The 89,225-nt window shown below is 65.2% G+C and carries 79 protein-coding genes and 1 pseudogene; 41 read left to right on the forward strand and 39 right to left on the reverse strand.

Annotated elements, in window-relative coordinates; translation table 11 throughout:
* Positions 1 to 208: pseudogene (locus L880_RS0119205) on the reverse strand (IS1380-like element ISCARN34 family transposase); the annotation flags it as partial.
* A gap of 113 nt (positions 209 to 321) precedes the next feature.
* Between L880_RS0119205 and L880_RS35780 the strand changes: the two are divergent.
* Complete coding sequence (locus tag L880_RS35780) at positions 322 to 1,686, forward strand: relaxase family protein (protein WP_169737786.1); 1,365 nt, start codon at positions 322 to 324, stop codon at positions 1,684 to 1,686.
* Between the two features lie 763 nt (positions 1,687 to 2,449).
* On the opposite strand, the gene L880_RS35785 is transcribed toward L880_RS35780, so the two are convergent.
* Positions 2,450 to 2,974 (reverse strand): hypothetical protein, encoded by a 525-nt coding sequence (locus L880_RS35785; protein ID WP_157462989.1) that lies wholly within the window; start codon positions 2,972 to 2,974, stop codon positions 2,450 to 2,452.
* A 417-nt stretch (positions 2,975 to 3,391) separates the two neighbouring features.
* On the opposite strand from L880_RS35785, the gene L880_RS0119210 reads away from it, so the two are divergent.
* The 7 genes from L880_RS0119210 (at position 3,392) to L880_RS0119240 (ending at position 11,108) form a co-directional block, all read left to right on the forward strand.
* On the forward strand, positions 3,392 to 3,853 hold the full coding sequence (locus L880_RS0119210) for a type IV pilin protein (protein WP_043329976.1): 462 nt from the start codon (positions 3,392 to 3,394) through the stop codon (positions 3,851 to 3,853).
* A 35-nt stretch (positions 3,854 to 3,888) separates the two neighbouring features.
* Positions 3,889 to 4,488: a GspH/FimT family pseudopilin gene (locus tag L880_RS34485; RefSeq protein ID WP_169737787.1), complete on the forward strand. Its 600-nt coding sequence runs from the start codon at positions 3,889 to 3,891 to the stop codon at positions 4,486 to 4,488.
* Positions 4,472 to 4,966, forward strand: coding sequence for a type IV pilus modification PilV family protein (locus L880_RS32910; RefSeq protein ID WP_051443432.1), 495 nt, complete (start codon positions 4,472 to 4,474; stop codon positions 4,964 to 4,966). Before L880_RS34485 ends, L880_RS32910 begins: the two co-directional genes overlap by 17 nt.
* A gap of 8 nt (positions 4,967 to 4,974) precedes the next feature.
* A complete protein-coding gene (locus L880_RS0119225) occupies positions 4,975 to 6,132 on the forward strand; it encodes a PilW family protein (protein WP_027477052.1) in 1,158 nt (385 codons plus the stop codon).
* The gene (locus L880_RS0119230) at positions 6,126 to 6,791 is read left to right on the forward strand and encodes a pilus assembly PilX family protein (RefSeq protein ID WP_027477053.1); all 666 of its coding nucleotides are present in this window, start codon (positions 6,126 to 6,128) and stop codon (positions 6,789 to 6,791) included. Before L880_RS0119225 ends, L880_RS0119230 begins: the two co-directional genes overlap by 7 nt.
* 51 nt (positions 6,792 to 6,842) lie before the next feature.
* Entirely contained in the window at positions 6,843 to 10,565 is a 3,723-nt protein-coding gene (locus L880_RS0119235; protein WP_027477054.1) for a pilus assembly protein, read from the forward strand.
* 69 nt (positions 10,566 to 10,634) lie between these two features.
* The gene (locus L880_RS0119240) at positions 10,635 to 11,108 is read left to right on the forward strand and encodes a RidA family protein (RefSeq protein WP_027477055.1); all 474 of its coding nucleotides are present in this window, start codon (positions 10,635 to 10,637) and stop codon (positions 11,106 to 11,108) included.
* A 33-nt stretch (positions 11,109 to 11,141) separates the two neighbouring features.
* Here L880_RS0119240 and L880_RS0119245 read toward each other — a convergent pair whose 3' ends face one another.
* The 3 genes from L880_RS0119245 to L880_RS0119250 form a co-directional block, all read right to left on the reverse strand.
* Positions 11,142 to 11,474 (reverse strand): type II toxin-antitoxin system HicB family antitoxin, encoded by a 333-nt coding sequence (locus L880_RS0119245; protein ID WP_027477056.1) that lies wholly within the window; start codon positions 11,472 to 11,474, stop codon positions 11,142 to 11,144.
* The gene (locus L880_RS35125) at positions 11,471 to 11,725 is read right to left on the reverse strand and encodes a type II toxin-antitoxin system HicA family toxin (protein WP_084461455.1); all 255 of its coding nucleotides are present in this window, start codon (positions 11,723 to 11,725) and stop codon (positions 11,471 to 11,473) included. Before L880_RS35125 ends, L880_RS0119245 begins: the two co-directional genes overlap by 4 nt.
* Positions 11,726 to 11,817: 92 nt before the next feature.
* On the reverse strand, positions 11,818 to 12,744 hold the full coding sequence (locus L880_RS0119250) for a pseudouridine synthase (RefSeq protein ID WP_027477057.1): 927 nt from the start codon (positions 12,742 to 12,744) through the stop codon (positions 11,818 to 11,820).
* Between the two features lie 187 nt (positions 12,745 to 12,931).
* Between L880_RS0119250 and L880_RS0119255 the strand changes: the two genes are divergently transcribed.
* Together L880_RS0119255 and pdxH are read left to right on the forward strand one after the other, a co-directional pair.
* Positions 12,932 to 14,155 (forward strand): MFS transporter, encoded by a 1,224-nt coding sequence (locus L880_RS0119255; protein ID WP_027477058.1) that lies wholly within the window; start codon positions 12,932 to 12,934, stop codon positions 14,153 to 14,155.
* Between the two features lie 72 nt (positions 14,156 to 14,227).
* Entirely contained in the window at positions 14,228 to 14,884 is a 657-nt protein-coding gene (gene pdxH / locus L880_RS0119260; protein WP_027477059.1) for a pyridoxamine 5'-phosphate oxidase, read from the forward strand.
* 16 nt (positions 14,885 to 14,900) lie between these two features.
* Here the strand turns inward: pdxH and L880_RS0119265 are convergent, their stop codons facing one another.
* From L880_RS0119265 to msrA, 4 genes are all read right to left on the reverse strand, one after another.
* Positions 14,901 to 15,851, reverse strand: coding sequence for an AEC family transporter (locus L880_RS0119265; protein WP_027477060.1), 951 nt, complete (start codon positions 15,849 to 15,851; stop codon positions 14,901 to 14,903).
* A gap of 113 nt (positions 15,852 to 15,964) precedes the next feature.
* Positions 15,965 to 18,118, reverse strand: coding sequence for a TonB-dependent receptor (locus L880_RS0119270; RefSeq protein WP_051443433.1), 2,154 nt, complete (start codon positions 18,116 to 18,118; stop codon positions 15,965 to 15,967).
* Positions 18,119 to 18,213: 95 nt separating this feature from the next.
* The gene (locus L880_RS32915; protein ID WP_157462991.1) at positions 18,214 to 18,651 is read right to left on the reverse strand and encodes a hypothetical protein; all 438 of its coding nucleotides are present in this window, start codon (positions 18,649 to 18,651) and stop codon (positions 18,214 to 18,216) included.
* Positions 18,652 to 18,751: 100 nt separating this feature from the next.
* Positions 18,752 to 19,288, reverse strand: coding sequence for a peptide-methionine (S)-S-oxide reductase MsrA (gene msrA / locus L880_RS0119280; RefSeq protein ID WP_027477062.1), 537 nt, complete (start codon positions 19,286 to 19,288; stop codon positions 18,752 to 18,754).
* 162 nt (positions 19,289 to 19,450) lie between these two features.
* Here msrA and L880_RS0119285 point away from each other — a divergent pair, with 162 nt between their 5' ends.
* The 8 genes from L880_RS0119285 (at position 19,451) to L880_RS0119320 (ending at position 27,799) form a co-directional block, all read left to right on the forward strand.
* A complete protein-coding gene (locus tag L880_RS0119285; protein ID WP_027477063.1) occupies positions 19,451 to 20,146 on the forward strand; it encodes a TetR/AcrR family transcriptional regulator in 696 nt (231 codons plus the stop codon).
* Positions 20,147 to 20,163: 17 nt separating this feature from the next.
* Entirely contained in the window at positions 20,164 to 21,393 is a 1,230-nt protein-coding gene (locus tag L880_RS0119290; RefSeq protein WP_027477064.1) for an efflux RND transporter periplasmic adaptor subunit, read from the forward strand.
* 6 nt (positions 21,394 to 21,399) lie between these two features.
* A complete protein-coding gene (locus tag L880_RS0119295) occupies positions 21,400 to 24,606 on the forward strand; it encodes an efflux RND transporter permease subunit (protein WP_027477065.1) in 3,207 nt (1,068 codons plus the stop codon).
* A 22-nt stretch (positions 24,607 to 24,628) separates the two neighbouring features.
* Positions 24,629 to 25,294 (forward strand): protein-L-isoaspartate O-methyltransferase family protein, encoded by a 666-nt coding sequence (locus L880_RS0119300; protein ID WP_027477066.1) that lies wholly within the window; start codon positions 24,629 to 24,631, stop codon positions 25,292 to 25,294.
* A gap of 19 nt (positions 25,295 to 25,313) precedes the next feature.
* Positions 25,314 to 25,655 (forward strand): rhodanese-like domain-containing protein, encoded by a 342-nt coding sequence (locus L880_RS0119305; protein WP_019576811.1) that lies wholly within the window; start codon positions 25,314 to 25,316, stop codon positions 25,653 to 25,655.
* 25 nt (positions 25,656 to 25,680) lie between these two features.
* Positions 25,681 to 27,057 carry a TolC family outer membrane protein gene (locus tag L880_RS0119310; protein WP_051443434.1) on the forward strand — a complete coding sequence of 459 codons (1,377 nt, stop codon included), beginning with the start codon at positions 25,681 to 25,683 and terminating at the stop codon, positions 27,055 to 27,057.
* Between the two features lie 65 nt (positions 27,058 to 27,122).
* On the forward strand, positions 27,123 to 27,413 hold the full coding sequence (locus tag L880_RS0119315; protein WP_027477068.1) for a nucleotidyltransferase family protein: 291 nt from the start codon (positions 27,123 to 27,125) through the stop codon (positions 27,411 to 27,413).
* Complete coding sequence (locus L880_RS0119320) at positions 27,410 to 27,799, forward strand: HepT-like ribonuclease domain-containing protein (protein WP_027477069.1); 390 nt, start codon at positions 27,410 to 27,412, stop codon at positions 27,797 to 27,799. The genes L880_RS0119315 and L880_RS0119320 overlap by 4 nt, the downstream gene beginning before the upstream one ends.
* Here the strand turns inward: L880_RS0119320 and L880_RS32920 are convergent.
* Both L880_RS32920 and L880_RS0119330 read right to left on the reverse strand, forming a co-directional pair.
* Positions 27,772 to 29,118, reverse strand: a complete 1,347-nt coding sequence (locus L880_RS32920) for a 3-deoxy-D-manno-octulosonic acid transferase (protein WP_051443435.1) — start codon at positions 29,116 to 29,118, stop codon at positions 27,772 to 27,774. The genes L880_RS0119320 and L880_RS32920 overlap by 28 nt on opposite strands.
* 54 nt (positions 29,119 to 29,172) lie before the next feature.
* Entirely contained in the window at positions 29,173 to 30,588 is a 1,416-nt protein-coding gene (locus L880_RS0119330; RefSeq protein WP_027477070.1) for a phosphomannomutase/phosphoglucomutase, read from the reverse strand.
* A 177-nt stretch (positions 30,589 to 30,765) separates the two neighbouring features.
* Between L880_RS0119330 and L880_RS0119335 the strand changes: the two genes are divergently transcribed.
* The 4 genes from L880_RS0119335 (at position 30,766) to L880_RS0119350 (ending at position 37,899) form a co-directional block, all read left to right on the forward strand.
* Entirely contained in the window at positions 30,766 to 32,397 is a 1,632-nt protein-coding gene (locus L880_RS0119335; RefSeq protein ID WP_027477071.1) for a DNA-3-methyladenine glycosylase 2 family protein, read from the forward strand.
* A gap of 52 nt (positions 32,398 to 32,449) precedes the next feature.
* Positions 32,450 to 33,007 (forward strand): methylated-DNA--[protein]-cysteine S-methyltransferase, encoded by a 558-nt coding sequence (locus tag L880_RS0119340; protein WP_027477072.1) that lies wholly within the window; start codon positions 32,450 to 32,452, stop codon positions 33,005 to 33,007.
* The gene (locus L880_RS0119345) at positions 33,004 to 33,873 is read left to right on the forward strand and encodes a DMT family transporter (protein WP_027477073.1); all 870 of its coding nucleotides are present in this window, start codon (positions 33,004 to 33,006) and stop codon (positions 33,871 to 33,873) included. The genes L880_RS0119340 and L880_RS0119345 overlap by 4 nt, the downstream gene beginning before the upstream one ends.
* 228 nt (positions 33,874 to 34,101) lie before the next feature.
* Positions 34,102 to 37,899 (forward strand): sensor domain-containing protein, encoded by a 3,798-nt coding sequence (locus tag L880_RS0119350; RefSeq protein WP_084461466.1) that lies wholly within the window; start codon positions 34,102 to 34,104, stop codon positions 37,897 to 37,899.
* Here L880_RS0119350 and modA read toward each other — a convergent pair.
* The 4 genes from modA to L880_RS0119370 all read right to left on the reverse strand — a co-directional run bounded on the left by modA (position 37,878) and on the right by L880_RS0119370 (position 41,369).
* Positions 37,878 to 38,654, reverse strand: coding sequence for a molybdate ABC transporter substrate-binding protein (gene modA, locus L880_RS0119355; protein WP_245615255.1), 777 nt, complete (start codon positions 38,652 to 38,654; stop codon positions 37,878 to 37,880). The genes L880_RS0119350 and modA overlap by 22 nt on opposite strands.
* Positions 38,655 to 38,703: 49 nt before the next feature.
* A complete protein-coding gene (locus L880_RS0119360) occupies positions 38,704 to 39,111 on the reverse strand; it encodes a type II toxin-antitoxin system VapC family toxin (protein ID WP_027477076.1) in 408 nt (135 codons plus the stop codon).
* Positions 39,111 to 39,347: a type II toxin-antitoxin system VapB family antitoxin gene (vapB, locus tag L880_RS0119365; protein ID WP_019576823.1), complete on the reverse strand. Its 237-nt coding sequence runs from the start codon at positions 39,345 to 39,347 to the stop codon at positions 39,111 to 39,113. Before vapB ends, L880_RS0119360 begins: the two co-directional genes overlap by 1 nt.
* 126 nt (positions 39,348 to 39,473) lie before the next feature.
* Entirely contained in the window at positions 39,474 to 41,369 is a 1,896-nt protein-coding gene (locus L880_RS0119370; RefSeq protein WP_027477077.1) for a propionate--CoA ligase, read from the reverse strand.
* Between the two features lie 250 nt (positions 41,370 to 41,619).
* Here L880_RS0119370 and L880_RS0119375 point away from each other — a divergent pair, with 250 nt between their 5' ends.
* Positions 41,620 to 42,750, forward strand: coding sequence for an HD domain-containing phosphohydrolase (locus L880_RS0119375; RefSeq protein WP_027477078.1), 1,131 nt, complete (start codon positions 41,620 to 41,622; stop codon positions 42,748 to 42,750).
* A gap of 27 nt (positions 42,751 to 42,777) precedes the next feature.
* On the opposite strand, the gene L880_RS0119380 is transcribed toward L880_RS0119375, so the two are convergent.
* Positions 42,778 to 43,380: an isochorismatase family protein gene (locus L880_RS0119380; protein WP_027477079.1), complete on the reverse strand. Its 603-nt coding sequence runs from the start codon at positions 43,378 to 43,380 to the stop codon at positions 42,778 to 42,780.
* A 172-nt stretch (positions 43,381 to 43,552) separates the two neighbouring features.
* Here L880_RS0119380 and L880_RS32925 point away from each other — a divergent pair, with 172 nt between their 5' ends.
* Positions 43,553 to 44,131 carry a C40 family peptidase gene (locus L880_RS32925; protein WP_043329982.1) on the forward strand — a complete coding sequence of 193 codons (579 nt, stop codon included), beginning with the start codon at positions 43,553 to 43,555 and terminating at the stop codon, positions 44,129 to 44,131.
* 54 nt (positions 44,132 to 44,185) lie between these two features.
* On the opposite strand, the gene L880_RS0119390 is transcribed toward L880_RS32925, so the two are convergent.
* The 7 genes from L880_RS0119390 to pdxR form a co-directional block, all read right to left on the reverse strand.
* On the reverse strand, positions 44,186 to 45,499 hold the full coding sequence (locus L880_RS0119390) for a hypothetical protein (RefSeq protein WP_027477080.1): 1,314 nt from the start codon (positions 45,497 to 45,499) through the stop codon (positions 44,186 to 44,188).
* Positions 45,496 to 46,275, reverse strand: coding sequence for an outer membrane lipoprotein-sorting protein (locus L880_RS0119395; RefSeq protein WP_027477081.1), 780 nt, complete (start codon positions 46,273 to 46,275; stop codon positions 45,496 to 45,498). Before L880_RS0119395 ends, L880_RS0119390 begins: the two co-directional genes overlap by 4 nt.
* Positions 46,272 to 47,576 (reverse strand): ABC transporter permease, encoded by a 1,305-nt coding sequence (locus L880_RS0119400; RefSeq protein ID WP_027477082.1) that lies wholly within the window; start codon positions 47,574 to 47,576, stop codon positions 46,272 to 46,274. Before L880_RS0119400 ends, L880_RS0119395 begins: the two co-directional genes overlap by 4 nt.
* On the reverse strand, positions 47,573 to 48,289 hold the full coding sequence (locus L880_RS0119405) for an ABC transporter ATP-binding protein (RefSeq protein ID WP_019576831.1): 717 nt from the start codon (positions 48,287 to 48,289) through the stop codon (positions 47,573 to 47,575). The genes L880_RS0119400 and L880_RS0119405 overlap by 4 nt, the downstream gene beginning before the upstream one ends.
* A 10-nt stretch (positions 48,290 to 48,299) precedes the next feature.
* Complete coding sequence (locus L880_RS0119410; protein WP_027477083.1) at positions 48,300 to 48,743, reverse strand: DUF2141 domain-containing protein; 444 nt, start codon at positions 48,741 to 48,743, stop codon at positions 48,300 to 48,302.
* Positions 48,744 to 48,883: 140 nt separating this feature from the next.
* Positions 48,884 to 49,891, reverse strand: coding sequence for a tripartite tricarboxylate transporter substrate binding protein (locus L880_RS0119415; RefSeq protein WP_027477084.1), 1,008 nt, complete (start codon positions 49,889 to 49,891; stop codon positions 48,884 to 48,886).
* Between the two features lie 137 nt (positions 49,892 to 50,028).
* Entirely contained in the window at positions 50,029 to 51,453 is a 1,425-nt protein-coding gene (gene pdxR, locus L880_RS0119420; protein WP_027477085.1) for a MocR-like pyridoxine biosynthesis transcription factor PdxR, read from the reverse strand.
* Between the two features lie 81 nt (positions 51,454 to 51,534).
* On the opposite strand from pdxR, the gene L880_RS0119425 reads away from it, so the two are divergent.
* The gene (locus L880_RS0119425) at positions 51,535 to 52,014 is read left to right on the forward strand and encodes an OsmC family protein (protein ID WP_027477086.1); all 480 of its coding nucleotides are present in this window, start codon (positions 51,535 to 51,537) and stop codon (positions 52,012 to 52,014) included.
* Entirely contained in the window at positions 52,011 to 52,457 is a 447-nt protein-coding gene (locus tag L880_RS0119430) for a GNAT family N-acetyltransferase (protein WP_027477087.1), read from the forward strand. The genes L880_RS0119425 and L880_RS0119430 overlap by 4 nt, the downstream gene beginning before the upstream one ends.
* 36 nt (positions 52,458 to 52,493) lie before the next feature.
* Here L880_RS0119430 and L880_RS0119435 read toward each other — a convergent pair whose 3' ends face one another.
* A complete protein-coding gene (locus tag L880_RS0119435; protein ID WP_019576837.1) occupies positions 52,494 to 53,075 on the reverse strand; it encodes an NADPH-dependent FMN reductase in 582 nt (193 codons plus the stop codon).
* A gap of 150 nt (positions 53,076 to 53,225) precedes the next feature.
* On the opposite strand from L880_RS0119435, the gene L880_RS0119440 reads away from it, so the two are divergent.
* On the forward strand, positions 53,226 to 53,705 hold the full coding sequence (locus L880_RS0119440; RefSeq protein ID WP_211245341.1) for an EVE domain-containing protein: 480 nt from the start codon (positions 53,226 to 53,228) through the stop codon (positions 53,703 to 53,705).
* Here the strand turns inward: L880_RS0119440 and L880_RS0119445 are convergent.
* Positions 53,694 to 54,605, reverse strand: a complete 912-nt coding sequence (locus L880_RS0119445) for a LysR family transcriptional regulator (RefSeq protein WP_027477089.1) — start codon at positions 54,603 to 54,605, stop codon at positions 53,694 to 53,696. The two genes, L880_RS0119440 and L880_RS0119445, sit on opposite strands and share 12 nt — an antisense overlap.
* Before the next feature lie 140 nt (positions 54,606 to 54,745).
* Here L880_RS0119445 and L880_RS0119450 point away from each other — a divergent pair, with 140 nt between their 5' ends.
* The gene (locus tag L880_RS0119450; RefSeq protein ID WP_425389202.1) at positions 54,746 to 55,588 is read left to right on the forward strand and encodes a sterol desaturase family protein; all 843 of its coding nucleotides are present in this window, start codon (positions 54,746 to 54,748) and stop codon (positions 55,586 to 55,588) included.
* 65 nt (positions 55,589 to 55,653) lie between these two features.
* On the opposite strand, the gene L880_RS0119455 is transcribed toward L880_RS0119450, so the two are convergent.
* From L880_RS0119455 to aceE, 6 genes are all read right to left on the reverse strand, one after another.
* Entirely contained in the window at positions 55,654 to 55,947 is a 294-nt protein-coding gene (locus L880_RS0119455; protein WP_027477091.1) for a helix-turn-helix domain-containing protein, read from the reverse strand.
* On the reverse strand, positions 55,944 to 56,267 hold the full coding sequence (locus L880_RS0119460; RefSeq protein WP_043329984.1) for a type II toxin-antitoxin system RelE/ParE family toxin: 324 nt from the start codon (positions 56,265 to 56,267) through the stop codon (positions 55,944 to 55,946). Before L880_RS0119460 ends, L880_RS0119455 begins: the two co-directional genes overlap by 4 nt.
* A gap of 224 nt (positions 56,268 to 56,491) precedes the next feature.
* Positions 56,492 to 58,309 (reverse strand): dihydrolipoyl dehydrogenase, encoded by a 1,818-nt coding sequence (lpdA, locus tag L880_RS0119465; RefSeq protein WP_027477093.1) that lies wholly within the window; start codon positions 58,307 to 58,309, stop codon positions 56,492 to 56,494.
* Positions 58,306 to 58,896, reverse strand: coding sequence for an Ntn hydrolase family protein (locus L880_RS0119470; protein WP_027477094.1), 591 nt, complete (start codon positions 58,894 to 58,896; stop codon positions 58,306 to 58,308). Before L880_RS0119470 ends, lpdA begins: the two co-directional genes overlap by 4 nt.
* A gap of 85 nt (positions 58,897 to 58,981) precedes the next feature.
* Positions 58,982 to 60,646 carry a dihydrolipoyllysine-residue acetyltransferase gene (gene aceF, locus L880_RS0119475; protein WP_027477095.1) on the reverse strand — a complete coding sequence of 555 codons (1,665 nt, stop codon included), beginning with the start codon at positions 60,644 to 60,646 and terminating at the stop codon, positions 58,982 to 58,984.
* Between the two features lie 19 nt (positions 60,647 to 60,665).
* Positions 60,666 to 63,380: a pyruvate dehydrogenase (acetyl-transferring), homodimeric type gene (gene aceE, locus L880_RS0119480; protein ID WP_027477096.1), complete on the reverse strand. Its 2,715-nt coding sequence runs from the start codon at positions 63,378 to 63,380 to the stop codon at positions 60,666 to 60,668.
* 167 nt (positions 63,381 to 63,547) lie between these two features.
* On the opposite strand from aceE, the gene L880_RS0119485 reads away from it, so the two are divergent.
* From L880_RS0119485 to L880_RS34490, 7 genes are all read left to right on the forward strand, one after another.
* The gene (locus tag L880_RS0119485; RefSeq protein WP_027477097.1) at positions 63,548 to 66,091 is read left to right on the forward strand and encodes a PAS domain S-box protein; all 2,544 of its coding nucleotides are present in this window, start codon (positions 63,548 to 63,550) and stop codon (positions 66,089 to 66,091) included.
* A gap of 3 nt (positions 66,092 to 66,094) precedes the next feature.
* Positions 66,095 to 66,721 (forward strand): response regulator transcription factor, encoded by a 627-nt coding sequence (locus L880_RS0119490; RefSeq protein ID WP_019576848.1) that lies wholly within the window; start codon positions 66,095 to 66,097, stop codon positions 66,719 to 66,721.
* Positions 66,722 to 66,807: 86 nt separating this feature from the next.
* The gene (gene folD / locus L880_RS0119495; RefSeq protein ID WP_027477098.1) at positions 66,808 to 67,665 is read left to right on the forward strand and encodes a bifunctional methylenetetrahydrofolate dehydrogenase/methenyltetrahydrofolate cyclohydrolase FolD; all 858 of its coding nucleotides are present in this window, start codon (positions 66,808 to 66,810) and stop codon (positions 67,663 to 67,665) included.
* Positions 67,666 to 67,696: 31 nt separating this feature from the next.
* Positions 67,697 to 69,718 carry a M3 family metallopeptidase gene (locus tag L880_RS0119500; protein ID WP_027477099.1) on the forward strand — a complete coding sequence of 674 codons (2,022 nt, stop codon included), beginning with the start codon at positions 67,697 to 67,699 and terminating at the stop codon, positions 69,716 to 69,718.
* A gap of 26 nt (positions 69,719 to 69,744) precedes the next feature.
* Positions 69,745 to 70,446: a glutaredoxin family protein gene (locus L880_RS32930; RefSeq protein ID WP_084461457.1), complete on the forward strand. Its 702-nt coding sequence runs from the start codon at positions 69,745 to 69,747 to the stop codon at positions 70,444 to 70,446.
* Between the two features lie 197 nt (positions 70,447 to 70,643).
* Entirely contained in the window at positions 70,644 to 71,495 is an 852-nt protein-coding gene (locus L880_RS0119510; RefSeq protein WP_027477100.1) for a phosphate/phosphite/phosphonate ABC transporter substrate-binding protein, read from the forward strand.
* Complete coding sequence (locus L880_RS34490) at positions 71,492 to 73,459, forward strand: HAMP domain-containing sensor histidine kinase (RefSeq protein ID WP_051443437.1); 1,968 nt, start codon at positions 71,492 to 71,494, stop codon at positions 73,457 to 73,459. The genes L880_RS0119510 and L880_RS34490 overlap by 4 nt, the downstream gene beginning before the upstream one ends.
* Positions 73,460 to 73,514: 55 nt before the next feature.
* Here L880_RS34490 and rpiA read toward each other — a convergent pair whose 3' ends face one another.
* Complete coding sequence (rpiA, locus tag L880_RS0119520; protein ID WP_027477101.1) at positions 73,515 to 74,201, reverse strand: ribose-5-phosphate isomerase RpiA; 687 nt, start codon at positions 74,199 to 74,201, stop codon at positions 73,515 to 73,517.
* Between the two features lie 73 nt (positions 74,202 to 74,274).
* Here rpiA and L880_RS0119525 point away from each other — a divergent pair, with 73 nt between their 5' ends.
* Entirely contained in the window at positions 74,275 to 75,333 is a 1,059-nt protein-coding gene (locus tag L880_RS0119525; protein WP_027477102.1) for a quinone-dependent dihydroorotate dehydrogenase, read from the forward strand.
* Positions 75,334 to 75,366: 33 nt separating this feature from the next.
* On the opposite strand, the gene L880_RS0119530 is transcribed toward L880_RS0119525, so the two are convergent.
* The 4 genes from L880_RS0119530 to L880_RS0119545 form a co-directional block, all read right to left on the reverse strand.
* Positions 75,367 to 75,750 carry a hypothetical protein gene (locus L880_RS0119530; RefSeq protein ID WP_043330006.1) on the reverse strand — a complete coding sequence of 128 codons (384 nt, stop codon included), beginning with the start codon at positions 75,748 to 75,750 and terminating at the stop codon, positions 75,367 to 75,369.
* 171 nt (positions 75,751 to 75,921) lie between these two features.
* The gene (locus tag L880_RS0119535; RefSeq protein ID WP_027477104.1) at positions 75,922 to 77,070 is read right to left on the reverse strand and encodes an acetyltransferase domain-containing protein; all 1,149 of its coding nucleotides are present in this window, start codon (positions 77,068 to 77,070) and stop codon (positions 75,922 to 75,924) included.
* Positions 77,071 to 77,198: 128 nt separating this feature from the next.
* Positions 77,199 to 79,274: a TonB-dependent receptor gene (locus L880_RS0119540; RefSeq protein WP_027477105.1), complete on the reverse strand. Its 2,076-nt coding sequence runs from the start codon at positions 79,272 to 79,274 to the stop codon at positions 77,199 to 77,201.
* Positions 79,275 to 79,410: 136 nt separating this feature from the next.
* The gene (locus tag L880_RS0119545) at positions 79,411 to 79,782 is read right to left on the reverse strand and encodes a hypothetical protein (RefSeq protein ID WP_157462992.1); all 372 of its coding nucleotides are present in this window, start codon (positions 79,780 to 79,782) and stop codon (positions 79,411 to 79,413) included.
* A 277-nt stretch (positions 79,783 to 80,059) separates the two neighbouring features.
* Between L880_RS0119545 and L880_RS0119550 the strand changes: the two genes are divergently transcribed.
* The 4 genes from L880_RS0119550 (at position 80,060) to L880_RS0119565 (ending at position 84,715) form a co-directional block, all read left to right on the forward strand.
* On the forward strand, positions 80,060 to 80,977 hold the full coding sequence (locus tag L880_RS0119550) for an acyltransferase (protein WP_027477107.1): 918 nt from the start codon (positions 80,060 to 80,062) through the stop codon (positions 80,975 to 80,977).
* Positions 80,978 to 81,078: 101 nt separating this feature from the next.
* Positions 81,079 to 81,534: a hypothetical protein gene (locus L880_RS0119555; RefSeq protein WP_027477108.1), complete on the forward strand. Its 456-nt coding sequence runs from the start codon at positions 81,079 to 81,081 to the stop codon at positions 81,532 to 81,534.
* Positions 81,535 to 81,747: 213 nt separating this feature from the next.
* Positions 81,748 to 84,288, forward strand: a complete 2,541-nt coding sequence (locus L880_RS0119560) for a M30 family zinc metallopeptidase (RefSeq protein ID WP_169737788.1) — start codon at positions 81,748 to 81,750, stop codon at positions 84,286 to 84,288.
* A 1-nt stretch (position 84,289) separates the two neighbouring features.
* On the forward strand, positions 84,290 to 84,715 hold the full coding sequence (locus L880_RS0119565; protein ID WP_027477110.1) for a hypothetical protein: 426 nt from the start codon (positions 84,290 to 84,292) through the stop codon (positions 84,713 to 84,715).
* A 157-nt stretch (positions 84,716 to 84,872) separates the two neighbouring features.
* Here the strand turns inward: L880_RS0119565 and L880_RS0119570 are convergent, their stop codons facing one another.
* Positions 84,873 to 86,072 (reverse strand): tetrahydrodipicolinate N-succinyltransferase N-terminal domain-containing protein, encoded by a 1,200-nt coding sequence (locus tag L880_RS0119570; RefSeq protein ID WP_027477111.1) that lies wholly within the window; start codon positions 86,070 to 86,072, stop codon positions 84,873 to 84,875.
* Positions 86,073 to 86,239: 167 nt separating this feature from the next.
* On the opposite strand from L880_RS0119570, the gene L880_RS0119575 reads away from it, so the two are divergent.
* Entirely contained in the window at positions 86,240 to 87,052 is an 813-nt protein-coding gene (locus L880_RS0119575; RefSeq protein ID WP_027477112.1) for a DODA-type extradiol aromatic ring-opening family dioxygenase, read from the forward strand.
* Positions 87,053 to 87,069: 17 nt separating this feature from the next.
* Here L880_RS0119575 and L880_RS32940 read toward each other — a convergent pair whose 3' ends face one another.
* Together L880_RS32940 and L880_RS0119585 are read right to left on the reverse strand one after the other, a co-directional pair.
* Positions 87,070 to 88,593: a putative bifunctional diguanylate cyclase/phosphodiesterase gene (locus L880_RS32940; RefSeq protein ID WP_169737789.1), complete on the reverse strand. Its 1,524-nt coding sequence runs from the start codon at positions 88,591 to 88,593 to the stop codon at positions 87,070 to 87,072.
* A 237-nt stretch (positions 88,594 to 88,830) separates the two neighbouring features.
* Positions 88,831 to 89,225, reverse strand: a 395-nt coding sequence (locus L880_RS0119585; protein WP_027477113.1) for a GDP-mannose 4,6-dehydratase, incomplete at its 5' end; no start/stop codon positions are given.

The raw sequence follows: 89,225 nt of genomic DNA on the forward strand, positions 1-89,225 counted from the left end.
CAATCGCATCGAAGTCGCTCTTGCCCTGCACCAGCAGGCCCAGGTAGCTGCGCAGGATGTCGCTGTTGGCAACGCCATTTCTCACGGGCAAGGCGGCATCGAGTCGCTTGAACACTGGCGCGAGTCGATTCAGGTGATGTCCGACCAGCGCCAGACCGGCTACCGGGGTGAGGTCGTAGTCGAGCTGCTTGACGATGAAGGGGCGCATTGGAAGAACTCAGGTACTGCGTTTGCAACAGGCCCATCAACGCCCCACACCTGTCTCGCGTTTACCAAACTACCTCAAATCGAACGCACCCGCAGGGTGAGGCACTTTCACTCTTGGGCTCACGGATTCAGGGTAATGTCAAAAGTTCCATTGATTATTTATTAGGTGATAAAGATCACACAGGGAAAATTCGTAATCCAAAACCAGTTTTATTAGAAGGATCACCAGAATTAATTCAATTAATTTCTGACTCAATCACAAGGCAAAAAAAGTACACAGCAGGTTCAATTAATTTTAGAGAAGGTGAAATACCTACTGAAGAACAACGAGAAGCCGTAATGAGAGGGTTTGAAAAAACATTCTTAGCAGGCTTTGAAAAAGATGAAAATTTTGCAATTCTTTGGGTTGAGCATTGGGATAAAGGAAGATTAGAACTTAATTTTGTTGTTCCTGATAAAGAACTAAATAAAGGTAGAGCATTGAGCTTAACTAGACCTGGCGAAGCTAATCAACAATTATTTAGAGATTTTGATAGCTACTTTAATCATAGATTTAATTATGACCAAGTACAGCAAAATCCATTTAAAGCCCAATTGAATAAATTAGATACTATTGAAGGTCATTTATTCAATGTTAAAAGTCAAAAGAATAAAATTTCCGATATTTTATCCAAGAAAATTTTAAGTGGTGAGATCAAAAATCGTGAAGATTTGATTGAGTTTTTTGGTAGTAAAGATAAGTTTTCTAGAATTGGAAAAGATTATTTATCTTTAAAAACTAACGATGGAAAAACAAAATCTATAAGGTTGAAAGGTCCAATTTTTGAAGAAAATGCAGACTACAAACAATTAATTGAAAAATATAAAGATAGTGGAAAAAAATTATCAGAAGAGAAGTTTTTAGAAATAAAAACAAGAATGTCAGATGAAGTTAAATCTAGAAAATCTCAAAATATTAAACTACTTGCAACAAAAACAAGAAGATCTAAATTTGTCAAAAAACCATTCAAAATTGAAGAAGAAAAGCCTAAAAATATTTCATCAATAAGAAATGAAGTCAATAGCTTTTCTCAATCAAAATCCAATGAATTAACATCATCAGCAAGTCAAGTTAGTTCAAAAATTCAGAGTGAAGAGAAAACAAAACTAATAGAAACAAAACCGAAAGTTGATAAGTTTTATAAGAATATTGAAAAGAATATTCTAAAAACTAGACAATCAGTTAATTTCAATTCTGATGTAAAACAATCTATAGCACCACCCCCAAAAATATCAGGAGCAACAAACAAAACAGTACCTTTTGTTTTAGAAATTCAATCATTAGAATTAGAAATTGGAAACTTACAATCTCAAATGGCAATAGCAAATATTAGAGATAGAGCTAAAATTATTGCCAAAATATTTGAAATTCAAAGAAAAATAGATGATTTAAAACTAAAACAAAGAATGTCAGCAAAATCAAACTTCAATCCAATTTAGATATTTTTTATAAATTCCAATTATCAAAAAGTACAGACGAAAAAAAAGCACCTGCAGGTGCTTTTGAGAGAATTAGGCAAATGTTCCTACTGTGAATACAAATAAAAAGAACATTTGAGGAATAATCAAGAAGAAAGTTACTAGATTTAAACGAGATCTCTTAAGGCGATGTTTTTCAGCATCTTCAAAGGTAGCAAACTCAATTGCTCCACCTTGTGTTCTGTTCTCAAACTCATATTTATCAAGTGCTCTTGATTTCCTACTAAATATTACGAATGTAGTTATTGTGGTAGTCAGAAGAATAACAAATCCCAATATTGAAATTAATTTCATCATAAAAAACCTCCAAAGTTGTTTGCTACCAGCGTACACAAAATTTGCAGAACATGAAATGGAACGATGTTCTATGGACACAGGTGATGTTCTATGCTTCTAGAGCGCTGATGTTCTATAGGACACAGGAGCGTTAGCAAAAGACCACCACTTTCAAAGTGGCTCCCCTAGCAGGGGGTGGGGGTAGAAATCATTGACAAAATCACTTTAATTTCAATGATGGAAAAGTACAGACGAAAAAAAAGCACCCGTAGGTGCTTGACAATATTTTTTATATAAATATTATTTATAAAATATATTAGGAAATTTATGAATAATTTTTACATTAAGCGAATTATTGGTCTATATCAATCTCGGAAATTTATATTTTATTGTATTTTCATGAGTTTATTTGTGTTTTTTCTATCTTATACTTCAAAATAAATTCTTATTAATAAAAAATCAAGTCGATAAGCAATAAAATTGAGCCCCAAAATGCAAGCATAGCTCCTTGACTTAAAAATTTAGAATTTATAATCATCAAGTTGACTAATTCACTCATTTCCAATTCTTTTTTTTCTGCTTTCTTCCTTAATTTAGCTTCCTCTTTAGGATCGAGATAGCCGCCAAGCGCTGCCCAAAATGTACCAGTAAGAAGGAGTAAGGTTCCTGCGATTGCCCACTTATGATTAATTTCAATCTTCCCCAAATATGAATTAATCCCAATTTTCTCGATTACAAAAAAAGCAATTACAGCTATGACAATGGCAAAAATAGGAAAGAAATTATTTCTAATTTTTGAAAGCTCATTTTTAAATTTTATTGCATGACTTATTTTTTGTTTTATTCTTAATCCTGCAATTTTATTGTAATTATTGATTGGATATGCATCATCAATAAAATCTACATTCAAATCCGACTCATTTGATGATGGCAATTTTTTTTCTGTCTCTGTCTCTTTCTCTGTCTCAGCCATATTTTAATTCCCTACTGTGTTATAGTGAGTGTGTCAGTTGATGAGGTCAACTGAGTGTGTCAGTTGCATGTGTCACAATTGCTGTGACTAACTGAATTTGTCTTTTAAATCAAAGACTTATAGTTTTAAATGTGTAGTTCAAATACTTACCATTGAACTACACCCGCGGCAGGCGGGATTATAGAGGCAGAACGGGGTCGGCTGAGGCTCATCGGCTTCGCAGCAGCGGCCAGGCGCAAGGCGACCCGCGTGGGCTGCCGGGCTCGCGCTGCATTGGCTCGTAAAGCAACGGCAATGCACAACAAACGCTTCGTAAAACCAGGTATCGACCCGAATACATGACGCTGCGGGGGCTCAAGAGCGCTTGTAATCGCGGCCAGCAGGACGCCTTTGCTTGCTGTCTCAACTGGCCTGCCCATGCCCCATCGCACCTCTTCTTCGTTGTCATCGCGCCGCCTCGCTGGCTTCACATTGATCGAACTGATGATCGCTGTGGCCGTGGTGGCCATCCTGTCTGCCATTGCCCTGCCCGCTTACGTGTACTACATCCAGCGCTCGCGCATTCCGGAGGCCACGGCCGCTCTGGCGGCCAAGCAGGTGGCAATGGAGCAGTTGTTTCAGGACAGCCGAAGCTATCTCGCGCCCAACACCAGCGCCTGCAGCACCAGTGGCATGGCCAGCAGCAGCTATTTCACCTATGCCTTCAGCACCTGCACCACCTCGACCTATGTGCTGAGCGCCACCGGCAACACGGGCACCAACATGGCGGGGTTCGTCTTCACCATTGACCAGGGCGGCAACCGGGCCACGACCTCGGTGCCTGCGGGCTGGACCACCTCCGCCACCTGCTGGGTCACGGCCAAGGGGGGGCGTTGCTGATGGGGCCAGGCCACCGGCCACGATGGATGCAGGGCGTGACGCTGATCGAATTGATGGTGGCGCTGGCCATTCTGGGGATCAGCCTGTTGATGGTGATCCCGGCCTTTTCGACCTGGTTGCGCAACGCCCAGGTGCGCGGCCAGGCCGAGAGCCTGCAAAGCGGGCTGCAGATGGCCCGCGCCGAGGCCGTGCGCCGCAACGCGGTCGTGCGGTTGCAGATCACCAGCGACCTCAGTGACAGCTGCACCCTGGTCACGGCAGGCACCCAATGGGTGAGCAATCTGGGCAGCGGCATCAGCCCCGCCTCGCATTGCGCCAGCGCCATCAGCGACAGCGCCAGCCCCTACCTGCTGCAACGCAGCGCCGGCAGCAGCTCCTTGAGCAACGCGCTGATCACAGCCAGCCAGAGCACCCTGGCCTTTGACAGCCTGGGCCGCCTCACGGCCACCACCAACCCGAGCACCACGGTCAGCGCGAGCGTGACGTTTCAGATCACAGCCCCCAGCGGCACCTGCATGGCTGCTTCGGGCGACACGCGCTGCCTGAACCTGGTGGTCAGCCCCGGCGGGCAGATCCGCCTGTGCGACCCCAGCCTGAGCAGCACCCAGGCCGCCGACCGTGCACGCGCCTGCTGAAAAGTGGCCGCCCCGGCCCGCCCTGCCCCGCTCTGCACCGGCCCAGGCGCAGGGTTCGGCGCTGATCGAATCGCTGGTGGCCGTGCTGCTGTTCTCGATCGGCCTGCTGGGCCTGGTCGGCATGCAGGCTGGCGCGGTGCAGCAGGCCAGCCAGGCCGAATACCGCAGCATGGCCAGCCTGCTGGCCAATTCAGCAGCCAGCCAGATGTGGGCCAGCGACCGCAGCGCCGCCACGCTGCAAACACGGTTCGCCAGCCCCAGCGGCAGCGCCTATTTGCTGTGGCTGGCGCAGGTGCAGGCCAGCGGGCTGCCCGGGGTCTCTTCGGCCAACAGCACCTTGCCCACCATCAGCTTCAGCACCTTGGCAGGCGGCGGCAGCAGCGGCACCGCGCGCAGCCAGGCCACCATCACCGTGTATTGGCGCGCCCCGGCCGACACCCAATCCCACCAGTTGGTGACGCTGGTGCAATTGAAATGAGGGCTTTTTTGCAAAACAGCCGGCACGCCACGGTGCGTCAGCAAGGCTTCGGTCTCATCGAGGTGATGGTCGGCATCCTCATCGGCCTGGCAGCGGTGATCGTGATGATGCGCCTGATGCTGGACTCCGACACCGCCCGCCGCACCACGGCGGGTGGCAACGACGCCCTGGTCAACGCCACGGTGGCGCTGTACGGCCTGGAGCGGGACGTGCGCAGCTCGGCCTTCGGCATCAATGCCTTCGCCATCCTGGGCTGCAACCTGAGCTTCACCACCAGCCAGGACAGCGCCTCCGTCAGCCTGCCCCTGAGCCCGACCACCATCAACCCGGCAAGCAGCCTGGTGCCGGCCGGCGACAGCAACACCGACACCCTGTTGGTGATCACCAGCACCAACAACGGCTCCTCCGAAGGCGACGCCCTGATCGCCACCTCGGTGGCAGGCACCTACCAGGTCACCTCGCCGGGCAGCTTTGCCGTTGGCGACTACGTGGTAGCGCAGAACAGCACCCGACCCAGCCCCTGCACCCTGCCGCTCAACCAGGTCAGCGTGATCGACAGCAGCACGGCCAAGCTGACGGTGGCCAACAACACGGTGGGGCTGGGGGCGGGCAGCCTGGTCTTCAACCTGGGCAAGACGCTGTCGCTGCATGCCTATGCCGTGCGCAATGGCAACCTCACCCAATGCGACTACCTGCGCTACAACTGCGGCAGCAGCAGCTACACCAGCACACTGGACAGCACGGTGTGGGTGCCCGTGGCCAGCAACATCGTGGCGTTGCGTGCCCAGTACGGGCGCGACACCAGCACCGTGCTGATGGACGGCACGCTCGACACCTACGACCAGACCACCCCGGGCAGCAGCGCCGACACCAGCGGGCTGAACCTGTACTGCGCCTGGTCGCGCGTGCTCACCCTGCGCATGGCCGTGGTGGCGCGCAGCCCCCAATACGACAAGACCCTGCCCACCAACAGCGCCCCGGTGTGGGACGGCAGCGCGGTCAGCACCAGTGCCCCCACCAACCCCAGCGCGGCGCCCATCGTGCTCAGCGGGCTCACCGACTGGACGGCTTACCGCTACCGACTGGCCAGCACCGTGGTGCCGCTGCGCGACATGATCTGGTCGGGCTCGCAAATCAACTACCAGGGCGGGACCACCGGATGCTGAGGCGCCCGCTCCCTCACGGCCGCCCCCCGCGCGGCGTGGCCCTGATCATGGCGCTGATCGTGCTGGTGGCACTCACCTTGGGCGCGCTGGCGCTCACGCGCTCGGTCTACACCTCCAACCAGATCGCGGGCAACCTGGCCTTTCAGCAAGCGGCCACCCACTCGGCCGACGAAGGCGTGGAGGCCGCCATCGCCTGGCTGGAGAACAACAACGGCCAAAGCACCAGCAACACGGCCAGCACCTGTGCCACCTCGGTGGGCAGCACCGTGCTGGCCTGTGACCAGACCGCCTACGGCTACCTGGCCACGCGGCAAGACCCCGGCAGCAGCCAGAGCTGGGCCGACTTCTGGAGCGCCACGCTCGACAGCCAATCGCTCAAGCTCAGCACCGACAGCGCCGGCAACACCGTGGCCTATGTGATCCAGCGCCTGTGCAGCGCCGCGGGCGACGCCAGCGCGACCAGCGTGGACTGCACCCAGTCGCCCAACGCCAACTCGGGCACCTGCGCGGGCGGCAGCAGTTGCGACTCGCAAAAAATCAACCTCAAGAGCAGTGGCGGCAGCGGCCAGAACGGCAGCCAGGTGTACTACCGCATCACGGTGCGGGTCAGCGGGCCACGCGGCACCCAAAGCCTGGTTCAGGTCGTTGTGGCGCTTTAGGCGCCGGCCCTTGCTCCCATACGCCATCGCCTTCCAACCAGGAACAGCCCCATGCGCAGCCCCCGCCATGCCCTGACCCTCTTGCTGGTCGCGGCCCTGCCACCCCTGAGCCAGGCCACCGTGACGGATCTGGCCAGCAGCCCCCTGGAGACCGCCAGCCCCGGCCAGGTCAAACCCAACATCCTGTATGTGCTCGATGACTCGGGCAGCATGAGCTACACCTACCTGCCCGACTGGGCCAGCACCAGCACCACAGCGCTGTTCCGCAACAGCCGCTACAACGGGCTGTACTACAACGCGGCCGTCACCTACAGCCCGCCGGTGTACTACGACGGCAGCAGCTACCCCAGCATGAGCTCGGCCAACACCACGGCCTGGACCAAGGTGCCGGACGACGGCTTTGGTGTGCAAAGCAGCTCGACCAGCAACCTGGTCGGCAATGCCTACTTCTACACCTTCGTGGCGGGCGAGTACTGCAGCGATGTGCACCAGGCCAGTTGCGCCACCCTCAGCGCCGCCACCACGGCCTACCCCTACCCGGCCTATGTGCGCTGGTGCTCGGACACCGCGCTCAGCGACTGCCAGGTCACCTATGTCGACACCGCACCGACGGGCGGCAAGACCTACACCCAGTTGCGCTACCCCACGCTCAGCTACAAATCAGGGACCAGCACCGTCACCGTGCCGGGCTCCAACATCCTCACCAGCATCGTCTCGGGCACCACCGCGTACAGCTACCCCGGCACCTCGGCCAAGGCCGCCACCCGCACCGACTGCGCCAGCAGCACCTGCACCTATGCCGAGGAGATGGCCAACTACGCCAACTGGTGGGCCTACTACCACACGCGCATGCAGATGATGAAGACCGCCGCCACCCAGGCCTTCAGCACCCTGGGCACCAGCTACCGCCTGGGCTACATGAGCATCAACAACAACACCGGCTCTGATTTTCTGAACATCGCCGACCTGACCGCCGGCAGCAGCGGGCAGAAAGCAGCGTGGTTCAGCAAGTTCACCAAGGCCACGCCCAACAGCAGCACCCCGCTGCGCACGGCGTTGAGCAAAGCGGGGCGCTACTACGCCGGCAAGCTCACAAGCATCAACAACGTGAGCGCCACCGACCCGATGCAGTACGCCTGCCAGCGCAACTACACCATCCTCTCCACCGATGGCTACTGGAACGAGACCGCCACCCCCACCCGCATCGATGGCAGCACCGCCATCGGCGACCAGGACGGCAGCGCGGCCCGCCCCTACCTCGACCCCAACGCCACCGCCAACACGCTGGCCGACGTGGCCTATTACTACTACAGCACCGATCTGCGCGCCTCGGCCTACAGCAACACCCTGAGCGCCAGCGGTGTGGACGTGGCCAGCAACAGCGTGGCCGATGGCCAGCAGCGCATGTACACCTCCACCCTCGGGCTGGGGGCTTCGGGTTACATGTTGTTCCAGGAGGGCTACACCTCGCTGACCTCGGGCGACTACTACGACGTGAGCGTGGGCACCACCGCCAGCACCACCAACGCCGCCAACGGCATCTGCAGCTGGCAGACCTCGGGCAGCTGCGGCTGGCCCAAACCCACCAACAACACCCAGACCACCATCGACGACCTTTGGCATGCCGCCGTCAATGGCCGAGGCGTGTATTACAGCGCCAGCAACGCCACCAACCTGAAGACCGGGCTCAGCACCTTTCTGTCCTCGGTGCAGGCTGCCACCTCGAATTCGGCCACCGCCACCACCAGCACGCCCAACGTCACCTCCAGCGACAACTACGTCTTCAAATCCACCTTCCGCTCGGTCGACTGGTATGGCGAACTGGCCCGCTACACCATCGATGTGAGTACGGGAGCCCTGTCGAGCTATGTGGATTGGTCGGAGTCGGGCACCGTCAACAGCGCTGCCAGCACGGCGGCCACTGCCCTGTATGACAACCTGATCGCCGCCTCGCGCAACATCTACACCTACAACGCCAGCACGGGCGCGCTGCAGCCCTTCACCTGGGCCTCGCTCACCAGCACCCAGAAGGCCTACTTCCAGATCACCGGCGGTGCGATCTCGGGCCTGTCGCAGCTGTGCAGCAGCGGCACGCTGTGCATTGCCAGTGCCTCGCAGGTGGACAGCACCACCGCGGGCACCAGCACCGGTGCCGGTGGCATCAACCTGGTCAATTTTCTGCGCGGGGACCGCAGCAACGAATCCAGCGACGCCAGCAAGTACTACCGGGCCCGCACCCACGCGCTGGGCGATCTGGTCGACTCGGCACCGGTGTACGTCACCACGCCCCTCTTCAGTTACAAAGACTCGGGCTACGCGGCCTTCAAATCGGCCCAGAGCGCACGCCAGGGCATGGTCTACATCGGCGGCAACGACGGCATGCTGCATGCGTTCAACGCCAGCACCGGGGTCGAATCCTGGGCTTACATCCCGTCGATGCTGCTGCCAAATCTGTACAAGCTGGCCGACAAGAACTACAGCAGCAACCACGTGAACTACGTCAACGCCACCCCCAAGACCGGCGACGCGTACTTCGACAGCGCCTGGCACACCATCCTGATCGGTGGCCTGGGCGGTGGCGGGCGCGGCTTCTATGCACTCGACATCACCACCCCGGCCTCGCCCAGCGTGCTGTGGGAGTTCAGCAATGACACCAGCAAGACCACCGGCTACACCACCGATGCCGACCTGGGCTATTCGTACGGCATCCCGGTGATCACCAAGCTGTCGGACGGCACCTGGGTGGTCATCGTGAGCTCCGGCTACAACAATGTCTCGCCCGGCACCGGGCACGGCATCGTCTGGATCCTCAACGCCAAGACGGGCGCCATCATCAAGAAGATCGACACCGGCGCCGGCAGCAGCACGGCCGCCGTCAGCGGCTGCAGCACCGCGCCTTGCCCGGCCGGCCTGGCCCAGCTCAGCGCCTATGTCGACAGCGCCAGCACCAACAACCTGGCCCTGCGCCTGTATGGCGGCGACCTGCTGGGCAATGTATGGCGCATCGACATCAGCGCCCTGACCGCCGCCAACGCCGCCAGCACCACGGTCACCCCCCAGCTGCTGGCCACCCTGGCCGATGCCAGCGGCACCCGGCAACCGGTCACCACGCGGCCCGAACTGGGCTACAGCAATGGCAACTACCTGGTGTTCGTGGGCACCGGCGAACTGCTGGGCCTGAGCGACCTCAGCAGCACCCAGACCCAGTCGATCTACGCCCTCAAGGACCCGCTCACCACCTCGACCGCCACCACCGGCCTGTACGGCAGCCCGCGCAGCAACCCCTGCTCCAGCAGCACCAAGACCAGTTGCTTCGTGAAGCAGACCCTGAGCGACTCGGGCGGCGTGCGCACCGCCACCAGCACGGTCAGTTACGCGGTCGACCTGGGCACCATGGATGGCTGGTTCGCCGACCTGCCCGAAAGCGGCGAGCGCATGACCACCGACATGGACCTGCAACTCGGCACCCTGGCCTTCACCACCAACATCCCCACCACCAGCACCGGTTGCAGCGTGGGCGGCTCCAGCTACCTGAACTACTTCAGCTACACCACCGGGCTGGCCGTGGGCACCAGCACCAGCACCGGGGTGTTGCTGACCTCCGGCACCACCACCGGGCTGTCCAGCGGCGTGAGCCTGGTGCGCTTGGCCAATGGCAAGGTGGTGGCCATCACCAACCTGTCGGACGGCACCAGCCAGACCACCAGCATCCCGGTGTCCAGCACCAGCACAAGCACCCGACGCGTGTCGTGGCGTGAGCTCAGCGTGCAGTGAATCCCTGCCCGGTGGCCCGGGTAAGATCCGCCCCAACTCCACCCATCACCACCCTCCCCAATCACTGCCATGACCACCCGCCAAGCCCGTTTCGAAGCTGCCTGTGCCCCCTGGGGCGACGCCTTTGCCGGCCCCATCGTGATCGGTGGCAACTACCAGAGCGTGCTGTGCCATGGCGACACGGTCTACATCAGTGGCCAGGTGCCCCGCGTGGGGACCACGGTGCAGGTCACCGGGCGCGTGGGTGCGGGCACCTCGCTGGAGCAGGCACGCACCGGCGCGCGCATCAGCGTGCTGCGCGCCCTGGCCCTGCTGTTGCAGCAACTGGGCAGCCTGGACCGCATCCAGCAGGTGCTGCGTGTCACCGTGTATGTGCAATGCGCCGACGACTTCACCCAGCACAGCGAGGTGGCCGATGCAGCCTCCGACCTGCTGGTCGAGGTGCTGGGCCCAGCCGGCCGCCACACCCGCACCTCGGTGGGCGTGCTGCAACTGCCCAAGAATGCCTCGGTCGAGATCGATCTGGTGGCGGCCTGGGGCTGAACGGATCCTGCCGCCCCTGCTGACAAACGTCCGTCAGGCGTGCGCTGCTGACGCCAGGACCTCTGCGGCCCACTGGTTCAAACTCTTGCCTGCTGCCTTCGCCGCTATCAGTGCAGAGCCGTGAACCTCTGGCGGCACCCTCAACATGAGCTTTCCGCTCGCAGGCTTTTGGGGGGGCTTGCCGATTTTTTCGCAGGTTTGAAGGTAATCGTCCACCGCTTCGTGGAAAGCCTCTCGAAGTTGCGCCACGCTGTCCGCATGAAAGCTCACAACATCCTGTATACCCAAGAGGCGACCTACCAGGATGTCATCACGGTCGTCAAAATCGATGCGACTGGTATAGCCCTTGTAGGTCATGGTGTTCAAGGTGTCACTCCAATGGATATCAAAAAATCACGGGCATCGTCCACTTGGTAAGCCTTGGCCTCCTTGGCTGGATGTGGACGATGAAAGCTCGCCACCGCTCGGTCATGCACGAAGCGCACGCGGGAACCGCACCCCTCTACCACCGTGCAACCCACAGCGATCAGAAGCGCTTCAATCTTTGTCCACTCCAAAGTCTTGCTGGTGGGTACCGCAAAAATGGCGGCCAATGTCTTTGCATGCTTGCCATTCATGCTTGCAATATTAGCTAGCACCAGAAGGATAACAAATAGGCATCTTTTTAACAATGTGACGAAGGGAACGCGGTCTCAATGCCGGGTCACCCTCAGGCCACAGCCTCCCCCGGCCAGCGCAGCCTCAAGGCGCTGCGGAACTGCCGGGGCTGGCCCGTCACCGGGTCGTCGAAGGCCAGGGCCCGTGCCAGCAGGCGCAGCGGCTGCGAGTAGTCGCCCTCGGGCGGGTCGTTCACCACGGGGTAGAAGTGGTCGTCCTGGATGGGCAGGCCCAGCGCATTCATGTGCACCCGCAGTTGGTGGCGCTTGCCCGTGACGGGGCTGAGCTGGTAGAGCGCCAGTTCACCCCGCACCTCCAGCACCTCCACCGTGCTGTCGGCATTGGGCTCGCCGGGCACCTCGCAGCAGCGGAAGAACTGCGCCGGGTCTTCCACGATGCGGCTCTGGCGGCGGATCGGAAAGGCCAGCTCGGGCCGCCAGGGCGCGATCGCTTCGTACTGCTTGCCCACCTCGCGCTCGCGGAACAAGGCCTGGTAGGCGCCCCGGCTGGCCGGGTCGACCGAGAACAGCACCAAGCCGGCCGTCTCGCGGTCGATGCGGTGGATGGGCGAGAGGGTGGCGATGCCCAGCTGGTGCTTCAAGCGCACCAGCAAGGTCTCGTGCAGGTAGCGCCCACCGGGGGTGACCGGCATGAAATGGGGTTTGTCAGCCACCAGCAGGTGCTCGTCCTGGTACACCACGCCCACCTCGAAGGGGATCTGAGGCTCGGTGGCCAGCTCCCGGTAGTAGAAAAGGCGCAGGCTGTGTTCGAAGGGCCGCTCAGGCGTCACCACCTGGCCACGCTCGCACACCACGTCGCCACGGGCCATGCGCTGCACCCAATCCTCGCGGCTGACCTTGGGCAGGCGGTGCACCAGAAAGTCGAGCAGGGTGGGCCAAGGGCCGGCCGGCACCGCCACGCAACTGGGGCTGACGCCTTGGCGGATGGGCAAAACAGAGGGGCGGTCGGGCTTGTACATGGGTCAACGGGTTCTGGTGGCCTCCAGGTCGGGTTCAGGAGCCCCGGGGCAGGCGGGCGAACTATAAGCGAGTGCGCCCCCACGGGCAGGATCCGAGGTCCGCAAGCGGCCAGCAGCGTTGGGCAGAAGCTGCGAGACTGGCCGCCTGCCCCGCCCCCGATCACCCCCATTCGCACCGCCTCGCCCCATGACCGACTCCAAGCTGCCCGCCGCCTTCAACCGCCTGGCCTGGGCCAACCTGGCCGCCCAGGCTGCCGAACAACTGAGCCTGGCGGCCACGCCCATCGTGGCGGTCACGCTGCTGGGGGCCGGGCCGGGCGAGACCGGCCTGCTGGCCACCTTCCAGACCCTGCCCTTTCTGCTGTTCTCGATCCCGCTGGGCCTGCTGGCCGACCGTGGCTCGCGCCTGCGCCTGATGGTGGGGGCCGAGCTGTTGCGCGCCGTCTCGCTGCTGGCCCTGCTGGGCGCTTTGCTGACGGGTCATGCGAGCCTGCTCTGGCTGCTGGCCATGGGCTTCATCGGGGCCCTGGGCACGGTCGGCTTCAGCGTGGCGGCCCCGGCACTGGTGCCTTCGCTGGTGCCCGGCAGCGCGCTGGCAAGGGCCAACGGGCGGCTGGAGCTGGCGCGCAGCCTGGCCTATGCGGGCGGCCCGGCCCTGGCCGGCAGCCTGGTGGCCTGGGCGGGCGGATCGACCGCCTTCGTGGTGGCGGCCGTGGGCTCGGGCCTGGCCGTGGCCTGGATGCGCGGCCTGCACGAACCCCGGCGCACCCCGGCCCCGCCGCGCCACCCCTGGGCCGAGCTGCGCGAGGGCGCCCGGCAGGTGTGGCACCAGCCCTTGTTGCGCCCCATCTTCCAGACCGCCGTGATCTGGAACATCGGCTGGTTTGTGCTGCAGGGCACCTATGTCTCGTATGCCGTGCGCCACCTGGGCCTGAGCGCGGCCAGCGTGGGCCTGACGCTGGCGGGCTTTGGGGCCGGCATGGTGTGTGGCGCTCTGCTGGCCAGCCGCGTGCTGGCCCGCCTGCCGCTGGGCCGGGCGGTGCAGTTCGGGCCGGCCATGTCGCTGCTGGCCTGCAGCACCCTGGCGGCCACGGTGGTATGGCCCTCGGCCGCGCTGGCCGGGCTGGGCTTCTTTGTGTTCGGCTGCGGCGCCATCATCTGGACCATCAGCTCCACCACGCTGCGCCAGACCGTCACGCCCGGGGCCCTGCTGGGCCGGGTGTCGGCCATCTTTCTCACCGGCAATGCGGGCGCCCGCCCGCTGGGCGCCGCCTTGGGGGGCCTGGTGGGGGCGCAATGGGGCGAAGCGGCCTGCCTGGGCCTGGCGGTGCTGGCCTTTGCCTGGCAGCTGCTGCTGATCTCGGGGCCGGCCATCAGCCGCCTGCAAGGCTTGCCGCCGCAGGAGGTGTGAACCAGGTGGCGCCCATGCCCCGGCCCTGTGCTGGGTCAAGCACAAGGGCCGGCCAGCAGGCAAAATCGGACCATGAGCAACAAAACCAGCCCCTCGGCCATAGCCGACCTGCGCAAGAGCTACGAGCGCGCAGAACTCAGTGAAGACGCCTCGGAGGCGCAGCCCCTGCGCCAGTTCGAGAAATGGCTCAACGAGGCCATCACGGGCGAGGTGCCTGAGCCCAACGCCATGACCCTGGCCACCGTGGGCCACGACCTGCGCCCCAGCACCCGCATCGTGCTGATCAAGGGCTATGACGAGCGGGGTATCGTCTGGTACACCAATTACGAAAGCCGCAAGGGCCACGAGCTGGCGGGCAACCCGTTTGCCGCCCTGCAGTTCCACTGGGTGGAGCTGGAGCGCGTGGTGCGCATCGAGGGCCGGGTCGAGAAGGTCAGCGACGAGGAAAGCGACGCCTACTTCAACAGCCGGCCGCTCGATTCGCGCATCGGCGCCTGGGCCAGCCCGCAAAGCCAGGTCATCGGCGGCCGCAGCGTGCTGGTGGCCAATGCGGCGCGCTACGGTGCGCAGTTCATGCTCAAGCCGCCACGCCCGCCGCACTGGGGTGGCTTCCGGCTGGTGCCTGAGCGTTGGGAGTTCTGGCAGGGCCGCAAGAGCCGCCTGCACGACCGCCTGCGTTACCGGTTGGAAGACAACGGCAGCTGGGTGCGCGAGCGCCTGGCCCCGTGAGCGGGTGGGCTGAGGCTCAGACCAGCGCGCCCACCAGCAGCATGGCCAGCGGCAGCGTGATCAGGCCCATGACGGTGGTCACGGCCACGCTGGCGGTGATCAGTTCCTCGGCCACGCCATAGCGCTGCGAGAACAGGTAGACGTTGGCGCCGATCGGCAAGCCGGCCGTCACCACCATCACCGCCAGAGGCACCCCCTCCAGGCCCAGCAACCAGCCCAGGGCCAGCACCACGGCCGGGTGCAGCAGGTTCTTCACCCCGACCATCGCCAGCGCCCCTTTGAGGTGGGTGCCCACCGAGCCATAGGCCAGGGTCACGCCCACCAGCACCAGCGCAATCGGCCCCATGGCATTGCCCAGCAGCTGCAAGGGCTGGTCGAGCAAGGGCGGAATGCTGAGGCCGGTGCTGCCGAACAGCAGGCCGGCCATGATGGGCAGGGGGATCGGGTGGATGATGCCTTTGCGCAAGGCCCCGCCCACGGTGGCCCAGACGCTGCGGGCCGGCGCCACACCGCGCCGCGCGTCCTCCCGCTGGGCCGCCAGCTCCAGCACGATGTTGCCGGCGGTCAGCAGCACCAGCGAATGCAGCGAGATCAGGGTGAACAGGGTCACCATGCCGGGCTGCCCGTAGGCCAAGCCGATCAGCGGGATGCCGATCATGCCGGTGTTGCTGAAGGTACCGGCCAGCGCCAGCACCGCCCCGGTGGGGTTGTAGCCCTTGACCACGATCACCAGCGCATAGACCAGGGCTGCAGCGCCGAAGTACATCGCAATCGGCTTGAAGTCGAGCTGGCCCAGGTGCACCGCACTCATGGTGCGAAACAGCAAGGCCGGCAGCAGCAGCATGAACACCAGGTTGGACAGGTCACGCACCGCCCCCCCCCCGATCCAGCGACGCCGCCCGGCCACATAGCCCGTGAGAATGAACAGGACGACGGGCAGCAGGGCAACAACAACGGGATGGTTCACGGCAAGGCGGTCTGAGGGGCCAAAACACAGCGGCCCGCACGCAGCGGGCCGCTCTCAAGCTGCTGATTGTCGCCGCTTTGGCTCAGGTTGTCTGACAACCCAAGCCCCCAGGCTTAGAAAGCGATCTGCAAGCCGACCTTCAGGCTGCGCCCCGGAAGCGGGGCCTTGGGGAAGGCCGTGGTGGTCAGGATCGAGGTGGCGCTGTAGGCCAGCTGGTTGGTCAGGTTGTCGAGCCGGGCGTACCACAGCATCTGGGTCGTCTGCCCACCCACACGGGCCGTGGTCTTGTAGCTGCCCATGGCGTTCCACAAGGTGTAGGCCGAGGTGGCGCGGCTGTCGCTGGGCACCCGGGCCTGGGCGGCCGAGTGGTCAAAGCCGCCGCGCAGCGACCAGGGGCCGCGCGTCCAGGCCAGCGAGGCCCCCAGGCGTGCCGGGGCGATGCGCGGCAGGGGGTCCAGCGTGTCGGCATTGATGGCGCGCACCAGATCACCGCGCAACAACAGATCCAGGGCGCCGGCGCTGCCACCGGCCTGCAGGCCGCCGGGGCCCATCAGGCGCACCGTGGCGTTGCCCTCCAGCCCGGTGAAACGGGCCCGGATGCCGCTGTAGCGGTACTCGGGGTAGGTGGTCAGGCTGCTGTCGCTGGGGTTGCGCTGGCCGTCAGCGGTCAAGCGGTCGCCAGTGGCCAACAGGCCGATGAAATTGCGAAAGCGCGTCTGGTAGGCATTGACCGAGGCCTGGTGGGCGCCCTGCTTCCACTGCAGCCCCAGTTCGGCGCTGGTGGAGCGCTCCTTGCCCAGTGAGGAATCCCCGGTTTCCCAGGCCACGGTGGCCATGTGGGGGCCGTTGGCAAACAACTCGTAGTCCTTGGGCGCGCGCTCGGTGTAGGCCAGGTTGCCCGTCATCTGCCAGACAGGGCTCAGCTTGACCAGCGCGCCCAGGGCGGCGCTGTGCGGGTTGAAGCGGCGCTCGCCAGATTCGAAGCGGGTGGTCTCGGCACTGCCCAGCGAGCGCACGGTCACGCTCTCGGTGCGGGCGCCCGCGCTCAGCTTGCCCCAGGACGTGGGCAGCTCTTCGTGGATAAACAAGGCCTGGCTGCTGCTGCGGCTCATCGGCGCGAAGGCTTCGTCGCCCAGGGCCGCAAAACGCCCGGTTTCGGCCTGCAGGCCGATCACGCCGTCCAGGCCGGCAAAGCGCTCATGCCGCGCCTCCAGCCGGAAGTCGTTGCCCTGGTTGGTGAAGCGCGTGCCCGCCACACCCGATTCGTACTCGGTGTGGGCGTAATCGGAATGGCTGAACTGCCCCTTCAGGGATTGGATGAAGGCCACGGGGTAGCGCCACTCGCCTTCCAGCGCGTAGCGGTTGCTGCGCATGCCGATGGTCACGTTGTCCTCGGCCACCGTGCCATAGGTGGTCTGGTAGGTGGCGGCCGAGGCGCCCAGGTAGCCCTTGTCCCAGAACAGGCTGCCGCCCACGGCCCCGCCCTGCGCGTCGCTGGCCGAGTTGCAGATGCGGCTGGCCTGCGGGCTGGCCCCGGTCTTCTCGCAAGGCAGGCTGACCGGCACATTGACATCACCCGTGCGCCGCTTGAAGCCGTCCACATGCAGGGCATAACGCTCGTTGCCACCTTCCACCATGGCGGCAGCGCTGCGCTCTTTGTTGCCGCTGGCCAGGCCCAGGTCGACCTTGCCGGTCACGCCGTCCAGGGGCTCACGCGGGATGCGGTTGTCGATCACATTGACCACGCCGCCCACGGCGCTGCCGCCGTACTGCAAGGCGCCCGGGCCACGCAGCACCTCGATGCGGTCCACGGTGATGGGCTCCAGAGGCACGGCATGGTCAAAGCTCAGCGCCGAGGCGTCGACGGTGGCGCCGCCATTGTTCAGCACCCGGATGCGGTCGCCGTCCAGCCCCCGAATGATGGGGCGGCTGGCGTTGGGGCCGAAGTAGGTGCTGCTCACGCCGGGCGTGCCGTCCAGGGTCTCGCCCAGGGTGCCGCGGGCGCGCTCGGTCAGCTCGTCGCGCTGCAGCACCGTCACGGGCGCGGTCAAATCGGTGGCCCCCAGCGGGTTGCCGGTCACGGTCACCTCACGCAGGCTGGGGCCTGCGGTGGTGGCCGGGGTGGCAGTCTCGGCGCTGGTCTGGGCCTGGGCCTGGGCCTGCGCCATGGGCACCGAGGCAATCAGGGACAGGCAGGCCAGCTGCAACAGGCTGGGGCGGATCGAAGGCAGGCGCGCCAGACGCGCAGCGGGAGGCAAGGAAGTCATGGCAAATCTCGTTGAAACAGGGTCGGACACACGCCGCGCCCCGCAAGGGTGACGCAGCGCCGGGCGCCCAGACAGGCGGCCCGATCAGGCAGTCATCAACGAGAAAGCGGTGGCGCCCTGGCCTGGCAAGGGGCGGCCGTGGCCGCTACCAGGGTGGCGTCGAGCCACCAGGGCAGGAAATGGCTCAGCGCCGGCCCCAGGTCGGCCACGGTGAGCGCCTGGGGTGGGCCGTCGTGGCCCAGTTGGTCGTACACCAGGCAGTCCGCATCGCTGCTGTGATGTGAAAACAGTCGATCCAGCCAACGCTCGGCACTGACCTGGGCCGAGTCCGCAGAAGCGGCTTCAAGCGCCGGTGAGGCCGAGGCCGGCACAGCCCCTGCGCGCCAGGCGGGGTGGTGAATCCGGTGCATCTGCCCCAACACCGGGGCCAGCACCAAGACCAGCAGCAAGGCGGCCCACCCCAGGCGCAGGCCTGTGACGGGCAACACCCTGCCCCACCAGGCGGCAAAGCCGGGCGCGGTCAAGGTCTTCATGGCGGATCGGGCGGACATCGTGAAAGGCGGCAGCGGCCTACAACAAGCTCAAACCAAGATTGTGTAATCGCTGTGACTCAGGATTGTGACAAAAACCGGCTCAATCTTTCAGAAACCGCGCAAAGGTTTTCTGGAACTTGGCCACTTTGGGCCCCACCACGAAAGCGCAGTAGCCCTGGCCAGGGTGCTGCTCGAAGTAGTCCTGGTGGTAATCCTCGGCCGGCCAGTAATTGTCCAGCAGGGCCACCTCGGTCACCACGGGCTGGGGCCAGGTGGCGCTGGCGTTCACAGCGGCCACAAAGGCCTGGGCCTGGGCCAGCTGGGCGGCATCCTCGACATAGATGCCGCTGCGGTACTGGGTGCCCACATCGTTGCCCTGGCGGTTGAGCGTCGTGGGGTCGTGGATCGAGAAGAAGATCTGCAGGATCTCGTCCAGCGAGATCACCGCCGGATCGAAGCGCAGGCGCACCACCTCGGCGTGCCCCGTGCTGCCGCTGCACACCTGCTCGTAGCTGGGCTGGACCACCTGGCCATTGCAGTAGCCCGACTCCACATCCAGCACGCCGCGTACGCGCACATAGACGGCCTCGGTGCACCAGAAGCAGCCGCCGCCCAGGGTGATGGTCTCGATCGTCATGTTTTCCACCTTTTTGCACAACAACACAGCCTGGCAATGTAGCCTGAGCCCGATGGGCACGCTGGCCCGGGGTCATCGGCTGCGCGGGTGCTGTGTGGCCTGCTGGCTTGACGCGCGGCAAATGCGAACGTTATATTACTAACCAATCAGTCATTAACCCCCATGCCCCTGCCCAAATTCAAGCTCTGCTCTGCCGGCGACAGCCACAGCAAGCGCGAGCGCCGCAAGGAAGCCCGACCCGGTGAGTTGCTTGAAGCAGCGCTCGACCTGTTCGTGGAAAAAGGCTTTGCTGCCACCCGGGCGGAAGAGGTGGCGGCCCGCGCCGGGGTGTCCAAGGGCACGCTGTTTCTGTACTTTGGCAGCAAGGAAGAGCTTTTCAAGGCCGTGGTGCGCGAGAACATCTCGGGCCGCTTCACCGAATGGGAGGCCGAGCTGGACACCTTCACCGGCACCAGCGCCGAACTGATGGCCTATGCCATGCGCAGCTGGTGGGAGCGGGTGGGCATGACCAAGGCCTCGGGCATCACCAAGCTGATGATGAGCGAGGCGCGCAATTTCCCCGAAATCGCCGAGTTCTACCAGCAAGAAGTGATCCTGCCGGGCCGTCAGTTGATCCGGCGCATCCTGGAGCGTGGCGTGGCCCGTGGCGAGTTCCGACCGCTGGACATGGACCACGCGGTGTACTGCGTGATGGCCCCCATGATCTTTCTGATGATGTGGCGCCACTCGGTCGGTGCCTGCGCCCCCACCGACTTCGAACTGTCCCCCGAGCGCTTCATCGACCAGCAGATCGACCTCTTGGTCGATGGCCTGCAGACACGCGCCCCGGGCGCAGCCCCCTCTTCCCCCGCCCCATAAGAAACAACGAGACAAAGATGACGCAAACGCAAGCGCCCTCCGGGAAACGCCGGTGGATCAAGTGGGCCGTGCTGGCCCTGGTCGTGCTGGCCCTGGGCTTCAGCGTGCTGCGGGCCCTGTCGGCGCGCAAGGCCCAACAAGCGGCCGTGGCCGAGGCCAGCCAGCGCGCGCAACCCGTGATCGAACTGGCCCCCACCGACCTGGTGGCCGCCCAGGTGCAGAACCTGAGCCAGGGCCTGCCGGTGTCGGGCAGCTTGCGGGCGGTGAATTCGGCCTTCATCCGTACCCGCGTGCCGGGCGAATTGCAGCAACTGACCGTGCGCGAGGGCGACAGCGTCCAGGCCGGCCAGGTGCTGGCCCGCATCGAGGTGACCGAGTTCCAGTTCCGCCTGCGCCAGACGCAGGACCAGGCCGACTCGGCCAAGGCCCAGATCGACATCGCCCAGCGCCAGTACGACAACAACAAAGCCCTGGTGGCCCAGGGTTTCATCTCGCAGACCGCGCTGGACACCTCGCTGGCCACGCTGAACTCGGCCATCTCCACCTACAAGGCCGCGCAGGCCGCGGTTGAAGTCACCCGCAAGACCTTTGAAGACACCGTGCTCAAGGCCCCCATCAGCGGACAGGTGGCACAGCGCCTGGCCCAGCCCGGCGAGCGCCTGCCGGTGGACAGCAAGGTGCTGGAGATCGTCGATCTGAGCCGCCTGGAGCTGGAGGCCACCTTCAGCCCGGCCGATTCGCTGAGCTTGAAAGTGGGCCAACGGGCCCGCCTGAGCATCGAGCAGAACGGCCAAGGCAGCGCCACCGTGGGCGCCACCGTCTCGCGCATCAACCCCAGCGCCCAAGCGGGCAGCCGCAGTGTGCTGGCCTACCTGACGCTGGACACCCCCGGCAGCGCCGGCCCGGTGCTGCGCCAGGGCCTGTTTGCCCAGGGCATGCTCGACACCGTGCGCGTGAGCGCGCTGGCCGTGCCGCTGTCGGCCGTGCGCACCGACAAACCCAAGCCCTATGTGCAGACCGTGCAGCAGGGCCAGGTCAAGCACCTGCCCGTGACGCCCGGCACCCGAGGCGAGGTGGGCCCCGAGCTGTGGGTGGCCGTGCCCGACCTGCCCGAAGGCACCCAGGTGCTGCGCGGCGAACTGGGGCCGCTGCGCGAAGGCACGGCGGTGCGCCTGACGTCCTCACCAGCCTCTGCTTCTGCACCCGCCGCCACGGCCACCACCGCAGCTCCGGCTGCACGGAACTGACGCGCCATGTGGTTCACCCGCGTCAGCCTGAAAAACCCCGTCTTCGCCACCATGGTGATGCTCGCCATCGTGGTGCTGGGCCTGTTCTCGTACCAGCGCCTGCAGGTCGATCAGTTCCCCAACATCGACTTTCCGGTGGTGGTGGTCACCACCGAATACCCGGGCGCCTCGCCTGAGATCGTCGAGAGCGAGGTCACCAAGAAGGTCGAAGAAGGCGTCAACTCAATCGCCGGCATCAACAACCTCACCTCGCGCACCTACCTGGGCCAGTCGGTGGTGATCATCGAGTTCCAGTTGCAGATCGATGGCCGCAAGGCGGCCGAAGACGTGCGCGAAAAGGTGGCCTCGATCCGGCCCAACTTCCGCACCGAGGTCAAGGAGCCGCGCGTGCTGCGCTTCGACCCGGCCAGCAAGGCGGTCTGGTCGCTGGCGGTGCTGCCCCAGGCCAGCGCCGACGGTGGTCAGGGCATGAGCCCGGTCGAGCTCACCAACTGGGCCGACCAAGTGCTCAAGAAACGGCTGGAGAACGTGCGCGGTGTGGGCTCGGTGTCCCTGGTGGGCGGCACCAAGCGAGAGATCAACATCTACCTGAACCCGGCGGCGATGGAGTCCTTCGGCGTCACGGCCGATCAGGTGGCCGCCGCCGTGCGCAACGAGGCGCAGGACCTGCCCGTGGGCTCGGTGCGCTCGCTGGCCCAGGAGCGGGTGGTGCAGATCGACGCCCGCATGCAGCGCCCCGAGGATTTCGGGCGCCTGATCGTGGCGCGGCGCGGTGGCAGCCCGGTGCGGCTCGAACAGGTGGCCCGCGTGGCCGACGGCGCCCAGGAGCTGGACAGCCTGGCGCTGTACAACGGCCAGCGCACCCTGCTGCTGTCGGTGCAGAAGGCGCAAGACGAGAACACCATCCAGGTGGTCGACGGCCTGTACAAGACGATCGATGAGATGAAGGGCCAGCTGCCTCCAGGGCTCAGCCTGCAGCCCATCCTGGACGGCTCGCGCCCGATCCGTGTGGCGGTGGACAACGTGCGCCGCACCCTGATCGAAGGCGCGGTGCTGACCGTGCTGATCGTGTTCCTGTTCCTGAACTCCTGGCGCTCCACACTGATCACCGGCCTGACGCTGCCGATTGCGCTGATCGGCACCTTTTTGTTCATGAACCTGTTCGGCTTCACCATCAACATGATCACGCTGATGGCGCTGTCGCTGTGCGTGGGCCTGCTGATCGACGACGCCATCGTGGTGCGCGAGAACATCGTGCGCCATGTGCAGATGGGCAAGACAGCCTTCCAGGCCTCGCTCGACGGCACCCAGGAGATCGGCCTGGCGGTGCTGGCCACCACCTTGTCCATCGTGGCAGTGTTCCTGCCCATCGGGTTCATGGAAGGCATCATCGGCAAGTTCTTCCACGAGTTCGGCATCACCATCGTGGCCGCCGTGATGATCTCGATGTTTGTCAGCTTCACGCTCGACCCGATGCTGTCCTCCATCTGGCACGACCCCAGCATCCACGCCCATGGCGAGCGCCACGCCCCGGTCACCCTGTACGACAAGACCATCGGCCGCGTCACCGGGGCTTTTGACGACGCCACCGAGTGGCTGGCCGAGGGCTACCAGACCCTGCTGCGCTGGTCACTGGGGCACCGGCTGGCCACCCTGCTGCTGGCGCTGGCCATCTTCGTGCTGAGCGTGGTCATGGTGCCGCTGCTGGGCACCGAGTTCGTGCCCAAGGCCGACTTCTCCGAGACCACCATCAATTTCTACACCCCGGTGGGTTCGTCGCTGGAGGCCACCGAGGCCAAGGCACGCCAGGTCGAGGCCATCGTGCGCGAGGCGCCCGAGGTGCGCTACACCCTGGCCACCATCAACACCGGCACCGCCCAGGGCAAGATGTACGCCAGCCTGTACGTGCGCCTGGTGGACCGCAAACAGCGCAGCCGCAGCGTGGACCAGATGTCGGCCGCGCTGCGCGAACGCCTGCGCCAGGTGCCGGGCATCACCGTCACCCACGTGGGCCTGCTGGACTCGGTGGGCGGCAGCAAACAGGTCGAGTTCTCGCTGCAAGGCCCCGATCAGACCGAGCTGGAGCGCCTCAGCCGCCTGGTGATGGACAAGGTGCGGGGCATCCCGGGCCTGGTCGACCTCGACTCCAGCGTGAAAGACCCCGCCCCCCAGATCTCGGTGCAGCTGCGGCGCGACGCAGCCTCCGACCTGGGCCTGAGCGTGGGCCAAGTGGGCCAGTCGCTGCGCCTGCTGGTGGCCGGCGAGACCGAAGGCACCTGGCGCGCCCCCGACGACCAGACCTACGACATCAACGTGCGCCTGGCCCCCGATGCCCGCAACAGCCCGCAAGATCTGGAGCGCCTGCCCTTTGCCCTGGCCACCGCGGCCGATGGCAGCACGCGGGTGGTGCGCCTGAACCAGGTGGCCCAGGTGCGCGATTCGACCGGCAGCAACCAGATCAACCGGCGTGACCTGACGCGCGAGGTGGCGATCAATGCCAACGTCTACGGTCGCTCGGCCGGCGAGGTGTCGGCCGACATCCAGAAGGCCATGCAGGGCGTGCAATTGCCGCCGGGTTACCGCTATGCCTTCAGCGGCTCGACCAAGAGCATGGCCGAGTCCTTCGGCTACGCCGTGTCGGCCCTGGCGATGGCGATCATCTTCATCTACATGATCCTGGCCAGCCAGTTCAAGAGCTTTTTGCAGCCTCTGGCACTGATGACCTCGCTGCCGCTGACCCTGATCGGGGTGGTGCTGGCCCTGCTGATGTTCGGCTCGACCCTGTCGATGTTCTCCATCATCGGTGTGGTGATGCTGATGGGCCTGGTCACCAAAAATGCGATCTTGCTGGTCGACTTTGCCATCCGAGCCCGCGAAGGCGGCCTGGATGCGCAGGGCCAGCCCGTGGCCGGGCTGCCCCGTGCCGAGGCCCTGCTGCTGGCGGCCCGGGTGCGGCTGCGCCCCATCCTGATGACCACGCTGGCCATGATCTTCGGCATGGTGCCGCTGGCCTTCGCCATCACCGAAGGCTCCGAGCAGCGCGCCCCCATGGGGCAGGCCGTGATCGGGGGGGTGATCACCTCCTCCTTGCTGACCCTGGTGGTGGTGCCGGTGGTGTATTGCTACCTCGACGACCTCGCTGCATGGCTGCGCCGTTCGCGCCAGCGCGGCCAAACACCGGCAAGCCCGCCTAAAATCGATGGTTTGTCCTGATCCACCGCCGGAGAACCCCAACATGTCCATGCCCCAGAACCTCGAGCAAGCCCGTTTCAACATGATCGAACAGCAGATCCGCCCCTGGGATGTGCATGCGCCGGAGATCCTGGAACTGCTCAACACCCTGCACCGCGAAGATTTCGTGCCCGAAAGCCAGCGCGCCATCGCCTTCGTCGACATGGAAGTGCCCCTGCCTGGCGGCCAGGTGATGCTGGCCCCCAAGTACGAAGCCCGCGTGATGCAGGAGCTGAAGGTGCAGAAGAACGAGAAGGTGCTCGAGATCGGCACCGGTTCGGGCTACATGGCCGCCCTGCTGGCCCACCAGGCACAGCGTGTGGTCAGCCTCGAAATCAACCCCGAACTGGCCGAATTCGCCCGTGGCAACCTGCAGCGCGCCGGCATCCACAACGTGGAAGTGCGTGTGGCCGATGGCGCCCGCACCGTGCAGGCCGACGGCCCCTTCGACGTGATCGTGCTCAGCGGCTCGGTGGCCGAGGTGCCCCCCGCCCTGCTCGACCAGCTCAAGGTGGGCGGCCGCCTGTTCGCCATCGTGGGCGACGAGCCCGTGATGCGTGCCCAATACATCACCCGCAGCGGCGACAAGGCCTTCGAGACCAAGAGCCCCTGGGACACCATCGCGCCCCGCCTGCAGAACTTCCCCGAGCCTTCGCGCTTCCGTTTCTGACCTTCACTGGAATCCTTGCATGATCGACCAAGTCCGACCCGCCAGCCTGAACGACTGGCTCCAGTCCCACCCCGGCGTCCAGCCCATCGTGCTGGACGTGCGCGAACCCTGGGAGCTGCAGACCGCCAGCATCAAGCCGGCGGCGGACTACCGGCTGGTCAGCATTCCGATGGGAGAGATTCCGGCGCGACTGGCCGAACTGGACCCCGCCACCCCGGTGGCCTGCCTGTGCCACCACGGGGCCCGCAGCCAGCGCGTCGCTGCCTTTCTGGCAGCAAACGGTTTTGAATCGGTCGTCAACCTGGCCGGCGGCATCCACGCCTGGGCCCTGGAGCGCGACCCTGAAGTGCCCGTTTATTGATGAACCTCCCCGGAGTGCCTTTTCCATGCCTTCCCTGCAAGATTCTTTTCACGCCCTGCGGCGGCTGCCCGCGCTGCTGACCCTGATCGGCCTGGCCACGGGCTTGAGCGCGCTCACCACCCCGCTGCACGCCCAAAGCCTGGACGAGCTGTACCAGGCGGCCCGCGACTATGACGCCAGCTACCGTGGCGCCCGCTCGCAGTTCGAGGCCACGCTGGCCCGCGCCGAACAGGCCAAGGCCAATCTGCGCCCCACCATCGGCATGCAGACCTCGATCACCCGCAACACGGTGTCAGGCAACATCGACACCGTGCCGTACTTCAAGCACCCCTATGGCGTGCGCCAGAACGGGGTCAGCCTGACCCAGCCGCTGTACCGCCCGGGCAACCTGGCCTCGTACCAGCAAGGCGAAAAGCTGCTGCAGCAGGCCGATGCCCAACTGGCCCTGGCCGAGCAGGACCTGATCGTGCGCGTGAGCCAGGCCTATTTCGACGTGCTGGCTGCGCAGGACAGCCTGGTCTTCGTGCAGGCCCAGAAGGTGGCGGTGGAAGAGCAACTCGCCTCGGCCCAGCGCAACTTCGAGGTGGGCACCGCGACCATCACCGACACGCGCGAGGCGCAGGCCCGGCGCGACCTGGTGCTGAGCCAAGAGATTGCGGCCCAGAACGACCTGCGGGTGAAGCGCCTGTTCCTCGATCAGCTGGTGGGCCGCAGCAACACCACCCCCAAGCCCCTGCAGCCGAATGTGCCCATCAGCGCCCCGCCGGCCGAGCAGATCAGCCAATGGATTGAGGCCACCAACGAACACCCCAGCGTGCAACTGGCCCAGACCGCCGTCGACGTGGCCGAACTGGAAGTGCGCAAGGCCCAGGCCGGCGAAAAGCCCACGGTCGACCTCACGGGCAGCTATGGCTATGCCCGCAATGAGAACGGCTCCAGCCTCTCACCCACCAGCACGGTCAGCTCACGCATCTACCAGGGCTCGATCGGCGTGACCATGAACATCCCGCTGTACGCCGGTGGTGCGCTGCAGAACCGCATCCGCGAAACCCTGTCGCTCGAAGACAAGGCCCGCAGCGACCTCGAGGCCGCCCGCCGCAACGTGGCCCAGGCCACCCGCAGCGCGTTCTACGGCGTGGTCTCCGGGGCCAGCCAGGTGCAGGCCCTGCAGGCGGCCGAGGCCTCCAGCCAGGTGGCCCTGGACGCCAACCGCCTGGGCTACCAGGTGGGCGTGCGCATCAACATCGATGTGCTGAACTCGCAAAGCCAGCTCTACCAGACCAAGCGCGACCTGGCCCAGGCCCGCTACAACGTGCTGCTGGGCGGCCTGAAGCTGCGCCAGGCCAACGGCAGCCTCAAGCCCGAAGACCTGCAGGCGGTCAATCAGTTGCTGGTGCCTTGAGTCCAGGGCCAGGGCACAGCGCTGCCCCGCCGTAGAATCAGCCTTCAAGTATGGGAGCCGACCTGATGAGACCCTCTGAAGCCCTGGCCTTGAACCGAGCCGCTATTCGAGACGTCGTCGCCTCTCACCGCGCCGGCAATGCCCGCGTGTTCGGCTCGGTGCTGCACGGCCACGATACCGACAACAGCGACCTGGACATCCTGATTGATCCGACCCCACAAACGACGCTGTTCGATATCGGCGCCATCATGCACGACCTGCGCAAGCTGCTGGGTGTGCCAGTGGACGTGCTCACGCCCAATGCCCTGCCAGAAAGTTTCAGGGCCAGGGTCCTGGCGGAGGCACGTCCAATATGAGTCGGGATCTCCAGCGTTTGCCAGACTATCTGGCGCACATCCTGGAAGCCATAGAGCGCATCGACAGCTATACCCGACATCTGGACGCCAAGGCCTTCACCAACGAGAAGTTGGTACAGGACGCAGTGATCCGCAACCTGGAAGTCATCGGCGAGGCGGGTAACAACATTGAAAAGCACCACCCTGGCTTTGCTGCAGCGCACCCGGAACTGCCACTGTCGATTGCCTACGACATGCGCAATGCCCTCGCCCATGGTTACTTCAAGGTGGACCTTGCAGTCGTCTGGCAAACGATCCAGAGTGACCTGCCAGAGTTGAAGGTGCGCATCACCAGGGCCCGAGAAGACCTTCTAGACGGTCAGGATCCAGCAATGTTGGGGCCTTGAGTTCGGCGGCCCCCCTCAGCCCACAACCCAGCCGCCGCCTCAGCCGTGCGCTGCGCCGCCCCCCGGTGCGCCTGGGTGAAGGCCACCGCAGCCTGCGCCGCATCCAGACAACGGCGCTCGTCGGCCAGCAAAGCCTGGGCCTGGCCCACCGCATGGGCCATGTCGCTGACGCGCCAGGCGGCGCCCGCCTCCAGGGCCAGTTCCACCGCATCGGCAAAATTGAAGGTGTGCGGGCCCACCAGCACCGGGCAGCCGCTGGCACAGGCCTCGATCAGGTTCTGCCCCCCCAGTGGCTCGAAACTGCCCCCCAGCAAGGCCAGGCGGGCCAAGCGGTAATACAGGGCCATTTCGCCGAGTGAATCGCCCATCCAGACATCGGCCTGGGGTGGCAACACCGGGGCGGCCAGGTCGCCCCATTGGCTGCGCCGGGCCACCGTCAGGCCGGCACTCTTGAACAGGGCCGCCACCTCGTCAAAGCGCTGCGGATGCCGCGGCACCACCAGCCACTGGATGGCCGCATTGCCCACGCTGCCGGCATTGCTGCGCCAGCTTTCGATCAGGGCCGCCTCCTCGCCTTCGCGCGAGCTGGCCAGCAGCACCACACGCTGCCCCCGCTCGTTGTCCAGGCGGCGCGCCAAGGCCCGCCCCAGTGCCTGCTGGGCCTCATCGGGCTGGGCATCGAATTTGACATTGCCCAGCACTGCCCGCACCGGCGCCCCCACCGAGCGCAGCCGGGCCGCGTCGTCTTCGGTCTGGGCCCAGACTGCGCTGAAGCCCCGGTAGGCAGGCCCGCTGAGCCAGCGCAGGCGCTGGGCCGCAGCCCGTGAACGTTCGTTGAGCCGGGCATTGGCCAGCGCCAGCGGGATCCCAGCGCCCTGACAAGCCGCGATCAGATTGGGCCAGACCTCGGTTTCCATGATCAGCCCCAGCGCGGGCCGGAAATGGCGCACGAAACGCTGCACCGCCGCCGGCGTGTCCCAGGGCTGCCAGACCTGCACATCGCCTTCGCGCAGCAGGCGCTGCCCTTCGGCCCGGCCGGTGGCCGTGCCATGGGTCAGCAGCAAGCGGAACGGCCAGCCGCGGCGGGCCCATTCCGAGCGCAGCGCCGCGATCAGGATGCCGGCGGCCCGGGTCTCGCCGAGCGACACGGCGTGCACCCAGACAAAACCTTGCCCGGGCGCTTGGCTGTAGTGACCGAATCGCTCTTCGATCGCCTCCAGGTAACCCGGCTCGTTGACCCCGCGGCGCGCGAGCTTGCGCCGCAACAGGGGCTGTGCCGCCACCAGGGCGGAAGAATAGAGGGCGCGCGCCAACGTCATGCGCGGCCAGCCTGGGGATGGCGGGGGGATGCGGTCAAGGCTTTGGGCGCCGGGTCAGTGGGCCGCGCTGCCGACCTGGGCATCGGGCTTGATCTGGCGCAGCAGGGCCAGCATATCGCCTTCGATGCGGTGCAGGGCCTCGGCGTTCTGCCCCTCAAAGCGCAGCACCAGCACCGGCGTGGTGTTGGAGGCACGGATCAGGCCAAAGCCGTCGGCCCAGTCCACCCGCAGGCCGTCGATGGCCGAGATGGCCGGTGTGGCACTGTCACCCCGCGCCGTGGCGCGCTGCGCCAGGAACTCAGGGGCGGCGGCCTGCAACTCGGCCGTGACACGGTGCGGCTCGCCTTCGGCGCAGGCCACATTCAACTCGGGCGTCGAATGGCTTTGCGGCAGGCCGTTGAGCACCGCATTGGCATCGGGGTGGCGGCTCAGGATCTCCAGCAGGCGGCAACCGGCATAGGTGCCGTCGTCAAAGCCGTACCAGCGCTCCTTGAAGAAGATGTGGCCGCTCATCTCGCCGCCGAGGGGGGCGTTGGTTTCGCGCATGCGGGCCTTGATCAGCGAGTGGCCGGTCTTGAACATCACCGGCACCCCGCCGGCGGCCGCGATCTCGGGCGCCAGGCGCTGGGTGCATTTGACGTCGAACACGATCTCGCCGCCCGGCACCCGCGACAGCACGTCGCGCGCAAACAGCATCATCTGGCGGTCGGGGAAGATGTTCTGGCCGTCCTTGGTGACGATGCCCAGGCGGTCGCCGTCGCCATCAAAAGCCAGGCCCAGTTCGGCGTCACCGGCCTGCAAGGCGGCCATCAGGTCGCGCAGGTTCTCGGGCTTGCTGGGGTCGGGGTGGTGGTTGGGAAAGTCGCCATCGACCTCGCTGAACAATTCAGTCACCTCGCAACCCAGGGCGCGGAAGATGGCCGGCGCCGACGCGCCGGCAATGCCGTTGCCCGAGTCGACCACGATCTTCAGCGGACGGGCCAGCTTCACATCGCCCACGATGCGATCACGGTAGGCCGGGCCCACATCGGCCTCGCGCACACTGCCGCCGGCCAGGCGCGGGGCGCTGTCGGCTTCCATGGTGCGGCGCAGGGCCTGGATCTCATCGCCATAGATGGCCTTGCCGGCCAGCACCATCTTGAAGCCGTTGTAGTCCTTGGGGTTGTGGCTGCCGGTCACCTGGATGCCGCTGCGGCACAGGGTGCTGGCGGCAAAGTACAGCATCGGCGTGGTCACCGCACCCACATCGATCACCTCGATGCCCGCCGCCACCAGGCCACGGATCAGGGCCTGCACCAGGGACGGGCCGCTGAGGCGCCCATCACGCCCCACCGCCACCGTCTTTTCACCCAGGGCCTGGGCAGCCGCCCCGAACGCCAGCCCCAGGGCCTCGGCCACCTCGGTGTTGAGGGTCGTGGGCACAATGCCCCGGATGTCGTATGCCTTGAAGATCGCTGCGTTCACTTGCATGGATGGAACCCGTACGGAGGGTGTGTCGCTGGAAAAAACCGGCACGCCCGTGCCGGAACTCCGCCCGATTGTAGTGAGGGGAAAGCCTGAGTTGACAATTTCTTACTCCTCCGTTTAGGCGAAAGACGGTGTCCGAAAACGGCCAGCGCATCCACCGGCTCTGCGTATCATGCCGCCATGCCCTCGCCATCCACCCCTGCCAAAGGACTGTCCGCGGTCCATGCACATCCAGGCCCTCCGGCCGGGCTGCAGGGCCTGAGCGCAGACCCCGAGGCCTGCTACCTGGCTTTGAGCACCCGCGATGCGCGCTTTGATGGCCATTTCTTCACCGGCGTCACCAGCACCGGCATCTATTGCCGCCCGGTCTGCACCGTGCGGGCGCCCAAGCGTGAGAACTGCCGCTTTTTCGAGTTGGCCGCCCAGGCCGAGCAGGCGGGCTTTCGGCCTTGTCTGCGCTGCCGGCCCGAACTGGCGCCCCAGACCCTGGCCTGGTCCAGCACGGATGCACGCCGGATTCTGGCCGCCGAGGCCGCACGCTGGCTCGACGACCCCCGCCACTGGCCGCATGCCGGCGAACGCGATGCCGACCCCGTGATGACGCGACTGGCCGATCACCTGGGGGTGAGTGACCGGCACCTGAGGCGCATCTTTGAAGCCAGCCTGGGCGTGGCGCCTTTGCGCTACCTGCAGACACGGCGCCTGCTGGCTGCCAAGCAGTTGCTGACCGACACCGCCTTGCCGGTGACCGAGGTGGCACAGGCCAGCGGTTTTGCCAGCCTGCGCCGATTCAACGCTGCCTTTGTCGAACACTACGGCCTCAACCCCAGCCAGTGGCGCAAAAGCCCGGGCGTGGCCGGGCAGGCCCAGGCCGCCATCCGACTGGCCTACCGCCCGCCTTACGACCAGGATGGACTGGCCCGCTTTCTGGCTCAACGGGCCTTGCAGGGCCTCGAGACTGTGACGCCGGGGTCGGACGGCCTGCGGGTGGCGCGCACCCTGCGCCTGCCGCCGCTGCCCGGTGGAACCGCCCCCCTGCTGGGCTGGGTGCAGGTGCACTGGCCGACACAAGTCCAGCAAGTGCTGTTGCGCTGCAGCGAGAGTCTGAGCCCCGCCCTGCCCACACTGATCCGACGGGTGCGCCAATGGCTGGATCTGGATGCCGACCCGGGCGCCATCGACCAGGTGCTGGCCCCCCACTTCGGGTCGCTGAACGGCCTGCGCGTGCCGGGCACGCTGGACGGGTTTGAGCTGGCGGTGCGGGCCATCCTGGGGCAGCAGGTCACCGTGGCGGGCGGACGCACACTGTGCCAACGCCTGGTCGATCGGCTGGGCCCGGCCCTGCCCACCGATGCCGACACCCCTACCGGCCTGAACCGGCTGTTCCCTGACGCTGCCACGCTGGCTGCCCTGGACGATGGTCAGGGCCTGGCGCCCTGCCTGGGCGAACTGGGCATCGTGCGGCAACGCCAGCGCGCCCTGCTGGCCCTGGCGCAGGCGGTGCACACCGGGCGCCTGGCCCTGGATGGCGGTGCCCCGCTGGCCCAGACCTTGGCCGGGCTCACCGCCCTGCCCGGCGTCGGCGACTGGACAGCGCAGTACATTGCGCTGCGCGCCCTGCGCTGGCCCGATGCATTTCCAGCCGGTGATGGGGTGCTGCAAGACCGCCTGGGCACCCGCCCACCCGGCAGCACGCCACGCCAACGCCTGCTGGCCACCGAGGCCGCATCGGCGGCATGGAAACCCTGGCGCGGCTATGCTGTGCTGCGCATCTGGGAACATGGCCCGCCCTCGGCAGTCGGCAGCGACTGAATCTGGCGACCGGCCCCTCTTCCTTCCCGCACTCACCCCACAGGATCTGCAGATGAACTCCCCCTCCGAACGGGTTCAGTTGGTGTTCGACACCACGCTGGGCCCCATGCACCTGGCGGCCAGCCCGCGCGGCCTGGCAGGCGCCTGGTTTGCCGGCCAGCGCCATGCCCCGGCCCAGCTCGAGGGCGCGCACGCGTGGCCGCTGGCACCTGAGCACCCGCTGCTGCGGCAGGCCCGTGATGAACTGCAGGCCTACCTGCAAGGCCGGCTGCGCGTGTTCTCGGTCCCGCTGGACCTGAGCAGTGGCACACCGTTTCAGCAGGCCGTGTGGCAAGCCTTGTTGCACATTCCCTGCGGCCAATTGCAGGGTTATGGGGCCCTGGCCGCCCAGCTGGGCCGCCCCTCGGCGGCTCGGGCGGTGGGCGCGGCCGTGGGCCGCAACCCGGTGTCGGTCATCGTGCCCTGCCACCGGGTGGTGGGTGCCGACGGCAGCCTGACCGGCTATGCCGGCGGGCTGGAACGCAAGCAGGCGCTGTTGCGTCTCGAAGGCGTCGCCCAGCATGAACAGCGCGCCGGCCAGGCCCCGCTGTGGACCGAGGTCACGGCATGAGCGCAGCCTGGGTGTTGGAGTTTGTGCTGCTGGCTGCGCTGTGGGGCGCGTCTTTTCTGTTCATGCGCCTGGGGGCCTCGGAGTTCGGCCCGCTGGCCACGGCGGGGTTGCGGGTGATTCTGGCCACGGTCTTTTTGTGGCCCATCATGGTCTCGCGGGGGCAGTGGCCGGCGCTGAAGGCGCAATGGCGGGCCATTTTGCTGATCGGGGTGGTGAATTCGGCGATTCCGTTTGCCCTCTATGCCTGGGCCGTGTTGTCCATCAACACCGGGCTCGCCGCCATCCTGAATGCCACCACGCCCTTGTGCGGAGCCTTGCTGGCCTGGCTGTGGCTGGGCGAGCGCCCGGGCCGCATGAAGGCGCTGGGCCTGGCCATCGGGTTCACGGGCGTGGTGCTGCTGGCGCTCGACAAGGCCAGCTTCAAGCCCGGTGGCAGCGGCTTCGCGGTGCTGGCCTGCCTGGCCGCCACCTTCTGCTATGGCTGGGCCGCCAACCTGACACGGCGCTACCTCAGTGGGGTGCCCGCCCTGGCCAATGCCACCGGCAGCCAATTGGGCTCGGCCCTGGTGCTGGCCTTGCCGACGGCGCTGTCGTGGCCGTCGCAGGCGCCCAGCCTGCAGGCCTGGGCCGCCATCGCGGCAATTGCGGTGTTCTGCACCGGCATTGCCTACATCCTGTACTTCCGCCTCATCCTGCACGCCGGCCCCGCGCGCGCCATGACGGTGACCTTCGTCACGCCGCTGTTCGCCGTGGCGTATGGCGGCCTGTTCCTGGGCGAGCAGATCACGCCCTGGATGGTGCTGTGCGGGGTGGTGATCGTGTGCGGAACCGCACTGTCCACCGGCCTGATCCAGATCAAAAAATAGCGGAACGCATTCCGAGCAAGGCGCCTCCCAGGGTTTGCCCGCCCTCAGACACGGCCCACCTCGCCCTGGGACGGGCTGTCAGCCCTCTACACTTGGGTTCATTGAGCAGTCCGGCGCCCTGCCCCTGGCCCAAGGCTTCAGCGGCAGTCGCAGGGGCCGGAGCCGGTGTGCACGGCTTCATGACAGGAACGAGGTGATGGGTTGATTGACTTTCCGCTTGATTTGGCGGTGAACAGCGGTATCACGGCAGCAGTCGTTGGCGTGTTCCTGCTGCTGCCACCCGGCTGGCTGTTGACCCCCACCTTCCGCCAACGCCTGTTCACCGGCACGCTGTTGGGCCTGGCCTCGGCAACAGCCATGTACTGGAGCGTGCTGGCGGGACTCTCACCCACCGCCGAAGTTCGGCCGGCCTACCTCACCCTGGCCTTGTACATCCTGGGCCGGCAGGTCGGGCTGATCGCACTGCTGCCCACGCTGCTGGCGACCATGGTCCTGCACCTGCCTGCCACAGGCCCCCACCTCGCGCTGACCTTGATGCTGATGGCCTGGGCCGATGTGTGCCGCCAGGTGCTGCGGCGTGAACTGTCCACCGTCTCGCCGCGGGTCAGGGTGTGGCTGTCCTTGCTGATGCTGGCAGCCGGGGTCCAGGTGCTGATGCTGCTCGCCGCCCAGTTGGGCTGGGTGAGCAATCCGTCGCACGCCCAACTGTGGCGATATGCGGGCAGCACCTTGCTGCTGGGTTGCTGCCTGGAACTGCTGCTGGGCCGGGCGCGCTACGAAATGCAGCTGCAGCGGCGCGAGAACGAACTGCTGCAGGTGCTGGACTCCTCAGGTGGCGGGCGCTGGATCTGGGACGTCCCCCGGCACCGGACCACCTTCCAGGGCAGCTTCTACGACCAGTTCGACCTCAGCGGCCCCCGCGGCACCGACCCCTGGCAGGTCTGGTTCCAGCACTGGCACCCTGAAGACGCCCAGCGGCTCGAACGCATCCGGCAGGACCTGCTGCGCAGCCCCGACGACGCCTTCGAGACCGAATTCCGCGTGCACGACCGCGACGGCCGCTGGCATTGGGTGCTGGCACGCGGGCGCATTGTCGAGCGTGACGAACTGGGCCAGGCCACGCGCGTGGTGGGCATGCACCACGACATCACCGCCAGCCACCAGGCCAGCGACGCCCTGCAACTGTCGCAGGCCAAGTTCCAGACCATCTACGAGGCCTTGCCTGACGCGGCAGGCATCACCCGGATCAGCGACGGCACCTACCGGGAGGTGAACCCGGCGTTCTGCCGCCTCCTGGGGCGCCAGCGAGAAGACATCCTGGGGCACACCTCGCTGGAGCTCAACATCTGGGCCAGCCCCGCAGAGCGCGACAAGCTGCTGAGCAGCTTCCGCGAAAAGGGGCGGGTCGACAGCCTGCCCTTGCTGGCACGCAGTGTTCACGGCACGACCATCCCGGGGCGCATGTCGGCACGCCAGATCAACATGGATGGGGAGCCCTGCTTCATCTTCCTGTTCCATGACATGAGCGAGCACCAGTCCATGCAGGATGAGCTGGTGCGGGTGAACGCCCTGCTGCAACAGGCCGGCCGCATCGCCCGCCTGGGCGTCTGGGAAGACTCGCCCGAGCCTGCCGAACGGTACTGGTCGGACGTCTGCTACGAACTGCACGGGCTGCCCGCCGGTGCGGGCGTGCCCGACAACTACGTCGATCAGTTCGTGGCCCCCCCCTTCCGCGAGATTTTTCGTGAGGCGATGCGACGCGCCGTGCTGGAGCACAAGCCCTTCGAGCACGAGGTTCAGATCGTGCGCTGCGACCAGCGTGTGGTCTGGGTCCAGGCCATGGCCGAACCCGTGGTCCAGGACGGCCGCGTTCGCCGGGTGCGCGGCGTGATCCGCGACATCGATGAAGCCCGGCGCAGCCGGGATCGCCTGCGCGAATCCGAGGAGCGTTTCTCACGCATCTTCCAGGCCATTCCCGACCCCATGGGCATCTGCAGCAAAGCCACCGGGCGCTACCTGGAAGTCAACCCGGCCTGGGAGCAGGCCACGGGCATCAGCCGAGGCGAAGCCTTGGAGGACCAATCCACTGCCGGCCTGGGCCTGTACACGGCGGCCGAGCGCGAGGCCTTGCTGGCCACGGCCAACGCACAAGGTGTGCTGAGCGCCTATGAGGTCGACTTCACCCCCCGCGGGCAACCGACACGCACGGGTCTGCAGTCCATGCAGACCATCGAGTTCGATGGTCAGGCCTGCTGGCTGTTCGGCATCAAGGACATCACCGAGCGCAAGCAAGCCGAGCGCCTGGTGCAGGAGCGCGAAGCCCTGCTGTCGCTGACCATCGAGGCCGCCTCCCTGGCCCTGTGGGACCTCAACATGCAGACCGGCGAGGTGGTGGGTGACCGGCAGTGGCGCGAGTTGTGCGGCCTGCCCCCGGCCAGCGCCGGCGCCCCGCCCGAACGCTGGAGCGAGGTGGTTCATCCAGAAGACCTGGCCCTGGCTTTTTCGGCCCTGGATCGCCATCAGAGCCACCCCGACCAGCCCTTTGACGTGACCTTGCGCCTGCAACACGTGGACGGCAAGGTGCGCTGGGTGCGCAACCTGGGCCGCGTGATCGCCCGCCAGGCCGACGGCAAACCCCTGCGCATGGTGGGCGTGGGCCTGGATGTGACGCGCCAGCGCGAGCAGGAAGCCCAGTTGCAGAAGCTGGCCCACTTTGACGCCCTGACGGGGCTGCCCAACCGGGTCCAGCTGGCCCAGGCCCTGGAATCCGCCATGCAGGAGGCCCGCCAGAGCGGCCAGTTGCTGGGGGTGGCCTACCTGGATCTGGATGGTTTCAAGCCGGTCAACGACCGCCTGGGCCATGGGGTGGGCGACCAGTTGCTGGTGGAGATCGCCCGCCGCCTGCAAGGCGCCATCCGGGCCAAGGACCTGGTGGCCCGGCTGGGGGGCGACGAGTTCGTGATCCTGCTGACCCAGCCCGAGTGTCGCAAGGATTGCGAATCCACCCTCAGCCGCCTGATGCAGCGCATGGCCGAGCCGGTGCGCCTGGAAGGCGAGGCCCTGACCGTGACGGCCAGCATCGGCCTGACGCTGTACCCCGATGACGATGCCGACGCCGACACCCTGCTGCGCCACGCCGATCAGGCCATGTACCTGGCCAAGCAGGCCGGGCGCAACCGCATCCACGTGTTCGATGCCGAGCGCGAACGGGCCTCGCGCGAGCACCACACCCGGCTGGACCGCCTGGCCACGGCCCTGCAGGCGGGCGAATTCTGTCTGTATGTGCAGCCCAAGGTGGACATGCAGGAAGGCACCTTGGTGGGGGTCGAAGCCCTGGCGCGTTGGCAACACCCTGAACAAGGCCTGTTGGGGCCTGGCGAGTTTCTGCCCCAGATCGAGGGCTCGGCCCTGGAAGCGCCTTTTGGCGAATGGGTGCTGACCCATTCTTTGAGCTTGCAAAGGCAGTGGCTGGCCCAAGGGCTGCGGGTGCCCCTGAGCCTGAACATCTCGGCGCGGCACCTGCAGATGGCCGACTTTCCGCAACATGTGCAGCAGTTGCTGGGGCAGTTTGCCGACGTGCCCACCTCGCTGATCGAGATCGAAATCACCGAAAGCGCCGCCCTGACCGACATCGACGCCGTGTCGGCCACCCTGGTCCAGTTGCGCAACATGGGTTTGTCGATCGCCATCGACGACTTCGGCACGGGCTACTCCTCGCTCACCTACCTGCGCCAGTTGCCGGCCGATACGCTGAAGATCGACCGCAGTTTCGTGATGGGCATGATGAGCGACATCGGCGACATGGCCATCGTGGACGGGGTGATCGGCCTGTCACGCTCTTTCGGGCTGACCTTGATCGCCGAAGGCGTCGAGACCACCGAGCAAGGCCTGCGCCTGCTGCAGATGGGCTGCACGCTGGCCCAGGGCTATGGCATCGCCCGCCCCATGCCGGCCCACGAGTTGCAGGCCTGGGCGGCCCAATGGCGCGCCCCCGAGGCCTGGGCTCAGGGTTTGGCGAAGCCGTAAGCGGCCAGGATCTCCTGGGCGGATGCAGAACGCACGTAGCTGATGAAGCTCTGGGCCAGGGTCTGGTTCTTGCCCGCCGCGACCGGGGCGATCGGGTAGCTGACCCGCGTGCCGGTGGGCACGGTGAAGGCGATGCGCACGCGGTCTTTCTCGATCAGGGCATCGGTGCGGTACACAAAGCCCGCATCCACCTCGCCACGCGCCACATAGGCCAGCACCTGGCGCACGCTGTCGGCATAGATCCAGCGCGGCTGCAACTCGGCCTCGAGGCCCGCGGCCTTCACGGCTTCCAGGGTGTAGCGCCCCACGGGCACGCTGGCGGGGCTGCCGGTGGACAGGCGTTTGAAGGCCGGAGCGGCCAGATCGGCCAGGGCCTTGGGGCTGGGGGTCGCCGCAGCGGGTTGCACCACCACCAGGGTGTTGGCCGCAAAGTCGACCCGGCCCGGCGCCAGCAACTGGGCGGCGGCGGCCTTGTCCATGGTCTCCTGATCGGCCGAGGCAAACACGTCCACCGGCGCCCCCTGCCGGATCTGCTGCAACAAGGGCCCGGAGGCGGCGAAGTTGAGCACCACCTTGCTGCCCGGGTGGGCCTTCTCAAAGGCCCGGGCGATGTCCTGGAACGCATTGGTCAGGCTGGCCGCCGCCGACACGGTGAGCTCCTGGGTGGGTGCCTGGGCCAGGGCAAGGCCCGATGCCAGGCCCATCAGAGCCAACAGAACAAGCCTTCGTGGTGCGCGGATGAGGGAGTGCTTCATGATCGCTATTCCGTAAATGAATAGCGAATGTTAAGCCCATCGGCACCGATCAGTGCGCACTCACCCAGTTCTCGACCACCAGACCCGGGAAAGCCAGAAAATCAGATTCATTGTTGGTGACGAGCACCATCTGGAGCGCCATGGCTTGCGCGGCAATCAATTTGTCCAGCGCATTTCTGTTGCGTTCTCGGTGTTGGGCCCGCAAAGGCCCGTAAGCGCGTGCCGCAGCAGCGTCAAAGGGCGCCACCTGGATATCTTCGAGCAGGCCGGCCAATGCCGCCTGGTTACGTGCCTGGGCTTCAGGGGAACACGCGATACCGAACTCCAGTTCGGCCAATGTGATCGCGGAGATCACGACATCCCCCACATAGCAGGCGGCAAAGCGCTCACGCACCTGCGGCGGCTGGTGCTTCATCAAGTAGATGCAGATGTTGGTGTCGAGCATGTAGCGCGCCATCACAGAGCCTCACGCTCAGCGGCTTCGTCCTGGGCACGGCCATCGGCCATGAAATCGGGTGAAAACTCAGCAAACTTGCCCAGAACATCGCCCATGCGGCGCCGCGCCGGCCGAATCAGCAATTCATCGCCTCGGCGCTCGATGACCAGATCGAGGTCCCATTGGGCATAGGCCAACTCGGCGGGAATGCGAACGGCTTGGGAATTGCCATTCTTGAAGAGCTTGGTTTGAATCATGGCCGCCTTGAAAACAAAATAGGATGTACATGTACATCCTATTTGGGATTCCTGGGTTGTCAAATCCGGGCCAGACAAAGGGCTCAGCAGACGGCGACGGCCTGCCGCCGCCGCGTGGCGCCGTGCTCAGCCTGGCTGCACCATGTCGCGCACCTGTTGCAGCGCAGCGGGGTCGTCCATGGTGGTCAGGTCACCCGGGTCGCGGCCTTCGCACACGGCCTGCAGGGCCCGGCGCAGCAGCTTGCCGCTGCGGGTCTTGGGCAGCACGTTGACGATCAGCACGCGCGAGGGCCGGGCCACGGCGCCCAGTTGGCCGTCCACCACCTTCATGATCTCGCCTTCGAGCTTGAGGCGGGCCGCATCGCTGTCGACCGAGGCCGCGTCCTTGGGCACCACAAAGGCCATCGCCACCTGGCCCTTGAGCTTGTCGGCCACCCCGACCACCGCCACTTCGGCCACATTGGGGTGGCTGGAGATGCTCTCCTCGATCTCGCGGGTGCCCAGGCGGTGGCCGGCCACGTTGATCACGTCGTCGGTGCGGCCCAGGATGAAGAAATAGCCGTCTTCGTCGCGGATGCCCCAGTCGAAGGTGCTGTACACCAGCTTGCCCGGGATGCTCTTCCAATAGGTGTTCACGAAACGCTGGTCATCGCGCCAGACCGTCTGCATGCAGCCCGGCGGCAGCGGCCCTTCGATGGCCACCACGCCCTTCTGGTTGGGCCCCTTGAGTTCTTCACCGGTGGACTCATCGAACAGCTTGACGTCGTAGCCATACATGGCCAGCCCCGGGCTGCCGAACTTGCTGGTCTGGGTCTGCACACCATTGGCCAGCGTGAGAATGGGCCAGCCCGATTCGGTCTGCCAGTAGTTGTCGATGATGGGCACATTGAGCGCACTGCTGATCCACTGCGCGGTCGGCTCGTCCAGCGGCTCGCCCGCCAGGTACAGGGCCTTGAGGCTGGACAGGTCGTACTTGCTCAGGTAGGCCGGGTCTTGCTTCTTGAGCACGCGCACCGCTGTGGGGGCGCTGAACATGCGGGTGACCTTGTATTTTTCGACCAATTGCCACCAGATGCCGGCATCGGGCCGGGTCGGCAGGCCTTCGTAGACGATGGTGGCCATGCCGGCAATCAAGGGGCCATAGACGATGTAGCTGTGCCCCACCACCCAGCCGATGTCGCTGGTCGAGAAATACGTTTCGCCAGGGTTGCCCTGGAAAATGTGCTTCATGCTGGCGGCCAGGGCCACGGCGTAGCCCCCCGTGTCGCGCTGCACGCCCTTGGGCTTGCCCGTGGTGCCACTGGTGTAAAGGGTGTAGCTGGGGTGGGTGGAGTCAACCCACTCGCAGGGCACCTGGGCATCCAGGTGTTTCTGACGCAGATCCGCCCAGCGGTGGTCACGCCCGGCCACATAGCTCAACGCCACCAGCCCGCGTTCGACCAGCAGCACGGCGCTGGGCTTGTGCGCGGCCAGGCTGATGGCGGCATCCAGCAACGGTTTGTAAGGCACGGGCTTGCCGCCGCGCGACCCACCATCGGCACTCACGATCACCACCGGCTCGGCGTCATCGATGCGCGAGGCCAGGGCCCCGGAGGCAAAGCCCCCGAACACCACGGTGTGCAAGGCCCCGATGCGGGCACAGGCCAGCATGGCAAAGGCGGCCTCGGCAATCATGGGCATGTAGATCAGCACCCGGTCACCCTTGCCCACCCCAAGAGACTTGAGCGAGGCGGCCATGCGCTCGACCTCGCGCTGCAGCTCGGCGAAGGTGTAGACCCGCTCGGTGTCGGTTTCGGTCGAGACCGCAATCAGAGCAGCCTGGTCGCCCCGAGTGGCCACATGGCGGTCCACGGCGTTGTGGCACAGGTTGGTGGTGCCACCGACGAACCAGCGCGCAAACGGCGGGTTGCTGTAGTCACAGACCTGCTGGGGCGGCTGTTGCCAGTCGATCAGGGCGGCCTGTTCGGTCCAGAAGGCGTCGCGCTCTGTCAAGGAGCGCTGATGGAATTGTGCGTATGTCATCTGATTGATCTCCTCTCACCGACTCCGGGACCCCACGGCGGCAAGCCAGGCTTGGGGGCTTGGGTCCATTCAATTGAATTCATAATTATTCATCAGGGGCTTGCTCAGACCTGACAGGCAGGCGGCGGCCCAAGCGAGACCAGCCGCCGCGTTGCCTGTTCAATACACGAACTTGATTTGCATCAAGATAAAACGATACTGAGGCCCTTGGGGCCCAGCCTTCGGTGTTCCAATCTCGGCGGCGCGCACCATGACTGAAATACCCATTCCCCACTTTGTCGACCTGTTTGCCGGCGCCCGCAGCCTGAGCGAGCGACTGAGGCAGATGCACGAGCAGTTGCGTGCCGCCGTGCCCCTGCTCGACCGCGTGGCCTGCGCGCTCTATGACGAGAGCGAAGACCGGCTCAAAACCTTCTTGCACAGCACCCTCACGGGCGAAGCCTTGCGCGGCTACGAGTTTCCCCTGCACGAAAGCCGGTCGCTGTTGGCACTGGCGCGCAGCGGCGAGATGCGCGTGCTGGACCATATCCCGAAGGTCATCGGCCAGGGCAGCGAGCATGCCCGATGGCTGCAGCAGCAAGGCTACCAGTCTTCCTTCACCGTGCCCATGTACGGCCAGGGCACGCTGCTGGGTTTCGTGTTCTTCGACTCGCTGCAGCCCGAGGTCTTCACCGCCACCGTCCAACGTGATCTGGTGCTGGCCTGCAGCCTGATCAACATGATGATCAGCAGCGAGATGGCCACCGTGCGCATGATGCTGGCCTCGACCCAGATCGCGCGCGACTTCGCGAACCTGCGTGACTTCGAAACCGGCGCCCACCTGGAGCGCATGTCACGCTACGCACGCCTGATCGCCCGAGCCGTGGCGCCCCGTTACGGCCTGGACGACGAATTCGTGGAGAACATCTACCAGTTTGCGCCGCTGCACGACATCGGCAAGATCGGCATCCCCGATCGCATCCTGCTCAAGGAAGGATCGCTGGACGCGGCCGAACACAGCATCATGGAAACCCATGTCGAACTGGGCTGCACCCTGGTGGGCAAGATGATGGGCGACTTCAGGCTCAATGACCTGCCCCATTCGGCCATGATCCACAACATCGTGGCCTACCACCACGAACTGCTTGACGGCTCGGGCTACCCCAAGGGGGCCAAGGCCCCCGACATCCCGATCGAAGCACGCATCGTCACGGTGGCCGACATTTTTGATGCCCTGACCAGCCCGCGCCCCTACAAGGAGGGCTGGCCCACCGACCGGGCCCTGGCCGAGTTGCAACGCATGGCCGAAGCCGGCCAGTTGGACCCCCATTGCGTGGCGGCCCTGGCTCAAGAGCGCGCCACCATCGACGACATCACGCGCCGCTTTTGCGACACGCCCTGAGGCCACCGGCCTGAGGGCCTCGCCGGCTTATTTGATCAGTTCATGCACCGCCTTGAACTGGGGGTGCTCGGCGGTACGCAGCCATTCGAACAGCACCATCTCGGTGGTCACCAACTCGGCGCCAGCACCGGCCAGGCGGTCAAAGGCCGCATCGCGGTTGCGCTCGGTGCGCGAGCCGCAGGCATCGGTCACCACCCAGACATCGAACTCGTCTTCCAGCAGGTCGAGCGCGGTCTGCAACAGGCACACATGGGCCTCGCAACCGGCCACCACGATGGCGCTGCGCTCGGGCTCGCCCTGGGCCGGTTTTTGCAGGTGCTTGGGCAGGCTGCGCGCATTGCCCTGCACCGGCTTGGCCGGCGGACGCAGCCATTCGGACAGACCTTCTTCACTGGCGCTGAAATGCATCTTGGCCAGCGTCTTCTGGCACAGGGCCTTGAGCTCGGGCGGGTTCTCGCCCAGCTTGGAGGGGTTCTGCTCGGTGCCGAACGCGGGCACCTGCAACAGACGGGCCGCACGGGCCAGGCGCAGCGCGTTTTCGAGCACCAGCGGGCCTTCGTGGATGGCGGGCATCAGGCGGGTTTGGTAGTCGACCAGCACGAGCTGGGATTCCTGGGCGTCAATCAACATGGGTCTTCTCTCATCATGCTGGCCTACAGCAGGCCACGGCCCGTATTAGAACCCAGTCGCCCGCCCCGCAAGGCCCCCGCTCGTGCGGCAGGTCAATGCAAACCAAAGTGCATGAGCTTTCTCGCGAATCCCCGCTTGACTTGAACCTGACAGGTCGTTAACCTCTGCGCCCATGTCTCGTTGGCTCTGCCTACTCCTTCTCGGCCTCACGATCTTCGGTTTAGCCCTTCGGGCTCAGGCGGCGCCATCGACCCAGCCGGTCGACGACGTGGAACGCCTGCTGGCCGACCGTGGCCTGCTCACGCAACTGAGTTACGTGCGCCAAAGCCTCAGCAGCCGTGCCTCTGAGCTGGTGGTCAACGCCATGGGTTTTCTGGGCGTGCCCTACCGCCGCGGCGGCAACAATGCCGAAACCGGCTTTGATTGCAGCGGTTTTGTCCGCGCCATGTACGAACAGACCGTAGGCCTGGTGCTCCCCCGCCGCGCCGACCAGCAGGCCGCCGCCACCCAGACCATCGACAAACAAGAACTGCAGCCCGGTGATCTGGTGTTCTTCAACACCATGCGCCATGCCTTCAGCCACGTGGGCATCTACGTGGGCGACGGCAAATTCATCCACTCCCCCCGCACCGGCAGTCAGATCCGTGTCGAAGACATGCGTGACAGCTATTGGCAGCGCCGCTTCGATGGCGCCCGCCGCGTGAACGTGCCCTCGGTTTCGGCCTCCAGCGACAACGTCAACCCGCGCTGAAACGCCCGGATCCCTGACACGGCGCCCCCCGCAGGGAATGCGCCGCCCCCTTCCTCAAAACACAAACAGCTTCACCCCCACGGTGAGGCGGCTGCGCACCAGGCTGCCGAACTCGGTCTGAACACCGCCGACCGTGCGGCTCAGCACCACAAAGCCTGACAACTGGCGCCAGAAGTTCTTCTCGCCGTACAAGAGCAGCTGCCCGCTGTGGTCGGCCAGCTGCGTGCTGTATTCGGCGCGCCAGTACAGGCCGCTCTCCTGCGGGTTGCTCTGCAGCCCCAGCCACAGGTAGTCGCGCCCCAGCAGACGAGGTGCCTGCCCCAGGGCCTGGCCCAGGCTGGCATAGCCCAGAGCCGGGTTTTGAGTGGCCAGGCTGTTGGCCCGGCCAGCCTGGGCCCAATAGGCGCCCTGCCCGGCCTCGCTGTAGCCGCCTCCGCTGTGCAGCCACTCGCCGATCAGCACATGGCCGCTCTCCAGCGTGTAGCTGGCCCCCAGCAAGGCATCGGTGCTGCGCGGGGCCGGTTGCTGCCAACGGTACAGTGGGCCGTTGCCCGGCCCGGCCACTTGCAGCAGCCCCGGCTGGCGGTTGCTGCCCACCTCGCCATAGAGCAGCCAGGCGTCGTCCGGCGTCCATTGCGCAAAGCCCCCGACAAAGGTCGAGCCCCCTCGCTGCTGGCTGAGCACTAGACTGGCCAGGTGCGCCTCGCCTTGCTTGTCGATCTTGAGCCAGCTGCTGTGGCCCAGATCGGTGGCCGGCGTGATCTGCGAGGTCGACAGCACATAGCCCCCACCCACCCGCCAACCGGGCGCGACCTGCCCGGTGTAGCGCAGCACATCCACGCCGGGCGTGGCCGCCAGCGGGTTGGTGCGGCCGGCATCAAAATAGAAGGGGTTGCTGGGCGAGCGGAAATTGGCCGGGCCCCAGCTCAGCAACTCTCGCCCCACTGTCAGCACGCCTTCGCCCTGCCGGTAGCGCACAAAAGCCTGACCCACCTGCTGGGTGTCGTCGCTGTCGCGCCGGTCCGGGCGCGCCGCCTGTTCGGTCAGGCTGCGCTGCGAGGTCAGCCGGACCGAGCCCACCAGGGCCAGCGGCCCCTCCTCGGCGCGCCCGTTCAGTCGGATGTCCAGCAAACCCAGGTCGCGCGGCAAGGCCGCCACCCGATTGCCCGGGTTGAGCAGGCTGGTGCTCAACACGCCATTGCGGGTGCCGTACACCCAGGCCTCGCCCGAGCCGCTGAGGCGCCACGACGGCTCGGCCTCAGGGGCTTCGCCCTCCGGCGTCGCGGATTCCTGCGCCATGGCCGGCTGTGCCAGAACCATCGCCACGGCCCAGGCCACCGCCCGCCATCGGATGCGGCCGGTGTTCATTGCAGGTTCCCCACGTCAAACTCGGAGCTGGGAATCGCCTGGGCCGAGATGCGGCTGTAGACCAAGGTGGTGCGTGCATCGCTGAGCGCATCGGCAATGGCCATGCGGCTCACGAACAGCACCGTCTTGCCGTGGATGTTCAGGCTGTTGCCGTACTCGAATTGCGCACTCTTGAGCTTCTTGCCCGACAGCGACAGAAAATCTGCCTGCACTCCCACGCCCCGGCGCACCGAGATCCAGTAGGTGATGCGGTCGTAGGTGGTCTGGCGGCTGGCGGCGGTCAACTCCAGCACGTGGCAGGGTTCGTCGCCCACGTCTTCCTGACGCAGGTAACGCGCCTGGTAGTCCTTGGCGTAGTTGGTGGCGGCGATGTCGCCGATGGCCGCCTGCCCGGTCAGGCGCTGGCGTGGCGAGATGGCCACCGGCTTTTTCAGGCCGGGCTTGGTCAGCCACATGTTGCGATCGACCTGCAGCATGCGCGAGCCCTTGCTGCTCAGGGGTTCCAGCACCTCGGCCACGCTGGCGTTGTCGATGGCCTTGATGCGCAGGCGCTGGTCGGGCTGGTCATCGGCCTGGCTGCCGCTGTTGTGGGCGTGCACCTCCCAGATCAGGCCCGGAAAGCCGCCGCCACGCGCCTGGTCGGCCTGGCGCAGCAACTGGGTGGCATCGGGCTCGGCCGCCCAGGCTGACGAGGCTAGGGAGGCCCCCAGAAGACTGCCAACAGACAGGAGCAATGCGCCGCGACGGGTGAAATAGGAAAAGCCAAGGTGGTTCATACATGCCCCAAGGAAGCGGTGATGGAATGGTGGGCCGCACGGCGGGCCGGCCAGTAGGCGGCAAACACCGCCAGCACGGCCAGAACCCCTGCGGCAAACGCGGTGCGCGGCAGGTCAAAGCCGATGTAGATCGGCACGCTCTGGGTGTTGCTGGGCGGCACGTAGCGGATGTCGGCCACGTTCACCCCCCAGCGCACGGCGGCCGTCAGCAGCAGACCGGTGACCGTGCCCACCAGCACCAGCATCAGCGCCTCGTTGACGAACAGCCGGGCGATGCCGCTGCGGCGCACGCCGATGGCGCGCAGGGTGCCGATCTCGCGGGTGCGCTCGACCACCGCCATGCTCATGGCGTTGGCAATCGAGAGCACCACGATGGCCAGCACCACCGACAGCATCAGCGCAAAAATCATGTCGTACATGCCCTTGACCTGGCGGAAGAAGGCCGACATCTCCTGCCAGGTGCGCACCTCCATGTCGAGGCCGGCGGCCTTGAAGTCGGCACTCAGCTGATCCCGCACAGCCACCGACTGGGCTTCGCTGGGGGCCGGCCGGGTGTACATGTCGCGCAGGCGGCCTTCCACATCGGCGCTGTCGGCATGGCCCTCGCCCGGCAGCAGCACGGTCAGGGTCTCGGCCCGGCCCTTGGCGTCCATCAGGTCCTGCACCAGCGCCAGCGGCATGAGCATCAGCTTGTCGTTGGTGGCCACGTTGCCGGTGTTGACAGCATCGGCAATGTCCACGTCTGAGGCATTGGCCTGGCCGTGCAGCGTGCTGGCCAGCACCGAGGCGCTGTCACCGATCTTCAGGCCCAGCACGTCGGCCAGGCCCTGGGCAGCCGTCACGCCCTGGGGCTGCTCCTCTTTCAAGGCCCCGGGGGCAAAGCGGAACGGGCCGCGCAGCAGGTCCAGATCGGCCGGGGCAATGCCCGCCCCGACAAAGATGGTGCTGCTCTTGCCGTTGGACAGCAGGCCGGTGGCGCTGAGCTTGGGGATCAGGCGGGCGCCCGGCAGGCGCTTCTCGACGATGGCCTGAACCTGGCGGATCTCATCGGCGGTCAGCAGGTACTTGTCGGGGTGCAGCTTGCCCTCGGTCTGCCAGCCCTGGCGGTTGATGGTCAGGTGGCCGATCAGCTCGGCATGGATGGCCGCGTTGCTGAGCGCCACATACACCGCGCTGGTGTAGCCCGCGAACAGGGCCACGGCGGCAAAGCCGAAGGCCAGGCTGAGGATGGTGGCGGCGCTGCGGCGGCGGTTGCGCCACAGGTTGCGCCAGGCGAGTTGGATGTTGCCGATGCCGGTCATGCGGCCTCCTGGTAGCTGTCTTGTGAGATCAGACCGTCCTGCAGGCGCAACTGGCGCGGCACGCGGGCCAGCAGGCGGGGGTCGTGGGTGGTGAAGATGCAGGTCACGCCGGTTTCGCGGTTCAGGCGTTCGATCAGGTCGATCACCTCGCGGCTGGTCTGCGAATCGAGGTTGGCCGTGGGTTCATCGGCGATCAGCAGGCGTGGCGCCCCCACCAGGGCACGGGCGATGGCCACCCGCTGGCGCTGGCCGCCACTCAGGCGATCCGGGCGGAAGTCGAGGAACTCGCCCAGGCCCACGTGGCCCAGCCACTCGGCGGCGCGGCGGCGCACCTCGGCGGCCTTCACGCCCTGCACCTGCAGCGGCAGGGCCACGTTTTCAAGCGCGGTCAGCACCGGCACCAGGTTGAAGCTCTGGAACACAAAGCCGATCTTGTGGTTGCGGCAGTCCGACAGGGCGTCGTCCGAGAGCTGGCTCACATCCTGCCCCTCGAATCGCAGCACGCCCTTGTCGGCCGCATCGATCAGGCCCAGCAGGTTCAGCAGCGTCGACTTGCCACTGCCCGAGGGGCCCCAGATGGCCATGAACTCGCCCGGCGCCACGTCCAGGTCGATGCCGCGCAGCGCGCGGATGCGGGTCTCGCCCAGCGCAAACTCGCGCTCGATGCCGCGCAGCGACAGCAAGGGGGCAGGCGTTTGGTTTGCAGTGCTCATACCACCCACCTCACTGGCCCGACAGCTTGAACTGGATGCGCTGGGCTTCGGCACCCACCTTGACGACGGCATCGTCGAACTTGGGCGGCCCGAACTGCCCCTTGGCGTCGCGCGAGAAGCCGAAGGGTTCGGTGGGCATGCCCACCATGTTGGCGTCCAGGCGCTGGTTGCCGTTCAGGTCCTGGTAGGCCGACACGGCATAGCTGCCGGGTGCCAGGTCCTTGAACACCACCTCGACCTGGCCGGGTTTGGCCGGGGTCATCTGGCCATTGAGCACCTTGCCGCGCGGAAAGCCCGTCGGGTCGTTGAACAAGGCCACCATCACCTGCCCTTCGGCCTTGGTCACCCCGGACACCACCACCGTCAGGTCACCCGCCTGGGCCAGCCCTGCGAGCAAAAACAGAGAAAAACCGCCCGCGGGCAGCACACGAAGGGCACGTTGCAAGATCGACATGGTTCCGACTCCTGGTTGAACAAGTGTCGGCAGTGTCGGCCGGCCCTCCGTCGTCGGCCACCGGGTTGCGACAAACCAGCGTCAGACGGGCGCGAAATGCAGCTTGCCGGAGCCAAAAGCGGCCTCAGCGCGGATGAAACTCAATCAGGCGTGACCTTCGCCTCGCGGATCACCTTGCCCCATTTGCTGGTTTCGGCGGCGATGAAGGCATCGAACTCCTCGGGCGTGCCGCCCCCCGGGAAGGTGCCCATGGCCTCGAGACGGGGCCGCATCTCCTCGCTGCGCACGATACGGGTCACCTCCTCGGACATGCGGCGCACGATGTCACGCGGCGTGCCGGCCGGGGCGATCATGCCGGCCCAGGTGCTGCCGGTGAAGTTCTTGAACCCCTGCTCCACAAAGGTGGGCACATCGGGCAGCACCGGCAGACGGCGGTCGCTGGCCACGCCGATCAGGCGCACCTTGCCCTGCTTGCCCATGTTGATCAGGCCCGTGGCCGCATCGAAGAACAACTGGATCTGCCCACCAATGAGGTCGGTCAGAGCCGGCGCCGCGCCCCGGTAGGGGATGTGCACCATGTAGGCACCGGTCTGCATCTTGAACAGCTCGGTGGTCAGGTGCACGGCCGAGCCGTTGCCCGACGAGCCATAGCTGACCTTGCCCGGGTTGGCCTTGGCGTAGCGGATCAGCTCCTGGGCTGTCTTGAACGGTGCATCGAGCGGCACTGCGGCCACCAGGGGGGACACCCCCATCAGCGCCACGCCGGTGAGGTCTTTGCGGGCGTCGTAGGGCAGCTTGGGGTAGAGCGTGTTGTTGGCGGCGTAGGCGGCGATCACCACGCCGAAGGTGCTGCCGTCGGGTGCCGATTTGGCGACCGCTTCGACCCCGATCACGCTGCCGGCGCCGGGCTTGTTGTCGATCAGCACGGTCTGGCCCAGCCGGGTCTGCAGACCGTTCTGGATCAGGCGGGCCATCTGGTCGGTGAAGCCGCCGGGGGTGTAGGGCACGATCAGGCGGATGGGCTTGTTGGGCCAGCCGCCCGCGTTCTGGGCCCAGGCCGGCGCGGCCAGCGAGGCCACCGAGCCCACGGCAGCCGAGAGCACCTGACGGCGGGAGGGACGGACAAGAGAGGTGGGGGACGAAGGCATCAGGCCAGACTCCGGCAACGGGACAAAGCCCGATTCTGGGCAGGCCTGCCGCTCAGCGCATTGGGGCAAGCCCGGCCGGGCGGTCGCCTCGGTGACCCGCCGCCGGGCCTGTGGCGGCCCACGCCAAGGCCCAGACCTCAGCCCTTGAACAAGGGGCCGACCAGCCTGGCGGCCGCCTGCAGGCTGTCCGGCGCATAACCGGCATAGCCGAACAGCCAACCCCGGCGCGGCGACGCCACCGCGTAGCGCGACAGCGGCGTCAGCACCACGCCCAGCGCGGCAGCGCGCCGGCTCAAGCCCTCGTCATCGGTGCCGGCGGGCTGCTCCAGGCACAGGTGCATGCCGCGGTCACTGGCTTGCAGTTGCAAGGCCCCCTCGCTGGCCTCGGCCAGCGCCTCGATCATCACCCGCTGCCGGGCCTGATACAGCTCACGCATGCGCCGCAGGTGGCGCAGCAGGTGCCCCTGGGCAATGAAGCTGGCCAGCACCGCCTGGTTGTCGCCCGGGGCATGGCGGTCGCTCAGCGCCCTGGCCATCGCAAAGGACGGTACCCAGGCGGGCGGCAGCAGGATGAAGCCCAGCCTCAGGCCCGGGTGCAGGGTCTTGGAAAAAGTGCCCACATACAGCACCCGCTCCGACTGCGGCAGGCTGCACAAGGCGGGCAGGCGGTGGGGGCCGTACTGGAATTCACCGTCGTAGTCGTCCTCGATCACCCAGGCTTGCTGGCGGTGCGACCAGTCCAGCAAGGCCTGGCGGCGTGCCAGGCTCATGCGCACCCCGGTCGGGAACTGGTGCGTGGGCGTGACCACGGCCAATCGCGCCCGCGGCCATTGCTGTTCGGCCTCGGCAATGCACAGGCCCTCCTCGTCCAGCGGCACCGGCCGCGCCTGCACCCCATGGCCCAGCAGGCTGGCGCGGATACCGGGGTAGCCCGGGTCTTCGACCAGCACCTCGTCGCCCACATCCAGCAGCAGGCGGCCCACCAGGTCCAGGGCCTGTTGCGAGCCCGCGCACACCAGCACCCGGCTGGCGTCGCAGCGGATGCCGCGCGAAGCCCACAGCCAGTGCGCAATCGCTTCGCGCAGCGCCGGGTCACCGGCCGGGTCCAGGTACTGGGCGCCCGCCTGCCGCTGCAGCGGCGTGCGCTGCCGGCCCAGGCGGTCCCAGGTGCCATAGGGAAAGCTGGTCACATCGGGCGCCCCGATGCGAAACGGCGTGGCCGCCTGGGTGGGGGGGCTCCAGCGCCGCACCGTCTCGGCGATCAACTGCCCTCGCCGCGACAGGCCCAGGGGCAAGGCGCTCAAGGCCCCCGCCGCGGTGGCCGGGGCCAGCTTGCTGCTGACGTAGCTGCCGTCCCCCACCCGGGCCATCACATAGCCCTCGGCCTGCAGGCGCTCCATGGCCCACAACAAGGTGTTGCGCGACACCCCCAGGGTGCGTGCATGGTCCCGTGTGGCCGGCAGCCGGCTGCCCGCGGCCAGGGTGCCCTGCTCGATGGCCAGGCGCAACTGCTCGTACACCTGCTGCCGTCGGGTGAGCCCCCGATGGGTCCCCTGCTTCATGGGCAATTGGCTCCTTGAATAGCAATTTTTCAAAATAGACTGAGGGATCATTCCACAAGCCAGAGCGAAACGGAAACCCCCATGGCCCACTACACCGCCAGCCTGCGCTGGCAACTCGATGACGGCAACTTCAGCCAACGCCGCTACAGCCGGCGCCACCAGTGGCAGTTCGATGGCGGCGTGAACGTGCCGGCCTCGTCCTCGCCCCATGTCGTGCCCCTGCCCTGGTCCGACCCGGCGGCGGTCGACCCCGAGGAGGCCTTTGTGGCGGCCTTGTCGAGCTGCCACATGCTGTGGTTTCTGGACCTGGCCGCCCGCGCAGGTTGGGCCATCGAGTCCTACGACGATGAGGCCAGCGGTGTGATGGCCGCCGATGCCCAGGGGCGCCAGGTGATGACCGAGGTGACCCTGCGGCCGGTGGTGCGGCTGGCAGCAGGCTGCGAGCGCGACCAGGCCGCGCTGATCGCCTTGCACCACCAGGCCCACGAGGCCTGCTTTCTGGCCAATTCGGTGCACACCCGCATCCATTGCGAGCCCCGCTTCGCGTCGGAGGCTGCATGAACACCCTCGTCATTGCGCCCTTGCAACCCGCAGACCTGAGCGACTGGCTGCCCCTGGCCCAGGCCTACAAGGCGTTCTACAACACCCCGACCAGCGAGGCCGAGTACCAACAGGCCTGGGCGCTCCTGCTGGCCGGCCAGGGTTTGCACGGCCTGGGCGCGCGCGTGCAGGGGCAGCTGGTGGGCATCACCCACTACCTGTTCCACGGCAGCACCTGGGCCCCCCGGGTCTGCTACCTGCAGGATCTGTACGTGTCGGAAGCCCACCGCGGCAAGGGCACGGCGGCGGCGCTGATCGAGGCTGTGGCCCAGGCGGCGCGCGAGGGCGGTGCCCAGCGGCTGTACTGGCTCAGCCAGACGGACAACCTGCGGGCGCGCCGCCTGTATGACCGCGTGGCCGAGTACCGGGGCTTCATCCGCTACGACCACCCGATGCCTGGCTGAAGACAGGGGGCGGAAGACACCGGACTGACAAGACGTTCAGGCCGTCTGCACAGCACGGGTCAATTTGCTCAAGGCCTCCAGCACGCCTTGCACGGCCTGGCGGGTCTTGTCGTCGCTCAGGGCGCCTTCGGCCGTGAAGGCCTCACCCGCGCGGCCCAGGGCAAACTGCTGCGGCACGACCAGCGAGGCAAAGTTCATCTGCAGGAACTGGCGCACGTAGTTCAGGGCACGCAAGCCTCCCATCGGGCCGGGCGAGGCCGACAGCAGCGCCGTGGGCTTGTTGGCCGTGGCCGCCACGCCGGTGGGCAGGCGCGACAGCCAGTCGAAGGCATTGATGAACAGAGGCGTGGGAAAGCCGTTGTACTCGGGCGTGACCACCACCAGGGCATCGCTGTCGATCAGGGCCTGCTGCAAGGCCGTGGCCCCGGCGGGCACACCCGAGGCGGCCTCGGCGTCGCCGTCGTACAGGGGCAGGTCCAGGGCGCGCAAATCCAGTTCGTGGGGCACAAAGCCGGCCTGGGTGGCGCCCAGCGCCACGGCATGGGCCAGACGGCGGTTCAGCGAACCCTGGCGGGCGCTGCCGGAAATGATCAGAAGACGCGGAGAATGAGTGGACATGGACAGGGCTCCAAGGCGGTGATTGGCGACAATGCCAGACGGTGCACAGCACGTGTTCACACACTGAATGCACACGGGGCTGCGCCATTGTGCCGCCCCCGCCAACATCCGTCTGTCAGACAAACCACATCGTTGATCACAATACCGCCCATGAGCCCTGCCCGCCGCTATTGGTTGATGAAATCCGAGCCTGAAGAGTGCTCGATCGACGACGCCCTGGCCGCCCCCGAGACCACCGTGCCCTGGACCGGCGTTCGCAACTACCAGGCACGCAACTTCATGCGCGACCAGATGCAAGTGGGCGATGGCGTGCTGTTCTATCACTCGAGTTGCGCCGAACCCGGCATTGCCGGCCTGGCCCGCGTGGCCTCGGGCACCCGGCCCGACCCCACGCAGTTCGATGCGGCCTCGCCCTACTTCGACCCGAAATCACCGCCTGCGGCGCCGCGCTGGCTGCTGCTGGATGTGCAGGCCCTGCGCAAGACCCGCGTGATCAGCCTGGCCGAACTGCGGGCCCAGCCCGAGCTGGCTGACATGACGGTGCTGCAGCGCGGCAACCGCCTGTCCATCACCGAAGTCACGCCGGCGCAATGGCATTTCATCGAAAGCCGCCTGCTGTCAGGCGCCTGAGTCCTGCGCCCCCAGCGCGAAACGCTGAAACAGCTCGATGACCTTCAAGGCCATCGGCGACGGCGTTCGATGGCGCAGGCGCACGATGCCCATCTCGGCATGCACCACGGGCAACTCAGGCAAGTGCAAGGCGCGCAGCAGGCCTTGCTGCACCAAATCGGCCACCGCCAGTTCGGTGGTGGCGATCACGGTATCCGTGCTCAGACCGATCTGGTGCAGCAGCCGGGGGTCATCGCACTCCAGCGCAGGCTGGGCCAGCGCGTCTTCAGACCCCAGGCGGCCCAACACAGCCTTGAGCGCCGCCGGCAGGCGGGTGGTGCCCACGCCATAGGGCCAGACCTCGGCCAGGCGATGCTCACCCGGGCCCAGCGGGTGGTCGGCACGCACGTAGAAGCGCCCGGCCTGCCGCATCAAGGGTTCGACCTGCAAGGCGGCGTCCTGCGGCAGGTCGCGCACCTCGGCCACAAAAAACTCGATTTCCTCCAGCTGTAGGCGCTCCAGCAACAAGGCCCAGTTGCTGATCTCCAGCCGCATCCGGATCTGAGGGTAAGCCTGGCGAACTTCGGCCACCACCTTCGGGCCCAGGGTCACATTGGGCATGGGGCCCATGCCGAAGGCCACGTCGCCGAGCTGATGGTCGAGGTAAAGCGCCAGATCCCGCTCCAGGCAGCGCGCCTCAAACAACAAACGGCGTGCGCGCTCCACCAGAAAAGCGCCGGCCGGGGTAGGCCGCACATCACCAGGTTGGCGCTCGAACAGCCGCAGGCCCAGCTGGGCTTCGATGGCCTGGATGCTGCGGCTGAAGGCCGGCTGGCTCAGGTGCACGCGCTCCGCCGCACGCGCGAAATGACGCTCTTCGGCCAGGGTCAGCACATGGCGGTATTGGTTCAGGTTGATCATAGGCAATGCACCAGTCACATCAGGACCATGCGGACAATGCAATAGACACATTAAAACACCGGGCTTACATTCGCAAAAAAATGAATGGAGACCTGCCTGTGACCGCCAACCAATTTCAGAACACGCTGATCCTGTGCTTCATGAGCGGCTTCGCGCTGATGGAGTTCGTCACCCGACGCTACCAGCGCACCGTGACCGCCAACGCCAACGACACCAAGCTGGAACTGCTGATGTTCCTGAGCCTGGTGGCCATTACCCAGCCCTTGGCCCTGCTGGCCACGGCCCAACTCGGTGCCTGGCTGGCCCCCACCTGGCACAACCGCCTGGCCGACCTGCCTGCATGGGCCATGGTGGGCCTGCTGCTGGTGGGTGATGACATGACGCAGTACTGGTGGCACCGGCTGTCGCACTCGCCCCTGATGTGGCCCCTGCACCGGGCCCACCACTCGGCCAGCTACATGAGCATCCGCGTCACCTACCGCAACAACTTCTTCTACTATCTGATGATGCCGGGCCTGTGGATCGGGGGCGCCTTGCTGTACCTGGGCGTGGGCGGCATGGTGTATGCCGTCTACATGGTCGTGAAGCTGCTGGTCATCCTGGGCGCCCACTGCGCCTGGCGCTGGGACGAGCCGCTGTACCGCATCCGCGCGCTGCACCCGCTGGTGTGGGTGCTGGAGCGCACCATCTCCACCCCGGCCACGCACTGGGCCCACCACGCCATCACCAACGAAGACGGCATCGGCCACTACAAGGGCAATTTCGGCAACCTGCTGTTCTTCTGGGACGTGCTGTTCGGCTCGGCCCACATCACCCGACGCTACCCCGCCCAGGTGGGCCTGATCGATGACCGGCTGTTTGGCGAAGAGAAATGGCAGCACCAGATGTTCTACCCGCTGCTGCAAAGCCAGCGGGCGCACAGCGCGCTGAGGCTGGGTGGCAAGGCTTATGAGGCGCCTCCAGAGCCCCACAAGGCGCACTGACCCAACGCAGATGCGCCCGGCCACGCAGCGCCTACGCATTGAATCGAGAGCAGACCTTGCCGAACTCAGGCGCCGATTTCCAGCGATCGCTCCAACTTGATCACAGCCCGGCAGCCCAAGGCTTTCGCGTAGCGTTGCACTGTTTGCATCGAAGGCTGGCGCCCGCCACTCTCCAACCTGGCAACCGTGCTTTGGCTTGTTCCCATCCGCTTGGCCACCTCGGCCTGGGTCAGGCCTGCACGATGCCGGGCGGCGATGAGTTCCCGCGCCACTTCGAACTCATCCGCCAGCGCGTCGTACTCGGCTTGAGCGTCCGCGTCAGAGAGCAAGCTGGGTTTGAATTCTTTCAAGCTTTTCATATCGACGCCTCCAATCGGCCCAAAGCCATCTCAATCGCTTTGCGCGGTGTGGCCTGAGTCTTCTTCACAAACACATGCAGCACGATCAGTCTTTGCCCACTGATCGCGGCATAGACGGCCCGAACAATGCCATCGCGCCCACGCAACCGCATTTCCCACAGTTTGTTTCCCAGTGACCGCACGTGCGGCAAGCCGACTTGCTGGGGCCCCAGGTCCTCCAGCAACTCGGCAATCCGCAGGAAGCGGGCCTTCATGTCCGCGGGTAAGGCTCCCAATTCGGGCTCTGCCTGCGGATGAATAACAACGGTCCAAGTACTCAAATTATATCCTTTTGGGTATTTTTTTGAGGTTGCGGTCAACACCTGTGCCAGAAGGCTTGCGTCAGAACCCCAATGAAAAAAGCCTCATGGGACGAAACGTCGCATGAGGCTTAGGAGGCATTTTCAGACGCGGGGCTGCGCGGCGGCCGGAGCCCAGGCCGCATCCCGCCCTGACGGTCAGGGTGGAAGGGCGAAGCGGGGCGGGGCCAGAAGGCCCCTGTCCCTTACTTGCGTGCCGGCGGCAGGTCGGTGCAGCTGCCGTGGGCGGCTTCGGCGCACAGGCCGATGCTTTCGCCCAGCGTGGGGTGCGGGTGGATGGTCTTGCCGATGTCGATCTCGTCGGCACCCATCTCGATGGCCAGGGCCACCTCACCGATCATGTCGCCCGCGTGCGTGCCCACGATGCCGCCACCCAGGATGCGGTGGGTTTCAGCGTCGAACAGCAGCTTGGTGAAGCCTTCGTCGCGGCCGTTGGCAATGGCGCGGCCCGAGGCGCTCCAGGGGAACAGGCCCTTCTTGACCTTGATGCCCTGGGCCTTGGCCTGGTCTTCGGTCAGGCCCACCCAGGCCACTTCGGGGTCGGTGTAGGCCACGCTGGGGATCACACGGGCATTGAAGGCGGCGCTGGCCAGTTCCTTGTCGCCCTTGAGTTCGCCGGCAATCACCTCGGCCGCCACGTGCGCCTCATGCACCGCCTTGTGCGCCAGCATGGGCTGACCCACGATGTCGCCGATGGCGAAGATGTGCGGCACGTTGGTTCGCATCTGGATGTCGACGTTGATGAAGCCGCGGTCGGTCACGGCCACGCCGGCCTTGTCGGCGCTGATCTTCTTGCCGTTGGGCGTGCGGCCCACGGCCTGCAGGACCAGGTCGTAGGTCTGCGGTGCCGGGGCGGTGCCACCCTCTTCGGCTGCGGCAAACGTCACCTCGATGCCTTCGGGCGTGGCCTTGGCCGACACCGTCTTGGTCTTGAGCATGATGTTGTCGAAGCGATGGGCGTTCATCTTCTGCCAGACCTTGACCAGGTCGCGGTCGGCGCCCTGCATCAGGCCATCCATCATCTCGACCACGTCCAGGCGCGCGCCCAGGGTGCTGTACACCGTGCCCATTTCCAGGCCGATGATGCCGCCGCCCAGGATCAGCATGCGCTTGGGCACTTCCTTCAAGGCCAGGGCCCCGGTGCTGTCGACCACGCGCGGGTCATCCGGCATGAAGGGCAGGCGCACGGCTTGCGAGCCCGCTGCGATGATGGCGCGCTGGAAGCCGATGGTCTGGCTCTTGCCGGTGCGCACCTGGGCTTCGCCGCTGGTTTCTTCCACCTGCAGCTGGTGGCTGCTGATGAAGTTGCCGTAGCCGCGCACCACGGTCACCTTGCGCATCTTGGCCATGGCGGCCAGGCCACCGGTCAGCTTGCCGATGACCTTTTCCTTGTGGCCGCGCAGCTTGTCGATGTTGACCGTGGGGGCGCCGAAATCGACACCCAGATCGGCCATGTGGCTGACCTCGTCCATCACGGCGGCCACGTGCAGCAGCGCCTTGGAGGGGATGCAGCCCACGTTCAGGCACACACCGCCCAGGGTGGCGTAGCGCTCGACCAGCACCACCTTGAGGCCCAGGTCGGCCGCGCGGAAGGCGGCCGAGTAGCCACCGGGGCCGCCACCGATCACGACCACGTCGCAATCGATGTCGTTGCTGCCCGTGGGCGCTGTGGCCACCGGGGCCGGAGCGGCTGCCACCGGAGCGGTGGCAGGGGCTGCGGGGGCCGCTGCAGGAGCCGCAGGGGCGGCAGCGGCTGCGGCGGCACCGGCCACTTCGAGCGACAGGATCACCGAACCCTCGGCCACCTTGTCGCCGAGCTTGACCTTGAGTTCCTTCACCACGCCGGCATGCGACGAGGGGATCTCCATCGAGGCCTTGTCGGACTCGACGGTGATCAGCGATTGCTCGGCCTTGACCGTGTCGCCGGGCTTGACCAGCAGTTCGATGATGGCCACTTCGGAAAAGTCACCGATGTCGGGGACCTTGATGTCTATCAGGCTCATACGGAACCTTTCAATTTGATCGTGAAGATGTTGATGGGCGCGGCCGAGTTGCGGTCGAATTCGCAACTGGCGGCCAGGCCGGCCTCGGCCACCTCGCGGGCCGTCTTGGCCCGCGCGTAGGTGGCGTGCATGGCGCCGAGGGCAAAGCTGCGTCCGGAGCCGATGCCCCAGAACTCCTTGAACTCGAACACCTCGCGGTAGCTGTACAAGCCATAGATGCCGCTTGCGTTGGCAATCAGCACACTGAACTGGCTGGACTCGTAGGGGTCGTTGTCGTCTTCCTTGGTCTGCAGAAAGAAGGTCTCTTTCAGCAGCGGGTGCAGTCGCGTGAAGGTGTCGAACACCTCGTCGCGGCTGCCCAGACGCAACTGGTCCTTGGGCAAGGCATTCAGCGCCTTGCGCAGCACCGGGAAATGCGCCACGGTGCCGGCCATGCCGATGTAGCTGGGGCCGCCCATCGCATCGACCTTGAAGAGCTTTTCGTTCTCTTCAAAGCGTTGCGACAGCCGGGTATCGCCAAAGGTGACCAGGGTATCGGCCGCAATGGCCACCTGCCCACCCTTGCGCACAACGACCACGGTCGTCATGCGCTGGCCCCCTGCCCCATCGGGCACACGCCGGCCTGCCGGGCGCCGCCAGCCCACACCACAGCGTGCGTGGGGTGCCGTGCCATCACAGCAGGACGCGACGGAAGTCGGCCAGGATCTGACCCAGGAAGGCGTTGAAGCGCGCGGCAGCGGCCCCGTCGATCACGCGGTGATCCCAGGTCAGCGACAGCGGCAGCATCAGGCGCGGCTGGAAGGCCTTGCCGTCCCACTTGGGTTCGATCTGGCTCTTGCACACGCCCAGGATCGCCACCTCGGGCGCGTTGATGATGGGCGTGAAGTAACGCCCGCCAATGCCGCCCAGGCTGGAGATGGTGAAGGTGGCACCGCTCATGTCGGCCGGGCCCAGCTTGCCGTCGCGCGCCTTTTTGGCCAGTTCGCCCATTTCCTGGCTGATCTGCAGCACGCCCTTCTTGTCGGCGTCCTTGATCACCGGAACGACCAGGCCGTTCGGGGTGTCGGCGGCAAAACCGATGTGGTAGTACTGCTTGTAGACCAGCGAGTCGCCGTCGAGGCTGCTGTTGAACTCGGGGAACTTCTTGAGCGCGGCCACCGAGGCCTTGATCAGGAAGGCCAGCATGGTCACCTTGACGCCGCTCTTCTCGTTTTCCTTGTTGGTGGAGACGCGGAAGGCTTCGAGGTCGGTGATGTCGGCATCGTCATGGTTGGTGACGGCCGGGATCATGATGGCGTTGCGCAGCAGGTTGGCGCCGCTGATCTTCTTGATGCGACCCAGTTCCTTGCGCTCGATCGGGCCGAACTTGGCAAAGTCGACCTTGGGCCAGGGGATCAGGCCCAGCTCGGAACCACCACCGCCGGTCGAAGCCGGGGCCTTGGCGGCTTGCGCCTTGGTCTGCACCGCACCGGCCATCACGGCCTTGGTGAAGGCCTGCACGTCGGCCGGGGTGATGCGGCCCTTGAGGCCGGTGCCCTTGACTTCTTCCAGCGGCACACCCAGTTCGCGGGCGAACTTGCGCACCGAGGGCGATGCATGCGGCAGCGCAGCCGAGGGCGTGCCCGGCTGGTGGGCCGGCACGGCCAGGGCGGCCGGAGCGGCAGCCACGGCAGCAGCCGCCACCGGGGCAGCGGCAGCAACAGCCGCAGCCACCGGGGCCGGTGCAGCGGCAGGGGCCGCAGCGCCCGCGGCGCCTTCGAGCACGGCAATCAGGTCACCGATGTTGACCTTGTCGCCGATCTTGACCTTGAGCTCCTTGAGCACGCCGGCGTGCGACGAGGGGATCTCCATCGAGGCCTTGTCGGATTCGACCGTGATCAGCGATTGCTCGGCCTTCACGGCGTCGCCGGGCTTGACCAGCAGCTCGATCACGGCCACGTCCTTGAAGTCGCCGATGTCGGGGACCAGCACATTGACCGGGCCGGCGGCCACGGCCGCTGCGACCGGAGCCGGAGCCGGAGCCGGGGCAGCCGGCGCGGCGGCGGGTGCCGCTGCTGCAGGGGCCGCAGCGGGCGCTGCAGCGGGGGCCTCAGCGGCACCTGCCACCTCCAGCGCCACCACCACCGAGCCTTCGGACACCTTGTCGCCGAGCTTGACCTTGATTTCCTTCACCACGCCGGCATGCGACGAGGGGATCTCCATCGAGGCCTTGTCAGACTCGACCGTGATCAGCGACTGCTCGGCCTTGACCGTGTCGCCCACCTTGACCAACAGCTCGATGACGCCCACTTCGTCGAAATCACCGATGTCGGGGACCTTGATATCTACCAATGCCATGTTGTGTCTCCTGGCCGTATCAGGCGTACAGCGGGTTGATCTTGTCGGCCTGGATGCCGTACTTGGCAATCGCCTCGGCCACCTTGGCCACCGGCACCGTGCCCTCTTCGCTCAGCGCCTTGAGCGCGGCCACCACGATGTAGTGGCGGTTCACCTCGAAGTGCTCGCGCAGCTTGCTGCGGAAGTCACTGCGACCGAAGCCGTCGGTGCCCAGCACCTTGTAGGTGCGGCCCTTGGGGATGAAGGGGCGGATCTGCTCGGCATAGGCCTTCATGTAGTCGGTCGAAGCCACCACCGGGCCATTGTGAGCGGCCAGTTGCTGGGCCACGAACGGCACACGCGGGGTTTCCAGCGGGTGCAGCAGGTTGAAGCGCTCGGCTTCCTGACCGTCGCGGGTCAGTTCGTTGAAGCTCGGGCAGCTCCAGACGTTGGCGGCCACGCCCCAGTCCTTTTCGAGCAGTTCCTGCGCGGCAATGCTTTCGCGCAGGATGGTGCCCGAACCCAGCAGTTGCACGCGCGGGGTCAGCTTGGCGCCTTCCTTGCACAGGTACATGCCCTTGATGATCTGCTCTTCGGTGCCGGGGGTCAGGCCGGGCATCGCGTAGTTCTCGTTCAACAGGGTCAGGTAGTAGAAAACGTTGTCCTGCTTTTCAACCATGCGCTTCAGGCCATGGTGCAGGATCACGCCCACTTCGTGCGCGAAGGTCGGGTCGTAGCTGACGCAGTTCGGGATGGTGCCAGCCAGGATGTGGCTGTGACCGTCTTCGTGCTGCAGGCCTTCGCCGTTCAGCGTGGTGCGGCCCGAGGTGCCGCCCAGCAGGAAGCCGCGGGCCTGCATGTCGCCCGCCGCCCAGGCCAGGTCGCCGATGCGCTGGAAGCCGAACATCGAGTAGTACACGTAGAACGGCACCATGATGCGGTTGCTGGTGCTGTAGCTGGTGGCCGCAGCGATCCAGCTGCTCATGCCGCCGGCTTCGTTGATGCCTTCCTGCAGGATCTGGCCGGCCTTGTCTTCGCGGTAGTACATCACCTGGTCCTTGTCGACCGGGGTGTACTGCTGGCCTGCGGGGTTGTAGATGCCCACTTGGCGGAACAGGCCTTCCATACCGAAGGTACGGGCCTCATCCACCAGGATGGGCACCACGCGCGGGCCCAGGGCCTGGTCACGCAGCAACTGGGTCAGGAAACGCACATAGGCCTGGGTGGTGGATATCTCGCGGCCTTCGGCCGTGGGCTCCATCACCGACTTGAACACCTCCAGCGAAGGCACGGTGAACTGCTCGTCGGCCTTGGTGCGGCGGTGCGGCAGGTAACCGCCCAGGGCCTTGCGGCGCTCGTGCAGGTACTGCATTTCCGGGGTGTCGTCGGCCGGCTTGTAGAACGGGATGCTCGGCAGATCGCTGTCCGGGATCGGGATGTTGAAGCGGTCGCGGAAGATCTTGATGTCTTCGTCGGTCAGCTTCTTGGTCTGGTGAACGTTGTTCTTGCCTTCACCGGCCTTGCCCATGCCGAAGCCCTTGACGGTCTTGATCAGCAGCACGGTGGGCTGGCCCTTGTGCTTGGTGGCGGCGGCGTAAGCGGCGTACACCTTCTGCGGATCGTGACCGCCGCGGCGCAGCGCCCAGATCTGCTCGTCGCTCATCTTCGACACCATTTCGAGGGTGCGCGGATCGCGGCCGAAGAAATGCTTGCGCACATAGGCGCCGTCGTTGGCCTTGAACGACTGGTAGTCGCCGTCCAGGGTTTCCATCATGACCTTGCGCAGCGCGCCGTCCTTGTCGCGGGCCAGCAGCGGGTCCCAATCGGAGCCCCACAGCAGCTTGATCACGTTCCAGCCGGCACCGCGGAACTCGCCTTCGAGCTCTTGCACGATCTTGCCGTTGCCGCGCACCGGGCCGTCCAGGCGCTGCAGGTTGCAGTTGACCACGAAGATCAGGTTGTCGAGCTTTTCGCGCGCGGCCAGGCCGATGGCACCCAGCGATTCGACTTCGTCCATTTCACCGTCGCCGCAGAACACCCACACCTTGCGGTTTTCGGTGTTGGCAATGCCGCGGGCGTGCAGGTATTTCAGGAAACGGGCCTGGTAGATGGCCATCAGCGGGCCCAGGCCCATCGAGACGGTCGGGAACTGCCAGAACTCGGGCATCAGCTTCGGGTGCGGGTAGCTCGACAGGCCCTTGCCGTCCACTTCCTGGCGGAAATGCAGCAGTTGCTCTTCGGTCAGGCGGCCTTCCAGGTAGGCGCGGGCGTACACGCCGGGCGACACGTGGCCCTGGATGTACAGGCAGTCGCCGCCGTGGTTTTCGCTCTCGGCATGCCAGAAGTGGTTGAAGCCGGCGCCAAACATGTGGGCCAGCGAGGCGAAGGAGCCGATGTGGCCGCCCAGATCGCCGCCGTCCACCGGGTGGTGGCGGTTGGCCTTGACCACCATGGCCATGGCGTTCCAGCGCATGTAGGCGCGCAGGCGTTCTTCGATTTCGATGTTGCCAGGGCAGCGCTCTTCCTGGTCGGGCTCGATGGTGTTGACATAACCGGTGGTGGCCGAGAACGGCATGTCGATGCTGTGCTCGCGGGCGTGTTCGAGCAGTTGCTCAAGCAGGAAGTGGGCGCGCTCTGGGCCCTCGGCTTCGATCACGGCGGACAGGGCGTCCATCCACTCACGGGTTTCTTGGTTGTCCAGGTCTTGTGCCGGGTTGGCAGCAATGCCGGGCACGTGCTCGGGTTGGGCTGACATGCTTGTCTCCTGCTAAAGGGGTTGCGTCATGGTTTTTGACCGGGCGAGTGTCTCACAAAAATCTCAAATTTCAAATGATGACCTCTCATTTCACATTATGAATTTACATGGTTACCACCTCCGATACATGACCTGACACTTGAGCCCCCTCCTCTACACTTGGGGGCATGCAACCGTCTGATTCCGCCGTGCCGTCCAGCGCCGGCAAACTGCGCACCGTCGCCTGGATCCGCCACTGGTGGGGCCAACAATCGCCCAACCGGCAGGACCGCTTCGCCATGCTGGCGCCTCTGGTGGCCGTGGTGTTGTTTCTGGCCGCCATCGGTTCTGCATTCTGGTACCTGCGGGCCGAGGAAATCGAGCGCGAGCACGAAGCCGTGAAACGAGATGTGGAATACGCCCAGCAGCGCCTGCGCCTGCGCCTGCTGGAGCGCCAGGAGCAGCTGATGCGCCTGGCACGGGATGTGTCCAACCGCGAGCTCAACCGCAATGACTTCAATGCCCGCGCCGACAACCTGATCAACCAATACCCCGAACTGCAGACCCTGAGCTGGATCGACGAAAAGCGCCGCGTGCGCGCCTCGCGTGCCGCGCCCACCGTGCCAGCCGCTCGCCTGCTGACCACCGGCGACACCCTGCACGCCGGCGAAACCGACGACACCTACGGCCTGACCAAGGACCTGCAGCAACCCGTCTACTCGCAACCCCTGGGCAGCGAGGATTCGGCCCTGCTGCAGCTGCACGTGCCGCTCAACGAGCAGGGCCGTTTTGCCGGCGTGGTGGCGGCCGAATACTCAGTGGACGGTCTGCTGCGCTACGGCGCCCCGACCGAAGTGCTGGCCAAGTACGCGGTGTCGCTGATCGATGCCAAGGGCCACCTGCTGGCCGGCGCCGTGCTGCCGCCGCACAGCAAGGCCAGCCGCCTGCTGCCCTGGACGGTCAAGGCCAATGAGTTCGAAGTGCCGGTGTCCCCCATCGGCAACAGCCTGCTGCTGCGCGCCCAGGGCTACCGCACCTCGCTGGGCCTGATCGGCAGCGGGCAGTTCTGGCTGGTGGGCGTGCTCAGCGTCATGACCGCCTGGATGCTGATCGCCAACTGGCGCCACACGCGCCGGCGCGTGCGCACCCAAGAGGCCCTGGTGGCCGAGACCAATTTCCGCCGCGCCATGGAAAACTCCATCCTCACCGGCATGCGCGCGATGGACATGGACGGCAAGGTCACCTACGTGAATGCGGCCTTCTGCCAGATGACGGGCTGGACGGCCCAGGAGCTGGTCGGCCAGACCCCTCCCTTCTCGTACTGGCCCGAGGAAGACCACGCCGCGCTGGCCGCCCGCCTGCGCGACGAGCTCTCGGGCAAGACCATCCAGGGCGGCTTCCAGGTCAAGGTCAAGCGCAAGAGCGGCGCCCTGTTCGACGCCCGCCTGTATGTGTCGCCCCTGATCGACGCCCACGGCCACCAGACCGGCTGGATGACCTCGATGACCGACATCACCGAGCCCAACCGCATCCGCGAACAGCTCTCGGCCTCGTACGAGCGCTTCACCATCGTGCTGGAGGCGCTGGACGCCTCGGTGTCCGTGGCCCCGCTGGGCAGCGAAGAGCTGCTGTTTGCCAACAAGCTGTACCGGCTCTGGTTCGGCGCGCACACCGGTGGCCACCTGCAACTGGTGGCCCAGGCCGGCGTGCCCACCACCCAGTCGCAGGAGCAGTCGCTCGACGACGTGGACGGCCTGGCCGGCCTGCCCACAGAATCCCTCACCACCGCCCAGGCCGAGAACGCCGAGATCTTCGTGCCCGAGCTGGGCAAGTGGCTGGAAGTGCGCTCGCGCTACCTGAACTGGGTGGACGGCCGCCTGGCCCAGATGGTGATCGCCACCGACATCACCCCACGCCGCCAGGCCGAAGAACAGGCCGCAGCCCAGGCCGAACGCGCCCAGAACGCCAGCCGCCTGATCACCATGGGCGAGATGGCCTCCAGCGTGGCGCACGAACTCAACCAGCCGCTGACCGCCATCAACAACTACTGCAATGGCATGGTCTCGCGCATCAAGGACCAGCAGATCACCGAAGAGGCCTTGCTGGCCGCCCTGGAAAAGACCTCCAAGCAGGCGCAACGCGCCGGCCAGATCATCCAGCGCATCCGCTCGTTCGTGAAGCGCAGCGAACCCAACCGCACCCTGTCGGACATCGGCAGCATGGTCAACGAGGCGGTCGAGCTGGCCGAGATCGAGCTGCGCCGGCGCAATGTGCGCCTGAGCTACTACGTGGCCGCCCGCCTGCCGCGCCTGCTGGTCGACCCCATCCTGATCGAACAGGTGCTGGTCAACCTCATGAAGAACGCCTCAGAATCGATCGACGCCGCCGATCGGCCCTCGCCCCGGCGCAGCGTGGAACTGCGCGTGGTGCCGCGCCAGGTGGATGGCCAGAACGCGGTCGAATTCTCGGTGGTCGACACCGGCCAGGGCCTGGCCCCCGAGGTACTGGAGCGCCTGTACGAGGCCTTCTTCTCGACCAAGGCCGAGGGCATGGGCATCGGCCTCAATCTGTGCCGCTCCATCATCGAGTCGCACAGCGGCCGGATGGAGGCTGAGAACCTCTACAATGGCGCGGACATCACAGGTTGCCGGTTTTCCTTCTGGTTACCTGTGTCCCAACAGCCCATTGAGGGCGCTGCACGTTCTGCTGAACAGACAAGGATCCCGGGGTAACGCATGAGTTTGATTCCTAAGAAGGGCACTGTTTACGTTGTTGATGATGACGAAGCCGTCCGTGATTCCCTGCAATGGCTGCTCGAAGGCAAGGACTACCGAGTTCGCTGCTTCGAATCCGCCGAAGCCTTTCTGAGCCGCTACGACCCGCGCGAAGTCGCCTGCCTGATCGTCGACATCCGCATGGGCGGCATGACCGGCCTGGAGCTGCAAGACCGCCTGCTGGAGCGCCGCTCCCCGCTGCCCATCGTCTTCATCACCGGCCATGGTGACGTGCCCATGGCCGTCAACACCATGAAAAAGGGCGCCATGGATTTCATCCAGAAGCCCTTCAAGGAAGAAGAGCTGCTGGGCCTGGTCGAGCGCATGCTCGAACACGCCAAGGGCGCCTTCAGCGAGTACCAGCAGGCCGCCAGCCGCGATGCCCTGCTGTCCAAGCTGACCTCGCGTGAAGCCCAGGTGCTCGAGCGCATCGTCGCCGGCCGCCTGAACAAGCAGATCGCCGACGACCTGGGTATCAGCATCAAGACGGTCGAGGCGCACCGCGCCAACATCATGGAAAAGCTCAACGCCAACACCGTGGCCGACCTGCTGAAGATCGCGCTGGGACAGAACGCCCCGAAAGCCTGATCACCCCCTTTTTGCTATCAACGTCATAGCCAACTTCGCCCGCCTGAATGCTTCCAGCGGGCGTTTTTACTTGAGAATCCGAAAACATGACCGCACAACTCATCGACGGCAACGCCCTCTCCAAGCAACTGCGCGCCCAGGTGGCCGAACGCGCCGCCGCGCTCAAGGCCCAGGGCGTCACACCCGGCCTGGCCGTGGTGCTGGTGGGTGACAACCAGGCCAGCCAGGTGTACGTGCGCAACAAGGTCAAGGCCTGCCAGGACAGCGGCCTGCACTCGGTGCTCGAGAAGTACGAGGCCGACATGAGCGAGGCCGAGCTGCTGGCCCGTGTCGAAGCCCTGAACAACGACCCCAGCATCCACGGCATCCTGGTGCAGTTGCCGCTGCCCGCGCACATCGACGCGCAAAAGGTGATCGAAGCCATCTCGCCCCTGAAAGACGTGGACGGCTTCCACATCGCCAGCGCCGGCGCCCTCATGACCGGCATGCCCGGCTTCTGGCCCTGCACACCCTACGGCTGCATGAAGATGCTCGAATCCATCGGCTACGACCTCAAGGGCAAGCACGCCGTGGTGATCGGGCGCAGCAACATCGTGGGCAAGCCCATGGCGCTGATGCTGCTGCAGAAGAACGCCACCGTCACCATCTGCCACAGCGGCACCCGCGACCTGAAGGCCCAGACCCTGCAGGCCGACGTGATCGTGGCCGCCGTGGGCAAGCGCAACGTGCTGACCGCCGACATGGTCAAGCCCGGCGCCGTGGTGCTCGACGTGGGCATGAACCGCAATGACGAAGGCAAGCTGTGCGGCGACGTCGACTTCGACGGCGTGCGCGAGGTTGCCAGCCACATCACCCCCGTGCCCGGCGGCGTGGGCCCCATGACCATCACCATGCTTCTCGTCAACACCCTGGAAGCCGCAGAACGTGCGGCCGCAGGGGCTTGAAGCCAGCCTTTTCGGCGCCACCATCCAAAGCATGAGCAATCCACTCCTCGACTTCTCCGACCTGCCCCTGTTCGACCGGATCCAGCCTGACGACGCGGCCCCGGCCATCGACGCGCTGCTCGCCGATGCCAACCAGGCCCTTGAAACCGTCACCGCCCCCGAGTTTCCGGCCGACTGGCTGGCCATCGCCCGGGTGCTGGATGTGGCCACCGAACGCCTGGGTCGGGCCTGGGGCGCCATCAGCCACCTCAACGCCGTGGCCGACACGCCCGAGCTGCGCGCCGCCTACAACGAGGCCCTGCCCCGCGTCACCGAGTTCTGGACCCGCCTGGGCGCCGACGAACGCCTGTACGCCAAGTACAAGGCCATCGACGTGGCCAGCCTCAACCCCGAGCAGCGCCAGGCCCACCTGAACGCCGTGCGCAACTTCGTGCTCTCGGGCGCCGAGCTGCAAGGTGCCGCCCGCGAGCGCTTCGCCCAGATCCAGGAGCGCCACGCCGAGGTCACCCAGAAGTTCAGCGAGAACGCGCTCGACGCCACCGATGCCTTCGCCTACTACGCCAGCGAAGACGAGCTGGCCGGTGTGCCCGCCGATGTGGTGCAGGCCGCCCGCCAGGGCGCCGAGGCCGAAGGCCAGGCAGGCTACCGGCTCACGCTCAAGATGCCGTGCTACCTGCCGGTGATGCAATACGCCCATAGCAGCGCGCTGCGCGAAAAGCTCTACACCGCCTACGTCACCCGCGCCAGCGAACTGGGCGATGCCCGCTTTGACAACACCCCGCTGATCCGCGAGATCCTGGCCCTGCGCCACGAAGAGGCCCAGCTGCTGGGTTATGCCAACTTCGGCGAAGTGTCCCTGGTGCCCAAGATGGCCCATTCGCCCGCCCAGGTCAGCGAGTTCCTGCGCGACCTCAGCCGCAAGGCCCGCCCCTACGCCGAGCAGGACCTGGCCGACATGCGCCAGTTCGCCGCCACCGAGCTCGGCCTGGCCGACCCGCAACCCTGGGACTGGCCGTACATCGGCGAAAAGCTCAAGGAAGCCCGCTACGCCTTCAGCGAGCAAGAGGTCAAGGAGTACTTCACCGCCCCCAAGGTGCTGGCCGGCCTGTTCAAGATCATCGAAACCCTGTTCGAAGTCAGCATCCGGCGCGACCAGGCCCCGGTGTGGAACCCTGCGGTCGAGTTCTACCGCATCGAACGCCAGGGCCAGTTGGTGGGCCAGTTCTACCTCGACCAGCCGGCCCGCACCGGCAAGCGTGGCGGTGCCTGGATGGACGACGTGCGCGCCCGCTGGCTGCGCCCCGACAACGGCCAGCTGCAGACCCCGGTGGCCCACCTGGTGTGCAACTTTGCCTCGGGCGTGGGCGACAAGCCGGCCCTGCTCACGCACGACGACGTGATCACGCTGTTCCATGAATTCGGCCACGGCCTGCACCACCTGCTGACCCAGGTCAGCGAGCGCGACGTGTCGGGCATCAGCGGGGTCGAATGGGACGCCGTCGAGTTGCCCAGCCAGTTCATGGAGAACTTCTGCTGGGAATGGGATGTGCTGCGCCACATGACCGCCCACGTGGACACCGGCGAGCCCCTGCCGCGCGCCCTGTTCGACAAGATGATCGCCGGCAAGAACTTCCAGAGTGGCCTGGGCACCCTGCGCCAGATCGAGTTCTCGCTGTTCGACATGGAGCTGCACACCCGTGCCGACGCGCCCGACACCTTCATGGACGTGCTGGCCGCCGTGCGCCGCGAGGTGTCGGTGCTGCAGCCGCCGGCCTTCAGCCGCACGGCCCACACCTTCAGCCACATCTTCGCGGGCGGCTACGCCGCCGGCTACTACAGCTACAAGTGGGCCGAGGTGCTGAGCGCCGACGCCTATGCTGCCTTCGAAGAAAGCGTGCTGCCCGACGGCAGCCCCAACCCCGAGACCGGCCGGCGCTATCGCCAGTCCATCCTCGAGGCTGGCGGCAGCCGCCCGGCGATGGAATCGTTCAAGGCCTTCCGTGGCCGTGAACCCAGCCTGGACGCGCTGCTGCGCCACCAGGGCATGAACTGAGACCGACCCCACCTTGCTGAACGACCATGGCCGCCCCCACCTCAGCCCTCCAATCCCCAGCCCCGGCCACCCACCTGCGGGTGGCCGGGCCCCTGTTGCTCGGCGCCCTGCTGGCCCTGGGCGCGGGGCTGATGGCGGCCACGCCGGTGCACGCCCAGCAGGTCTACCGCATCGTGGGCCCTGACGGCAAGGTCACGTTCTCAGACCGTCCCCCCGAAAAGCCTGACGCCAAGGTGGCCACCGTGCGCTCCGGCAGCAGCCAGGCCGAGGCCAACAACGCCCTGCCGCCCGAATTGCGCCGCGTGGCCAACCAGTACCCGGTCACGCTCTATGTGACCCGCGATTGCGATGTCTGCAGCGCCTCACGCCAGCTGCTGGTCAGCCGCGGCATTCCGTTTGCCGAGAAGACCATCAGCTCCAACGCCGACATCAGCTCGTTCAAGCAGTTGAGCGGCAGCGACACCCTGCCGGCCCTGAGCATCGGCAGCCAGTTCCTGCGCGGCCTGCAAGAAAACGAGTGGAACAGCTACCTCGACGCCGCCGGCTACCCGGCCCAGATCCAGCTGCCCGCCGCCTACCGCCGCCCGGCCCCCGAAGCGCTGGTGCCGGCAGGCGACGCCCCTGCCAAGGCCGCCAGCGAAGCCAAGCCCAAGGCCAGGTCCCTGCCCGAAGTGCCGGTGGCGCCACGGCGGGCGACCGAAAGCAACCCTGCCGGGCTTCAGTTCTGAGCCTGCCCCGGGGCTGCGTGGCAGGCCCGGCCGGGCCGCCCACCGGGAAGACGACCTTGGTCAATCGAAGCGGCCCACAAAATACGCCACGGGCCCTCGATCCCACTAAACTCGGAGTCCGTCCATCGTCAGAAATGACCGGCCGGTATCGCTCAAGCGGGTTCATTGGAGCCGGCTGTCTTCCTCAAGGCTTTTTCATGCGCACATTCCTGCGGGCCCTGGCCCTGCTCATGCTCCTTCCCCTGCTGGCCCTGACTGGCGTGGCCTCAGCAGCCCAGGGCAGCCCGGCAACAGCACCTTTGCGCATCGGGGTGGCACCCCACTCCAGCGCCCGGGTGATCCTGGAGATGTACCAGCCGCTGCGCCTGTACCTGGAGCAGGCCCTGGGCAGCCCGGTCGAGATCGTGACTGCGCCCGACTTCACCGAATTCGCGCGCCGGGCCGTGGCCCAGCAATACGACATCGCCATCACCACCGGTCACCAGGCCCGCTTGCTGCAGACCGATGCCGCCTACCGCCCCTTGCTCACCTACCAGAGCGACTTCAAGGCCGTGGCCCTGGTCGGCCCCGACAGCCCTTACCGCAACCCGCAAGACCTCAACAACAAGCCCGTCATCGGCTTGTCGGCCAGCTCGCTGGTCACCCTGTGGGGCCAGCACTGGCTGATGCGCAACAGCGTCAGCAACACCACCATGCGCTATGTCAGCGCCTCCGACAGCGTGGGCCAGTTGCTGCTCAAGGGCGAAGGCAGCGTGGGTTTCATGTCCCTGGCCAATTTCCAGAACCTGCAGCCCGCCGTGCGAGACCGCCTGCGCGTGGTGGCCGAAAGCCTGCCCATGGCTGGGCGCGTGTACCTGCTCAACCAGCGCCATGCCAAGCGCTACGACGAGATCATGACCCAGCTGCGCGCCTTTGCCGAAACCCCCGAGGCCAAGCAGTATTTCAGCCGCTACAACCTGGGCGGCTACCGGCCGCTGGAGCCCCGTGAGCTGGTGGCCCTGGAGCCCTATGCCAACGAGGTCAGGCTCACCCTCAAGCAGCCCAAATGATGCGCGTGCACCTGCCTTGGCGCACCGTGCGCGGGCGCCTGCTCATGGCGGCCCTGGTGGTCGAGATGGTGATGCTGGCCCTGCTGGTGGGCAACAGCCTGCGCCTGCTGCACGACGCCATGGGCGACCAGGCCCGCGAGCAGGCCGATCAGATCGCCCCCGTGCTCTCGGCCGCCTTGGTGGCCCCGCTGGCCCAGTACGACTACGCCACCGTGCAGGCCGTGCTCGACGAAAGCCATGCCATCCATGGCATCGAGTACCTGGCCGTGACCGATGCCAGCGGTGAGGTGGTGGCCACCAGCGGCTGGCCGACCGGCAAGGCCTTGCCCCCGGTGACGGGTGACTTCAACCTCGATGCCGACACCAACCCACCGCGCTACGACATGGCCCTGTCCATCCGGCAGTCAGGCCAGACGCTGGGCAAGCTGCAGTTCGGGCTGGACCTGACCCGCATCCTGGTGGCGCGCAAGAAGCTGGTCACCCAGGGCGTGCTGATCGCCCTGTCGGAGCTGCTGCTGTCGGCCGGCCTGCTGACCCTGCTGGGCCTGCTGATCACCCGCCAGCTGTCCGTCCTGACCGCAGCCAGCCTGCGTGTGGCCCAAGGCCAGCTCACCATGGAGCCCGTACCCGAAGGGCAGGACGACGTGGGGCGGCTGGGGGCCGCCTTCAATGTGATGTCGCGCGCCATTGCCGAGCGGGTCGAGCAGCTCACCCGGGCCAACCAGGAGACCGCCGACATCGCCGCCTCGCTGCAGGAGCGCAACCACGAACTGGCGCTGAGCCACACCCAGCTCAGTGCTGAAAATGCCATCCGGCTCAAGACCCAGCAGGAGCTCGAAGAAGCCTTGCAGCGCATCGGTGACCGCAACGAGCAACTCAACGCCATCTTTGAACTGAGCCCCGACGGTTTTGTGGCCTTCGACAACCAGCAGCGCGTGAAGTACGCCAACCCGGCCTTCCACCGCCTCACGGGGCTGAGCCCCCACGAGGTGGTGGGCCTGGACGAAGACGCCTTTTCGCAGCGGCTGGCCCAGGCCTGCCTGCCCAAGGCCCGCTTTCAAGGGCTGCGGGCCTTGCTGGACGGTGCCAACACCGGCCAAGGACCGGGTCCGACAGGCGCCTCCACGGCGGGTCTGCGACATCAGATCGAGCTGGGAGCGCCGGTCCACCGCGTGTTGCAGGTGGCTTTGCGCGTGTCGGCGGCCGAATCGGTGTCGCAGATCCTGTACCTGCGCGACGTGACGCACGAGACCGAAGTCGACCGCATGAAGAGCGAGTTCCTGTCGCACGCGGCCCACGAGTTGCGCACCCCCATGGTCAGCATCTACGGCTACACCGAGCTGATGCTGCACATGCCCTTCAAGGAGGAAAAGCGCAAGGAGGTGCTGGGCATCATCTACCGCCAGTCCGAGCTGATGATCGCCATCATCAACGAACTGCTGGACCTGGTGCGCATCGAGGAGCGCCGCGGCCAGGACTTCGAATTCCAGGCCGTCGATGCTGATGCCCTGACGCGCCAGGTGGTGGTCGATTTCGGTGTGCCCGCCGGCCGACAAAGCCCGCTGATGCCCGCCGAAACCGGCCCCTTGTGGGTGCGCGCCGACCGCAAGAAGCTGATGCAGGCGGTGCGCAACATCGTCTCGAATGCCTACAAATACTCACCCGACGGGGGCGAGGTGAGCGTGAGCCTGCTGCAGTCCCACCCCGATCAGCCGGGTCGCCTGGGCATCCGGGTGCGAGACCAGGGCCTGGGCATGACGCCCGAGCAGGTCAGCCGGGTGTTTGAGCGCTTCTACCGCGCAGACGCTTCAGGCCAGATCCCGGGCACCGGTCTGGGGATGAGCCTGGTCAAAGAGATCATCGAACTGCATGGCGGCACGGTCGAACTGCAAAGCGAACTGGGCCAGGGCACCGAGGTGACCCTGTGGGTGCCCGTGATCACCGCGCCGGCCGCCTTGCCCTGAAGCCACAGTCCCCGGGTCGGCGCGCCCGCGTCGGCCCTGAGTACGTCGGGTCAGCTCAGTACGTCAGCGTTTCCACGCCCCGCGGCGTGCCCAGCAGGCACACGGCCGCCTTCTGGTGGGCAAACACGCCCACGGTCACCACGCCGGGCCACTGGTTCACTTCCGACTCGAAGGCCAGCGGGTCGGCAATCTTCAGGCCGCGCACGTCCACGATCACCTGACCGTTGTCGGTGATCAGGGGCTGGCCGTCCTTCAGGCGCACACTGCCCTCGCCACCCAGGGCGGCAAACTGGCGGATGATGCGCTGCGCCGCCATCGGGATCACCTCCACCGGCAGCGGAAAGCCGCCCAACACCGGCACCTTCTTCGATTCGTCGGCGATGCAGACAAAGCGCTTGGACAGGCTGGCCACGATTTTTTCGCGGGTCAGGGCCGCGCCGCCGCCCTTGATCATGTAACCCTTGCCATCGATTTCGTCGGCGCCATCGATGTAGACCGACAGACTGCTGACCTCATTGGCGTCCAGCACCGGAATGCCCAGGGCCTTCAGGCGGGCCGTCGAGGCCTCGGAGCTGGACACCGCGCCCGGGATCTGATCGCGCATGCTGGCCAGCGCATCAATGAACTTGTTGACCGTGGAGCCCGTGCCCACGCCCACGATTTCGCCCGGCACCACATAGTGCAGCGCAGCCTGGCCGACCAGGGCCTTGAGTTCATCTTGGGTGTAGGAGGTGGTGCTCATGGGGAATCCGAGGGAGTGAGGGAGGTAGTTGGGGGAAAATCGGGGAAGACTTACAAAACGCCCGAATTATCCAATGTCGCTTCTGCCCTACGCCCTCGCCCGTCCTTTTTTGTTCAGCATGGACGCCGAAAAGGCCCATGAGCTGACCCTGAACGCCCTGGCGCGCACGCAAGGCACGCCCCTGCAATGGGCCTGGTCCGGCAGCCGCGTGAGCGACCCCGTGACCATCGCCGGCCTGAGCTTTCCCAACCGCATCGGCCTGGCCGCGGGTCTGGACAAGAACGCCCGCTGCATCGACGCCCTGGGTGCCCTGGGCTTCGGTTTTGTCGAAGTGGGCACGGTCACCCCCAAGGGCCAGCCTGGCAACCCCAAGCCGCGCATGTTCCGCCTGCCTGAGAGCAACGCCCTGATCAACCGCCTGGGCTTCAACAACGAAGGCCTGGATGCCTTCATCGCCAACGTGAAGCGCGCCCGCTTCCGCCAGCAAGGCGGCAGCACCCCCATGCTGCTGGGCCTGAACATCGGCAAGAACGCCGCCACCCCCATCGAGCAGGCCACCAGCGACTACCTGAGCTGCCTGGACGGCGTCTACCCCCATGCCGACTACGTGACGGTCAACATCTCCAGCCCCAACACCAAGAACCTGCGGGCGCTGCAAAGCGACGAGGCGCTCGACCAGCTGTTGTCGGCCCTGGCCGCGCGCCGCGCCGAACTGCAGGCCGCCCAGAAGCGCCGCGTGCCCCTGTTCGTGAAGATCGCCCCCGACCTGGACGAGGCCCAGATCGAGGTGATTGCCGCCACCCTGCAACGCCACGGCATGGACGGCGTGGTGGCCACCAACACCACCCTGAGCCGCGATGCCGTCAAGGGCCAGACCCATGCCGAAGAAGCCGGTGGCCTCAGCGGCGCCCCGGTGCTGGAGGCCAGCAACCGCGTGATCCGCCGCCTGCGCGCCACCCTGGGCCCCGACTACCCCATCATCGGCGTGGGCGGTGTGCTGAGCGGCCGCGACGCCGTCAGCAAGATCGAAGCCGGCGCCAGCCTGGTGCAGCTCTACACCGGCCTGATCTACCGCGGCCCCGCCCTGGTCAGCGAGGCGGCCGCCGCCCTGAAGGCCCACCGCCAGCGCTGAACCCGCTCGGCCCACTCGCCGCATTCAGCCCGCTCAGCGCCGCAGGCACTCCTCGGTGCCGTGGTTGCCGCCCTTGAATTCGGGCTCGTAATAGAACTTGCTGAAACCCAGCCGGCCCTGGCGCTTGAACACCTGGGCCAGGCCGGTTCCGAAATCGTGTGTGGCCGGGTCGGTCAAGGCGAAATGGATGGCCAACTGCGCCCCGGCGCCCACCGCCTGGCCCAGGTAGGTGCCATAGCCCGGCACCTCCATCTTGAAGTCATAGGCCCGGTGCCGTCCCACGCTGTGAGCGCTCTGGCTGGTGAGCGTGACCATCGCCGTGTAAGGCCCCTCCTGGCTGTCCTGCCCCGTGCAGTCGTAGGTGCCGCTCAGGTCAGGCGACACCGGTCGGGAAGGCGCGGCGGCCACAGCGGGCATGACCAGCGCAGCGACACTCGCAAAAACACAGCTTGACAGCGCCTGGCGCCAGGAAAGGTTCAGCTTCGGATTCATGGTGAAAGACAGCGTTGAAACAGACAGCCGCACGCCGAGCCGCCCCGGGTGCCGAACGGCCAAATCTAGCACCAAGCCGCCCTACGAGCACCCGGCTCAGAAATAGCGCAACCAGCGCACCGAAGGGTTGTTCCTCTTGACCCGCGCAAACCAGCGGCAGGGGCCGTACAGCAAGGCCACCACGCCAGCCGCCAGCGCCCAGATCTGCCAGACCTCATCGAGCCCGAAGCGGCCCCCATGGTTGGGGCCGACGTGATGGAGCAAGACCCAGTGCAGCAGGTACAGCAGATAAAGATGAACCAGGTAGAAGAACATCGGCGCGCCCCCGATGTCGGCCAACGGGCCAGCCCAGCCGATGCGTTCGAACAAGGCCAGGGCCAGCAAGCCAAGCCCCAAGGTCAGCAACAGAAACTGCAGCGAAGGGGGGTACTTGGTGACGTTCAGAAAGGCCATCAAGGTGTGCAGCGGCGATGCACCCGGCACCCAGGCGTGGTCCCCATAGCCGTTCAGCTGCCGCAACACCCCAAAGCCGAGCAGCGCCAACAGGCCCAGGCCCGTCAGCCAGGCCCGGCGGCTGCGGCTGGCCACCTGGGCTGAATACAGCGGCCCCAGGGCATAGCCCAGCAGCATCACGCCAATCCACGGCAGCACCGGGTAGGAGCTGCGGGCGCGCAAGCCCCAGCCCAGCAGCATCACGCTGCGGTCGTGCAGGATGGCCCAAGGGATGAACGCGGCCTCATCCGGCTGGAAGTGCAGCCCGTCGAGCGCGTTGTGGCCCGCGATGATCAACAGCGCCAGCGCCCACTGCAGCGGCCTGGGCAGGTAGATCAGGGCCGCCAAGGCCAGCATGGACAGGCCAATGGCCCAGATCACCTGCAGGTAGATCATGGGGGGCGGCAGACTGAAGGTCCAGGCAAAGTTCACCAGCGTCAGCTCCAGGCCGATCAGGATCGCCCCGCGCTGGGCCAGAAAGACCGCCGTGTCGCGGCGGCTTGCGCCGGGTCGACTGCCCCTCAACCAGGCGCTCAGCCCGGTCAGCAGCACGAAGACGGGGGCACAGAAATGACTGCACAGGCGGGTGAAAAACAACTCAGGCGAGGTGGTGGCCAAGTCCATTGGGTCGGCCACCTGCTGATGCAGAAAAAAGAACTCGCGCACATGATCGACGGCCATCAAGGCCATGACGGCCCCACGCAGACGATCGATGCTGCTCCAACGGTGCAGCGACTGGGCCAAGGAGGTCATGGTTCTGCCATTCAGATAAGGACTGTAGAAACGCCCCGAGGCCAGACCCGGGGCGCACCAAAAAGCGCAACAACAGGCGCGTTGACAGGGGCCGATCCATGCCAGGTGCACGATCAGCCCCCAGGCCTTCACATCTTCACGTTGAGCGAGACGAAGGCGGTTCGCCCCGCGCCGGGCGAGTACATGGGCTGGGCGCTGCCCGAGGGCCAGAAGAAGTTGTCATACCAGACATAGGCGCTGTTTCGGTTGGCCAGGTTGCGCACCTGGAGGTCCAGGCTCATCGAGGCGCTCAGGGTGTAGCGGACATTGGCGTCCCACTGCACCAAGCTGCCAAACTTGCCCTGCGCATTCAGGTCGTCGATGAAATACGAGCCCTGGGCCCGCCCCTGCAGGCCCAGCCGCCACTTTTCATTGGCCTGGTACTCGGCCCCCACCGTGCTGATGTGGCGCGGGGTCGCAAACACCTCCTTGCCGGCCAGCGAGACGCCCGAGGCCGTGAACGCACTCACCACCTTGGCCTCCTGCACCGAATGCGAGGCCCACAACTTGAGCTGGCTGCCCAGACGGGTCGACCCTTGCAGGTCCAAGCCCTTGCGCCGGGTCTGCCCCAGGCCCACGGTGGTCCCGGTGCTGGGCATGTTGGCCACCTCGTCGGTGGCCTCCTGCAGCCACAGCGCCACCCGCAGATCGGTCTGGGCATCGGGCTTGAACTTCACGCCCACCTCGGTGCCGGTGTTGATCGAGGGGTTGAACCGCCCCTGCGAGGCCGAGGTCAGGTAGGCCGGTGCACGCGAGCCCGTCAGCACCTGAAAGGTGCGGCCCCAGTTGGCATACAGGCTGGTCTCCTTGTCCAGGCTGTAGACCAGGCTGAACTTGGGCTGCTTGATCCAGCCGTAGTCCTGCAAGGGCCCGGTCACGCCGCTGGTTCGGATCAGCGTGTCCCCCGTGAAGCGATCCACACGCAAACCCGGGATCAGCTTGAGCCGGTCGCTGGGCTTGATGATGGCCTGCACGAAAGCCCCCACGTTGTTCAGCGTGTACTGGTCGTCGTTGGAAGTGGTGGTGGGCCGCGAAAAATCCGTGGGCAAGGCATAGGCATAGCGGTAGCGCTGGTACAGGTTCTTCTGGCGCTCCACGTTGAGGCCACCATCGAGCACCCATGCCGGGCTGGCCCGCCAGGTGAGCGTGCTCATCAGGCCGCTCTGGTGTTCATCCCAGAAGCGGCGCTGCCGGGGCAGGTTGTTCAGGCTGGTGGCGGGGCTGTTGGTGAAGGTCACCCGGCGGTCATCGCTGTATTGGTTCATGTACAGCTTGTGGCTCACAAACAGCTCCGGGGCCAGCTGCCAGTCCAGATGAAAGCTCAGATGCTTCATGTCACGGTCGTCGCCGTCGTTGCCGTTGTGTGCGCCCGACTGGGACGGGTTCTGCGCCATCTGGGCTGCGGTCAGAAAGCCAGGCTCCTGGGCCTGGTGGGAATACAGCCGCGCCACCACGCCCGCCTTCATCAGGCCATCGGGCGAGGTGACAAACCACTTGCCCGCCAGGCTGTATTTCTCGGACTGAGAATGGCTGCGCGCACCGTTGGAGTCCTGCTTGGCCAGAAAGTAGTTCTGTGCAAAGCCCCCCTCCTCGCGGCCCAGCGCCAGCTGCACCTCACGCGTGTCATGGCTGCCGTAGGTGAAGCGGCCATCGGTGTAGTTGCCCCCTTGGCGGGTGCCGAAGTTGATGTTGCCGCCGATGTTGTGCAGGCCATAGCGGGGGTCGTTGGTGCCACGCACCACCTCGATGTAATCCAGCTCCAGCGGAAAGATCATGTCGATGAAGCGCTGGTTACCGCTGTTCACATTGCTGGGCACGCCATCGATCAACACCTTGATGCCATTGATGTAGCCCTCGCCATTGAAGGCCCGGAAGGTGGCCTTGCCCGACTCGGCACCCATGCGGGTTTCGGTCAGCTGGATGCCGGGCAACTGCCCCACCAGCTCCCAGCTGTTCATGACACTCTGGTTCTCGATCTTGTCGGCCCCCAGGATGTCGACCGACGTCAGCACACTGCCCGGGGACAGCCCGCCATCACTCTGGGCGTGCACGCTCACCTCGCCCAGCACGATCGCCGGGTCAGCTTCGGCCCTGGCAGCAGGCACCAGGCCCGACAGGGTGGATGCCACCGCCAGCGGCAAAAAATTCTTGTCAATCAAAAACACAACGCTCTCCACGGGGCACAGCCCCATTGCTCGTGAAAAATCAACGGCCTGTGCTGCCAACGTGCGTCACGCACGGGCAAGCGGCCGCAGGCCCGCAGCGCCAAGGCAGCAGGCCAGACCAGGGGTCAGAGACAGATCAGAGAAGAGCGGAAAGCGGTGGCGCTCTGGGCGCCGGCGTCAGCCAGGCCACCTCCAGCGGCACGCTGGGCAGGTCGCGGGGCAGAAGGCTGGGCTGGGCGGCAGCGAACCGCACTGGCACCGGTGGCTCGCCCGGCACGTCGATGTGCTGGCTCGCCAGGTGCGCACAGACCACGCAGATGTCGGTCTCGGTGTCGGGGCTGGAGTCACCGTCAGCGGGCGTGGCCACTCCCTCGGTCGACAGGGCCGTGGGCGCCAACATGCGCCAGCCATTCCGGTGCGACAGATCGTGCGCCATCGGCAGGACCGCCGTGCCGGCCGCAGCCAGCAACAGCATCCAGACGAATCGAACTATCCAGGATCGGCGCATCCGGCGATTCTAGTGGGATGCCCAGCCGCCAAGACCGACACGGCGTCGCTCAAGGCAGGGCACGGGGCCGCCGCCGAGCCACAGGCTGTGACAGCAAAACCTGACCTATCTCAGTGAGACACACCGCCGAGTTGTGCACAATGCCCGCTGGGTCTGCCAAAGTACGGACCCCGTGCGGGGCCCGCAAGGTGTCGCCCTGGTCAGCATGGCGCCTGACCCCGTCCCGGCGCCCGCCCTGCCGCACGCCCTCTCCAACCTCAGCCCTGCTCACCGTTCTATGCTCAGTTTTCTCCCGCCCGTGCTCAGGGGCGTCATTGCCTTCGTGCTGCTGGTCGTCAACACCTTGTTCTGGTGCGCCCTGCTGTTCATCCTGGCGCTGTTCAAGCTGGTGCTGCCCTTTCAGGGCGTGCGTACCTTCATCGACCCCTGGCTGAACCGCATCGCCACCGCCTGGATCAGCTGCAACAGCGGCTGGATGGCCCTGACCCAACGCACCCGCTGGGATGTGCAGGGCGTCGACCAGCTGCCCTACAAGGGCTGGTACCTGGTCAATGCCAACCACCAGAGCTGGGTCGACATCTTTGCGCTGCAGCACCAGCTGAACCTGCGCATCCCGATGCTGAAGTTCTTCATCAAGCAACAGCTGATCTACGTGCCGGTGATCGGCCTGGCCTGGTGGGCGCTGGATTTTCCGTTCATGAAACGCCACTCGCGCGATGCCCTGCGCAAGAACCCGGGCCTGCGTGACCAAGACCGCGAGACCACCCGCAAGGCCTGCGAGAAGTTCGCCCTGGTGCCCACCAGCATCATGAACTTTGCCGAAGGCACGCGCTTCACGCCCGAGAAGCACCGCCGCACCTCCTCGCCCTACCGCCACCTGCTCAAGCCCAAGGCCGGCGCGCTGGCCATGTCGCTCAATGCCATGGGCGAGCGCTTCCACTCGCTGATCGACGCCACCATCGTCTACCCCGATGGCGTGCCCAGTTTCTGGGATTTTCTGTGTGGGCGCTGCCCGCGCGTGATCATGCGCGTGCACCAGGTGGCCATTCCGCCTGAGTTCGCCCAGGGCGACTACGACAAGGATTCGGAGTTCCGCGGCACCTTCCACCGCTGGCTGGGTGATCTGTGGGAGCGCAAGGACGCCGAGATCGACACCCTGCTGCAAGCCAACGCCGCTCAGGGCAAGCACCGCTAAGCGGGGGCCCTCGCCTCCGTCAAACACCTGCCACATCCGGCAGGCCACAATCCCCCCGCCGGGCTGCAACCGCAGCCCGCACCATCCACTCTGGAGCCACCATGCCCAATACCCGGGACACCGACAAGTCCATTCCCCTCGACCAACCCCTGGTCAACGGCCTCACACCAGCTGAGATCTTCACCAGCTGCGTCGAAGGCTTCAACTTCGGCACCGCGCACCAGGAGAGCTGGATCGAGCGCTTCAGCGAACCCGAGTGGGATGCCGAGTTCGTCAATGAACGCACAGGCTTCACCTGCCGCATCGCCACCTTCTTCGAACTGCTCGAAGACGAAACCGGCGACGCCGAAGCCGAGGACTACACCGTGCTGCGCTATGTGGTCGAACTCCAGCTGGGCGAAGCCCAGTACATCTCGGTGATGTGGGAAGCCCACAACGCCGGCCCGGCCGACGCCGAGTTCATGAAGCAGTGCGCCCACAAGACCCTGATCAAGATGAGCGCCGTCATCGGTGTCAAGGTGGGCTACGAGCTGATGCAGGATCCGTCGGAGTACTGATACTCAGACCACCGCAGCAGTTCAGGTCGCGATGACACTGCGCCTGTCCTGCCTGCGCCCCCCTTCTTCTGCCGTACCCAGACGGCACGGGTGCCCGCTCAGATTTTGCCCGGGCTGCACAGCTGAGATCGGAAACTCCACTTTTCTCACTATGATCAAGTGCTGAAAAATGACCGACAAGTAAAGGGGTTGTAATTTATGGGGGGCAGATCCATGAATCTGAGGGCGAAGGTCCGATCGTTCGGCCAACTGGCTGCGGCAGGTGTGTTGATTTTGGGGCTGAGTGCCTGCGGCGGCGGTGGCAGCGGTGGCAGCAGCGACATAGGACTGGGCACGCCGAGCGCAGGCTCTGCCCCATCGGCACCCACCGTCACCATCACGAACGGCAGTGCGGCCTACGCCCAAAACACGGTCAAATTCAGCGCCAGCAGCACCGACCCGGCTGGGCGAGCACTCAGCTTCACCTGGGATTTCGGTGATGGCTCATCCGCCGTGACCGGGGCCAGTGTGGCGCATCGGTATGCCGCAGCGGGCACCTTCGACCTGAAGCTGACCGCCACCAACACGGCCAATGTCTCGGCTACAAGCACCATTCCCATCGAGGTGCTGTCCCCGGCGCCTTCCACCCCCCAGTTGACAATCAACAATGGCACCGTCGTGTATGCCACAGTAGCCGCCAGCCTGAGTGCCAGCAGCACCGACCCCTTGGGCCTCAACCTGGGCTACGCCTGGGATTTCGGCGATGGTCAGTCCGCGACGGGCGCCAGCGTCACCCACGTATTCAACTCGGCGGGCACCTATACCCTTGCCGTCAAGGCCACCAACACAGCCAGCCAGTCCACCTCTGCCACCCAACAGATCACGGTGCTCGCACCTGCAGTAACCACACCCGTCATCAGCAGCTCACCGTCGTCGCCCCGAGTGGGCCAGACCGTCAATTTCGTCGGCAGAGCCAGCAGCTCCAAAGGGCTGGCTATCACCTACCAATGGATGTTTGGCGATGGCAGCACGGCAACAGGCAGCAGCGTGAGCCACACCTACACCAGCGCAGGCACCTACAGCGTGAGCCTCACGGCGCAAGACAGCAATGGCAACGCGGCCACGGCTACCTTCCAGCAAACGATCATGGGTACCGCCGACAGCAGCGCGCTAGTCGTCGACTGCAGCGGCAGCAACTGCGGTGCGCTCAGCGCCAGCAGCTACTCGGGCAATGGAGTGGGGGCCTGGCGCTTCGTCAACCCTGTGAACGCTCCGACCACCCTCAACATCAACATCTCAGGGGTGAAGTCTGGTCAACATGCCACCTTGATCTTCACCAACACAGGAACGACCACGGCCCAAAGCCCATCCGAGGGGAGCTTGAGCAGCCCGGTACTCGCGGCATCCGGCAACGCTGCGGCCCGCACCACCACAACGGTACAAACCGCAGAACGCCTGCTCAGCGCCGATGCCGAGGCTCAATCCCACAGTGAACTGCTGGCAAAGAACCGGGCCATGGCGGGCCTGTTGGCGGGCAATTCCACGGCGAGGTCAGCCCAATCTGGGAGCAACACGTCCCTTCTGGGTGGGCGGTCGACGCAACTCAATTCAACGCCCGCGGTCGGAACGGCGCGCACCTGGAATGATCTATACAACAGCCTGACCACGCCAGTGCTCTACGCCACCACGGCTGCCGCCACCTGCAGCCTGCCCTCCGGACGAAACGTGGTGTTCTGGCTCGACTCCGAGGCCACACGGACCGGCCTGGTGAGCGCCAGTGACATCACCGCCATGCAAACGACTGTCTGTGGCGCCTCCGGCGGTTTTGATCGCATGAACGCACTGCTCGGCGACGTCTGGGGGCCTTCGGCCAACAACTACTCTACCCAGCTGATCCAGGACGGCAGCAGTTTGCTGGACATCAACATCGCCATCGTCAACGCTCCCAGCACGGCGGGTTGGGCGGGCTACTTTTATGGCGTGAACAACTTCCTGAAATCGGCGGCCACCACCACGGCCAACTCGAACCAGGCCCTGGTGTTCTTCATCAACGCCGCCCAGATCCAGGCCTCGCGAGCCTACGCCATCTCGTCGTTGTTGCATGAAGCAACCCACATGACCAACTTCTACCAGCGATCTGTCGCGCGCAACACCTCGCACGACACCTGGCTGGAGGAGACGAGCGCCATGATGACCGAAGACATCGTGACGCCGGTGGTCAATGCGGGCTACAACCCGATCGCTTCCATCCGTGTGCCCACTTACATGGCCACCGGTGGCGGCACATCCTATATCAATTGGGTCGATCTCTCAGGCAAGAATTACGCCATCGGAGGCGCCTTCGGTGCCTACCTCAATCGCCGGTATGGCCTGTCGGTCTACAAGCAGCTGATCACCACCTGCAATGACGGTGGCTCGGCTTCCAACGGCAGCTACACATGCCTTGATGCCCTGATCAAAGCCAACGGAGGTTCGGGCTTGGCCGACGACTTCGCCCATTTCGGTGCGGCCCTGTTTGCCCCAGTTCCGCTGACACTTGCCATCGCTCAGTACGGCTTGCCTAGCAAAACCGATGGCGGCTACACACTAGGGGCGGTGGACACGACGCAGTTCGCGAGCAAGCTGCCCTCGCAGCCCACCCCCATCGGTGCATCAGGCTTCTCGGCGACCAGCCATTACTACAGCGTGGACACCATCGGCACCGGCGCTGTCAGCTATGTTCGCAACAATGTCATCGTTCCGGCTGGCAGCACCTTGCTGCTGGTCATCCGCTGATATGACGCGCCACGCCCTCCGGCTGCACCTGCACTTGGGGCTTGCATTGGCCTTGGGTGCAGGCGTGGTGGGTTGCGCCAGCCCGGAATCGCGCACTGCATCCAACATCTCATCCGCCCACATGGGCAGCAAGGCTGCAGCCACCTGGACGGGCTCGGGCATGTTGACCCGCAAAGGCAACGCCCCCTTCTCTTGGTGGGCCCTGCAGGTCGAATCGGGCGAAGTCTGGCGCCTTGAGCTGCCATCCACCCTGCCCGAGTCTGCGCTGGAGGCCAGGCAGAACTGCAAAGTTCTGGTCAGTGGTTACGCGTCGGATGGCCTGCTGGGCACCCGGCTTCTGCAAGTGCGCAGCATCAGCGGAATACAACGCCCAGAGCTCGGTGGACCAGAGAACCTGCGCTGCCAATTTTCTCTGACCACGCCTTGAGGCACGAACAACCCCACAGCACGACACTGTGGATGAGCGCTGAGGCTGCCGCTGTCCCCTTCCGTCGTTGCAAAAGAAAAGCCCGCTCTGCATAAGTGCAGGCGGGCTTTTTCAACACTCGGGCCCAAGCGATGCGACGCTCAACGGCGCCGGCACATTAATTCTTGTGCAGATCGCCGTTCAGGATGTCTTCGCCGTTGTCCAGCTTCTTGGCAAAGTCGATGTTGCGGCGGGTGCGCACCACTTCCAGGCCACCGGTCTGGTTGTGACGGCGGAAGGTCACGGCGTTGATGCCCACCAGTTCGATCGCCTTCACGGTCTTGCCGTTCAGCGGGTGGCCTTCAACGTCCACCTTCACCAGCGACGAGGCCATCAGGGCCACCTCGGCCGCCAGGATCACGGCATCACCCACCGGAATGCCCAGGGCCGAGTTCACCTCCAGCAGACAGTTACGGCCCACCGAGATCGGCGTGTTGTTGCCGCCCGAAAGCACACCCAGGGTGGAAGCACCACCGCCCAGGTCGGTGCCCGCACCCACGAACACCGAGGAGCTGATGCGGCCTTCGACCATCGACGGGCCTTCGGTGCCGGCGTTGAAGTTGATGTAGCTGGCACCCGGCATCAGGGTCGTGCCTTCGCCCAGGTAGGCGCCCAGGCGCACCTTGTGTTGATCGGTGATGCGCACGCCCATTTTCACGGCATTGATGCGGTGCACATACAGCGGGAACTTGTCGACCATGTGGGGCGCAAATTCGGTATTGCCAAATGCAGCGCCCAACAAAGCCTGATCAATTTCAGCCGCATCCATCGGCACATCACCCACCCAGGCCACATTCGGGAACTTGGTGAAAATCTTGGTCAGATTCAGTTGGTTCGGCTTGAAATGGCGATTGCTCAGGCCATAAAGCTTGAGCGTGCTGTCTTCAACGCCTTGCGGGTCGATGTCGTCGAAGATGAAGGTGGCCACGATTTCAGAAGCCGCGCCAGCCGGGGCAGCCGCCAGCTGGGCCGCGGCCTGCTGCAGGGCCACCAGGTTGGGGTGCTGTTTGCCGTCGTTCACGAACGGGGCGAAATAGCGCAGGGCCTCAGCCAGCTGAGCAGCGCTCAGCACCACGTTCTGCACACCGGTGGGCTCAATGCCCAAAACCTTCATCAAAATGGCGGCGCTGCCAGTATTCTGGCCCGGGCCATTCACCACGGGATAACGCACCGAAGCCAAAGTGCGGTTGGCTGTATAAACCTGACGCCCCACCGCAAACAAAATCGGATTTTTATAAGCCGCAGTGGCTTGATAATCGCTGACGATGCGCTTGAACGCGTCGGCATCTTGCGGATAATCTTGGGTGGTCTGGCTCATTATCTGATTCCTTCGCCCCGGCTCGGGGTGATATTGACGAAAAATGTCCAAAATTATAAGGGGGATGGGGGCCTGCCTGCCTCGGGCAGCAGCGATGGCCGTGGGCAGCGCGGGGTGATGTGCAGGGTTAACATCCGGGCGCAAACCTGCCCTGCATCGGAGCCCTCTTGACCACCCCGACCTCATCGACCTACCAGCGCCTGCCCGCTCTGTTCCTGCCGCATGGTGGGGGCCCCTCTTTCTTCATGAACGGTGAACGCAAAGAGCGCTATCAGGCCACCGAAGACTTTCTTCGCAGCGTCGACAGCCTGCTGCCGGCACGCCCCCAGGCCATTCTGATCATCACGGCCCACTGGGAAGCCGAGGTGCCCAGCTTCACGGGCGGCGCCCACCCCGGCCTGATCTACGACTATTACGGATTTCCACCTGAGACCTACGCCTTGCAGTACCCAGCCCCCGGCCTGCCGGCGCTGGCTCAGCGCGCCAGCACGCTGCTGCACCAGGCGGGTTTGCCAGCACGTGTCGACGCCGACTACGGATGGGACCACGGCGTGTTCATCCCTCTCAAGGTGATGTACCCGCAGGCCGATGTGCCGGTGGTCGCCATGTCGCTGCAAGCCAGCCTCGACCCCCTGCTCCATGCTCAGCTCGGTGCCGCGCTGAGCCCGCTGCGTGACGAAGGCGTGCTGATCGTGGGCTCGGGCATGAGTTATCACAACCTGCGCCAGTTCGCACAGGCGGCCCCCCTGTCGCACGATTTTCACGACTGGCTGGATGCAGCTGTGCAAGGCACCCAGGCCCAACGTGCCGAACGGCTGGCGCAATGGCACCGGGCACCGGGCGGCCTGGCCTCCCACCCGCGTGAAGAGCATCTGTTGCCTTTGATGGTCGCCAGCGGGGCTGGCTCCGACGCGCCGGGTCGCCCGCTGTGGCGCGGCGCAGTGGGCCCCAGCGCCCTGGGGGCCTGGGCCTTCGACTGAAGCCCCCAGCCCCGGTTTCAGTGCGAGCCTGCGCCCTGGCCGGGCAGCTCGGCCAATTCGGCCAGTTCGGCCACCACCGTGGCGTTGAACAGCGAGTCGCTGAAGCCCGGTCCCCGCCGATCGTTGGGGGCGGCCATGGCCAGGCGTTCCATCTCGGCCGCCGGAATCGGACGGGAAAACAGGTAGCCCTGCAACTCGTCGCAACCGATCTTCATCAGCCAGTCGCATTGCTGCTGGGTTTCCACCCCTTCGGCCACCACCTTGAGGTTCAAGGCCTTGGCCAGGCCGATGATCGAGGTCGCGATCGAGCGGGCGTCCTCGCTTTCGCCCAGGTCCGCCACAAACGCCTGGTCCACCTTGAGTTCGGAGGCCGGCAGCCGGCGCAGCGTGGACAGGCTGGAGTAACCCGTGCCAAAGTCGTCGATCGACACATGCAAGCCCATGGCCCGCATCTTTTCAAAGGTCTTCTGGGTGCCCTTGGTGTCTTCCATCGCCACCGATTCGGTGATCTCGCAGGTGAAGCGCCCCGGCTGCAGGTGATACCGGTGCAACGCCTCCTCGATGCGCTCCACCAGGTCTTCCTGGCGCATCTGGTAGCCCGAGATGTTCACCGCCACCCGCATGCGCAGGCCCAACTCGCGCCAGTGCCCCGCCACACGGCAGGCCTCTTCGATCACCCAGTTGCCGATCATGTTGATCAGGCCGTTGCGCTCGGCCAGCGGGATGAACACCGCCGGGCTCACATGGCCCCGTTTGGGGTGATGCCAGCGCAGCAGCGCCTCGGCGGCGGTGATGTGCAGGGTCCGTGCATCCACCTTGGGTTGGAAGTAAAGCTCCAGCTGCCCTTGTTCGATGGCCTGGCGCAAATCAGCCACGAGCAGGGTCTGTTCGCGCAGGTCGGCACTCATCTGGGGGTCGTAAAGGCAGAAGTCGCCCCCGCCTTGGCGGCTCACCTGCCGCGCCGCGATCGAGGCATTCACCAGCAGTCGCGACCTGGCCCCGTGCTCGGGATAGACCGACACGCCGATCGAGCAGGTCAGCACCGTGGTGCCATGGTCGTGCTTCAGGGGCTCGGCAAATCGATCCAACAGCAACCGTGCAGCGTCCAGCCCCACTGCGCCGTTGCCCGACAGCAGCAACACAAACTCACCATCATTGAAGCAGCTGAGATCGGCACCAGCAGGCAGCAACGATTCGAGTCGCTGCGCGCTCAGCTTGATCAACTGGTCACCAAACTCCTGCCCGAAAGCCTGGTTGTGTGACTTGAACTCATCAATGGTCAGAAACACCGCACAAAACGCACTGCCATCCCCGTCGGCCCGCGCAATCCAGTGGCCCAGCGCAGTCTCAATGCCGTTGCGATTCAACAAACCCGTGTTGGCGTCGTAGAGCGACAGCGCATCCATTTCTTCGGACACTGTCACCAGCTTCGCCCGGATGCGCTTGGAGCGCCAACGCTCACGCAGCAACAAGCCAAGGGCCACGAAGGTGCACAGCAGACTGAAGGCCAGGATTTCTAACGAGATTTGAAAATCTGCCATGTCAGTGATGATGTAACAAAACTTGTTACTCATGAAACCATCAGTGACCAAAAAATCACGAAGCTGCGTATAAATTCTTGCGGTCGGTCAACAAACGCCACTGACACAACATTGAAGGCCGAGCAAAATCAATCCATCCAAATTTCATGGCCCGCGGTTGTCCCTGGACCATCGTCCGCACAGCTTTTGCAGCAATCTTGACGGCACTGAATCTGCCGGGATCGGCGGGCCCCCAATTCACTCGTGGTGATCGTAGGCCTTGAACCCAGCCATCTTCACCAGCGCATCCTTGCGCGCCGAGTCGTAGTCTGAGACCACCATCTCTTTCACCAACTCCGCCAGCGTGATCTTCGGCTTCCAGCCCAGCTTGGCGTGTGCCTTGCTCGGGTCGCCCAGCAGCGTCTCCACCTCGGTAGGCCGGTAGTAACGCGGGTCCACCCGCACCACCACATCGCCCACCTTGCACTTGGCCTTGTCGCCGCTCACCGCTGCCACCACCGCCACCTCGGCCTCGCCTTCGCCCTCAAAGCGCAGCGTGATGCCCAGCTCGGCCGCCGCAAACTCCACAAACTGGCGCACGCTGTATTGCACCCCGGTGGCAATCACAAAGTCTTCGGCCTGCTCTTGTTGCA

The organism is Curvibacter gracilis ATCC BAA-807, assembly GCF_000518645.1.
GTDB classification, from domain to species: Bacteria; Pseudomonadota; Gammaproteobacteria; order Burkholderiales; family Burkholderiaceae_C; genus Curvibacter; species Curvibacter gracilis.

Excerpts from the sequence above, each read along its gene's own strand:
- L880_RS35785 (WP_157462989.1), bottom strand. The coding sequence starts at position 2,974 with ATGGCTGAGACAGAGAAAGAGACAGAGACAGAAAAAAAATTGCCATCA.
- L880_RS0119210 (WP_043329976.1), top strand. The coding sequence starts at position 3,392 with ATGCCCCATCGCACCTCTTCTTCGTTGTCATCGCGCCGCCTCGCTGGC.
- L880_RS0119230 (WP_027477053.1), top strand. The coding sequence starts at position 6,126 with ATGCTGAGGCGCCCGCTCCCTCACGGCCGCCCCCCGCGCGGCGTGGCC.
- L880_RS0119235 (WP_027477054.1), top strand. The coding sequence starts at position 6,843 with ATGCGCAGCCCCCGCCATGCCCTGACCCTCTTGCTGGTCGCGGCCCTG.
- L880_RS0119240 (WP_027477055.1), top strand. The coding sequence starts at position 10,635 with ATGACCACCCGCCAAGCCCGTTTCGAAGCTGCCTGTGCCCCCTGGGGC.
- L880_RS35125 (WP_084461455.1), bottom strand. The coding sequence starts at position 11,725 with ATGAATGGCAAGCATGCAAAGACATTGGCCGCCATTTTTGCGGTACCC.
- L880_RS0119250 (WP_027477057.1), bottom strand. The coding sequence starts at position 12,744 with ATGTACAAGCCCGACCGCCCCTCTGTTTTGCCCATCCGCCAAGGCGTC.
- L880_RS0119255 (WP_027477058.1), top strand. The coding sequence starts at position 12,932 with ATGACCGACTCCAAGCTGCCCGCCGCCTTCAACCGCCTGGCCTGGGCC.
- pdxH (WP_027477059.1), top strand. The coding sequence starts at position 14,228 with ATGAGCAACAAAACCAGCCCCTCGGCCATAGCCGACCTGCGCAAGAGC.
- L880_RS0119270 (WP_051443433.1), bottom strand. The coding sequence starts at position 18,118 with ATGACTTCCTTGCCTCCCGCTGCGCGTCTGGCGCGCCTGCCTTCGATC.
- L880_RS32915 (WP_157462991.1), bottom strand. The coding sequence starts at position 18,651 with ATGAAGACCTTGACCGCGCCCGGCTTTGCCGCCTGGTGGGGCAGGGTG.
- msrA (WP_027477062.1), bottom strand. The coding sequence starts at position 19,288 with ATGACGATCGAGACCATCACCCTGGGCGGCGGCTGCTTCTGGTGCACC.
- L880_RS0119285 (WP_027477063.1), top strand. The coding sequence starts at position 19,451 with ATGCCCCTGCCCAAATTCAAGCTCTGCTCTGCCGGCGACAGCCACAGC.
- L880_RS0119290 (WP_027477064.1), top strand. The coding sequence starts at position 20,164 with ATGACGCAAACGCAAGCGCCCTCCGGGAAACGCCGGTGGATCAAGTGG.
- L880_RS0119295 (WP_027477065.1), top strand. The coding sequence starts at position 21,400 with ATGTGGTTCACCCGCGTCAGCCTGAAAAACCCCGTCTTCGCCACCATG.
- L880_RS0119300 (WP_027477066.1), top strand. The coding sequence starts at position 24,629 with ATGTCCATGCCCCAGAACCTCGAGCAAGCCCGTTTCAACATGATCGAA.
- L880_RS0119305 (WP_019576811.1), top strand. The coding sequence starts at position 25,314 with ATGATCGACCAAGTCCGACCCGCCAGCCTGAACGACTGGCTCCAGTCC.
- L880_RS0119310 (WP_051443434.1), top strand. The coding sequence starts at position 25,681 with ATGCCTTCCCTGCAAGATTCTTTTCACGCCCTGCGGCGGCTGCCCGCG.
- L880_RS0119315 (WP_027477068.1), top strand. The coding sequence starts at position 27,123 with ATGAGACCCTCTGAAGCCCTGGCCTTGAACCGAGCCGCTATTCGAGAC.
- L880_RS0119320 (WP_027477069.1), top strand. The coding sequence starts at position 27,410 with ATGAGTCGGGATCTCCAGCGTTTGCCAGACTATCTGGCGCACATCCTG.
- L880_RS32920 (WP_051443435.1), bottom strand. The coding sequence starts at position 29,118 with ATGACGTTGGCGCGCGCCCTCTATTCTTCCGCCCTGGTGGCGGCACAG.
- L880_RS0119330 (WP_027477070.1), bottom strand. The coding sequence starts at position 30,588 with ATGCAAGTGAACGCAGCGATCTTCAAGGCATACGACATCCGGGGCATT.
- L880_RS0119335 (WP_027477071.1), top strand. The coding sequence starts at position 30,766 with ATGCCCTCGCCATCCACCCCTGCCAAAGGACTGTCCGCGGTCCATGCA.
- L880_RS0119340 (WP_027477072.1), top strand. The coding sequence starts at position 32,450 with ATGAACTCCCCCTCCGAACGGGTTCAGTTGGTGTTCGACACCACGCTG.
- L880_RS0119345 (WP_027477073.1), top strand. The coding sequence starts at position 33,004 with ATGAGCGCAGCCTGGGTGTTGGAGTTTGTGCTGCTGGCTGCGCTGTGG.
- modA (WP_245615255.1), bottom strand. The coding sequence starts at position 38,654 with ATGAAGCACTCCCTCATCCGCGCACCACGAAGGCTTGTTCTGTTGGCT.
- L880_RS0119360 (WP_027477076.1), bottom strand. The coding sequence starts at position 39,111 with ATGGCGCGCTACATGCTCGACACCAACATCTGCATCTACTTGATGAAG.
- vapB (WP_019576823.1), bottom strand. The coding sequence starts at position 39,347 with ATGATTCAAACCAAGCTCTTCAAGAATGGCAATTCCCAAGCCGTTCGC.
- L880_RS0119370 (WP_027477077.1), bottom strand. The coding sequence starts at position 41,369 with ATGACATACGCACAATTCCATCAGCGCTCCTTGACAGAGCGCGACGCC.
- L880_RS0119375 (WP_027477078.1), top strand. The coding sequence starts at position 41,620 with ATGACTGAAATACCCATTCCCCACTTTGTCGACCTGTTTGCCGGCGCC.
- L880_RS0119380 (WP_027477079.1), bottom strand. The coding sequence starts at position 43,380 with ATGTTGATTGACGCCCAGGAATCCCAGCTCGTGCTGGTCGACTACCAA.
- L880_RS32925 (WP_043329982.1), top strand. The coding sequence starts at position 43,553 with ATGTCTCGTTGGCTCTGCCTACTCCTTCTCGGCCTCACGATCTTCGGT.
- L880_RS0119390 (WP_027477080.1), bottom strand. The coding sequence starts at position 45,499 with ATGAACACCGGCCGCATCCGATGGCGGGCGGTGGCCTGGGCCGTGGCG.
- L880_RS0119395 (WP_027477081.1), bottom strand. The coding sequence starts at position 46,275 with ATGAACCACCTTGGCTTTTCCTATTTCACCCGTCGCGGCGCATTGCTC.
- L880_RS0119400 (WP_027477082.1), bottom strand. The coding sequence starts at position 47,576 with ATGACCGGCATCGGCAACATCCAACTCGCCTGGCGCAACCTGTGGCGC.
- L880_RS0119405 (WP_019576831.1), bottom strand. The coding sequence starts at position 48,289 with ATGAGCACTGCAAACCAAACGCCTGCCCCCTTGCTGTCGCTGCGCGGC.
- L880_RS0119410 (WP_027477083.1), bottom strand. The coding sequence starts at position 48,743 with ATGTCGATCTTGCAACGTGCCCTTCGTGTGCTGCCCGCGGGCGGTTTT.
- L880_RS0119415 (WP_027477084.1), bottom strand. The coding sequence starts at position 49,891 with ATGCCTTCGTCCCCCACCTCTCTTGTCCGTCCCTCCCGCCGTCAGGTG.
- pdxR (WP_027477085.1), bottom strand. The coding sequence starts at position 51,453 with ATGAAGCAGGGGACCCATCGGGGGCTCACCCGACGGCAGCAGGTGTAC.
- L880_RS0119425 (WP_027477086.1), top strand. The coding sequence starts at position 51,535 with ATGGCCCACTACACCGCCAGCCTGCGCTGGCAACTCGATGACGGCAAC.
- L880_RS0119430 (WP_027477087.1), top strand. The coding sequence starts at position 52,011 with ATGAACACCCTCGTCATTGCGCCCTTGCAACCCGCAGACCTGAGCGAC.
- L880_RS0119435 (WP_019576837.1), bottom strand. The coding sequence starts at position 53,075 with ATGTCCACTCATTCTCCGCGTCTTCTGATCATTTCCGGCAGCGCCCGC.
- L880_RS0119440 (WP_211245341.1), top strand. The coding sequence starts at position 53,226 with ATGAGCCCTGCCCGCCGCTATTGGTTGATGAAATCCGAGCCTGAAGAG.
- L880_RS0119445 (WP_027477089.1), bottom strand. The coding sequence starts at position 54,605 with ATGATCAACCTGAACCAATACCGCCATGTGCTGACCCTGGCCGAAGAG.
- L880_RS0119450 (WP_425389202.1), top strand. The coding sequence starts at position 54,746 with ATGAGCGGCTTCGCGCTGATGGAGTTCGTCACCCGACGCTACCAGCGC.
- L880_RS0119455 (WP_027477091.1), bottom strand. The coding sequence starts at position 55,947 with ATGAAAAGCTTGAAAGAATTCAAACCCAGCTTGCTCTCTGACGCGGAC.
- lpdA (WP_027477093.1), bottom strand. The coding sequence starts at position 58,309 with ATGAGCCTGATAGACATCAAGGTCCCCGACATCGGTGACTTTTCCGAA.
- L880_RS0119470 (WP_027477094.1), bottom strand. The coding sequence starts at position 58,896 with ATGACGACCGTGGTCGTTGTGCGCAAGGGTGGGCAGGTGGCCATTGCG.
- aceF (WP_027477095.1), bottom strand. The coding sequence starts at position 60,646 with ATGGCATTGGTAGATATCAAGGTCCCCGACATCGGTGATTTCGACGAA.
- aceE (WP_027477096.1), bottom strand. The coding sequence starts at position 63,380 with ATGTCAGCCCAACCCGAGCACGTGCCCGGCATTGCTGCCAACCCGGCA.
- L880_RS0119485 (WP_027477097.1), top strand. The coding sequence starts at position 63,548 with ATGCAACCGTCTGATTCCGCCGTGCCGTCCAGCGCCGGCAAACTGCGC.
- L880_RS0119490 (WP_019576848.1), top strand. The coding sequence starts at position 66,095 with ATGAGTTTGATTCCTAAGAAGGGCACTGTTTACGTTGTTGATGATGAC.
- folD (WP_027477098.1), top strand. The coding sequence starts at position 66,808 with ATGACCGCACAACTCATCGACGGCAACGCCCTCTCCAAGCAACTGCGC.
- L880_RS0119500 (WP_027477099.1), top strand. The coding sequence starts at position 67,697 with ATGAGCAATCCACTCCTCGACTTCTCCGACCTGCCCCTGTTCGACCGG.
- L880_RS32930 (WP_084461457.1), top strand. The coding sequence starts at position 69,745 with ATGGCCGCCCCCACCTCAGCCCTCCAATCCCCAGCCCCGGCCACCCAC.
- L880_RS0119510 (WP_027477100.1), top strand. The coding sequence starts at position 70,644 with ATGCGCACATTCCTGCGGGCCCTGGCCCTGCTCATGCTCCTTCCCCTG.
- L880_RS34490 (WP_051443437.1), top strand. The coding sequence starts at position 71,492 with ATGATGCGCGTGCACCTGCCTTGGCGCACCGTGCGCGGGCGCCTGCTC.
- rpiA (WP_027477101.1), bottom strand. The coding sequence starts at position 74,201 with ATGAGCACCACCTCCTACACCCAAGATGAACTCAAGGCCCTGGTCGGC.
- L880_RS0119525 (WP_027477102.1), top strand. The coding sequence starts at position 74,275 with ATGTCGCTTCTGCCCTACGCCCTCGCCCGTCCTTTTTTGTTCAGCATG.
- L880_RS0119530 (WP_043330006.1), bottom strand. The coding sequence starts at position 75,750 with ATGCCCGCTGTGGCCGCCGCGCCTTCCCGACCGGTGTCGCCTGACCTG.
- L880_RS0119535 (WP_027477104.1), bottom strand. The coding sequence starts at position 77,070 with ATGACCTCCTTGGCCCAGTCGCTGCACCGTTGGAGCAGCATCGATCGT.
- L880_RS0119545 (WP_157462992.1), bottom strand. The coding sequence starts at position 79,782 with ATGCGCCGATCCTGGATAGTTCGATTCGTCTGGATGCTGTTGCTGGCT.
- L880_RS0119550 (WP_027477107.1), top strand. The coding sequence starts at position 80,060 with ATGCTCAGTTTTCTCCCGCCCGTGCTCAGGGGCGTCATTGCCTTCGTG.
- L880_RS0119555 (WP_027477108.1), top strand. The coding sequence starts at position 81,079 with ATGCCCAATACCCGGGACACCGACAAGTCCATTCCCCTCGACCAACCC.
- L880_RS0119560 (WP_169737788.1), top strand. The coding sequence starts at position 81,748 with ATGAATCTGAGGGCGAAGGTCCGATCGTTCGGCCAACTGGCTGCGGCA.
- L880_RS0119565 (WP_027477110.1), top strand. The coding sequence starts at position 84,290 with ATGACGCGCCACGCCCTCCGGCTGCACCTGCACTTGGGGCTTGCATTG.
- L880_RS0119570 (WP_027477111.1), bottom strand. The coding sequence starts at position 86,072 with ATGAGCCAGACCACCCAAGATTATCCGCAAGATGCCGACGCGTTCAAG.
- L880_RS32940 (WP_169737789.1), bottom strand. The coding sequence starts at position 88,593 with ATGGCAGATTTTCAAATCTCGTTAGAAATCCTGGCCTTCAGTCTGCTG.